Source organism: Embleya scabrispora DSM 41855, from assembly GCF_000372745.1.
Taxonomy (GTDB): Bacteria; Actinomycetota; Actinomycetes; order Streptomycetales; family Streptomycetaceae; genus Embleya; species Embleya scabrispora.
Map to the genome: position 1 here is coordinate 1 of NZ_KB889674.1, position 115,343 is coordinate 115,343.

The 115,343-nt window shown below is 69.8% G+C and carries 92 protein-coding genes and 7 pseudogenes (1 of these 99 running past the window's edge); 39 read left to right on the forward strand and 60 right to left on the reverse strand.

The window, feature by feature from the left end:
* Together A3IC_RS0124795 and A3IC_RS56430 are read right to left on the reverse strand one after the other, a co-directional pair.
* On the reverse strand, positions 1 to 401 hold a 401-nt coding region (locus tag A3IC_RS0124795), incomplete at its 3' end, for a VOC family protein (RefSeq protein WP_020552758.1).
* 54 nt (positions 402 to 455) lie between these two features.
* Positions 456 to 1,085, reverse strand: coding sequence for a transposase (locus A3IC_RS56430; RefSeq protein WP_245599430.1), 630 nt, complete (start codon positions 1,083 to 1,085; stop codon positions 456 to 458).
* A gap of 93 nt (positions 1,086 to 1,178) precedes the next feature.
* Here A3IC_RS56430 and A3IC_RS73635 point away from each other — a divergent pair.
* Positions 1,179 to 1,397: pseudogene (locus A3IC_RS73635) on the forward strand (IS701 family transposase); the annotation flags it as partial.
* A gap of 318 nt (positions 1,398 to 1,715) precedes the next feature.
* Here the strand turns inward: A3IC_RS73635 and A3IC_RS0124810 are convergent.
* From A3IC_RS0124810 to A3IC_RS0124830, 4 genes are all read right to left on the reverse strand, one after another.
* A complete protein-coding gene (locus tag A3IC_RS0124810; RefSeq protein ID WP_020552760.1) occupies positions 1,716 to 3,479 on the reverse strand; it encodes a S8 family serine peptidase in 1,764 nt (587 codons plus the stop codon).
* Positions 3,480 to 4,764: 1,285 nt separating this feature from the next.
* The gene (locus A3IC_RS0124820) at positions 4,765 to 5,100 is read right to left on the reverse strand and encodes a hypothetical protein (RefSeq protein ID WP_020552762.1); all 336 of its coding nucleotides are present in this window, start codon (positions 5,098 to 5,100) and stop codon (positions 4,765 to 4,767) included.
* Entirely contained in the window at positions 5,085 to 5,795 is a 711-nt protein-coding gene (locus A3IC_RS62655; RefSeq protein ID WP_020552763.1) for a HEAT repeat domain-containing protein, read from the reverse strand. Before A3IC_RS62655 ends, A3IC_RS0124820 begins: the two co-directional genes overlap by 16 nt.
* 783 nt (positions 5,796 to 6,578) lie before the next feature.
* The gene (locus A3IC_RS0124830) at positions 6,579 to 7,421 is read right to left on the reverse strand and encodes a CAP domain-containing protein (RefSeq protein ID WP_020552764.1); all 843 of its coding nucleotides are present in this window, start codon (positions 7,419 to 7,421) and stop codon (positions 6,579 to 6,581) included.
* Between the two features lie 489 nt (positions 7,422 to 7,910).
* Between A3IC_RS0124830 and A3IC_RS71305 the strand changes: the two genes are divergently transcribed.
* Together A3IC_RS71305 and A3IC_RS67605 are read left to right on the forward strand one after the other, a co-directional pair.
* Positions 7,911 to 8,387, forward strand: coding sequence for a GNAT family N-acetyltransferase (locus A3IC_RS71305; RefSeq protein ID WP_245599460.1), 477 nt, complete (start codon positions 7,911 to 7,913; stop codon positions 8,385 to 8,387).
* 834 nt (positions 8,388 to 9,221) lie between these two features.
* Positions 9,222 to 9,383, forward strand: coding sequence for a hypothetical protein (locus tag A3IC_RS67605; RefSeq protein WP_020552765.1), 162 nt, complete (start codon positions 9,222 to 9,224; stop codon positions 9,381 to 9,383).
* Positions 9,384 to 9,788: 405 nt separating this feature from the next.
* Here A3IC_RS67605 and A3IC_RS0124845 read toward each other — a convergent pair whose 3' ends face one another.
* On the reverse strand, positions 9,789 to 11,399 hold the full coding sequence (locus tag A3IC_RS0124845; protein WP_158696092.1) for a WxL domain-containing protein: 1,611 nt from the start codon (positions 11,397 to 11,399) through the stop codon (positions 9,789 to 9,791).
* A gap of 339 nt (positions 11,400 to 11,738) precedes the next feature.
* Here A3IC_RS0124845 and A3IC_RS0124850 point away from each other — a divergent pair, with 339 nt between their 5' ends.
* The gene (locus A3IC_RS0124850; protein WP_020552767.1) at positions 11,739 to 12,242 is read left to right on the forward strand and encodes a hypothetical protein; all 504 of its coding nucleotides are present in this window, start codon (positions 11,739 to 11,741) and stop codon (positions 12,240 to 12,242) included.
* A 400-nt stretch (positions 12,243 to 12,642) separates the two neighbouring features.
* Here the strand turns inward: A3IC_RS0124850 and A3IC_RS0124855 are convergent, their stop codons facing one another.
* Together A3IC_RS0124855 and A3IC_RS0124860 are read right to left on the reverse strand one after the other, a co-directional pair.
* Positions 12,643 to 13,008, reverse strand: a complete 366-nt coding sequence (locus A3IC_RS0124855) for a site-specific integrase (RefSeq protein ID WP_158696093.1) — start codon at positions 13,006 to 13,008, stop codon at positions 12,643 to 12,645.
* A 32-nt stretch (positions 13,009 to 13,040) separates the two neighbouring features.
* Positions 13,041 to 13,409: a hypothetical protein gene (locus A3IC_RS0124860; protein WP_158696094.1), complete on the reverse strand. Its 369-nt coding sequence runs from the start codon at positions 13,407 to 13,409 to the stop codon at positions 13,041 to 13,043.
* A gap of 303 nt (positions 13,410 to 13,712) precedes the next feature.
* On the opposite strand from A3IC_RS0124860, the gene A3IC_RS0124865 reads away from it, so the two are divergent.
* The gene (locus A3IC_RS0124865; RefSeq protein WP_106669004.1) at positions 13,713 to 14,147 is read left to right on the forward strand and encodes a pyridoxamine 5'-phosphate oxidase family protein; all 435 of its coding nucleotides are present in this window, start codon (positions 13,713 to 13,715) and stop codon (positions 14,145 to 14,147) included.
* A 314-nt stretch (positions 14,148 to 14,461) separates the two neighbouring features.
* Here the strand turns inward: A3IC_RS0124865 and A3IC_RS73075 are convergent, their stop codons facing one another.
* On the reverse strand, positions 14,462 to 14,743 hold the full coding sequence (locus A3IC_RS73075) for a helix-turn-helix transcriptional regulator (RefSeq protein ID WP_321184167.1): 282 nt from the start codon (positions 14,741 to 14,743) through the stop codon (positions 14,462 to 14,464).
* Positions 14,744 to 15,121: 378 nt separating this feature from the next.
* Between A3IC_RS73075 and A3IC_RS56445 the strand changes: the two genes are divergently transcribed.
* Together A3IC_RS56445 and A3IC_RS73640 are read left to right on the forward strand one after the other, a co-directional pair.
* A complete protein-coding gene (locus A3IC_RS56445; RefSeq protein ID WP_158696095.1) occupies positions 15,122 to 16,450 on the forward strand; it encodes a lipase family protein in 1,329 nt (442 codons plus the stop codon).
* Positions 16,451 to 16,794: 344 nt separating this feature from the next.
* The gene (locus A3IC_RS73640; protein WP_079026656.1) at positions 16,795 to 17,163 is read left to right on the forward strand and encodes a transposase; all 369 of its coding nucleotides are present in this window, start codon (positions 16,795 to 16,797) and stop codon (positions 17,161 to 17,163) included.
* A gap of 588 nt (positions 17,164 to 17,751) precedes the next feature.
* On the opposite strand, the gene A3IC_RS0124890 is transcribed toward A3IC_RS73640, so the two are convergent.
* Together A3IC_RS0124890 and A3IC_RS0124900 are read right to left on the reverse strand one after the other, a co-directional pair.
* Positions 17,752 to 18,429 carry a DUF4190 domain-containing protein gene (locus A3IC_RS0124890; RefSeq protein WP_040877157.1) on the reverse strand — a complete coding sequence of 226 codons (678 nt, stop codon included), beginning with the start codon at positions 18,427 to 18,429 and terminating at the stop codon, positions 17,752 to 17,754.
* A gap of 838 nt (positions 18,430 to 19,267) precedes the next feature.
* Complete coding sequence (locus tag A3IC_RS0124900) at positions 19,268 to 20,125, reverse strand: NAD(P)H-binding protein (RefSeq protein ID WP_020552775.1); 858 nt, start codon at positions 20,123 to 20,125, stop codon at positions 19,268 to 19,270.
* A 540-nt stretch (positions 20,126 to 20,665) separates the two neighbouring features.
* On the opposite strand from A3IC_RS0124900, the gene A3IC_RS70195 reads away from it, so the two are divergent.
* Complete coding sequence (locus tag A3IC_RS70195; protein WP_026218700.1) at positions 20,666 to 20,884, forward strand: hypothetical protein; 219 nt, start codon at positions 20,666 to 20,668, stop codon at positions 20,882 to 20,884.
* Between the two features lie 482 nt (positions 20,885 to 21,366).
* Here A3IC_RS70195 and A3IC_RS71320 read toward each other — a convergent pair whose 3' ends face one another.
* The 5 genes and pseudogenes from A3IC_RS71320 to A3IC_RS65265 all read right to left on the reverse strand — a co-directional run.
* On the reverse strand, positions 21,367 to 21,804 hold the full coding sequence (locus tag A3IC_RS71320) for a hypothetical protein (RefSeq protein WP_020552778.1): 438 nt from the start codon (positions 21,802 to 21,804) through the stop codon (positions 21,367 to 21,369).
* Positions 21,805 to 21,890: 86 nt separating this feature from the next.
* On the reverse strand, positions 21,891 to 22,409 hold the full coding sequence (locus A3IC_RS71325) for an LLM class flavin-dependent oxidoreductase (protein WP_245599434.1): 519 nt from the start codon (positions 22,407 to 22,409) through the stop codon (positions 21,891 to 21,893).
* A gap of 14 nt (positions 22,410 to 22,423) precedes the next feature.
* Entirely contained in the window at positions 22,424 to 22,594 is a 171-nt protein-coding gene (locus tag A3IC_RS68940; protein WP_020552779.1) for a hypothetical protein, read from the reverse strand.
* A 279-nt stretch (positions 22,595 to 22,873) separates the two neighbouring features.
* Positions 22,874 to 23,491: pseudogene (locus A3IC_RS56460) on the reverse strand (alpha/beta hydrolase family protein); the annotation flags it as partial.
* A gap of 235 nt (positions 23,492 to 23,726) precedes the next feature.
* A pseudogene (locus A3IC_RS65265) lies at positions 23,727 to 23,871 on the reverse strand (short-chain dehydrogenase); the annotation flags it as partial.
* 179 nt (positions 23,872 to 24,050) lie between these two features.
* On the opposite strand from A3IC_RS65265, the pseudogene A3IC_RS73645 reads away from it, so the two are divergent.
* Positions 24,051 to 24,223: pseudogene (locus A3IC_RS73645) on the forward strand (MmyB family transcriptional regulator); the annotation flags it as partial.
* Between the two features lie 116 nt (positions 24,224 to 24,339).
* Here A3IC_RS73645 and A3IC_RS0124935 read toward each other — a convergent pair.
* On the reverse strand, positions 24,340 to 25,389 hold the full coding sequence (locus A3IC_RS0124935; RefSeq protein ID WP_245599436.1) for a helix-turn-helix transcriptional regulator: 1,050 nt from the start codon (positions 25,387 to 25,389) through the stop codon (positions 24,340 to 24,342).
* Between A3IC_RS0124935 and A3IC_RS0124940 the strand changes: the two genes are divergently transcribed.
* Positions 25,388 to 26,866 carry an MFS transporter gene (locus tag A3IC_RS0124940; RefSeq protein ID WP_020552785.1) on the forward strand — a complete coding sequence of 493 codons (1,479 nt, stop codon included), beginning with the start codon at positions 25,388 to 25,390 and terminating at the stop codon, positions 26,864 to 26,866. The genes A3IC_RS0124935 and A3IC_RS0124940 overlap by 2 nt on opposite strands.
* 307 nt (positions 26,867 to 27,173) lie before the next feature.
* Here the strand turns inward: A3IC_RS0124940 and A3IC_RS0124945 are convergent, their stop codons facing one another.
* The 4 genes from A3IC_RS0124945 to A3IC_RS0124965 form a co-directional block, all read right to left on the reverse strand.
* Entirely contained in the window at positions 27,174 to 28,163 is a 990-nt protein-coding gene (locus A3IC_RS0124945) for a DUF6301 family protein (protein ID WP_020552786.1), read from the reverse strand.
* A 448-nt stretch (positions 28,164 to 28,611) separates the two neighbouring features.
* The gene (locus A3IC_RS65270) at positions 28,612 to 29,547 is read right to left on the reverse strand and encodes an alpha/beta fold hydrolase (protein WP_158696096.1); all 936 of its coding nucleotides are present in this window, start codon (positions 29,545 to 29,547) and stop codon (positions 28,612 to 28,614) included.
* Positions 29,548 to 30,178: 631 nt separating this feature from the next.
* Complete coding sequence (locus A3IC_RS0124960; protein ID WP_020552789.1) at positions 30,179 to 31,789, reverse strand: FAD-dependent oxidoreductase; 1,611 nt, start codon at positions 31,787 to 31,789, stop codon at positions 30,179 to 30,181.
* Between the two features lie 52 nt (positions 31,790 to 31,841).
* On the reverse strand, positions 31,842 to 32,534 hold the full coding sequence (locus A3IC_RS0124965) for a TetR/AcrR family transcriptional regulator (RefSeq protein ID WP_026218701.1): 693 nt from the start codon (positions 32,532 to 32,534) through the stop codon (positions 31,842 to 31,844).
* 457 nt (positions 32,535 to 32,991) lie between these two features.
* On the opposite strand from A3IC_RS0124965, the gene A3IC_RS0124970 reads away from it, so the two are divergent.
* A complete protein-coding gene (locus tag A3IC_RS0124970) occupies positions 32,992 to 33,384 on the forward strand; it encodes a hypothetical protein (protein ID WP_026218702.1) in 393 nt (130 codons plus the stop codon).
* A gap of 422 nt (positions 33,385 to 33,806) precedes the next feature.
* Here A3IC_RS0124970 and A3IC_RS0124975 read toward each other — a convergent pair whose 3' ends face one another.
* Positions 33,807 to 35,231, reverse strand: a complete 1,425-nt coding sequence (locus A3IC_RS0124975) for an aminotransferase-like domain-containing protein (protein WP_020552792.1) — start codon at positions 35,229 to 35,231, stop codon at positions 33,807 to 33,809.
* Here A3IC_RS0124975 and A3IC_RS0124980 point away from each other — a divergent pair.
* Both A3IC_RS0124980 and A3IC_RS0124985 read left to right on the forward strand, forming a co-directional pair.
* Positions 35,230 to 36,468, forward strand: coding sequence for an aminotransferase class V-fold PLP-dependent enzyme (locus A3IC_RS0124980; protein ID WP_026218703.1), 1,239 nt, complete (start codon positions 35,230 to 35,232; stop codon positions 36,466 to 36,468). The genes A3IC_RS0124975 and A3IC_RS0124980 overlap by 2 nt on opposite strands.
* Positions 36,465 to 37,793, forward strand: coding sequence for an MFS transporter (locus tag A3IC_RS0124985; RefSeq protein ID WP_020552794.1), 1,329 nt, complete (start codon positions 36,465 to 36,467; stop codon positions 37,791 to 37,793). Before A3IC_RS0124980 ends, A3IC_RS0124985 begins: the two co-directional genes overlap by 4 nt.
* A 426-nt stretch (positions 37,794 to 38,219) precedes the next feature.
* Here the strand turns inward: A3IC_RS0124985 and A3IC_RS56470 are convergent, their stop codons facing one another.
* The 4 genes from A3IC_RS56470 to A3IC_RS0125005 all read right to left on the reverse strand — a co-directional run bounded on the left by A3IC_RS56470 (position 38,220) and on the right by A3IC_RS0125005 (position 44,289).
* A complete protein-coding gene (locus tag A3IC_RS56470; protein WP_020552795.1) occupies positions 38,220 to 40,274 on the reverse strand; it encodes a PQQ-dependent sugar dehydrogenase in 2,055 nt (684 codons plus the stop codon).
* A gap of 1,393 nt (positions 40,275 to 41,667) precedes the next feature.
* Complete coding sequence (locus A3IC_RS0124995; RefSeq protein WP_063744872.1) at positions 41,668 to 42,036, reverse strand: hypothetical protein; 369 nt, start codon at positions 42,034 to 42,036, stop codon at positions 41,668 to 41,670.
* Between the two features lie 675 nt (positions 42,037 to 42,711).
* On the reverse strand, positions 42,712 to 43,308 hold the full coding sequence (locus tag A3IC_RS0125000) for a DUF7691 family protein (protein WP_026218704.1): 597 nt from the start codon (positions 43,306 to 43,308) through the stop codon (positions 42,712 to 42,714).
* 510 nt (positions 43,309 to 43,818) lie between these two features.
* The gene (locus A3IC_RS0125005) at positions 43,819 to 44,289 is read right to left on the reverse strand and encodes a DIP1984 family protein (RefSeq protein ID WP_026218705.1); all 471 of its coding nucleotides are present in this window, start codon (positions 44,287 to 44,289) and stop codon (positions 43,819 to 43,821) included.
* Positions 44,290 to 44,634: 345 nt separating this feature from the next.
* Between A3IC_RS0125005 and A3IC_RS0125010 the strand changes: the two genes are divergently transcribed.
* Positions 44,635 to 45,147 (forward strand): GNAT family N-acetyltransferase, encoded by a 513-nt coding sequence (locus tag A3IC_RS0125010; RefSeq protein ID WP_020552800.1) that lies wholly within the window; start codon positions 44,635 to 44,637, stop codon positions 45,145 to 45,147.
* A 255-nt stretch (positions 45,148 to 45,402) separates the two neighbouring features.
* Here the strand turns inward: A3IC_RS0125010 and A3IC_RS0125020 are convergent, their stop codons facing one another.
* Complete coding sequence (locus A3IC_RS0125020; RefSeq protein WP_020552802.1) at positions 45,403 to 47,490, reverse strand: RNA polymerase sigma factor; 2,088 nt, start codon at positions 47,488 to 47,490, stop codon at positions 45,403 to 45,405.
* The gene (locus tag A3IC_RS0125025) at positions 47,487 to 47,816 is read right to left on the reverse strand and encodes a YciI family protein (protein WP_020552803.1); all 330 of its coding nucleotides are present in this window, start codon (positions 47,814 to 47,816) and stop codon (positions 47,487 to 47,489) included. The genes A3IC_RS0125020 and A3IC_RS0125025 overlap by 4 nt, the downstream gene beginning before the upstream one ends.
* Positions 47,817 to 48,115: 299 nt before the next feature.
* On the opposite strand from A3IC_RS0125025, the gene A3IC_RS0125030 reads away from it, so the two are divergent.
* The 3 genes from A3IC_RS0125030 to A3IC_RS0125040 all read left to right on the forward strand — a co-directional run bounded on the left by A3IC_RS0125030 (position 48,116) and on the right by A3IC_RS0125040 (position 49,856).
* Complete coding sequence (locus A3IC_RS0125030) at positions 48,116 to 48,712, forward strand: dihydrofolate reductase family protein (protein WP_026218706.1); 597 nt, start codon at positions 48,116 to 48,118, stop codon at positions 48,710 to 48,712.
* Between the two features lie 203 nt (positions 48,713 to 48,915).
* Positions 48,916 to 49,293 (forward strand): hypothetical protein, encoded by a 378-nt coding sequence (locus tag A3IC_RS72645; protein WP_020552805.1) that lies wholly within the window; start codon positions 48,916 to 48,918, stop codon positions 49,291 to 49,293.
* Positions 49,290 to 49,856, forward strand: coding sequence for a hypothetical protein (locus tag A3IC_RS0125040; protein ID WP_020552806.1), 567 nt, complete (start codon positions 49,290 to 49,292; stop codon positions 49,854 to 49,856). Before A3IC_RS72645 ends, A3IC_RS0125040 begins: the two co-directional genes overlap by 4 nt.
* Positions 49,857 to 49,984: 128 nt before the next feature.
* Here the strand turns inward: A3IC_RS0125040 and A3IC_RS0125045 are convergent, their stop codons facing one another.
* On the reverse strand, positions 49,985 to 50,275 hold the full coding sequence (locus tag A3IC_RS0125045; RefSeq protein WP_020552807.1) for a hypothetical protein: 291 nt from the start codon (positions 50,273 to 50,275) through the stop codon (positions 49,985 to 49,987).
* Positions 50,276 to 50,337: 62 nt separating this feature from the next.
* Between A3IC_RS0125045 and A3IC_RS0125050 the strand changes: the two genes are divergently transcribed.
* Positions 50,338 to 50,970, forward strand: a complete 633-nt coding sequence (locus A3IC_RS0125050) for a TetR/AcrR family transcriptional regulator (RefSeq protein WP_020552808.1) — start codon at positions 50,338 to 50,340, stop codon at positions 50,968 to 50,970.
* A gap of 57 nt (positions 50,971 to 51,027) precedes the next feature.
* Positions 51,028 to 51,206, forward strand: a pseudogene (locus tag A3IC_RS71345) (transposase); the annotation flags it as partial.
* Positions 51,207 to 51,248: 42 nt separating this feature from the next.
* On the opposite strand, the gene A3IC_RS0125055 reads toward A3IC_RS71345, so the two are convergent.
* Positions 51,249 to 51,794, reverse strand: coding sequence for a dihydrofolate reductase family protein (locus A3IC_RS0125055; protein ID WP_026218707.1), 546 nt, complete (start codon positions 51,792 to 51,794; stop codon positions 51,249 to 51,251).
* A 154-nt stretch (positions 51,795 to 51,948) separates the two neighbouring features.
* Here A3IC_RS0125055 and A3IC_RS0125060 point away from each other — a divergent pair, with 154 nt between their 5' ends.
* Positions 51,949 to 52,854: a LysR family transcriptional regulator gene (locus A3IC_RS0125060; protein WP_020552810.1), complete on the forward strand. Its 906-nt coding sequence runs from the start codon at positions 51,949 to 51,951 to the stop codon at positions 52,852 to 52,854.
* Positions 52,855 to 53,336: 482 nt separating this feature from the next.
* Here A3IC_RS0125060 and A3IC_RS0125065 read toward each other — a convergent pair whose 3' ends face one another.
* The 5 genes from A3IC_RS0125065 to A3IC_RS56480 all read right to left on the reverse strand — a co-directional run bounded on the left by A3IC_RS0125065 (position 53,337) and on the right by A3IC_RS56480 (position 60,178).
* Positions 53,337 to 54,086 carry a M50 family metallopeptidase gene (locus A3IC_RS0125065; RefSeq protein WP_020552811.1) on the reverse strand — a complete coding sequence of 250 codons (750 nt, stop codon included), beginning with the start codon at positions 54,084 to 54,086 and terminating at the stop codon, positions 53,337 to 53,339.
* A gap of 441 nt (positions 54,087 to 54,527) precedes the next feature.
* On the reverse strand, positions 54,528 to 56,795 hold the full coding sequence (locus tag A3IC_RS0125070) for a M9 family metallopeptidase (protein ID WP_020552812.1): 2,268 nt from the start codon (positions 56,793 to 56,795) through the stop codon (positions 54,528 to 54,530).
* Between the two features lie 276 nt (positions 56,796 to 57,071).
* Positions 57,072 to 58,499 carry a cellulase family glycosylhydrolase gene (locus tag A3IC_RS0125075; RefSeq protein ID WP_020552813.1) on the reverse strand — a complete coding sequence of 476 codons (1,428 nt, stop codon included), beginning with the start codon at positions 58,497 to 58,499 and terminating at the stop codon, positions 57,072 to 57,074.
* A gap of 268 nt (positions 58,500 to 58,767) precedes the next feature.
* Positions 58,768 to 59,649, reverse strand: coding sequence for a hypothetical protein (locus A3IC_RS0125080; RefSeq protein ID WP_020552814.1), 882 nt, complete (start codon positions 59,647 to 59,649; stop codon positions 58,768 to 58,770).
* On the reverse strand, positions 59,636 to 60,178 hold the full coding sequence (locus tag A3IC_RS56480) for a SigE family RNA polymerase sigma factor (RefSeq protein ID WP_052173785.1): 543 nt from the start codon (positions 60,176 to 60,178) through the stop codon (positions 59,636 to 59,638). Before A3IC_RS56480 ends, A3IC_RS0125080 begins: the two co-directional genes overlap by 14 nt.
* Before the next feature lie 107 nt (positions 60,179 to 60,285).
* On the opposite strand from A3IC_RS56480, the gene A3IC_RS56485 reads away from it, so the two are divergent.
* The 4 genes from A3IC_RS56485 to A3IC_RS68950 all read left to right on the forward strand — a co-directional run bounded on the left by A3IC_RS56485 (position 60,286) and on the right by A3IC_RS68950 (position 61,763).
* The gene (locus A3IC_RS56485) at positions 60,286 to 60,645 is read left to right on the forward strand and encodes a hypothetical protein (RefSeq protein ID WP_020552816.1); all 360 of its coding nucleotides are present in this window, start codon (positions 60,286 to 60,288) and stop codon (positions 60,643 to 60,645) included.
* A complete protein-coding gene (locus A3IC_RS62670; protein WP_020552817.1) occupies positions 60,642 to 60,842 on the forward strand; it encodes a zinc-binding dehydrogenase in 201 nt (66 codons plus the stop codon). The genes A3IC_RS56485 and A3IC_RS62670 overlap by 4 nt, the downstream gene beginning before the upstream one ends.
* A complete protein-coding gene (locus A3IC_RS56490) occupies positions 60,839 to 61,393 on the forward strand; it encodes an NmrA family NAD(P)-binding protein (RefSeq protein ID WP_483782878.1) in 555 nt (184 codons plus the stop codon). The genes A3IC_RS62670 and A3IC_RS56490 overlap by 4 nt, the downstream gene beginning before the upstream one ends.
* Before the next feature lie 127 nt (positions 61,394 to 61,520).
* The gene (locus tag A3IC_RS68950) at positions 61,521 to 61,763 is read left to right on the forward strand and encodes a hypothetical protein (RefSeq protein WP_158696098.1); all 243 of its coding nucleotides are present in this window, start codon (positions 61,521 to 61,523) and stop codon (positions 61,761 to 61,763) included.
* Positions 61,764 to 61,804: 41 nt separating this feature from the next.
* On the opposite strand, the gene A3IC_RS0125100 is transcribed toward A3IC_RS68950, so the two are convergent.
* Positions 61,805 to 62,248 carry a MarR family transcriptional regulator gene (locus tag A3IC_RS0125100; protein WP_020552819.1) on the reverse strand — a complete coding sequence of 148 codons (444 nt, stop codon included), beginning with the start codon at positions 62,246 to 62,248 and terminating at the stop codon, positions 61,805 to 61,807.
* Between the two features lie 214 nt (positions 62,249 to 62,462).
* Here A3IC_RS0125100 and A3IC_RS56495 point away from each other — a divergent pair, with 214 nt between their 5' ends.
* On the forward strand, positions 62,463 to 63,707 hold the full coding sequence (locus tag A3IC_RS56495; RefSeq protein ID WP_020552820.1) for a PP2C family protein-serine/threonine phosphatase: 1,245 nt from the start codon (positions 62,463 to 62,465) through the stop codon (positions 63,705 to 63,707).
* Positions 63,708 to 63,749: 42 nt separating this feature from the next.
* Here the strand turns inward: A3IC_RS56495 and A3IC_RS0125110 are convergent, their stop codons facing one another.
* The 4 genes from A3IC_RS0125110 to A3IC_RS0125125 all read right to left on the reverse strand — a co-directional run bounded on the left by A3IC_RS0125110 (position 63,750) and on the right by A3IC_RS0125125 (position 69,792).
* A complete protein-coding gene (locus A3IC_RS0125110; RefSeq protein ID WP_020552821.1) occupies positions 63,750 to 64,280 on the reverse strand; it encodes an SHOCT domain-containing protein in 531 nt (176 codons plus the stop codon).
* A 336-nt stretch (positions 64,281 to 64,616) separates the two neighbouring features.
* Positions 64,617 to 67,151: an ABC transporter permease gene (locus A3IC_RS0125115; protein WP_020552822.1), complete on the reverse strand. Its 2,535-nt coding sequence runs from the start codon at positions 67,149 to 67,151 to the stop codon at positions 64,617 to 64,619.
* A gap of 11 nt (positions 67,152 to 67,162) precedes the next feature.
* Positions 67,163 to 67,990, reverse strand: a complete 828-nt coding sequence (locus tag A3IC_RS0125120) for an ABC transporter ATP-binding protein (protein ID WP_020552823.1) — start codon at positions 67,988 to 67,990, stop codon at positions 67,163 to 67,165.
* A gap of 200 nt (positions 67,991 to 68,190) precedes the next feature.
* Complete coding sequence (locus A3IC_RS0125125; RefSeq protein WP_026218708.1) at positions 68,191 to 69,792, reverse strand: flavin monoamine oxidase family protein; 1,602 nt, start codon at positions 69,790 to 69,792, stop codon at positions 68,191 to 68,193.
* Positions 69,793 to 69,911: 119 nt separating this feature from the next.
* On the opposite strand from A3IC_RS0125125, the gene A3IC_RS0125130 reads away from it, so the two are divergent.
* The 3 genes and pseudogenes from A3IC_RS0125130 to A3IC_RS0125140 all read left to right on the forward strand — a co-directional run bounded on the left by A3IC_RS0125130 (position 69,912) and on the right by A3IC_RS0125140 (position 71,400).
* The gene (locus A3IC_RS0125130) at positions 69,912 to 70,514 is read left to right on the forward strand and encodes a TetR/AcrR family transcriptional regulator (RefSeq protein ID WP_020552825.1); all 603 of its coding nucleotides are present in this window, start codon (positions 69,912 to 69,914) and stop codon (positions 70,512 to 70,514) included.
* A gap of 21 nt (positions 70,515 to 70,535) precedes the next feature.
* Positions 70,536 to 70,640 (forward strand): annotated as a pseudogene (locus tag A3IC_RS71350) (IS5/IS1182 family transposase); the annotation flags it as partial.
* 211 nt (positions 70,641 to 70,851) lie between these two features.
* On the forward strand, positions 70,852 to 71,400 hold the full coding sequence (locus tag A3IC_RS0125140) for a DUF1062 domain-containing protein (protein ID WP_020552827.1): 549 nt from the start codon (positions 70,852 to 70,854) through the stop codon (positions 71,398 to 71,400).
* A gap of 104 nt (positions 71,401 to 71,504) precedes the next feature.
* On the opposite strand, the gene A3IC_RS0125145 is transcribed toward A3IC_RS0125140, so the two are convergent.
* The 6 genes and pseudogenes from A3IC_RS0125145 to A3IC_RS0125180 form a co-directional block, all read right to left on the reverse strand.
* Positions 71,505 to 72,026, reverse strand: a complete 522-nt coding sequence (locus tag A3IC_RS0125145) for an AAA family ATPase (RefSeq protein ID WP_020552828.1) — start codon at positions 72,024 to 72,026, stop codon at positions 71,505 to 71,507.
* 237 nt (positions 72,027 to 72,263) lie between these two features.
* Positions 72,264 to 73,328, reverse strand: a complete 1,065-nt coding sequence (locus A3IC_RS0125150; RefSeq protein WP_020552829.1) for a type III polyketide synthase — start codon at positions 73,326 to 73,328, stop codon at positions 72,264 to 72,266.
* Between the two features lie 732 nt (positions 73,329 to 74,060).
* Positions 74,061 to 75,266: a cytochrome P450 gene (locus A3IC_RS0125160; protein WP_020552831.1), complete on the reverse strand. Its 1,206-nt coding sequence runs from the start codon at positions 75,264 to 75,266 to the stop codon at positions 74,061 to 74,063.
* 183 nt (positions 75,267 to 75,449) lie between these two features.
* A pseudogene (locus A3IC_RS56500) lies at positions 75,450 to 75,875 on the reverse strand (transposase); the annotation flags it as partial.
* Between the two features lie 65 nt (positions 75,876 to 75,940).
* Positions 75,941 to 78,202, reverse strand: coding sequence for a DHA2 family efflux MFS transporter permease subunit (locus A3IC_RS0125170; RefSeq protein WP_245599456.1), 2,262 nt, complete (start codon positions 78,200 to 78,202; stop codon positions 75,941 to 75,943).
* Between the two features lie 57 nt (positions 78,203 to 78,259).
* Positions 78,260 to 78,850, reverse strand: a complete 591-nt coding sequence (locus tag A3IC_RS0125180; RefSeq protein ID WP_026218711.1) for an isochorismatase family protein — start codon at positions 78,848 to 78,850, stop codon at positions 78,260 to 78,262.
* A gap of 484 nt (positions 78,851 to 79,334) precedes the next feature.
* On the opposite strand from A3IC_RS0125180, the gene A3IC_RS0125190 reads away from it, so the two are divergent.
* The 3 genes from A3IC_RS0125190 (at position 79,335) to A3IC_RS56505 (ending at position 83,268) form a co-directional block, all read left to right on the forward strand.
* Complete coding sequence (locus A3IC_RS0125190; protein ID WP_026218712.1) at positions 79,335 to 80,402, forward strand: hypothetical protein; 1,068 nt, start codon at positions 79,335 to 79,337, stop codon at positions 80,400 to 80,402.
* Positions 80,403 to 80,404: 2 nt separating this feature from the next.
* Positions 80,405 to 81,514, forward strand: a complete 1,110-nt coding sequence (locus A3IC_RS0125195; RefSeq protein ID WP_020552838.1) for a hypothetical protein — start codon at positions 80,405 to 80,407, stop codon at positions 81,512 to 81,514.
* Positions 81,515 to 81,918: 404 nt separating this feature from the next.
* Positions 81,919 to 83,268, forward strand: coding sequence for a serine/threonine-protein kinase (locus A3IC_RS56505; RefSeq protein WP_020552839.1), 1,350 nt, complete (start codon positions 81,919 to 81,921; stop codon positions 83,266 to 83,268).
* Positions 83,269 to 83,364: 96 nt separating this feature from the next.
* On the opposite strand, the gene A3IC_RS56510 is transcribed toward A3IC_RS56505, so the two are convergent.
* The 10 genes from A3IC_RS56510 to A3IC_RS0125250 all read right to left on the reverse strand — a co-directional run bounded on the left by A3IC_RS56510 (position 83,365) and on the right by A3IC_RS0125250 (position 96,090).
* A complete protein-coding gene (locus A3IC_RS56510; RefSeq protein ID WP_020552840.1) occupies positions 83,365 to 84,618 on the reverse strand; it encodes a PucR family transcriptional regulator in 1,254 nt (417 codons plus the stop codon).
* A gap of 217 nt (positions 84,619 to 84,835) precedes the next feature.
* Positions 84,836 to 86,062 carry an NAD(P)/FAD-dependent oxidoreductase gene (locus A3IC_RS0125210; RefSeq protein ID WP_020552841.1) on the reverse strand — a complete coding sequence of 409 codons (1,227 nt, stop codon included), beginning with the start codon at positions 86,060 to 86,062 and terminating at the stop codon, positions 84,836 to 84,838.
* 51 nt (positions 86,063 to 86,113) lie between these two features.
* Positions 86,114 to 87,277: an aromatic ring-hydroxylating oxygenase subunit alpha gene (locus A3IC_RS56515; protein WP_020552842.1), complete on the reverse strand. Its 1,164-nt coding sequence runs from the start codon at positions 87,275 to 87,277 to the stop codon at positions 86,114 to 86,116.
* Entirely contained in the window at positions 87,274 to 88,203 is a 930-nt protein-coding gene (locus A3IC_RS0125220; protein WP_020552843.1) for an alpha/beta fold hydrolase, read from the reverse strand. The genes A3IC_RS56515 and A3IC_RS0125220 overlap by 4 nt, the downstream gene beginning before the upstream one ends.
* Positions 88,200 to 89,480 carry a M24 family metallopeptidase gene (locus A3IC_RS0125225; protein ID WP_063744875.1) on the reverse strand — a complete coding sequence of 427 codons (1,281 nt, stop codon included), beginning with the start codon at positions 89,478 to 89,480 and terminating at the stop codon, positions 88,200 to 88,202. Before A3IC_RS0125225 ends, A3IC_RS0125220 begins: the two co-directional genes overlap by 4 nt.
* 5 nt (positions 89,481 to 89,485) lie before the next feature.
* Entirely contained in the window at positions 89,486 to 91,354 is a 1,869-nt protein-coding gene (locus tag A3IC_RS0125230; protein ID WP_063744874.1) for an ABC transporter ATP-binding protein, read from the reverse strand.
* Positions 91,351 to 92,190: an ABC transporter permease gene (locus tag A3IC_RS0125235; protein ID WP_020552846.1), complete on the reverse strand. Its 840-nt coding sequence runs from the start codon at positions 92,188 to 92,190 to the stop codon at positions 91,351 to 91,353. Before A3IC_RS0125235 ends, A3IC_RS0125230 begins: the two co-directional genes overlap by 4 nt.
* Positions 92,187 to 93,215 (reverse strand): ABC transporter permease, encoded by a 1,029-nt coding sequence (locus tag A3IC_RS0125240; protein ID WP_052173781.1) that lies wholly within the window; start codon positions 93,213 to 93,215, stop codon positions 92,187 to 92,189. The genes A3IC_RS0125235 and A3IC_RS0125240 overlap by 4 nt, the downstream gene beginning before the upstream one ends.
* Positions 93,212 to 94,807 (reverse strand): ABC transporter substrate-binding protein, encoded by a 1,596-nt coding sequence (locus tag A3IC_RS0125245; protein ID WP_020552848.1) that lies wholly within the window; start codon positions 94,805 to 94,807, stop codon positions 93,212 to 93,214. Before A3IC_RS0125245 ends, A3IC_RS0125240 begins: the two co-directional genes overlap by 4 nt.
* Before the next feature lie 491 nt (positions 94,808 to 95,298).
* Complete coding sequence (locus tag A3IC_RS0125250) at positions 95,299 to 96,090, reverse strand: DeoR/GlpR family DNA-binding transcription regulator (RefSeq protein ID WP_026218717.1); 792 nt, start codon at positions 96,088 to 96,090, stop codon at positions 95,299 to 95,301.
* 405 nt (positions 96,091 to 96,495) lie between these two features.
* On the opposite strand from A3IC_RS0125250, the gene A3IC_RS0125260 reads away from it, so the two are divergent.
* The 4 genes from A3IC_RS0125260 to A3IC_RS0125275 all read left to right on the forward strand — a co-directional run bounded on the left by A3IC_RS0125260 (position 96,496) and on the right by A3IC_RS0125275 (position 102,290).
* On the forward strand, positions 96,496 to 97,554 hold the full coding sequence (locus A3IC_RS0125260; RefSeq protein ID WP_245599458.1) for a substrate-binding domain-containing protein: 1,059 nt from the start codon (positions 96,496 to 96,498) through the stop codon (positions 97,552 to 97,554).
* Between the two features lie 133 nt (positions 97,555 to 97,687).
* On the forward strand, positions 97,688 to 99,235 hold the full coding sequence (locus tag A3IC_RS0125265) for a sugar ABC transporter ATP-binding protein (RefSeq protein WP_020552851.1): 1,548 nt from the start codon (positions 97,688 to 97,690) through the stop codon (positions 99,233 to 99,235).
* Positions 99,232 to 100,272 carry an ABC transporter permease gene (locus A3IC_RS0125270; RefSeq protein ID WP_020552852.1) on the forward strand — a complete coding sequence of 347 codons (1,041 nt, stop codon included), beginning with the start codon at positions 99,232 to 99,234 and terminating at the stop codon, positions 100,270 to 100,272. Before A3IC_RS0125265 ends, A3IC_RS0125270 begins: the two co-directional genes overlap by 4 nt.
* Before the next feature lie 329 nt (positions 100,273 to 100,601).
* Entirely contained in the window at positions 100,602 to 102,290 is a 1,689-nt protein-coding gene (locus A3IC_RS0125275) for an NPCBM/NEW2 domain-containing protein (RefSeq protein ID WP_020552853.1), read from the forward strand.
* 242 nt (positions 102,291 to 102,532) lie between these two features.
* Here the strand turns inward: A3IC_RS0125275 and A3IC_RS0125280 are convergent, their stop codons facing one another.
* Entirely contained in the window at positions 102,533 to 104,194 is a 1,662-nt protein-coding gene (locus tag A3IC_RS0125280; protein ID WP_079026661.1) for a preprotein translocase subunit SecA, read from the reverse strand.
* A gap of 741 nt (positions 104,195 to 104,935) precedes the next feature.
* Between A3IC_RS0125280 and A3IC_RS0125285 the strand changes: the two genes are divergently transcribed.
* The 4 genes from A3IC_RS0125285 to A3IC_RS0125300 all read left to right on the forward strand — a co-directional run bounded on the left by A3IC_RS0125285 (position 104,936) and on the right by A3IC_RS0125300 (position 112,631).
* Entirely contained in the window at positions 104,936 to 106,771 is a 1,836-nt protein-coding gene (locus A3IC_RS0125285) for a DUF8189 domain-containing protein (protein WP_020552855.1), read from the forward strand.
* A 762-nt stretch (positions 106,772 to 107,533) separates the two neighbouring features.
* Entirely contained in the window at positions 107,534 to 108,742 is a 1,209-nt protein-coding gene (locus A3IC_RS0125290) for a hypothetical protein (RefSeq protein WP_158696100.1), read from the forward strand.
* Positions 108,735 to 110,036: a hypothetical protein gene (locus A3IC_RS0125295; protein ID WP_026218720.1), complete on the forward strand. Its 1,302-nt coding sequence runs from the start codon at positions 108,735 to 108,737 to the stop codon at positions 110,034 to 110,036. The genes A3IC_RS0125290 and A3IC_RS0125295 overlap by 8 nt, the downstream gene beginning before the upstream one ends.
* Before the next feature lie 48 nt (positions 110,037 to 110,084).
* A complete protein-coding gene (locus tag A3IC_RS0125300; protein ID WP_020552856.1) occupies positions 110,085 to 112,631 on the forward strand; it encodes a S8 family serine peptidase in 2,547 nt (848 codons plus the stop codon).
* A gap of 258 nt (positions 112,632 to 112,889) precedes the next feature.
* Here the strand turns inward: A3IC_RS0125300 and A3IC_RS0125305 are convergent, their stop codons facing one another.
* Both A3IC_RS0125305 and A3IC_RS0125310 read right to left on the reverse strand, forming a co-directional pair.
* A complete protein-coding gene (locus A3IC_RS0125305) occupies positions 112,890 to 114,569 on the reverse strand; it encodes a flavin monoamine oxidase family protein (RefSeq protein WP_106669003.1) in 1,680 nt (559 codons plus the stop codon).
* A gap of 120 nt (positions 114,570 to 114,689) precedes the next feature.
* Positions 114,690 to 115,343, reverse strand: part of the annotated coding region (locus A3IC_RS0125310) for an APC family permease (protein ID WP_020552858.1) (this coding region is incomplete at its 5' end). The annotated region continues 235 nt past the right edge of the window; 654 of its 889 annotated nt are in view.

A 115,343-nucleotide genomic window follows, 5' to 3' on the forward strand; every position in this document is an offset into this window, starting at 1 on the left:
GCCTGGCCGACCTCAATGAGGTATCCGTCGGGATCGCGGAGATAGCAGCGCAACTCGGCTTTCCGGTCGATGGGCGGGGTGAGGAATTCCGCCCCCTTGGCGCTCCAGTCCCTGTAGCAGGCCTCGATGTCGGCCACACGGATGTTGAGGAAGCTCGATGTGGTGTTGGGGTCATCGGGCGGCTGCAGCATCACATCGGGTTTGTCGGGGGTCGGGCCGCCGCCGGGATTCATGATGATCCAGCCGTTGGCGAGCTTGACGATGCATGGGTTCTCTTCCAGCACCACACTGCCGCCCAGGACGTCCGTGTAGAAGGCGCGCGACCGGGGCACGTCCCGCACGGTCAGGAAGTGCGTGAGGAGCACCCCGGTGACCGGGGCGGGCAGGTCCTCTCGCTGCATTGGCGGGTCCCCTTCACTTGTCGGCTGCTTCAAAACGCGCATACCCCCCACGCGTCACTCCAGTCCATAGTGCACCCGGCGTCCTTCTCGCCGTCCTCCGCGGCTTCTGGGTGGCCGACCAAGGTGAGCCCAAAAGCCGCCATGAAGGCCCCGGTCGTTCTCTCGTGGTGCGCGGGGAAGGGGCACCACGGCCACCGACTCGTCGGCCGGGTCCAGGTGGGTGTTCATGTCGAGTTCGAATCTGTCGTACGGGTTCACGTACGTCCAGAAGAGGGGTGAAGGAGCCCGGCGGTCGGCCTCGCCCAGGGTGTCCGCCCACTTCGGCTTGGCCAGGGCCCGTTGGATCAGCAGGGTGTTCACGTGGACCAACGCGGCCTGAACGAGGTGCAGAGCGAGTATGGAGACCTCCTGGCTCTCCTTGTCGGAGCCGGTGAGGTCGCCGTCCTTGCCGTAGAACAGGTCCTGGTTCGCCGAGTTCCAGTTCTCCACGACCTGCAACCCCTCGTGGATCTCCTGCCGGAGCTCGACGTCGGCGAGGTAGTCGCACACGAACGAGGTGCGCACCGCGCGTCCCAATTCCTCGATCGCCCGGTAGGTGGAGTGCTCGGGGCCGCCCCGGGTGAAGCGCCGCAGCACCTGCTCGGCCTCGGCGGCGCCCAACCTGAGTGCGGTGGTGTACTTCACGATCTGGTCGTACTGCTGTCGAAGGGACCGCAGGTCCACGACCGGGCCGCAGCCGGACCGCCCGCCGTCGAGGGCATGGAACCCTCCCACCACCGCCGGGTGTTGGCACGTCCCGAGGAGATCGCGTACTGCCTCGCCTTCGCCCCGGCGGACACCGCCGTCTCCGAACCGGTGCGGGTGGCCGGCGCCCGATGGGCCATCGAGGAGTGCTTCCAGGCCGCGAAGAACGAATGTGGTCTCGACCGGTACGAAGTCCGCACGTCGGCTGGTACCGCCACATCACGCCGGCCATGCTCGCGCACGCCTTCCTCGCGGCGATGGCCGCCCACGCACTCGAAAGGGGGCCGAGGAAACGGTTCGAGCAGCCTCGTTCTCCTCACCGTGGCAGAAATCCGACGGCTCCTGGACCTTGCCCATCCCCCGCGATCCGACACCGGTCACCCTCACACCGGCTTCGCTGGTCATGCCGGCGCGGACACCACCAGGCCATCGCCCGCCACTTTCACTACCGGCACCGCACGCGACCCGATCGGATGAGTCACGAACAACCACCGCCCTGACGGGCCGTCAGCAGAATCCGCTCTGAAACAGCCCGCTGACCAGCGCCGATGGAGAAGTGCAGCTGGAGTACTAGACGAATTCGTGCGCGATCAGCTTCTTCAGGTCCGGCATCACCCCGATGGACGCGCCGGGAGCGCCCGCCGTGCTGTTGCTCGGGGTGGTCAACACCGTGCGCATGCGATTCGGGCCCAGTTTGCCCGGTGCGCCGACGCCCGGGTTCAGCCTGGTGAACAGGTCCTGCACCAGTAGGCACACCCCGGCGATGATCGCGGCGGCGCCCGAGGTGCCGCCGAAGAACGGGCCGGTCCAGTAGGCGTCGCGTTTCGTGGGCGTGTTCGGGTTGCCCGTCGTGACGATGTTCTCGCCCCACGCAAAGCAGTCGACGCGGCTGCCGAAGCTGCTCAGCGAGGCGCCGGTGGTCGCATTCTCCGCCTGGATTCGGCCGTGCGGCTGCACGGACGTGCCGGACCCCACCATGATGGCGCGCGACTCGCGGAACTCGCCCGGCTCGTTGCGGTTGAGAACGCGCCGATTGCTCGTGGGGTCGCGGAATTCGTCGAGGTTGGCGTTCTTGTTCCCCGCCGCCTCCACGACGATCACGCCGCGGGCGGTGGCCAGGGCAATCGCGGCGAAGCAACCCGGATCGGTCTCCACGGGCACGAAGCGGGGTACGCCGTTGAACTGCGCCTGGAACTGGACTTCCAGCAGCAGCACGTCGCCGGAGGAGAGCTCCGACTGCGCCCGCAGGATGGCGTTGGCGACACGTTGCCGGTCCGCCGGCGAGTTGAATGCCTCTTTTGAGTGGAAGTAGGAGATCATCCGCGCCGACGAGTTCGGCGCTATGCCGCAGATGCCCCGGGCGTTGTCGATGCCGACGATCGAGCCGACGACGGCAGTGCCGTGCGCGAAGCTCAGGGGGGTGTTGATGCCGTCGATCAGGCGCAGCCCCGGGGGAAGATCCTCATGGCCCACGAACCAGCCCTGTTCGACGTCGATGAACCGCGTGCCGCTGCCGTCCGCGCCGTTGGCCCACGCCGCTTGTACGCCGATGCCGTCCAGGGCCGGGTCCAGGTAGCCCTGCCGGAAGAAGAGCGGGTTGGTGGTGCCGACGACGGCCGGATCCGAGGCGAGTGGCATGCTGTAGGCGAATTCGACGTTGCCCCCGAACGCGGCCATGGCGCTCGCGAGCGTCTCGGTGTCGAATCCGACCGGGCAGTCGATCTCGAGGTAGTTGTCGAAGTTCGTTCGCTCGTAGTCGGGTTCCTCCTGGACGGCCTGATCGACCATCACCTGGATCCGGTCCCCGGATACTCCGTCGAAGACGCGGCTCAACGCGAGATCGGGCAGCAGCGCCCGCACCGCCTCGACGGCGAACTCGCTTCCCGGGCCCAGGACATCGGCGGCGAACCGGTTCAGGTCGAGGCTGCCGCCCTGGCCGAGCGGCACGAAGACCCCGTCGGCGATCTTGACGATCACCTGCGGGGCGACCTGGGGATCGGTCGTCCGCACGTTGATACCGGAGACCGGATCGAACGTGATGGTGCCGAGTTCGAAGGCGTTCATCCGCCCGCCGGCGACATCCGGACTGTCGGCCTCGTCGGTGATCGGATAGCCCAGTCCGCTGGTCTCCGCTCCCAGACCGAGGTAGCTCTCCATGATCAGTCCGTGCATCTCGAACGCCTCGCCCACCCGCGGATGGAAGTAGATGCGCCCGAAAATGTAGGCTCGGCAGGAGCCGCCGTCGTAGAGCTCTTCCTCGTCCCCGGTGGGATCGCCCAGATCCAGGATGCCGTTGGATATCAGGGAATCGTGCTTCTCGTCGATGGGCGACATGGATCCTCCGGAATGCGTGGGCGGAGCCCCGCGTACCACGCCGGGACAGGGTGCCGCTCTTCCAGGTTAGGACAGGGGACGGGCGTGGTCGCGTCGGACCGGGTGGCGCCGAGTGCGGTCCGCTGCCGCCGACGACCGCTCGACCGCTGCCGCCGGACCTGCCCCATCGACGCAGGCGGATCCGGTCGGGATACGCAGAAAGGCGGCGCAGTCCGCGTCGCCCCTCCGCATATCCCGACGCGCGCATCGATTGCGTGTCCGGCTCAAAAGGTGAGTGCGGGGGCCGTGTTTGCCACGCCGGAGACAGGTCGCGTCCGCCGTGGCCCAACTGTCGGCGAGGTGCGCCCCCGGTCGGTCGGAAGGCAGGCAGCCATGACTGCCGACCCGTTCGGAATCCTCCGCGTCGGACCGTGGACGTGTCGGGCGCGGATCTGTCCGTGATGGAGTTCGCGGATCTCGAGGTGTCGGAGAACGTCGTGTGGATCGACGGCACCCGATGGCACCCCGCCGCTCGCGACGCCGTCCGCGAGTGCTCCCCCGTCATCGGCGAAGGCGTGTACCGGATCCACACCGGGGGCCTTCGAGATCGCGACCGCGCATGCGTGTGACGACCGACCCGTCCCCGCCCGACACGGACGGCCCGCACCCTGATCGGCCGATGACACCGTGGCCCGGCCGCCGAACACACGGCGGCCGGGCCACGCTTCGGCGCAGCGGCGGGCGAAGTTCCGCTGGTCTCCCCAGGGTGCCGCACGCGTCGAGGACCCCAGCCACCAATGGTGAGGACGACCTTCTCGTCTGACGGCGTCCATCGGTCCGTCGAGAGCACGGGCGTTGCCGACCGGGACCGCGAGGACGCGACGCGGTCGTCCCGGGTGTGGAGGAGTTCAAATGGCGCTGCCGAGCAGGGCAGGCAAAGGAGTTCGGTCGCGTCACGTCAGGTGGCGGTGAGTGCGTCGTGAGCGGACCGCGTGTGCGGCCTGCCGGTCGTCAGTCCCTCCGCGAACTGCAACACCGACACCAGCGCCGGGCGCCCCCGGACCGGGCACAGCCCTGGTCCGGGCCGGCTACCTCCGCCGCAAGGCCGGAAGAGGCTTCCGCCGCCACACCACCCCCTGACGACCGCCGCTTCCCCACACCTTCGGCAACACCACCCGGCTGCTTCCTCGGCGGTGTAGCAACCGGCGAACCCATGCGGTCGGAGCACTGGCCGGCACAGAGGCAGCGCATGGTGGAGGGCTGCCTGCTCCCGGTCGATGTCCAGGCATTCGGTCGGCTTCGGACCTCAGGCGGAGTCGTCGCCGGGGTAGGCGACGCCGACCGAGCGCACCGGACCGGTGCGCCACGGTGGATCCCAGCGCGGTGGTTGTGCCGGCGTCGCAGGGGCGGGACGAACCGTGACCTCGACTTGACGGCGTTCGGCGCCGTATCGCAGGGACACGGTGTGCTCTCCGGAGCCAGGGCGGGCGACGAAGGCACGCGGTCCGTGACCGACCGTCTCGGCGTCGAGCAGCCAATGCAAGGCGGCGGGGTCGCCGTCACCGTCGAGCCGCCCTTCCAGCAGGAGCAGACCGTCCTCAAAGAGCGTGGTGCCCGGCTCCGGTGTCACGATCTCGGGCAATGCGGCGATGAAGTCGAGGCGCTGGAGGGCATGATCGACGCGCTCGAAGCGCAGGTCCCTCCACTGCGGAATTTCATCCTGCCGGGAGTGCGCGCAGCGACTCGGGCGGGGGTGGCGGGGTGTTCCCGTGCCGCGCCCACCAGGTCTTGGACGTCCTGGTGCTGCCTGACGGCGCCACTCTCACCGTCACCCAACGAGTGCGCGATCGTAGCGACCAGCCGGGCGAGCGCCTCGGGCGGGGCCGTCCTGTTCCGGCCGATCGCGGCGAGCACGGCCGGACTCGGGTCGCCGGCCGGTTCGGTGAGCCGCCGGACGGGGGTGAACGCGTTGGCCGCCGCGCCGGCCCGGACGCACGGTTCGGCGTCGGCCGCGAGCCGAGCCGGCACGGCCGGGATGCGGTTGCGGTGCTGCTGGGCGATCAGCTCCCGAATTCGGATGTCCGGGTCCTGCGCCAAGGCGTCGAGCCACGGGGCGAGTTCCGCGGCCGCACGCTTGCGAACGGCGGTTCGGCGCACGCCCGGGTCCGGATCGGCGAGGTCCGCGTCGCCGGCGTGGCCCAGTGCGGCCACCGCCCGGCGGACCCGCACGTCCGGGTCGGCGGCCAGGGCCCGCAACTGCTCCGGCCGGGCGTCGACCCGCAGGACCAGGGCCAGCCGGACTTCGCCGCAGGCGTCGACGACCAGCAACTCGGCCACACCGCACCGGAGTTCCTCGCGCGGCCAGTGCCCGGCGCACCGCCGCCGATCCGTCCCGGGCCGGCGCCTTGATCGCGGCCTTGGGGGTCGCGCGGTGCACCGCCGCGACCCGGCGCACCGACTCCTCGGGGTGGGCGGCGAGTTCGGCCAACCGCTCGGCCGAGGTGGCCGGGTGGGCGGCGAGCGCACGCAGCACCCCGAGCCACTCCGGGCCGCCGGCGACGGCCCGGACGGCCACCTCCTCGGCCGGCTCGGCCGACAGACCTATTCGCGACGCCACGATCCGGGCCGGCCCCGGACCCTGCGCCGCCAACTCCCGCAGCCGTGGCGGCGGTGTGCCCGGACGCCGGCCTCCGCGATGTCGGCGATGTTCATCCGTACCCCCCTCTTGGCGGGCCGCCCCGAGTGGGCGGCCCTGGCCGGGCACCGGGCCGCCCCGGGTGCGATCGAGAATCGCACCCGGGGACGGCATCGAATCAACCGGCCTGCGGACCTGGATCGTCATCGCCGCCCACACGCGGCTCTTCATCACGCGCCCGCCCGCCGACGACCTGCGGCGGCCCTGGGAAGGACCCGCCGCGCCGAATCGGCTCACCCCGGCCGGGCCGTGCCCTGGCAGACGTGGAACTTCTGCGGCTCCCGGCCCGAGGTCCGGGAGCGGCGTGCCGGGCGGGGGTGGGGCGCCGGGGGGCGAGCCGCGGTGCGCGCCGTAGGCGATCCGCATCCGCCGGCCGGTGCTGTGGGTGTTGGGAACCGGCCGGCGGTATCGGCGGGCCGGTGGTGTCAGCGGGCCGTGCCGAAGTCCTGCGTCCAGTAGGAGTTCGGGCCCGCGAGGCCGACGCCGATCTCCTTGAAGGAGCAGTTGAGGATGTTCTGCCTGTGTCCGGGGCTGTTCATCCAGCCGGTCATGACCAGCTGGGGCGTGCTGTAGCCGTAGGCGACGTTCTCCCCGTAGGTCGTCCAGATGTAGCCGGCGCGGGTGATGCGCTCGCCCGGGCCGGAGCCGTCGGAGCCGGTGTGCGACATGTTGGCGTGGGCGGCCATGTCCTGGCTGTGTTGCAGGGCGGCGGCCGTCAGTTTCGTGTTGACGGTGAGTGCCGGACATCCTGCCTTGGCGCGCTCCTGATTGACGAGGCTCACCACCTCGGCGGCGGGGCCCGAGGGCGGAGCGGCCGGGGTGGTCGGCTTCTGCGTGTCGACCGGCGTGGTCGGCTTCGTCGGGGCGGGGGGCTTGCTTGCCTCGGTGGTCGGCTTCGTCGGGGCGGGGGGCTTGCTTGCCTCGGTGGTCGGCTTGCCGACGGGGTGCGTCGGCCGGATCGGGGCAGGCTGTGTCGGTGTCGTCGCGGTGGGGGGCTTGGTCATCCCGGTGGGCTTGCGCTTGTGCGGAGTGTGAGTGGTCTTCGCGGTCGGCTGGGTTCCCCCGGTCGGATCGGCCGCACTGTCCGTCCAGCTGGGGACCGGTGTGCCGGGGAGGGGCCGACTGGAGGAGGGGTGCGTGCTCTGGTTGCCGACGTTCCTCGTCACGCCCGCGACGTTCTTCGTCGCGCCCGGGCCCTGGGGGGCTATGCAGGCCATGGCGGCGGTGGGTACGCCGATGATGCCCAGGGTGGCGGCGGCTATGGCCATCTTCTTTTTGTATTGCGTCCTACGGTGCTTCCGCATGCGTGACCTCACTTGGTTTCGGCGTAGCGTCCTGTTGGGGGGCTGTCGGACGCCGGCGGGCCGCCATTGTTGGAAGTCCGGGAACGGGCTCGCAAGTGGTCGGCGCCCGCGTGCGGGGCGGAGCCGGACGGCAGGCTTGACTCGGGCGGACAGTCATGCCTGTGGCGTGGTCACCGGGTGGTGCGAAATTGGTGATCGGCGATCGGAAACGGCTCTGGCCATCGAAAATGACGCAGGGGATTCCGTTCGCCGGGATGCTCAATTCGGCCGAGAAGCGGATTGATCGCTTCCAATCGGATAAAGTACGACATGTGGGCGAGGTTCGGAGGCGCAACGCTTTCGCGGTCACTCGCGCGCCCGTGACGCATATCACTGTTTCAACAGTGGTCGGAAGGTGCCGTGGGCATCGTGCGCCGTATTCCGTGGGACGGCGACACTCCGTGGCGGCGGAGCATGGCCGCCGCCGTCGACGACCTGATCGCCGGCCTCGAACGCGGCCCGCTTCCCTTCCCCCTGTCCGGCGGGACACCACGGCCTGGCCCTCGCCGACGCCGAGGCCACACTCGACGAGGACCCGCAGCGGTGGTTCGCCCCGTTCCCGGACGTCGAACCACGCCGCCCCCGATCCACCGACGAGGACATGACCGAGCTGCCGCTGCCCAGCAGGAAGATCGTCAACGTGCTCGCGTTCGTAGACGAGGCCGACATCACGGCATCGCCACCGAGGCCGCCTTCGAGGTGCTCCGCTTCGCCTTCGAGTACGCCCGCGTACCGCGCCTGATCTCCGTCTGCCACGAGGACAACACCGCGTCCGTCAAGGTGATGAGCAAACCGGGCATGAGGGCGAAGGGCGGCACCCAGGCGGCCATGTCGTCGACAACGGGTCTCTCTCGCTCCGGGCTACCTGCGGGGTGCCGCGGCAGCGCGTAGTCCCGTGCCGCGGCCGGGTAGTCGGACGCGGCGGCCGGGCGGGCGCGGGCGAACGCGAAGAACGCGGTGAGACGCGCGGCCGAGGGCGGCAGCGCGCGAGGCGTGCCGTCCCAGACGTGGCGTAGCCGGTTGAACCGGTCAAGCGGATCGTGGACCGGTTCTTTGTAGAGGGCGCGGATCTGTGCAGTGTGACGCAGGCGCACGAACGTGTGGAGTGTGCGCGGCATGTCCGGGTACGAGCGCCTGGTTCCCGCGGGCCGGCCCGCGAGCAGCAGGTCGTGGAGCATCGTGTCCGCGTGGACGTCGCTCGCGGCGATGGCGGGTTCGATCCGCTACACGGGCGGTCGAAGTGGCCCGGTACGCGCTCAGCAGGCGGATGTAGGACCAGGTCGTCGTTGCGGCGAAGCCCCGTATCACCCAGGTATCGGCGAAGGCCGGCGCGCGGCCGGTCTGGAAAGCCCACGCGTCCCGCCCGGCATCGACAGCCGGGGCAGCGGGCCCGACCTCGACCAGCCGCAAAAGGGCCTCTCCCTCATACCCCACCTACCGTCTCGTCACGACTGTTGATTAGGGCAACATCTGAACAGGGTGTGTGCTGCCGAAGTCGTCCACGAGACACCGGAAGAAAAGCAACTCCCGCCTCACAAGCAGCCCCCAACCCACACGAGCATCGGGATTCTTCCTGTACCCCCAGGGCGTGGGAGAGGGAACGGAAGTGCTTGTGCTCGACCACAACGAGTTCGCGACGATATCGCCGGTGGATTTCGAACACAGGATCTCCGCCGCTGGACGGGCAATAGGGCCACAACACTCGGACATCGTCGCTCCGCAGCGATGGATCGTGGCCGGCGGGGGACGGCCCGGGGCCGCCTGGTCGCCTGCGGCGCCCCCGCGGAGGTCTGCACGGCCCCGCTGCTGTCCGAGCTGTACGGCCGCCCCCTGGATGTCATGCAACGCCCGGGCACCGACGAACTGTTGATCCTGCCGACGCGCTGACCGCCGAAATCCGCGCCCCGGTTCCGCCCCGGTTCCGCACCCGGGGCGGCGGACGCCGGGAAAGCGGCGTGATGTCGTGCCGGTAAAAGCCCGCCCGCCGAATTTGTCGCCCCAGAGGATGTCGACGCGTTCCCCGCCATCCCCCGAGCGGTCGCGATACCGGGCGGTCGCGAAGAGGGCGCGACGGCCCCACGCCGTCGCTCCGGGCGGCCGATCACGATCCTGTGCCGCGTACGAAAACGCCCGGTGGCGGGGGCGCCGGCCGGTAGTGGCCGGGTCGTCCCACACCACCGGGCGAGTAAAGCGGCACCGTCTCGAAGCGTCGGCACCCGCACGTCCCGACGCGTCGACTCGGTGTCGACCATCTCGAGCTCGGTGACTCGAGCTCGGTTGACTTCCGCCCGGCTAACTCAGGCTCAGCGTGAGCGCCCCCGAGTAGGTCCCCGGGCGTACGAACGCCGGGGTCGTCAACGTCAGGGCGGCGTCCGCCGAAACGCTGCCGCCCGTGGCTCGACCCTCGACCGGCGTCTGCGTGCACAACTGGGCCTGCGTCGCCCCGAGCGGCCCCGGGGTGCCGGGGGTGACCGTTCCGGGCGCGCCATCGGCCGCCACGCACGCGGGGGTCCAGGCCACGCTCCCGGCCGGGAGCTTGTCGGTGCCGTTCTGGGCCGTCAGCTCCGACATCGTGCCGGTGAGCGACCACCCGAGGTCGGTCCCTCGGGCATCGACCACGGTGACCCGGTTGAGCGCGGCGTTCAGGCGCAGCGGTTTGCCGTCGATCGTCGCGCTGCCGAAGTCGATCCGGCCGCCGGCCTGGGACATCGTCAGGCCGCCGGGCTTGATCTGCCCACTGACCGACTGGGTCAGCCGAGCCGGGCCCTCGCCCACCGTGTACGGCGTCCGCATTCCGATCGCGGGGTTGCCGAACTCGTACGCCGCGACCGCGGCGGTGGCCGCGGCGGTCACCGTGAACGTCGCGGTGAACGAGCCGTTCGCGTCGGCGGTGGTGGTCACGGCGTCCTCCGTCGGCGCCCCGGGCTCGTCCTGGGGTTGGACGGTGATCTGGGCGTTCGGCGAGAACGCGGTACCGGTGACGGTCACCTGGGTACCGACCGGACCGGTGTTCGGGCTCAGCACGAGCCCCCGCCCGCCGACCGGTACGGACACGACGGTCAACGGCGCCTCCAGGGCCACCGATCCCGACGTGACCTTCAGGAGCGCCGCCGTACTGGGAACCGCGCCGGCGACGTGCACCCACCCCGACAGCACACCGTCGACGACCTTGACGTCGCTCGCGGCGATGGTCGAGTAGCCGTTGTCGCAGAATCCGCCGAACTCGGGGAAGCACATGGTCAACCCCACCGGACCGGCCGGCCAGTGCGCGCCGGACAGCGTGACCCGGGAGTTCGAGTCGACGGTGCTCGGAGTCGCGGTCAGCGTGGGCGCCTGACTGCCCTGCTCGACCGTGTACGACGCGACCACGCCGTTACCGGAGATCGGCACGCACGTCGCCGTCGCGAGCAGGTTTCCGCCGACGATGGTCTGCACCACGATCGACTTCAGGGTGAGGTCCACCGTGGACCCGGCCGCCGCACCGACGATCGTCGTAGGCACGGTGAACGGGGGCGGCACGATGGGCGTGTTCACCTCGATCGGCGTTTCGAACGACGGTGGCGCCACCGAGAGATCCCCGGTCGTGCCGCCGGACATGGCGAACGTGTAGACGGACTTGATCGTCGCGAGCGGAATCGGAATCGGGCTGGTCGCCGGACTCCCGCCCGCCACGACGTGCATCGAGGTGGCACCGTCACCGTGTGTCGGGTCCAGGGTCACCTCGAACTGTTGCTGCCCCTCGGGGGCGCCGACCGGGGTCGTACATCGCATGACCGGGGTCACGGTGCCCGCGCCCGCCGACGGCGCGAGGGCGACCAGACCGCCGCCGAGGGCCAGGGCGGCTGCCGCCACCGAGGCGGCCCAGCGATGGCGGGTCAATCTTCGGGATAGCCGTTTTGACACGTTGCTCCTTCGTGTGGACGGCCGGTGCGGACGACCTGTTCGGAGCCCGTCGGAAACGAAAGGCGTAGCGAACTATTCGCACATTTGGATCATCCGTAGTCAAGAGCAAGATGCGACCCGATTCATTCGACACGTGTCACCATGATCGAGAAATACCCGGGAAACCGAATATTCTTTGCCGATATGACTGGTCGTGAATTGCGATCATGAATTGTCGATCTTGAATTTCGCTGTCGGAGAATTGCGCTCCGATCCTGCTTGACGAAATCCGAAACTTCGGATTCACTCCAAATGCGCCGACAGGAACTTCCGCAGTATCTGTCGAAAGGGGCTCCTTCCATGTCACGATCCAAAGCCCTCGCGGCCGGCGCCGCCGTCTTCGCCGGTGCCATGGCCGCGACCGTCGCACTCAGCGGCACGGCCACGGCCGGTGGCCCGTCCACCGCGAAGTACGACTGTCTGACCTCGATCGGGATCAGCTACACCGGCAAGAGCGCGACGTTCACCACCAACGCGTCGCACCAGATCTCGGCCACCATCGCGCTCGCGCCGCTGATCACCATCAACAACGGCGACCTCACGATCACCGCCAACCTCGGGGGTCCGAGCGGCACGGTCACCTTCAGCGGCACCGCCGGCACGTCCGGCCCCTTCGGTCCGGTCAACCTGGGTCCGCTGAACAAGACGGCGGGCACGATCTCCGCCGGTCAGGCCATGACCGTGATCCAGTCGGCCAGTCCGCCCAGCGCCACGAACTGGTCGGTCAAGCTGCACCACAATCCCAATAACGTCGACATCTGGTGTGTCGGCAAGAGTGCGTTCAGCCCGGCATTGACCTACTGATCCACCAGCCCCGCCCTCGGCGCGGCGGGGGGATCGACAGCAAGGGGTTCGACGCCGCTTCGATCGTCACGTTTGGGCCGGCCAGGCCCGAGGCGCCGTCGAACCCCGATGCGCACGACCTCGCGACCTCGCGACGTCCCGACTCCCGAGACCGGTGCCCGCCCCGAGGTCGCGGGCGCGGTGGGCTCGGCGGGGCGCCGGGCGGGTGTCCTTTCCGGCGTCGACGGGCAGCTCGCGCAGGCACGCGCGGCCTTCGGCCACGCGCTCCTCCACCGCGCGCACGTCCACTCGCGCGGCCGTCCGCAAGGCCAGGCGTTCCGCGCGGCAACATCAGCACACCCCCACGCCCGGCACGGTCCGGGCGTGGTCCGCCCAATCGGTGCCGGCGTCCGTCCACTCCTCAAGGGCCCGCGCCACGGATCGCCTCCGTCTGCTCCCGGTGGTACAGATACCGGTAGGTCGTTGCCGGACTGCGATGCCCGAGCAACCGCTGCACCGTCAACAACGGATTCCGCACCAGATGACCGGCCAGGTACGTCGAGCCGCCCTCGCGGCGCCCGGTCTCCTCCCGCACCACCAGGCGGGTCGGGATCGCCGACATGAACACCGCGCACGTGTGCCGAAGATCGTGGACCCGAACCCGTGCGGGCATCACCACCCCCGCCGCCGTCGCCGCCTCACGCGCCCGCGAGGTCGCTTCGGCGAAGACCTGCTCCCACCGGGACTTGACCGGCATCAGTCCCCGCGCGCCGACGAACAATGCCATCGGCTCCAACCCCCGCCCCCGATCGATCACCGTCACCCGACGCAGCGGCGCGGGCATCGCCGCGATCGCGAACACGCGTCGCCTGCCGTGTAGACGGCCGGCCGGCCGCACCCGGGTCTCGTCGACGTCGTCGACCACGAACAACCGTCCGCCTCCCGGGCCGACAACCGGCCTGCGGCTTTCACGGCGCGTGCTCGTTCGGTCCGGCGGTAGAGGTCGATCGACCGCAGCACCTCGTGGCGAATCACCACGTCGCGCGGGATGCCGTACTTGGCGACGGCGTGCAACCGCACCCGCGCCCCCGAGCCGTCCGGGCGCGGTGGGTCGACCTCGATGTCGAGCAGGGTGGTGAACTCGCGCAGCCGCATCCCGGTCGTCACCGCCGACTCCCCCACAGCCATGTTCCGCAGCCGATCCCGCCCCCGAAAACTCGGATCGACCGCGCCACACTGCAACACCCCGCCCAGAGCGACCCGGTGCAGCAGTTGCCACCGGGCGTGGGACAAGTGCCGCACGTCGAGGTCGTTGACCGTTCCCAGGACAGGGCGTCGCGCCCGTTGGCACGGACCAAGTACGGCATCACCGGCAACGTCCCCGAGGAGACCGCCCAGCGGGATCTTCAACCCGTCCACGACATCACGACGAAACTTCAGTACCTCCCCTCGGCAGTCCGACAAGGCGCTAGCCTGACGGTTATGCGTCCGATGACCCTCGAGGAACGAGATGCCTTCCTCGCAGAGCCTCATGTCGGGGTGCTGAGCGTCACGGCCGAGGCGGGACGTGCTCCGCTGACCGTCCCGATCTGGTACGAGTACCAGCCGGGCAGACTCGTCAAGGTGATCACGGCCCCCGGCCTGCGCAAGGTCCGGCTCATCGAGGAGGCCGGCCGGTTCGCGTTGTGCGCGCAGGTGGCCGAAGTCGACGACTACCGGTACGTGTCGGTGGAGGGTCCGGTGACCGGGATCGAACCGACCTCGAAGCAGGAGCGCTTCGACCTGGCCGCCCGATACATGGGCCCGGACCGCGCCACCGACTACATCAACGCGACGGAAGAGACCGCGGCCGGCTACATCACGATCCACATGCGACCGGAATGGTGGCACACCTTCGACTTCAGAGTGACGCGCGACGGCCGGTAGACCGCGGTGAACCGGGTTCTGCTGTGCTCCGGCGTACGGCTGTGCTCCGGCGTACGGCCTCGTCGAGCAACGCTACGGCGAAGTTGCCGGTCGAGATGCGAGACGCGCCCGTCTCGTCGGTGATCGGTTCGTCGGCGCCGAGCCGGTAGAGGCCCGTGCGTGAACCCGATTCCGGCAGCATGGGCGGGCTCAGAGGTCGCTTTCTGCCGATGTTTCATCCTGGAATTGGCTGTTTGTCCCATAGCGTTGGATCGCGCCAGGAGATCCTGGCCTCGCCGGTGAGGCACCGGGCCATCAGGTCATGGCGAGTTGAATCATGGCCTCTCGGAGCGGGTGGGGAGGGTTTCGTAGTCGCGGGCCGGTCGGCGTCGGAAGACGGTCTCGGCGGCCGGGTCGGGATGGGGCGTGAGGTGGCGCTCGGCGGGACCGGCGAGAAGTCGGGCGTAGGCGGGGAGTTGGGGCGGTCGGGGTTCGGTACGGCCGGCTTCCCGGCCCACGACCGTCACGCGGGTGACGCCCAGGGCGTCGGCGACCTGCTGCCGGGTGAAGCCGCCGGCTTTGCGCAGCCGGGTGCGTTCGGCCAGGGGGCGGGAGATCGCTCGGGCCTATGCGAGCAGAGCGTCCACCGCGTCGTAGAGCCCGGGCGCCGACCCATCTGCGGCGGTTCACCGCGAACCACCACTTCGTCGGCGAGCCGACGCGGCCGCGCCCCATCGCGGCCCTCACGGGTGTCGGGGTCGACATGCCCGGGGGTCAATCGGGCGCCCTGGGACAACAGCCGCGACGTCGCGGTGTCGGAGCAGGTATTTCGCCGACCGAGTCCGGCGGCCGGATGCCAGGCCCGTCCACCACTTTGACCGAACCTGCAAGCAAAACGTCCCGGCGACTGCGAGACTACAACCGTCCAGTGGGTGACAGTCCGCAGTCGAATGGTCACCCATCAGCATGCACGGTATGACGCGAGAGGTGGCCACATGCCCGAGACGCCCAGGATCGACGTCGAGATCTCCGGTAGGCAGGCGACACCGACAGACACCCAGCGCGCGGCCCTCTCGGCCGCGTTGGCAAAAGCCCCGCCTCTCGGCATGCGCCTGGACGCGGCCGGCGAGGCGCGGCGCCCGAACGAGGTGTGGGAGCTCGTCTCCCCGCACGCCCACATGGGACGCAAGGCGACCGGCACCGCGGTCGTCCACTACGCCCCCGGGCATCGCACGCTGACGCGGCCGTTCATCTTCGCCGACGGCTTCAACTACGGCCGCAGCGACCTGAAGGGGCTCTGGCAGCACTTCAACCGCGTCTACCAGGAGGGCACGCCGGGCTTCCTGGACCAGCTCCACGCGCTGGGCATCGACGTGATCCTGCTCGGCTTCGACGTGCGGCACAATCACATCCAGGCGAACGCCGGGGTCGCGGTCTCGTGTATCAGGCGCGCGATCCGCGAACGCGTCGGACAGGCACCGCTGATCGTCGGCGGCGTCAGCATGGGCGGTATGGTCACGCGCTTCGCGTTGGCCCGGATGGAGAGGGACGAGGACGAGCACGAGACCGGCACCTACCTGTCGTACGACACGCCGCACCTCGGGGCCTGGACGCCGCTGTCGCTCCAGCAGATGGCGTTCCAGTTCGAGCCGATCCTGCCCGAGCCGCCCGAGGGCCAGGCCAAGCAGGCCGAGCTGCTGCGCAGTGCCGCAGCGCGGCAGTTGCTCTGGGGCTCGGTGCCGGAGGCCGCGTACTCCGGTCCGGTGAGCGAGGCGGACCTGCGCCTGGACCTGATCCGCGAGCTGGACGACCTCCGCGGGTTCCCCGTGCGGCCGATCAAGCTCGGGGTCGCCAACGGTGCGGGCGACGGCACCCCCGGGAAACTCCCGCCCGGCGAGCCGGCGTTCGCGTGGGAGATGGAGGGCATCGCCAAGGCGGTCGCGTACGTCCAGCCGGATGGCGGTACGCGGCGACGGGTCAGCGAGATGAGCCTCCTCGGCCCCGTGCTGACAGGAGCGACCTCGGACGTCCCGGCATTCGACGGCGCGCCCGGCGGCACGCTGCTGACCTACGGTGCGATCGCGGACCAGTTGGGGGCGCCGATCGAAGACGGCAGCCGTTTCAGCGGATTCGTGCCGACGGTGAGCGCAATCGCCCTGGACAAGGACCCGGTCATCTGGACCGAAGACCTCTACCGCCCGGCCATCGAAATCACCACCGACGACGTCTGGCTGGACGACTTCCGATGCGCCAGGACCAACACCGAACACGGTTCGGTGCAGCGGGAACTCGTCGAGTGGATCGTCGAGAAGCTCGCGAAGTAACAGCGCAGTAGCGGCCGGCACAACAAGGAGGACCCGCTGGTGGGCGGCCGACGGATCGTCGGTCGCCCACCAGCCGCCCACCGCGACCTCCGCCGCCTTCGGTGGCGGTCATGTCGGCGTCGACGAGGGCGCGCCGCGAGTACGCGCGCGTTCCCGACGCCGCCTCCGGGGGGATGAACGCGGAGGCGCCGGGCAGGCCGAGTGCGGCCATGTCCTCGGGGAGATCATCCGTGCGGCCTGTTTGATCTCGCCGGCGGCCGATTTCGCCGCCTCGGTGTGCCGTTCCTTGAGTCCTCGGGCCTCGCGGTGTATCCGGTCGACGGCGGCTTCGGCGGCGTCGATCCGTGTCTTGGCCTGTCGGAAGCGTTCCTGTCGGGCGTCGTCAGCTGGACGCGGTACGGCTCGGGCCGGGCGAGGACGTCGCCGCCGCGACCGCCGCCCGGGTCCGCGTGGTTGTCGAACGCCTGGTCGCCGCTGGGCAGTGCGGACCGAAGGTTCCGGACGTGTTGATCGTGCTGGACGCCGGCTACGACGTCCCTCGCATCGCTCTCGTCCTTGCGGGACTTTTGGTTGAGGTGCTCGGCCGCATGCGCTCCGACCGGGTACCGCGGCGGCCCACGCCACCCGGGATCTACGACCGGCAAGGCGGCCGACCGCCCGAGCACGGCGCCGAGTTCGTCTTCGGGCAGCCCACGACGTGGGGCGATCCGTAGGGCCGTGACGACAACCGAGACCACCCGCATCGGCACCGCAGTCGCCACCGCGTGGGACCGACTCCACCCCCCCGGCTGACCCGACGCAGCGCGTGGGAAGGATTCGACGGCGAGTTGCCGATGATCTCCGGGACGGCCGTCCGACTCCAGGTCGCTCACCTGCCCAGTGGCGGCGAGGCCGAGCCGGTCCGGCCATGGTGGTCCAAGACCGACGCGACCGACGCCGACGTCGACCGCTGTCGGCAGTCGTTCCTGCGAGCAGACCGAGTGTGCAGCACGCAACTCGGCCCGGCAGGTCCGCGAAAAGGGCATCCGGGTCGATGCCGAAGCCGAACTCGATCCCCGACTCGGCCGGGAACAGGGTCGTATCAACGACGGAGCCATCGCGGATGACCTTGGCCCACCAGCCGCCGTCTGCGTCCAGGGCGAGCACCAGGCCGTAGCCCTTGGCTGTGGGCTCGACTCCCACGCTCGCGCATGCCGCCCCGTAGCTCTCCGCCATGTGGGCGGAACGCAACGGCGGGTAGGCAACGGTCTTGTCAGCGGGCACAGTTCGACCCGGGCAGGAATCGGACTCTGTAGCCGTGTCTATGGGCGTTCGTCGGGGCGCGACAGCCGCACTCCGGTATCGGCGACGTAGCAGGCCACTTCCCGCCTGCCGGTGTCCCACCGTGCCCGGTCCGGGAGCAGGTAGCGAACGCCCGCCTCGTTGACCGGCGTTCCGGACGAGGGCAAAAAGCCCGCGAGCAGCCTCTCGCAGCGAGGGCCGGCCACGGGGTCCAGGCCCGGGGCGCCGGGATAGGGGGCCTGGGAGTCGATGGTGAAGACGGCGTAGATCTCGCCGATGTGAACGCGGGTGCAGGGCACGACGCCGACGGCGTCGAAGCCGGCCGGGCGAACCGCTCCATCGGTCACGAAGCAGTCGCCTTTGCGGAGCGCGGCGCCGAACTCGGCGGGCTGCCGGGGCGGGTCGTCGTCCCGGGCGAGACCGAAGACGAGAAGGACGAAGAACGCGATCAGCCACGCCCCGTTGATCACGATCGCGACCGCGGCGGTCCACCTGCCGCGTTCGCCGCTGCGTCGGATGCGTTGCAGCCCGACGATCCCCAGGACCATGCCCACGGGGACGACCGGGCAGAAGAAGGCTGCCACCGGGGCGAGGGCGGCCAGAAGGTCGTAGGGCGGTTTCACCGCGGCGGGCCCGGCATCGGGTAAGGAGGAGGGCGGTATCGGCGGGGTGGCCTCGTGCTGCGGGTGCCGGGTCACGTCGGTTCCTCCGAGGGTCGGGCACATGAAAACGCGTACTGTATCGGCCCGCGCACGCCCGCCTGCGGCGTCGATATCGCGCGATGTCGAATGCGGTTGCGTCGGTGGTGTCCCGGCGTCGAGGACCGCGGCGGGCGCGACACGGCATCGGTGGTCCGGCCGTGACGCGCCGTCAGGTTCTCGATGCCGCCGCGTCCGCACGCCGGACACCCCACTGTCGAGCGCCCGTTGCGGACATCGATCCACACCACGTCGCCCACGACGCGGAAGCCGTCCACGACGAGGTCCTCGACGTCCGGCCACACCAACTCCCGGAATCCGCAGGCGTTCACCACACCGACGACGCTCGACTACCCGCTGGGCTCGGCCGACGACTTGTTCCAAAGTGACCATCACGAAATATGCGTCACAACTTGGAAGATCCCCAGGGCTGCTGATGCCACTTGATTGACGGAGCAACAAGGGCGCGGATTCGCCCGCCAGTTGAGGGGATCGGCAGCTCCTCCCCGTCGGGGGCGCTGCGCGTCGCCGCGCGATGGGCTGCGCCCACCCTTGACTGTTCGTCACAGCCCAAGTGCGGCTTGCCGTCGCGCGAATCCGGGGTCGCGGCGTTCCGGGTGGCTGTGTCACCGTCTGTGAGAGTCGTTTCGCGGTGAGTGCGGGAGTCACCGGTCTTGCTGAAGCTAGATCAATGTCAGTGTGAATTGATGTCACTCGTCCGCTCGTTGGCTTGGAAGACGGTCTCGGGGACCCGATGCCGGCCGGATCAGGCGCCGACGACGAGGGCGGTGCTGCGGGCCTCGGCCCGCAGCACCGCCCCGCCTCATGCCGTAGACCGTCAGGCGGCCGGGGCCAGCTCGGCGGCGTGGTCGACCGCCCACTGCGCGAGCGTGCGGCCCTTCTTCCCGGTCACCTGCTCGAACGTGGGTGAGACCGACGGGGGTTCCTCGGCGTATTCGGCCTGGTAGCCCAGGATGAACTCGGCGATCTCCGCCGGGAATCCGGCCTCGAGGTAGGCGCGGCGGGCCTGACCGTACGTCAGTCCCTCGAACGCGATCGCGCGGCCGAGCCCGGCGCCGATCGCCTGCGCCTGCTCCCGGTGGGTGAGGGCCTCCGGCCCGGTCAGGTCGTACGCCCGGCCCGCGTGGCCGTCCCGCGTCAGGGCGATCGCTGCGACGTCGGCGATGTCGGCCTCGTGGATCGGCACGCCGATGCCGTCGGGGTAGGCGTTGCGGACCATGCTCTCGTTGCGGATGGACGCGCCCCAGACGTCGAGCTTGTTGACGGCGAACTCGCCCGGCCGCACGTGGGTCCAGGCCACCTGGCACTTCTCGACGACCTGTTCCACCGCGTGGAGCGTGTCGTAGTGGCCGCCTCGTCCGGTCGTGACGGCAGAGCTGGTCAGGGTCACGATCCGGGCGACCCCGGCCGCCACGGCACGGCCGACCAAGGCTTGCGCCAGGTCGGCCGCGTGCGCCGGGTCGAAGATGCCCGCGATGAGGAACACGCTCCGCACCCCGTCGAACGCCAGGGCGCCCGAACGGTTCAGGTCGCCTTTGACGACGTCGACGCCCTTGGGCAGCCCGGCGGTCTCCGGAGTGCGGGTGAGCGCCCGGACGGGCCGTCCGGCCGCGACGAGCCGAGCGACCACGTGCCTGCCCACGGTGCCGGTCGCTCCGGTCACGAGGATGGTCATGAAGAACCCCTGTTTGTGGGAAACGAACGATGGATGCGGGCCCGCTGCCGAGGACGGTAGGACAAGTCCGGAAGCCCTCGCACATGGGAACGTTCCCGCAGCGGCCTGGGCAGCCGATCCGCGCGCCGACGTCATGACCGACGATCCGGCGGCCGGGCATCTGCCTCCGTCGCGACGGAGGCCGCTCCCCTGGTCCGCCGTTCCCGGGTGGGGAACTTCAGCGAGCAGGTCTGGCCGGGCCATGCCGTGCAGGCCGGACAACGGCGCGCGCATGGCCCGGCACTCCGGTCCCGACGCCGTCGAACAGACCCACGCCGACTTCGCCCACCAAGCCGACGGCGACGACATCCCCCGGCCCGTCCGGGCGCGCATCGCGCGCCCGGACGAGGTGCCAACACCCGAGGAACTCGACCTTCGTCAACGCCTGATCGCACAACGAGCGGAGCCGTCGACGACCGGGGACCGACCGCACCCTTGACGGTGGTCCCGGGCTCCCCGGGCAAGAAGGATCCGCCTCACACCCGGGGCGGACCCCTTCGCGTGCAGGCCGACGCGAGGAAGCGAGCCTTCGCCAAAGCCGAACTGCACGCGTTCTTCGCCCATTGCGACGACGAGGTCGCCCGCATCAGGGCATTCGGCCGCAAGGGTTGGCTGCCCGCCTTTCGCGACGCGACCCTCTTCCGCACCCGCGCCCTGCGCAGGCACCTGGACGGCACCGTCGCAGCCGCCCTGGAGAGCCGGAAGGGGAGCCGGGCATGAAACGCAAGGTCGACTACGCATGGAACCTGCGCGAGGTACTGGCCGCGCACGGCAAGGTCACCACCACCGAACCGGTGCCGTTGTTGCGTAACCGCGGGATCGAACTGTCCGAACACCGCGACGAACCAGGACTCGACGTGGCTGTTCCCCTGCCGCCGAGCCGGACAGCCGATGCACCCCGACGTGCTCGCGGGACTCATCAACGACATCGGCGTTCCCACCACCGTCGGAACCACAGCCGCAATCCGACAACACGTTCTGGAAATGCCCGCACCCGTCGTTGCCGAGGCCCTCGGCTACCACCGAGTCATCACGGCCAAGCTCGCCTCCGAAGCCGGAAGCACCTGGAGCCGATACGCCCCAGGAGAGCACCGGCGGTCACCACCCGGCTGGAACCCGCAGAGAACTGGCGACAGTTGAATACGCGAGCCCACCAGTACCGAGGCCGGGCTAGCACGGCGTGGTCGTCGCCCCGAGGGCAGTCACCGCCTGCCGCGGCGGGGCCGGCGCCCACCCGAGAGCGGCGCGATGTGGTCGGCGATGGTGCGCAGGATGCGCGCGCTGTAATCGACGCCGAGTTGGCTCGGCAGCGTGAGCATCAGGGTGTCGGCCTCTTGGACGGCCTCGTCGCGGGTGAGGTCTGCCGCGATGGCGTCGGGGGCTCCGACGTGGGTGCGGCCGGCCAGCGACCGCAAATGGCCGAGTGAGCCGGCTTGTTCACCGCGACCGCGCTCACCGAAGTACACGCGGTCGATGTCCTCGGTGACGGGCAGCACGGTCCGGGCCACCGAAACGCGTGGTGGGTGCGCCTGCCCCGATTGAGCATAGGCGGCACGGTAGGCGCGGATCTGTTCGGCCTGCAACTGCTCGAACGGAACCCCGGTGTTCTCGATCAGCACCGTCGACGACTGCAGATTCATACCGAGTCTCCCCGCCCAGGAAGCGGTGGCACTGCTGCCGGATCCCCACCAGATGCGCTCACGCAGGCCGGAGGACTGGGGCTGGATTACGGCCGCTGCCCCGTATCTCGACCCGTCGCCCCCGGCGGCGACCGGTCTGCCGTCGATCGCTGAGAGGAACTGCTCAGTCTTGCGGCGGGCCATGTCCGCCTCGCTCTCTCTCCCTCGGCGGGCACGTAGCCGAAGGCACGCGGCCCATCGGAGACGCTGTCCGGGGCTCCCCGGCTGATGCCGAGTTGGAGGCGTCCGCCGCTGATGAGATCGGTGGCTGCCGCCTCTTCGGCCATGTAGAGCGAGTTCTCGTAGCGAATGTTGATGACGCCGGTGCCGATCTCGATCCGCCGGGTGCGAGCGGCTATGGCGGCCGGCAGCGGGAACGGGGAAGCAAGTTGGCGCTGCCAGTGATGGATCCGGACGTACGCGCCGTCGATGCCGATGTCCTCTGCGGCCTGGGCCAGGTCGATCGTCTGCAGGAGGGCATCGGCCGCGGTGCGGGTGTGGGAGCCGGGCTCGTCTCGCCAGTGGCCGAAGGTGAGAAATGCGATCTTCTTACGTGGTGCGGTCATGCCGGTCGGTCCCGTCAGGGTGCGTGCTTGCGCAGGGGTTTGACCCAGCGGTAGCTGCCGGGCTTGCGTCGTTCGGTGCGCAGGGCGCTGAGGGTGTAGCGGTTGATCCGGTTCTTGACGCGGGCTGCCAGGCGGCCGGTGAGGACCGGGCCGTGGGGTGTGTCGTTGGCGCGGGTGGGCTGCATGACCGCGTCGTTGCGGCCGAGGCTGGGGGCTGAGGGCCTGGCCGACGAACCGGAAGCGGAACGGTTCGGGTTCTCGGCCCCGGTGGAGCGCCTCGATGCACTCGGCGGCGTGCGCCCGAGAGCATCGCGGTGGCAACGGCCATCCGCAGCGTCCCTGCCCCGGCCGTGGTGAGGGCTGCCGCATCCCCGACGACGAACACGTCGAGGTGCGAGAGAGCGCAGCGTCGAGTCGACGAGTGCGCGGCCGCGGCGTCCCTGTGAGGGGAGTTGCTTCGGTGGTCACTTGGATTCCAGCCGTCCCAGCGGGTGGGCCTCGGCGAGTACGGCCTGGGCCGTCTTCCAGTCGGTGTCCTCAATGCCGGTGACGTGGCGCAGGTAGGCGAGGGTGACCTGCTGGACGAGCGCGACGCGGCCGGGGTCCTCGTCGGTGGTCTCGGCTACCTCGTAGCCGGAGATGCCGCCGAGCATGTGCCGGCCGCCGTGGACGGTGAGCAGGCTCTTGCGGCTGAGGCTGAGGGTGTAGGGGTCGGCTGTCCAGGCCGGTCCCCGGGTGGAGAGCATGGGGAGGTGGTCGTCATCTCCGGCGACGACCAGTCCGGGGGCGGTGATGTGGGAGAAGTCCTGGTCGCGCAGCCACGGTACGTTCTCGTAGGCGAACGGGGTCAGTTCGTCCCCGCCCTTGCCGGCGGTCGCCAACTGGATGGTGGCCATGATTCGGGGATCGGACAGGTCCTCGACGACGCCGGTCTGCGGGTCCTTTACGCGCAGACCTACGAGGATGCCCGCGGTCTGGCCGCCGAAGGAGTGCCCGGCCGCGACGATGCGGCTGCGGTCGACCCGGTCGGCCAGGCCGGGCACGGACGCCTCCAGGGTGTCGAGCTCATCCAGGATGCGCTTCGCTCCTCGCCCGCCTCGCCGTGGAGCGTGCTCACATCGATCAGCACATCGCTGACCTCACGCACACCCGGGACCGGCTCGACTCGGTCATTGCCGACGCTTCCGCCAATATGGAATCCGGCGTGCCCTGCCGGGCGAACACCCCTGTGTAGCGGCAGGTGTGTCGCCTGGCCACCCCGGCAATGCCGATCTGCTGACGTTGGGCGAAGACCGCCTGCTGGGTGCGGGTGAGAGCGGGGCCGTCATCCGGCGGCAGGGCCAGGCGGAGGGCGCATTGTGCGACCTCGGCCGGGTCACCGCCGGGCAGCGGCGGCCCGGGAGTTGAGATCGGTGGCCCGCAGGCCGGGGGCGAGCGCGTTGACCTTGACGCCGTCCTCGGCCGGCGTTGTTGACCAGCACATCCAGGCGGTCCACCCGATCCCCTCGTTGGCACCGGTGACCAAAGCTGTGCGTTCGTTCATCGCAACCACGCTTCCCTGGTCGTGGCCGCCCTGCCAGGGACAGCCTGGACCAGGCGGTGGGAGGAGGCGGCATGGCGCGGCAGGAGCCGGCCCACTACCGGGCCGCGGACCGCTACCCGCACGATCCGCGGCCGGCCGCCCTGCCAGCCGAACTGCACGCCGGCAGTGAGGAGTTCCGGCAGATCCGGCAGGCGCGTCCGGTCCACCGCTGCCGGGCACCGACACCAAGACCCTGGACCATCCGGAGGCCGGTGCGCTGCGGTTGAACTGTTCCGAGTTCGAGGAGACGGCGGTCAAGTCGGACCCGCTGCTGATACTCACCGGGGCCGAGTTCCCCGGCCGTTGCGAGGCGTCGGAGCGGAGCCGGAGCGGCGGTGCGGCCCGGGCTCAGTGGCGATCGGACTCAGTGAGCGGACCGTCGGCCGCGGCCGGTGCCGGTGCGGCCCCGCTGCGGGCGCCCTGCTTCAGCAGCTCGGCGGGGCCCAATTCCCGGTAGCGGCCGACAAGTTGACCGAGCAGCCGCTCCGTCTCCGGGTCGTCGGGCGTATAGATCCACATCTTGGTGTCGGGGTCGGAGGCCATCGCGAAACCGGTCGCGATCACGCTCAGCTCGTCGCCGTCGACGGTCCAAAACGACTTGCGCCGGGTGACGGACGAGGCGACCTCGTGTCTGGCCCAGATCTCGGCGAAGCGCCCACTCGCCTCGGAGAGCCGCCGGATGAACCCCGTCCAGTGCGGATCGCCCAGGCGGCGGCCGGACTCGGTCCGCAACTGGGCGACCATGAACGAGATCTCGCGATCCCACTCGACGAGCGGCTGCAGATGCTCCTCGGCAGTGAACAGGTGCCACAGCACATTGCGGTCCGCCGGCGGCAACAGTGCGAGACCCGGATCGAGCGCCGCGTACGCGTCGTTGAAGGCGAGCACGTCGTAGCGGGCGGTCACGATGCTCGCCGGAAGCGGGGTCAGGGCATCGAGGATGGTCTGGTGCTCCGGTGGCCGGTCCCGGCCCTCCGACGTGGCGAGGGGCACGCCGGGGATGTTCGCGAGCCGGTGGAGATGGTCGCGCTCGGTCCGGTCCAGCCGCAGCGTCCGGGCGATCGCGTCGAGCACCTGGACGCTGGGGTTGATCTCCCGGCCCTGTTCCAGCCAGGTGTACCAGGCGACTCCGATGCCGGAGAGCTGGGCGACCTCCTCGCGGCGCAGTCCGGGCGTACGCCGCCGGGCGCCGCGCGAGATGCCCGCGTCCTCCGGGGTGATGCGCTCGCGGCGGAGTCGGAGGAATGCGCCCAGTTCGGAGCGCCGCTGGGCCTTGGGGTCGTCGGGCATCACCATCCCAGTGTGCGGGACGACCGCAGGGCGCAGCCGGATACCCCCGGTACCGGGACAACCGGGTACCTGGTACCCGGATGCGACGACCACGATCATCGCCGTCATGAGTGAGACGACACAGAACCCGGCCGTTGCGGCCCCGCCCGGAGAGACCGCGCCACAGACCTCGACGCAGGCGCAGGACCCCGCCGCGCACCAACGCCGGAACAACCGCGTGCTGGTCGTCATGCTGGGCGCGGTCTTCATGGCCCTGCTCGACTCGACCATCGTCAACGTCGCGACGCCGACCATCCGCACCGACCTCGGCACCACAGGCTCGGCGCTGCAGCTCATCGTCTCCGGCTACACGATCGCGTACGCCACGCTGTTGGTGACCGGCGCCCGCCTCGGCGCGCGCAACGGCTTCCGGACCATGTTCCTGTTCGGGCTCATCACCTTCACCGCGGCCTCGCTCGCCTGTGGTCTGGCACCCGACTCGGCGACCCTCATCTGCGCACGCGTCGTGCAGGGCATCGGCGCGGCGATGCTGATGCCACAGATCTACAGCCTGATCCAGCTGAGGTTCGAAGGGGCCGCGCGGGCCCGGGCACTGAGCCTGTACGCGGCCGTCATCGGGCTCGGCGTCGTGGTCGGCCAGGTCGCCGGCGGCCTCCTGGTCAGCGCGGACCTCTTCGGCACCGGCTGGCGTCCGGTGTTCCTGGTCAATGTCCCGGTCGGTGTGGTGCTGGCGATCGCCGGGCTGCGGCTGCTGCCGCGGGGCAAGCCCCCGAAGCCCAAGGGCCTGGACATCCCCGGTCTGATCACGCTGACCGCCGCACTGCTGCTGCTGGTTGTGCCGCTCGTGATGGGCCACGAGCGGAACTGGCCGCTGTGGATGAGGATCTCCCTGGTCGCCTCGGTCCCCATGCTCGTGGTGTTCACCCTCGTCGAGCGTGCGGTCGCGCGCCGCGGCGGAGCACCGCTGGTGCCGGGCCGGGTGCTGAAGACGCCCGGCCTGGTGTCCGGAGCGTCCGCGAACTTCTTCGCGATGGCCGGGTACGCGGGATTCCTCTTCGCCTTCTCGCAGCACATGCAGTCGGGGCTCGGCGAGTCGGCGACCCGGACCGGACTGACATTCGCGCCGCTCGCCTTCGGCGTCGCGACCGGCAGCCTCACCTGGCAGAAGGTGCCCGAGCGGCTGCACCGGCCAATGATCGTCACCGCGTGCGTGGTCGCCGCGGTCGGGTATGTGGGCATCGGCTTCGACATGCGCTCCGGCGGACACGGCGGCCTTGCGCTCCCGGCCCTGCAACTGGTCGTCGGCATCGGGATGGGGTACATCACCAGCCCACTGCTCACCGTGGCGCTGGCCCGGGTCGAGCCGGCCGACGCGGCGGACGCGAGTGGCGTGATGACGACCGCGGCCCAGATCGCGCAGGTCCTCGGCGTCGCGGCTTACGGCAGCGTGTACCTCGGCGCGGCCGACAGCCACGCGGCCGACTCCTCGGCGAACGCCATCTTCGTGACCGCGCTGCTCGTTACGGCCGGGGCCCTGCTCAGCTCGCTGGCGGCACTGAAGCTGCCGCGCAAGCAGCAGACCTGACCACCACCTACTGGAGAACGAGGTCCCCATGGCAGTCGCCGGTCTTGTGACCGCACGCATCCAGGTCGGCGGTTCACCCGGCACCGATCCGTAGACGTACTAGTCGGGCACCAACTTCTGGGCTGGATAGGCGAGTTGACCGAACCCAAGGTCGACCGGGAGGGCTCGCCGGGCGACGGCGGGCCGCAGACCTGACCACGGCGCTGCTCCTCCGCTTCGGGGTGCGCTTCCCACACCGGGCGAGCCATATCGACCCGACCTGCGTCCCGCGGCGCCCGCCCGGTGCCGTGGCCGACGTCAGGGTCGCTCAGCGTCTCGGAAGGCCCAGCCCGTACAGGTTCAGCATGCAGTCGCTCCTGTTCAGCCACGCCATGTAGCGCAGATCGTCCAGGTGCACGTCTTGCGCACGCAAGGTGTCCACCAGCATCCGGGCCGCAGGCACCGTGTCCCGGGGTTGGGGGTGCGGGAAATCGAGTACGTGAAATTCGACCTCGGGGCCGGGCCGCCAACCCAGTCCCGCGAGCGTAGGCGGGCTCAGTACCGCGGTGCTCGCCTCAAGGCGCAGCAGCCGAGCGTTGCAGATCAACTGCACCACGTGTGGCTTGTCCTCGTCCGTGTTTGGCCGCATCACCAGGACGAGTTCGTCGTCCAGTCGGCCCATGTCCTTCACCACCGCCGCGAGCGTCTCTTCCAGCCACAGGCCGAACTCATCCCAGGTCTGGGCCTGGCGGCCGCCCGGCATGAACGCGTCCTCCATTCCCGCATGGCCGTACCCGTAGGCCTGCCACACCCCGAGCTCGGAGACCGCGTCGTCGCGTTCGCTCCACCTGGAGACCTGGTACTCGTGGTTCTCGACCACCGCCGCGGACAACAGCGCCAACCGCACCGCTCCCCTGTCCCACTCGAGCTCCAGGAGGGTCTCCTCGCGGCGCCAGCGCACCACCGGCCCGGGCCCGCGTCGGATCGGCGCCGGCCCGATGCATGCCTCGACCGCCTCCCTGCTCGCCTCGAACGCCGCTTCCAGAACGGCCTCGTCCTCGGTACGTGCCAACTCGCACTCCAGCAGGGTGAAGCAGCCTTCGCGCGGCGAACCGTGGACATGACCTCGGTAGGCGAAGGTCCGCCCGCCCGGCAACGGCCCGTCGAACGTCAGCTCCGTGTCGTCCTCGGAGCGAAGCCTCCACCCCAGGCCGGCGGTCGCGCGCTCCACCGCGCTCCGGTCCCACTCCCCCATGCCCAAGGCCTGGAACCGGGGGACCAGGTCATCGATCTCGGCATCGGTCAGTCTGATGGTCATGGCCGAAGATGCTATCGACGGCCACCGACGCCTCGGGAGCCTCTCCGATCCGCCGCAACCTCGCCGACAACGACCCCGACACCCACCAAGAGACCGTCACGGTTCGGAACACACGAGCAGGCCGCGGTTCGTGCGGCCACGGCAACTCGCCCGTCGACGGTCCGCGCGCGAACGTCACGCGCTTCCGGTGGTTTGTCGACGGCGGCTCTGATCAGCAGTATGTCGTGAAGTAGCGGTATTCGAGGGCCCGTTCGGGGGGCGTCATGACCGCTCGTGTACCGTGTCCGCCCGCGCCGGGGCCGTTGGAGGGGTACGCGGCCCGGCTCGGTGACACGGCGGAGGCAGGCCGGGACGCCCGGCGCGCGAAATCCGGCGGTTGGGTCCGCAAAAGGGGTGCACCCGCACCGCTCCGAGGCCATGATCGACCTCAAGAGCAGACGCGGGCGATTCAGGACATCACGTCCTTGATCCACTGGAGGATCGCCGCGTTGGTCGTGGGCGCGTCCTTGTGCAGCTGCACGTCGTGGCCGCTGTCAGGCACAACGATGGCCTCGAGGTCGACCTTGTCGGAGTAGTACGGCCGCTCGTTGGCCAGCATCGACTCGGGGGTGCAGGTGCCGGGGGTGCAGTATCGGTCCTTGTCACCGACGACCAGGAGGGTCGGCACCTTGATCGAGCGGGAGGGGGACTGTGCCGGAGGAAGGCTCGTGCCGTCCGAGTCCGCCGCGGTGCTCACGTCCTTGAGGCGTTCGTCCGCCTTGATGACGGCCGGGTCGGTGTTGGGGGCGTAGTAGAAGAACCGCCGCATGCCGGCGTTCGTCGTCAGGTAGCCGGGGTCGTTGATCCTGCCGTGGAACTTCGGGTCGTCCATGGCCTTGATCTCAAACGGGACGTCCCCTCCAGGCCCCTCGTCCGACGGCTCCTCGTCGCGGACGACGTGGCTCATGCTGGTGAGCACGAAGGCGTCGATGTCGTCGATGTACGTCTTGGCCTGGTCCCAGGCCATGGACGAGCCCAGCGAGTGGCCGACCCACACCACCTTGTCGAACGCGCGGTCCTTGATCTGCCCCGCACGCAGCTTGGTGATCACTTGGTGGATGGCCTCGGTCCCGGAGTCGAGGGTGTAACGCGAACTGGGCGGCAGGGTGCTCTTGCCCGTGGCGAGCCGGTCGATGTTGAACGTGGAGAAGCCGTCGTCGAGGGCCTTGGAGACGTACGAGTAGCGGGAAGACTTTACCGGCATGTCGTAGTAGCTGTGGTTGTAGGTGGAGCCCGGCACGAGCAGCTGAACGGTCTTGCTCGTCTTGCCGCCGTTTCGCGGCTGACACAGCTCTCCGTATATGTGGGCACTGCCTATCTTCCTGACCGTTACCGGGACCTGCACCTCGTAACAGCGGGCGTCAGGGTGCCTGCTCTGTACTGCGCTTGTGGCGGACGCGGTGTCGGCTTGCGCGGGGGGTTCCGCCTGTGCGGAAGCGATAGCCGGCACGGCGAGCCCGGCCGTGGCGATCGCAGCCACGGAAGCGACCATCACCTTGGCTTTCGTTGACATGGTGCGACGCTGACGTGTGGTCATGTTCATCTCCAAAGGGCCGAAGAGGGGGCGCCGGCGCGGGGACGGGGGCCGTAGCCGGCCGCCGCTGGGGCGCGCGATGAGGAGGGGCCGGCCGTGCGGGAACGGTCCGGGGCCGCTCAGGGCTTGGTGCCCGCGGCGAAGGTGGTGGCCTTGCCGACTCTCCCCCGCGCTGCGGGCAACACGTGGTGCGCGAATGGGAGCCTGCCGTTGGGGAGTTGCCCAGCGTGCGTCGGCCTCAGAACGCCGTCCAGGTTTACGTGCGGGAGTGGATGACCCCGGATCACAGCGACGGCATCGGATACCCGAGACGGCCATGGCCCAAAGCTGGGCGGAAGCAGCCGTCTCGGGCAGAGGCGACTGTCATCAGGCGGTGCGCTCAGAACATGACTTTCTCCTTGCCCTCTCCGACCGTCATGGAACGGCGGTCTGTGGTGTGTTGCTACGGCCGGGTCCCCGGGTACGAGCTCGGCGACGGCCCGCCGCAGCGGCGGCTCCCGCCGCGGTTTCGCGCAGCGGTCTGTCCAGCCGGAGCGGGCCCGAACCAACGAGTCGCGGCCTGCTGGAACGCCTCACGGTCGGGGGCGTGATCGTCTGCCCAGGCCACGACGCCGTCCGGGCGGATGAGCAGGGCGCTGAATCCGAGGTCGTTGCGTGCCGTGCCGGCCGCGTACTGGATCCGGCCCTCCCAGCTCTTGGTCGCATGCCGCAGCGCGTGGTCGCCGCTGAAGTCGAGGACCACGCCCCGGCCCTGGCGCAACAAGTCACCGAGGCGAGTGCCGTCCTCGAAACAGAAGTCAGGGGCGGTACAGCCGACGAGCGGCTGCGCGCTGCCCAGGTCGTAGCGGTTGAACAGCCCGGTCGTCTTCCGGTAGGCGAGGGTCGTTCCGTCCGTGGTGCTCACAAGCTCGTGCACCAGCTGCCGCAGCGCGGGGGCGTTGGGGCCGGGCGCCATGGTGGCCACCTGGGCGCGTGACCAGTCCAGGGTCGCGGCGCCGACGGGGTGGCGCTCACGGGTGTAGGTGTCGAGCAGGCCCTCGGGCGCGTTGCCGTGCGCGGTCGCGGTCGCGGCGAGCTTCCAGCCAAGGTTGGCGGCATCACCGATGCCGAGGTTGAGCCCCTGGCCGCCGAGGGGGGAATGGATGTGCGCGGCGTCGCCGGCAAGCAGCACGCGGCCCTTGCGGTAGGTCGTCACCTGCATCGCACGGTCCGTGAAGCTCGATGCCAGATGAACATCGGTCAGCGTCACGTCGGTATCGGTGATGCGGCGCAGGACCTCCTGGAGGTGCTCGCGGGTCAAAGGCTTGGAGCGGTCGAACGTGCCGCCGTCGAAGTCCATCATGCCCAGGTGCCCCTCGAAGGGCGTACGCAGATACATGCCGTTCGGCGTCAGGTTGAAGCCGAGTGGCAGCTGCTGCGGGTCGGCGAAGGTGACACGCGCGACGTAGCCGGTGAAGAGCGGGTCCGTGCCGACGAAGTCGAAGCCGGCGAGGCCGCGCACCGTGCTGCGTCCGCCGTCGCAGCCCACCAGGTAGCGGGCCTGGTACTCCTGTCCACCCGCCGTGACGGTGATGGACTGGTCGTCCTGCGTCACGGCCGTGACCGGAGCGCCGCGGACGATGTCCACGCCGAGCGCGGTGGCGCGCTCGGCCATGACCGTGCCGACCGCTTCGAGGCTGGTCATGAACCCTTCCATCGCCGGGCTGGGCAGCCGGAACGGGAGGGCGGATACGTCGATGTCGGCCGCGTCCAGGCCCATGCCCGCGAAATGGCTCACGTCACGGGGGGCCGGCGCCTCGATCGCGTCGGCAGCCGCGCCGACCTTGTCCGCGTCGGCGCCCGAAGCGTTGATCACTGCTTCGAGCAGGCCGCGGCGGTAGAACGCCTCGGCCGATCCGGCGCTCAGGCCGCGCAATCCGAGCGGGAGCGTCTTGTACGGCGAGGTGACCTCCTCGTCCCGCTCCAGCACCAGGACGGAACAGCCGCCCAGGGCGAGCTCGGTGGCCAGGAACAAGCCGACCGGGCCGCCGCCTGCTATCACCACGTCGCGCATGAGGGATACCTTTCTGAAAACGCACGCTGGGGACCCGGCCGGACGGGGCGGGTCAACCGAGCCGGGTCAGGCCATCGAGGACGATGGCGATGCCGGCGAGGAACTGCGCGCGATCGTCGTGCTCCCTGATCTGGTCGACGACGGCGTGCATGAACGGGTAGTCCTCGGGAGCGAGGCCCTGCCAGGCCGTCGCTGTCGCTTCGAGAAACTCGGCACGGTCGGGCTGGACGGTCGAGGTGTCACCGTCGATGCGGGCGTTCTGGCTGACGGCTCCGAGGATGTAGTGCACAAGCGTCGAGGCGGCGTCGAACCAGGAAGCCTGTGGCACACCCAGCGCGCCCACCTGCCGGCCGATCCGTTCGAAGATCCCCACCGTCACCGGACCGAGTGGCTTCCGGACGATCTGCAGAGTCAGCCGTGTCGCGAGCCACTGGTGCTCGGCGATCGCGTCGAACAGTGCCAGCGCGACGGTGCGGATCTCGTCCTCGGGCGTGGCCGCGACCCCGGCGGGCTTGGCTGCCAGTGCGGCAGTGACGACCGTTTCCGTTGCCGTGTCCAGCAGTTCGTCACGGCTGCCCACCCGGTAGTAGATCGCCCCGGACCCGGTGGACAGGCGCTCGGTCAGCGCTCGAGTGGTCAGCGCGCTCTCGCCGCCCGCATCGAGCAGCTCGATCGCAGCCTCGATGATCTGCTCCCGGGAGAGCACCTGGTTACGCCGCTGAGGCCGGCGGGTTCTCGTTGCCATGCCGCCACAGTGACACATTTGGAGCGGTGAACCAAATTGGTGCACCGCTCCAACTGGGCGACGGTCTACTTTGGCGTACTTCCGAACGTGCCCAGGCGCTTCTTCGACCGAGGTCAGGTGGCGGACGGAATGGGACGACGTTGTCGGCGGCCGACGCGGGGACAAAACCTGCCGACGTCTCTTCCCGCCGGGTGAGAACCGCGCCGGCCAGGATCGGCGCCCGCACCGGGCAGGCCACCCGAACCGAGCACAACCCCGCCGGCCCGCTCCTTGCACGAAGGGCGGAAGCAGGACCTCGAAACACGCAGAACCCCCACCGCCGAAACCAGACGACAAACCACCACACCACCACACCCGGACACGGTCCGAGCCGACCGACCCACCGGCGAAGCCGCCCCACCCGGCGCGGAACCCGAGCTCCAAATCCGGGGAGGAAACGCCCGGTTAAGATCTCACGGTGAAGATCTGGAGGGAGCGCCCTGCCAGGACCGACGTCGAGGCAGTCGTCCGTCGCTACTTCGGTCTACTCCGAGCCGGGAGGATCTCCGAGGCCGAACAGCTCGTCGATCACACCTCGGTCCGGCATGTGCTCAAGTCGCTGTGGACCGGCTCGGTCCGGGCGAGCGCCGATGAGGACGAGGCGAGCTACAGCCCTGCCGCCGACGACTGGGAACAGGACTCGTCCTGGCTCCGCGAACTCGATCTCGCGGACTTCCACTGGGGCCACGAGGACTCCGGTTGCTACGTCGAGATCACCTACCGCGCGCGGATCATCGAGGTGTCATTGAGCTTTTGGGTCAAGCCCACCGACGCCGGCTGGGTCGTCTCGGGACCGGCCACCCTCTGGTAGTCGGACAAGCGAAAGAGCAGCACGATCCGGGTGCCGGTGCGGCCCCCGCCGACGGGCCGTCACCTGCCGACGATCGGGGCCCGAGCACCCCGCTCCGGTCCCGCGCCGGCCCTGCGACCTGCCGGGGGATTCCGAGGTCCCCGGACGCGACGCGCGGACGGCGCCCTCGACATCGCCATCGCCGCGGAGGACGGCGGGCCGCCCGTCCCGTACACAACCGATCCGAGACGCCCGCCCGTAACCCGCCCGACAGAGAACCGTCCGGTCGTCGCTCAAGCACTCCTCAAGCACAACGAGGCCGCCACACCGCTCGTCGCCAGGCCGCCGGGACTCGGTGCCGACATACCTCAACAGCCTTCGCGCCTCACGATGAAGTCATTGCACCGTCCTTGTCCACGAAGCGGCCCGCGGAGTCCGATGTTTCATGCGCCTCGCTCCCGCGCCGGCGCGAGATCCGCGAGCGCGGCTCCCAATCGACGTGTGCCCTCGGTCAGTTCGGCGAGGTCGGCTGCGGCGGCGAACCCGATACGCAGGTGGCCCGCGGTTGGCTCGGTGGCGAAATAGCGGCTGCCCGCGCTGACGGCGACGCCGCGTTGCCGGGCCGCGCTCGTCAATACGGTGTCGTCCACGCCGGGCGGCAGGCGCACCCACAGGTGTAGTCCGCCCGCGGGCAGCCCGGTCAAGGTGGCGCCGGGGATCTCGCGGGCGACCGCGGCGGCCAGCAGCGCGCACCGCTCCCGAAGCGCCGCGCCGAGGGAGCGGATGTGCCGGTCCCAGGACGGGGAACCGAGTACTTCCAGCGCGGCCTCCTGGAGTGGGCGGCTGACGAAGAAGTCGTCGACCAGGCGCACCGCCCGCATACGCTCCATCACCGGCCCCCGGGCCACCAGCGCCCCGATCCGCAGGCTCGGTGCCCCGGGCTTGGTGAGTGAGGTCACGTAGACGACCGTGCCGTCGTTGTCGTCCGCCGCCAAAGGCCGGCGCACGGCGCCGCCGTGCCCCAGGTGTCGAGCGAAGTCGTCCTCGATCACGAACGCCCCCGACGCGTGCGCCACATCGAGGATTTGGCGGCGTCGTTCGGGTGCCAGCACGGTACCGGTCGGGTTCTGGAACGTGGGCTGGCAGTAGAACAACCGGGCGCCGGTCATCGCGAACGCCTCGGCCAGCATGTCGGGCCGCACCCCGTCGGCGTCGAGGGGCACCGGCACCGGCCGCAGCCCCGCGGCGCGAGCTGCGGCCAGCGCCTGGGGATAGGTGGGCGATTCCACCAGGACCGGGCTGCCGGGGCCTGCGATGGCTCGGAACGCAATCGACAGGGCACTCTGTCCGCCTGCGGTGACCAGCACATCCTCCGGCGCCACGCCGCCGCCGACGATGCCGGCGAACACGGTGCGCAGTTCCATCAGACCGCCGGACGGGGCACGATCCCAGGCGTCCGGACGGCGTGCCGCCCTCGCCAGCGCCGCGCTCAGGACCCGAGTGGGCTGGAGCGAACGATGCACGTAGCCGCCGTCCATGGAGATGGTCCCAGCCGACGGCGGTCCGAGCGGATCGGCGATCAGGTGGGTGTCGACGGCGCGGTCGGTGAGAGCGACGGTCTGCCAGTCGGTGTCGGTGACTCCGTCGCGCAGCCTGGGGCGCTGCGCCACGTACGTTCCACTGCCCGGACGAGTCACCACCACGCCCTCCGCGGCCAGCGACGCGATGGCCCGTGCCACGGTCGCGGGGCCGACCCGGTACTCCTTGATCAGGTCCCGGCTGCTCGGCAGCAGGTCGCCGGGCGACAGACCGGAAACCAGCGTGCGAAGACGGTCGGCAAGCTGCCTGGAAGTGCTACTGTCATTCATGAAGGACAACAGTAGCGCTATTGAATTCCGCCCGGAAGTGCTTCAACTGGACGTCGCCACCCTGCGTGCCGACACTCCGGGATGCCGGAACGTCATCCACTTCAACAACGCGGGATGCGGGCTCCTCGCCACCCCGGTCCTCGACGCGATGGTCGGCCATCTCAACCTCGAGGCGGAGATCGGCGGCTACGAGGCCTCGGCCGCCCGGGCCGCCGAAGTCCGGGCTTTCCACACGGAGATAGCCGCGCTCGTCCACGCCACGCCCGACAACATCGCCTTCGCGGGCAGCGCCACCCACGCCTACGCGAACGCCTTGTCGTCGATCCCGTTCGAGGCCGACGACGTCATCCTCACCACCCGCGACGACTTCGTCTCCAACCAGATCGCGTTCCTCTCCCTGCGCAAGCGATTCGGCGTACGGATAGTCCACGCGCCCAACACACCCGACGGCGGGGTCGAGGTGGAGGCGATGGCAGCGCTGATGCGGACCCATCGCCCCCGTCTGGTGTCCGTCACCCACGTCCCCACCAACTCGGGACTGGTCTCGCCGGTCGCCGAGATCGGCCGCCACTGCCGCGAACTGGACCTGCTCTACCTGGTCGACGCCTGCCAGTCGGTGGGCCAGTACGTCATCGACGTGGAAGAGATCGGTTGCGATTTCCTCACCGCCACCTGCCGCAAATTCCTCCGCGGCCCACGCGGTTCCGGATTTCTGTACGTATCCGATCGCGTCCTGAACGCCGGCTACGAACCGCTGTTCATCGACATGCACGGGGCCCGCTGGACGCAACCGGGCGGCTACGAGCCCGTCGCGACGGCGGCCCGGTTCGAGGAGTGGGAGTTTCCGTACGCCACCGTGCTCGGCAGCGCCGCCGCGACGCGCTACGCCCGCAAGGTCGGCCTCGAGGCCATCGAGCAGCGCACACCGGCGCTCGCGGCCCGGCTACGCGAACGTCTCGAACCCATCGCCGGCGTACGCGTCCTCGACCGCGGCCCGCGTCTCGCCGCGCTCGTCACCTTCGGCGTGGAAGGTTGGCAGCCGCACCCGTTCAAGGCGGCCATGGACGCCCGCGGCATCAACTCGGCGCTCAGCTTCCGAGAGTTCGCACAGTTCGACTTCGCGGACAAGGACGTCGAATGGTGCCTGCGCTTGTCACCGCACTACTACAACACCGAGGAAGAGGTGGATCGGGTCGGCGACGCGGTCGCGGACCTCGTCCGTCGGGGACGGCGATGAAGGCCTCCGGAAGGCACGCCGAGGAATCTTCTCCGGAGAACCCGGAGAGCCCGGAGAGCCCGGTCAGTCTCTGGCGTAACGGCGATTTCCTCAGATTCTGGCTCGGCGAGACGCTGTCGCTCCTCGGCACCCAGGTCACCAACCTCGCACTGCCACTGACGGCGATCACCGCCTTCGACGCCGGTGACGAGCAGGTCGGTGTCCTGCGATTCCTACAACTGGTCCCCTACCTCGGGCTCGCACTGGTCTTCGGGGTTTGGGTGGACCGAGCCCGACGGCGGCGGATCATGCTCGCCGCCAACCTCGTCCGGATGATCCTGCTGGCCCTCGTGCCCGTCATGTACTGGACGGGCACACTCAGCCTCGTCCGGCTGCTGGTGATCGCCTGCGCCGTCGGTGTCGCCTCGGTCCTCTTCGACGTGAGTTGGATGTCCTACGTACCGACTCTGGTCCGCGACCCGAGGCACTACGTCGAGGCCGGCGCCAAGATGGGGATGAGTTCGTCGGCGGCCGACGTGGCGGGACCCGGGCTCGCCGGTGTCCTGATCGGCGCCCTGACGGCGCCGGTGGCGCTGATCGTGGACGCGTTCTCGTATCTGGTGTCCCTCGTCTCGCTGTTGCTCATCCGCACCCCCGAGCCCCGCCCTCAACCCCCGTCCGTACAACGGCACTGGCCCACCGAACTCCGGGACGGCCTGCGCTGGGTTCTGAAGAACCCGATCCTGCGTTGGCTGGCGCTCATCGGCTTCTGCTGCAACTTCTCCATGGTCACCGTGTGGACCATGTTCCTGCTGTACGGCGCCCGTGACCTGCATCTGGGCTCGACGGCCCTCGGTGGCATCTTCGCAACCGCCTCCGTGGGCGGCCTGATCGGCGCGGCGGTCTCCCGGGAGGTCATTCGGCGCTTCCGGCTCGGTCGCGTCTATCTCGTCGCCCAGTCGGCGCTTCTCCTGGGTCCGATACCGATCGTCCTGGCCACCGGCCCCCGGCCGGTGATGGTGGCGATGTTCGTCCTCTCCTTCTTCGTCACCTACCTCGGTCTCGGCGTCGCCGGCGTCGTCATCGTCAGCCTGCGTCAGGCCGGCACCCCGCAGTCGATGATGGGCCGGATGACGGCGGTCTTCCGCACCCTGTTGTTCGGGGGCGGCGCACTCGGCGGCCTCTCCGCAGGTCTGCTGTCGGGCCGAATCGGAGCCCAAGGCGCTTTGACCGTGGCGGCGTTCGGATCCGCCGCCGTACTGATCCCCCTCTTCCTGTCCCCGGTGAGCGGGCTCCACGGCCTCCCATCCGCACCTGAGGAACCTATCGCGGTGGCAGCGGACTGAAGCGGAGCGAGCATGATCGCCACCGGCGTCGGCGTGGGCGAGCGCGGCGGTGGGGCCGTCATGGATGGCCTCCATGGCGGGGCTCGACCTCCGCTCAAGGCGTCCCGGACGCGTCCGGCCCGGGCTCCAGCCGGGCCTGACGAGTCCGGACTCGTACGCGGCGACGACCAGTTGGGGCCGGTCCCTCGCCCGCTGCCTCAGCTTCCACGCCGGCACCCGCATGAGGCGGGCCCGGATCACCGAGGCGGTCCGGCGCACACCCAATCCGGGCCGGCGCCCGCATGGTCCCCATCGACGAGACCCCGCCGCCTCGACTCCCGCACCACCACCGGCGCCGAAACCACCGGCCCGAGGGGCACAACTCGTCGAACGGGCTTGCCTGGTCGACTGCGGGCGTTCCCGGCCCGGCTCGGGCAACGCGAACCGTCAGCTCTTGGCGCCGGTGCCGCCCGCACCCCACGCCGGCGGCGGTGAGGTGTCCTGGGCCGCCGAACCGTCCCAGGTGTACTTGTCGGGGATGGTGGCGTTGTCGGCGAAGGCGGTGCCGGTCGGCTCGAACTCGCCGGGCCCCGAGCCGGGTCCGCCCGAGTAGACGATGTCGATCAGCAGGATCCGGTCGTTGCCCGCCGTGCCGTCCTTGTCCGTGGACGTGGTGAGCCAGATGTCCCCGTCGTGGTCGACCTCCACGGTACGCAGCCGGTCGTACGTCCCCTCGAAGTACGACTTCTGCTCGACCAGATTGGAGCTGGAGTCGATGCGCAGCCGGTAGACTCGCTCGCCCCGAGTCGTGGCCACGAACACGTGGTCGTTGATGATGGTCAGGCCGCTCGGCGAGGCGGACGACACCGGCCAGGTCTTCTTCGGCGCGATGTATCCGGAGCAACTACCTTCGGTGCCCTGACAGTTGGGCCAACCGTAGTTGCCGCCTTTCTGGATCAGGTTGACCTCGTCCATGATGTTGTCGCCGAACTCCGCCTGCCAGAGGCGTCCCTTGGAATCGAAGTCCAGGCCCTGCGGGTTGCGGTGCCCGATGGACCAGACGGCGTTGCCGAACGGGTTGTCCGACGGGATCGAGCCGTCCGGGTTGATGCGCAGGATCTTGCCGTTGAGGGAGTTCTTGTCCTGCGCCCGGGAGTCGTTCTGGGCATCGCCCATGCCGGCGTACAGCTTGCCGTCAGGCCCGAAGCGAAGCCGTCCGCCGTTGTGGTAGCGGCTCTTGGCCATGCCATCGAGCAGCACCTTGTAGCCGCTGAGCGCGTTGTTCTCCAGCTTCATCCGGGCGATGCGGTTGCCGTCGGACGAGGTGTGCAGGAAGTACACGTAGTGGTCGGTGGCGAAGTTCGGGGAAACCTCCACCCCCATGAGACCGCCCTCGCCGCCGGTGGTCTGGGAGTTGGGCACCTTGCCGAGCTGTGTCCTCTGGCCGGACTTGGTCAGCCGGTAGACGTTGAAGGTGTTCCGCTCGGTGTAGATCCCGGAGCCGTCCGGCAGGAACGCCACGCCCCAGGCGACGTCCACACCGTCGGCCAAGGTCTTCACGGCGCCCGGATCAGGGGTGCCGCCCGGCTGGGAACCGGCGGTGGTGACGCTGATCTCCGGGCCGAACGCCGACCGGTTGCCCTTGGCGTCGAAGGCCCGCACCTTGAATCTGTACGCCGTGTCGGCCTTCAGGCCGGCGACGGTCGTGGACGCGGTTTCCGAGGTACCCGCGGCGGCGCCGTCACGGTAGATGTCATACCCCGTGACCTGCACGTTGTCGGTGGACGGCGTCCATGCCAGGTCGACGCTGGTCGCGGTCTTGCCGGTGGCGTGCAGCCCCTGCGGGGTACTCGGCGCCTCGCCGTCGGGTGGCGCGGGCAGCGTGGCGATGGTGACCGCGTTGCTGGCGTCGGAGACGTTCGGCGCTGCATCGCGCGCGAATACGGTCCAGTCGTAGCTGGTCTCGGGCGTCAGGCCGGTCACCGTGGTGGCCAGTGTGGAGCCGTCGACCTGCTTCATGAGCTGGCCGTGCTGGTAGACGTCGTACCCGGTGACCTTCACGTTGTCACTGGCCGCGTCCCAGGTGAGGGACACCGAGGTGGTAGTCGGCTCCTTGTCCTTGCGCAGGTTCTTCGGGGCCGTCGGCTTCTCGGTGTCGGCCGGGCCCTGCGGGGTGACGGCCAGGCTGTCGAGGTTGGGGCCGTCCACCCCCGAGGTGGTGGCGCGAATCCTGTTGGTGCCCGCAACCAGTGCCGTCGTGACGGAGACCGTCTTCCAGGTCGTCCAGGCGCCGGTGCCGGGGAAGGAGAGGTCACCGGCGGCCTGGGTGCCGTTGACCGTGATGTCCAACGGCCGGTCGGCGGAAGTGCCGTTGGCGTAACGGAAGTCGAGCTTCGTGGCTCCCGGCTGCTCAGCCTGGACGGTGAACTCGACGTACGCGTCGGAGACCGCGTCGAAGTTCACGAAGCCGGTGCCGGTGTGGCCGGCGTGGTTGGACTCCACCTTGCCCTTGACGACATGGGCGGCCTCGGCCTCGTACGTGGCGGCGCGAGAGAGGGTAGCGGAGTGGGCAGCGGGCAGGGCCACGCAGAGCGAGGCGGTGGTGGCCGCAGCTATCAGGGCGCCGAACGCCCTGGACGGCCGGGATTTGATGCATCTCACGGTGTCCTCCAGCGAAGAGGGGCTGAGCGCGGGGCGACTCAGCAGCTCGTGGTGCTGCCCGGGCGGGTCCGCTGCGAGAGTCTTCGCGGCAAGCGATATCCGGCAACGGTCGGTCACGCGGGGGAAGTTGGCGCTGGACCTCGATAGTTAGGAAACTTTCCTATCCGGTGATGGAGCACGCTAGGGCTCGGTTGTGTACCTGTCAACGGGTCACGCGCCACTCGATATGTGCGGGCCCACTCCCGACCGCGCCTCGGTCATGCCGTTGAATCGCCGCATGAGGCGTTGAAACGAGTACCGGGCCGCTCTGCGCTCACACGATCTCGGTCGTGACGGTCCTTCATATGACTGAACACATCGCCGTCACCCGCCGCCCGCCCCGGGCCGCCCCCGGCGAAAGACGAACCGCCCGGCGACGAGCTTTTTCCCGCGCGCACGCGCAGAGATCCGGGTCCTGCCTGGTTCGCACTGCAGGGACGTGAACCACGACCCCCGAGGCGACCTGGACGCCTGGTAGACCACGAACCTGCGGCGGTGCGCCCTCGGCGTGGGACCGACCGAGGGTGAGGAATGCCCGGTGAGGCCGCCGGCGGCCCGGCACCCGACCGGGCCCGACTACGGCGGCCGGATGAGGAACTGCGCCGCTCGCGCCCGGTTTTGGAGGTCCCCGGGGTCGGCCGGGCGCCGAGCCGCGCACCCGCGGACACCGCGTCGGCCTCGACGACCTGGTCCCGGGCCTGCTGCGCCCGGACGTCGACCCGCGACTCCTGGCGACCGGAGAGGATCCGGTAAAGGTTCAGGCTTCTGCGTCCGGTTTTGGGTGGGTGGTTTGCCGGAATCGGACCTTGGGTCCGACCAGTCGGCGGGCGAGTGTATTGGTCATCGCCCAGGGGATCATCGCGCGGGACCGTTCGGGATGGGTCTCGTAGCCGCGATGCGGGCGACGGTAGCGGGCGAGGATGCCGAATGTCTGCTCGACGACCCACCGTTTGGGCAGAACCGCGAAGCCCTTGGTGGCAGGGTCGGTTCACGAGTTCCAGGTCGACGCCGAGGGTGTGCGTGTGGCCGACGGTGCCGTTCTTGCAGCCGCCGTCCGCCCGCGCCTTGGTGATGTCGGGGAAGGAGCAGTGATGGTGAGAGCGGCGTCGCACAACAGGCCGCCTCTGGCCGGACACGGCCGTTCGGCCGGTGATCCCCATTGCGGATCACCGGCCGAACGAACGATCGCTGCGGATCAGATCAGACGCAGGTACAGGGCGACGCTGCTACCCGGCGCGTTCCAGGCGAACGTCTTCTTGGTGTTCTTGGGGCAGGCGTTGGCGCTGTTGACCGCCACCGAGCCGACGCTGCCGTAGACCTCGGCGCACTTTCCGTCGGCCTTGGTGTCCTTCACGTAGCCGTCGACGTAGACCCGGCCACCCGAACACCAAACGGTCCAGTGGGCCTCACCGCCGTTGACGGAGACGTTCCTCGTCTCCGGGCAACTGCCCAGCACGCTCACCTGCCCGGACGGTGCGGCGGGCGCCGCCGAGGCGACGGCCGTCCCGGAGCACGCCGCGAACGCTGCCACCGCGACGAGCCCCGTGGCTATGCGTCGTTTCATGGTCTTTCCTCCCGTATGTCGTCGGTTGTGCAATGACAGGACGACGCTATCCACGGGGTCGGCCGAGCACGTCAAACGTGGGGTGTATCCGTCCCCACCACGGTCGTTCTACACGCGCGCTTCGACGTACCACCGTCGTGCCGGTGAGCATGGGGCCGAGGTACCACTTCCGGCCGGTGCGCGAGTGGTGTCTCATGGGGCCTGGCGTCGAGGACGTGACGCCGACGGACACGTTGGGGGATGGGCCCGCCACGGACCCCTGGGCGCAGCGGCGGGTTTCGGCCAGTGGTGTTGTGACGTTGCGGCTTCCGGCGGTGGTGTTGGTGTTCGGTGGTGGATTTGGTGTGGGAGGTGGTGAAGGCGAATCTGGATCGTGGGGTTCGTGGGGAGTGGCCGTGGCGGTTCACGGTGTTGGACACGTCTGCGTGTGCGGCATTCGTGGCGTTGCCGGGTGGGATCGTGCGACATCAGGCTCGTCGTCACCGACGTCCTGGGCGACACCCATCAGCGCGATCTCCGTTGCTGCGCGCCGCAGGCCCGGGATTGGACGCAGGTACTCAACAGCCGGTCGTCGTGGGTCGGTTCACAACTGCGGATCACAAACCCCATGATCCCGCGTCACCAATCGAAGAGACGGCTTGGACGCGCTACCCGGATGGTCGGCGGCCCGGGGTGTCACGCCAGGAAGCCCACGACGCCGCGCCCCGGGTGCGCGCGGGCTTCGCGGAGCCATCCGCCGATCTCCTCGACCGCCTCGCGCACCTCGCGGTCCAGTGCGGCGAGTTGCTCCTCGGTCACGGCCTCGTACTGCGCGAGTGCGACGGCACAGGCATCCGGTGACCAGACGCCGTTGCCGGGCAGATCGGTGTACGGCAGCGGCGAAGGCAACCCGTAGCCGAACTCGGACACCGTGACGGCTTCGATCCCGAGGGACTTCAGGGCCTCGTCCACGTACCCCAGCCACGCGTACTTGAAGGGCGAGAAGCTGTTACCCCACAGACGGCGCCCGTGGAAGGCGCAGACCATCCGGTACGCGTACCCGTACTGGAAGGCGTGCTTCTCGTCGAACGGCCCGCCGTCCACGACAGCCGTCAGCGCCTCGTACCGCGTCGGCGCGCCGTTCTCGATCTCGTGGGCGAAGTAGTCGTCGTCGTGCGACATCTCCTGCTTGAACCGCCCGCCGATGGCGCGACGGACCCGGACGTCGCCGGATCCCACCACAGCGCGCGTGACTTCGGGGTCGACGAGGAACAGCGACAGCGACATGCTCATGCGGCAAACCCTATCCGCGCCGGCCGACACCCTCGCGGCCGGAGCCGACGGGCCTTCAGAGCTCGATCGTTCGTGACCGTGACGGCCCCGCCCGCGCGGCCGAGACCTCCACGGACAGCGGTCTGCCGACCTGTGCGAGTGCCGGGTCGTTTGAGAACGCCGGTGGCCGGCGTTCTCAAACGACCCGGCTTTCGCGGAGTCTCGTTCGCGGCAGGGGCAGGAGCGCCTCCGATGTCGCCGACGGTGTCCGCAGGAGAACATCATTCTCCATGGTGCTGCGATGTGGAAAACCCCGAACCCACCCTCGCCGCCCCGGATCTGCACGTGGTGATGTGCTGTGCGATGTGCACCGTTACCTGTACGCCGTGCTGAGCTGCGTTGTCAATTGGGGAGTCGAACCCCCGCGTTGCTCTTCACGCACCAGGAGTGGGCTGGAAACCGCCGGCCCTCGGTGTGTGCACGCCTCCGAAGCAGCTACCTGCTCCACATCCTCCCGGCTTGCCGGGCTCCTCAGTCCAGCAGGTCGGCTTCCCAGTTCGTTCGCTGGATCCGCACATCGACCTCACGGATCTCGCGGGCCAGTGCATCCGCCTGACCGCGCAGTTCCGCGACCGGAAGCGCGGAGAGCGTCATCAGCTCGGACCGAAGCTGCCGGCCGTATCCCCGCTCCCCCGTGCCCGCTGCCGCGTCCGCCGCCGCGGTGACCACGGAGTGACGCAGCCGCAGGACATCCCGGCGCGCGAGGGCGTCGGTGAGCGTGCCATCAGGGACCATCTCCACCGTGGCATTGGTCCGGTTGATCCGACGAATCAACGTTTCGAGGGCGTCCAGCATTTCACCGGCCTCGGCCAGCAGCCGAGCTGCATCCTCGGCGGGCGTCTCCCCTTCCTGGTACCGCGCACTGCTGACTACGCGCGCTCGCAGCTGCTCTACACGACGCTGCGTCTCCGCACGTTCTGCCAGTGCCTCAGCAAGTTTCACTGCCCCACCTCCCGTCCTCTGTGAGCTCGCCCGAGTATACGAGTGGAGGCCGGCTCATCCGCGCCTGAGATTGGGGCACCAAATCTCAGGCCCTACAACATTCCTCAGCCGGCGAATCCGACCCCGGACGCGAGCTCGAAGCCCCCCGGTCGGCCCGAGATCGGCCAGGACCTCGTCGGTCCACAGGTCGTCCAGCGTTCCGTTCGTCGCCGAGTGCCCATGCGCGCGCACTCGCGCCCCGGCGGCGGACGTTCACGTCCGTGGAGGTCGGCGTCGACGGCCACCGTCAAGACATGACCGGAAGGAGGCTGGAAGGCGGCCGGATGCTCGTCATACGTTCGACCGATGACTCTTGACAAGCAATTCTTGATGCTGCGGCCCGCAAGTCCGGGCGACGTGGGGACGATCGCGGAGATCTGGCAACAAGGGTGGCGTGATGGTCATCTGGGACACGTTCCCGAGGCTCTCGTCGCCGTCCGCAGTGCGCCGTTGTTCAGGACACGGGCCCTCGAACGTGTCGACGACACGGTGGTCGTGGACACCGGTGACGCTGTGGCGGGGTTCGTGACGGTGATCGACGACGAGGTGGAACAGGTCTACGTGTCGAACGAGCGCCGAGGTACCGGAGTGGGAGACTTACTGCTCGCGGAAGCCGAGCGCCTCGTCGGTGCCGGCGGCCATCGTCGGGCGTGGCTGGCCGTCGTGGGCGGCAACGCCCGAGCCCGTAGGTTCTACGCACGCAACGGCTGGACCGACGAGGGCCTGTTCGACTATCCGGCGGACGGCGTCACCGGCTCCGTCCTCGTCCCCTGCCACCGCTACACCAAGCCCGTCGCGAGAGATCGGACGAGCCGCTGACCTGTATTCCTCCGGCGGGTCGGGGGGTTCGGTGAGCGGCGAGTACCGGGTGAGTGGTGTTCGTCGGCCATCACCCGCGTCCACCGCTCCCGAACGTCCTCTCGATGCCGAGGCACCATGGCGAGACCACGTTGTCGCCGGGCACCGGATCCGTCACCGCGGCTCGGGGGCGCACGCCGTGGTCGAAGAGGTGCTCGACTCCGGCCGGTAGCGCGGCGATCGGTTCCTCCGGATGCGGGATCGGATCGCCTCGAATCACCTCGGCGACGTCGGCCCGGCCGCAGGGTTCGTTCCCTCCCCGCCCCGGTCCCGCAGTCGGCGCAGCGAGTGTCCGGTCGCCGACTTGCACAGGAACTCGGCGCGCTCGTAGGACAGTCGCCCTCGGCCGGTCTGCGGGCAGATGTCCTCCGCGCCCAAGGTCCCCGCCCGGGCCGGACCCGGGCGTCGGTCGGCGAGGAACACCGGGCCCCTGGTCCGGCCGTTCAGGAGTTCGGGCAGGAGCGCGGCCGTCCCGGATCGCCAGGTGATCCACGTGCCACGCCGATCCGACCGCCGATCCGACCGCCGGTCCGCGCGGCGGGCTCGTCGCTCCGGCAGGTCGAGGTCTTGGACGTTGAGGGCCAGCACGGCCGCGACGGTGGCGCCCGACTCGCGCAGCAGCGTCCACAACGTGCGCTCGCGCAGCGCGGCTTCCACGTCTCCGGGCCACGCCGTTCCGGGCGGGACCGTGGCGGGCGGGATCGGAGCGGGCGCCGGCGCGGAGCGGCGTTCGGGCATCCGCTGGGGGATGCCCGCGTCGAGGCCCGGGGTGTGCGTCCACGCCCCGAACGCCCGTACGGCGGCCCGGTGTCGGTTCCAGGTGGCCGCCGCCACGCCGCCCCACGACCCGCGGAAGGCGCCGGCGATCTGATCGGCCGTCAGCGACGCGAGCGGCATCCCCACGCCCAGAGAGAGCCGCAGTCGCCACAACGTCTGTCCGTAGGAGCGGGCCGTCGCCGGTGCGAGCCGGTCCTGGGCCAGAAACGCGTCGATGGCCTCACCGAACGTCCGCGTGGACGCGTCCCCGACCGGGATCGCCTCGGCACGACGCGTCAGGTAGGCGCGTTCGGCGGCGTTCCCGGTCAGCAGCGCCGCGCGCTCGAACTCGCGGCGGGCCTCCTCGCCGCGTCCCAGGCGCAGCAGCAGGTCGCCGCGTACCCCGGGGAGCAGGTGGTAGTCACGCAGCGTCGGGTCCCAGGTGAGCGTGTCGACGAGGGCGAGGCCGGCCGCGGGGCCGTCCGCCATCCCCACCGCGACCGCCTGGTTGAGCCGCACCACGGCGGTGGGCAGAAGGCGGGCAAGTGCCGCGTAGAGTCCGGCGATCCGCACCCAGTCGGTCTCCTCGGCGGTGCGTGCCTGGGCGTGACACACGGCGATCGCCGCCTGCAACACGTAAGGACCGGGCCGGCCGGGCGTGCCGACCGCGCGGGCCCGCAACATCGCCGCGAAGCCGCGGCGGATGAGCAACCGGTCCCAGCGCCCCCGGTTTTGCGTGTGCAACGGAACCGGTTCGCCGGCAGGGCCGGTACGCGCCGCCGTACGGGACGCCTGAATCTCCATCAGCGCCACCAGGCCGTGCACTTCTGCCTCGTCCGGCGCGGACTCGGCGAGCAGACGCCCCAGCCGCAGCGCCTCCAGGCACAGGCCGGGCCGCATCAGATCGTCGCCCGATGTCGCCGAGTAGCCCTCATTGAAGATCAGGTAGACGACCTCCAGGACGGAGGACAGGCGTTCGGCCGGGTCGGCGCCGTCCGGGAGTTCGAACGGCACCCGCTCCTCGGCGAGCGTGCGCTTCGCGGTCGCGATGCGGCGGGCGATCAGCGGCTCGACCGTGAGGAACGCGCGGGCGATCTCGGATGCGGTGAGTCCGCCGAGCAGCCGCAGGGTCAGGGCGACGCGTGCCTCGGTCGGCAGGACCGAGTGGCAGGAGACGAACATCAGCCGCAGCACGTCCTCTTGTTCGGACGCCGGCTCGGCGGCCCCGAGGTCGTACTCGGGGCCGCCGACGCCGTCCTCGAGCCGCCGCCGCTCGGCCAGGTCGTGCGCGAGCAGTTCGTCGTGTTCCGCCGACCGCCGGTCGCGGCGGATGTGGTCGACGGCACGGCGTTTGGCGACGGTGGTGAGCCAGGCACCCGGATTGTCCGGGACACCCGACTCCGGCCACTGCTCCAGCGCCGCGACCAGCGCGTCCTGCGCCAGTTCCTCGGCCACCCCGACGTCGCGCACCATGCGGGTGAGCGCGGCGACGATCCGGGCCGACTCCATCTTCCAGATCGCGTCGACCGTGCGGTGGACGTCGGTCACGGGCCGAAGACCTGCTGAAGCATGCTCTCGCCGTCACCGACGATCCTCCGGAACCGGCGGCCCAGCTCGACCGCCTCCTCCTTGGAGCGGACCTCGACCAGGGCGAAGCCGACGACCGCCTCCTTGGACTCGGCGAACGGACCGTCCGTGACGGTGACGTCGTCGCCCTCGGAGACCAGCCGGACGCCGCCCGGCTCGAGCCCGCCGGTGGCCAGCAGTACGCCTGCGGCGCTGAGTTCCTCGATGAAGGCGCCCATCTCGGCGAACAGCTTCTCGTCGGGGGCCTTCGCGTTCTCCGAGGCCCTGGAGGTCATCAGGTAGCGCATGCTGTTTCTCCGGTTTCGTCTCGCCCGGCCGGATCGCCGGGGTGCATGGACGCGTCGTGGCGGCCATGTGACAGGGAATTGCATTATTCCCTGTCACATCGGCGAGTCGACGACGGTGCGAGCCCCACGGAAGAAACCCGAGGCCCGCCCGGCTTGGTGACGCGCACGTCGTCGCACGACGAGGTGGTCGAAGGTCAGCCGCTGGGGCGCCCGCAAAAAATGATCGTCGGAACCGACGGAGTAGTGGACGGCCCGACGCCCTCCATGACCGGCAACCAACGAGGAAGCGAGACAGTTCGATGCGCATTGTGATTGGTGAATTCGTCAGCCTGGACGGCGTCATGCAGGCTCCCGGCGGCCCCGACGAGGACACCGACGGCGGGTTCGCCCACGGCGGCTGGACGCACCCGTTCTTCGACCCGCAGGTGATGGGCGGCGCCCTCGCCGAGTGGGCCGCCGACACCGACGCGCTGCTTTTCGGGCGCCGCACGTGGCAGGTCATGGCCGCCGCGTGGCCCGAGCGGGCCGGCGACCCCTTCGCCGACCACATGAACTCGGTCGCCAAGTACGTCGTCTCCGGCACGCCGGGCGAAGACGACCCGACGTGGAACAACACCACCCGCATACCCGGCGACCAGGCACTCGACCGGATCCGGAAGCTGCGTGACACCGAGGGCCGGGACCTGGTGGTGATGGGCAGCCTGACGCTCGCCCGCACCCTCCTCGCCAACGGGCTGGTCGACGAACTGCGGCTCATGATCATGCCGGTGCTCCTCGGCGGCGGAAAGACGATCTACCCGGCCGACGGCACACTGCGCACGCTCGAACTGGTCTCGACGGTGGTCAGCGGCACAGGCGTGCACGTGTGCACCTACCGACCGGTGGCCGCGGCGTAGTTCGCGCCCGGGATCGGGTTCTCACGGCGCGGCCGGGAACGCTCCCGGCCGCGCCGGCACAGTGCTGAAATCGCGAGCCGAATAGCCGCGAATACGCACGGAGTTCCATACTCCGGACTACCCTTGGTGGTGGTATTCGGACGCGAGGGGGAAATCGCGTGGATCCGTTGACACTTGCTGCGGCATCCGCAGTGGTGGGGGCAATGGCGACGCAGACCTGGGAGCAGGCACGCCAGGCGGTGGTGGCGTTCTGGCGGCAGCGCCACGCCGAAGAGGTCCCGGCCATCGAGGCGGAACTGGCGCACTGCCGCACCGAGGTGACCGAGGCACGGGCGGTCGGAGACGGTTCCGTCGAAGAGGCCCTGATCGGCGACTGGCAGCGCAAACTCAGGCGGCTGCTGTCCGAGGACCCCTCGCTGCGGGCCGAGTTGCAGCGCGTCCTTGATGAAGAGCTGACTCCGCTGCTGCCGGACGCCGCACGCGCCGGCATCACCGACATCCGGATGAGCGCCAACGTCTCCGGCCACGGAGAGGCCTATCTGGCCGGTCGCGACATGACGGTCAAGAAGACCTCGTCATGACACAGCCACCGCCGCTGCCCCCGGGCGAGGACCCCGGCCGGTCGACCACGCACGCTTCGGTGAACGATCACGCCTCGGCGTACCTGTCCGGCCGTGACATGACCGTGGACAACAGTTCACGCACCCACAACAACAAGAACATCGTCAAACAGTTGGGCCCACTGACGCTGGTCATGCTGGTCGCGGTCGCCGTGGCCGCGATCGTCGCCGTGGCGTGGCTCGTCGGACGCGTGAACGACGACAACGGCGAGCCGCCGGCCGCGACCCCGGCCAACACCGAGATCACCATCGAGCCGAACTCGGGTCCTCCGGGGACTCCCATCCGGATCTCGGGCACCGGCTTCCAGCCGGGCAAAATCGTGCAGGTGATCTGCCAGGATCCGATGAATCCACAGCTCGGCGAGTTCCGCGCGGCAGCGGATGGTTCGTTCTCGGGAGAGGCTGTCATCCCGGACGACGATTGGATCAGGAAAGTCGGTGTCCAGCTTGCGGTCGTGGCGGCGAGCGGCCAGGCACAGGACTCGGACCAGCAGGGCCTGGCGTTCTTCACCGTACGGCGCTAGCGGGACAGGCGCCGCCGGCGGCGTCCTCGATGAGGTGGGTGACGGAGTCGGGGTGGGAGATCCCCACCGCGCCTCCCCCACAGCCGCGCGCCGTCTCCGAGGGCGGCCACGGCCGCCCTCGGCGGGCGTCAGTCGCCGATCCAGGCGTCGATCATCTCCAGTTGTTCGACCGCCGGCTCGGGCGGGCGAAAGCCCAGCGCCGCGGTGACCACTCGATCCACGACCGGGTGCAGGCGCTCCCCGGCGAACCTCTTCCAGTGGGCCTCCGACTCCCAGACATCGGTGTACCGCAGCCCGCCCGGTGTGCGGTGGACGAGGTGGGCCACCAGCCCCGGGGGCTTCTCCGACCCCAACGCTTCCCTGATCCGTGCGTAGATGGCCGGGTCGATCGGCACCTCGAAGGTGAACGCGTACGTCACGGGACCACATCCCTCATATTCAACCGAAGCCGTTTCGGATGAATGCGATTAGCATCGACCGCGTGGACAGACAGGTCAAGAGGCAATACGACACCAGCCGCCGCCGCGCCGCCGCGCAGGAGACCCGCCGGGCGATCCTGGACACCGCCACGCGGCTGTTCGTCGAACGCGGCTACGCGGCGACCACCATGGCGCAACTCGCCGAGTCCGCGGGCGTCGCGGTCGACACCGTCTACACGGTCGCCGGCCGCAAACCCGCGCTGTTCCTGCATCTGGTGGAGGCCGCCATCTCCGGCACCGACGAGGCCGTCCCGGCGGCCGAGCGCGACTACGTGCGCGAGATGCGCGCCGAGCCGGACGCGGCCCGCAAACTTCGCCGCTACGCGCGGGCCATCCGGGAGATGCACGCCCGGCTGGCGCCGCTGCTGCGCGTCGCCCGCACCGGGCCCCCCGAAGTCGCCCGGATCTGGCAGGACATCACCCGACGCCGCGCGGACAACATGCGACTGCTCGCCCGTGACCTGGCCGCGACCGGGCAACTGCGCCACGAACTGGACCCGGACGAGGTGGCCGACGTCATCTGGGCCACCAACTCGCCCGAGTTCTATTGCCTGCTGGTCGAAGACCGCGGCTGGCCGCCCGAACGGTTCGAACAATGGCTCGCCGACACCTGGTGCCGACTACTGCTCGCCTGACCCGGCCCGGACGGCCGGCAGCGCTACCCCTGCGACACAACCGACGCCGAATGGGCCCTGCCGGAACCGCTGTTGCCGACCCCGGCATGGCGCCGGCCCCCGGCGGCCGCCCCGAGAAGCACCATCGCCGCGACATCGCCGCCGCGATCCGCCATGTCACGGACAACGGGATCAACCGGCGGGCCCTGCCGGCCGACTACCCGCCGTTCCGGACCGTGTTCGGGTTATTCGGCCGCAGTCGCGGACGTGTGGTCGCCGTGCCCGCCGCGGGCGGTGGGTCAGGCCGCCGGGGCGGGGCGGTAGTCGAGGACGATCGCGCCCGAGCTGAAGGACTGGGTGCCCGCGAGGGTCCAGGTCTTCGGGGTGAGACCATCCTTGAACAGGCGCTTGCCGGTGCCGACGGTCACCGGGTGGAGGAACAGCTTGAGTTCGTCGACCAGGTCGTGCTCGATCAGCGTGTCGACGAGCGTGACGCTGCCGTAGATCAGGAGGTCGTCGCCCGGCTCGGCCTTGAGCTTGGCCACCTGTTCGACGACGTCGCCGTCGAGGATCGCCGTGTTCCAGGTCGTCGTCTGCAGCGTGGTGGTGGCGACGTACTTGGGGATGTGGTTCATCCGCGCGGTGAACTCGTCCGACTCGTCGCGCGGGGCCCACGCCTTCGCGAAGCTCTCGTAGGTGGCGCGCCCCAGCAGCAGGGCGCGGCTCGCGCGCAGTTGGCCGTTCTGGTACTTGGCGTGCTCGTCGTTCCAGAACGGGCCGGTCCACGCGGGGTCCTCGACGACGCCGTCCATCGTGATGTACATGACCGCAACGACCTTGCTCATGCGGAAGTCTCCGTTTCGCAGCATGGGGGATCCGCTCCGAGGTCCCGGTGACCGTCGGACGCGACCCCTCCAGCGTCCAAGATCCGCACGCGGTACAACAAGATCCGACCGCAGCACGCTAGGTTGAGCGCGATTAAACGATCAGGGGGCGGGCATGCTTGAACGGTTGGAGCTCGAAGCGTTTCTCACGCTCGCCGAGGAGCTGCACTTCGGGCGCACCGCCGAGCGCCTGCACGTCACGACCGGCCGGATCAGCCAGACCATCCGCAAGCTGGAGCGCCGCGTCGGCGGACCGCTGTTCGAACGCAACAGCCGTAAGGTGACGCTGACTCCGCTCGGCGAGCAGCTGCGCGACGACCTGCGACCCGCGTACGACCAGATCGCCGCCGGGCTGGCGCAGGCGATCACAACAACCCGAGGCGTGCGCATCAAGGGTGTGGTGCGCGTCGGCTTCTCCGGGGCGTGGTGCGGCAACCTGCTCGTCAAGGCCGCCGACCTGTTCCGTGTGCGCCATCCGGACAGCGTGGTGGAGATCCAGGAGATCCAGCTCGTCGACCCGCTCGGCCTCATGCGGGCCGGCAAGGTGGACCTGCAGCTCACCGAGTTCCCCATCGACGAGCCGGACATCGTCCGGGGGCCGCTGATGTTCGCCGAGCCGCGCGGGCTGATGGTGCCCGCCGACCACCCCTTCGCCGCCATGGAGTCCGTCTCGCTGGAAGACCTCGCCGATACGACGCTGGTCACGATCGACTCGGAGAACGTCCCCGAGTACTGGATGGACTACTACTTCCCGCGAAGAACCCCGTCCGGCCGTCCGATCACGCAAGGGCCGGCCACCCGGTTCTGGCCCGAGGTACTGGTCCACGTCAGCATGGGCGTCGGTGTCAGCACGGTGTCGCTGCGCGCCCAGGACTTCCACTCCCGCCCGGGCCTGGCGTTCGTCCCGCTGCGCGACGCCCTGCCGATCGATTACGGCTTCCTGTGGCCGCGCACCGGCTTGAACGCCGTCGCCGCGGCCTACCTCGACATCGTCCACGAACTCGCCACCCCCATCCGCTGACCGCTCCCTCGGCCGGGCTCCGTGCCGACGGCAACCCCGAATTCCGCCTCGACGCCCATCACGTCCGACAACATCGCCGAACCGCCCCGCACGCCCCCGTGCGGCCGGAGAACGCGAACGGCGCCGCCCCGATGCGGGAACGGCGCCGTCGACGTCGAAGGTCGGTGAGGGTGGCCGCCTCACGGCGGAAGGCACACCGTGGCTCCAGCCGAGCGGTATTCCACGGAGGCAATGGTTGGGCCCGGGGGCACACCCTCACCGACGGAAAGCACAACGGCCGTCTCCCGCCCGAAATTCCCCGCGCGTCCGGACGGGTGCGCCGACCCGGGATCGCCGCTCCCGTCCGGGCTCACCGCACCCCGTGCTCCCGAGTGGTCGCCGGCGGAGCCGAGAACCGCGCCTGCGGCGGTCGCCTGCCTCCGCCGTGTGCCCTGGTGATGTTGCCGCCCCAACCGGGAATCGAGGTCGCGCGTTGTGGCTGCCTAGCCGGGCAACCGCAGCGGATTCCAGGCCGTGAACACGTCTCCGTCATCGAGCAGCCAGGTGGCGCCGAGCCAGGCCATGGCGATCGAAATCAGGCCGAAGGCCGCCACCCACACGGGCCACGGTATCCCGGTGGAGGTCGCCAAATTCGCCGCGTCGGAGGAGGAGTTGCCCTTCAGATGGCGTCGTAGCAGCTCGACGACGTGCCGTACCGCGGCGATCAGCAGGAACCAGACGACCACGTACGCGGCGAAAGCCTGTACGTCCGTCCGGCCCTGCCACGACACCGCGGCCAGGACACCGGACGCGAGGAGGATGATCACCACGCCGAACACGTTGCGAATCGTCGTCAACAGCAGGAGCATCAAAGCGGTTACGCCCCACAGCGACGCCGTGACGTGCCCCGCGCGCAGAAGAGCCGCACCACCGATTCCCGCCAACGAGGGTGCCGGATAGCCGGCCGCCGAGATCAGGAGTCGGCGAACGCGGCCCTTGCCTCGATGAGACGTGGTTCCCGAGTTGTCGACCTCCAAGCGGACGGCGACGACGCGATGTCCGCACAGGAGCGCGGCGAGGACGTGGCCCGCCTCGTGTGCCATCACCGAGTAGCACCGCAAGGTGGACCATGCCAACCGATGCACCACACAGGTCAAGGCCACACCCCCGGCGACGAGGACAAGCCCCGGAGGCGGATGCGGCTGCCTCGCGAGGGCGTGCTCCCACAGGAGCCGCGAGAACGACAAGGTCATGCAACTCCGATGCTCTGACCCGCCCTTCGGACGCGAAGCAGCCGACCCGCCGGCCGACAAGGCCACGCGGGTGCGTCGGGGCAAGGGGCGTGGAACGGTTCACGAATGACACACGGTCGGTGACCGTCCCGGGCACGTCAAGCCATCCGGCGCGTCCGGGCCGGACCCCGCGTTTTCCGGATCACACGCCCCCGACACACGAGAAGCCGGCCACGGCTGCGAGCGTGGCTCCGAGTTCCCGTGCGCGGTACTGTGCGGCCGAGCAGAACCCCGGACACGAGCGGCGGTCCTTGCCGGCCACAACCGGGTGGCGAGGACCGCCGTCACGCCTGGGCCCCGTTTCCCGGCCGTGCCACGCCGGCGGGGCCCGATTTGCCGGGCGGATCCCTGCTCAGGGGATCCTGGTCCACCGGGGCTCGGTGCGAGGCCCGGTGGACCGGCTCACTTGTACTGCGTGGTGGCGCTCACGCCGCCGAAGGTCTGCGAGGCGGCGAGGGAGAAGTAGACCCAGCCGGATGGCGGGTCGGCGATCGTCAAGGTCTCACCGTTGCCGGCGTTGGTGGACTTCGCCTGGTAGTTGCCGGTGGTGGCCCAGCTGGTTCCGCCGTAGTACAGGTCGGCGTTGCCGGTGCCGCCGCTGCTGGTGATGGTCAGCTCCTTGACGCCGGCCGGCAGGTGGAGGAAGTGGTAGCTGTAATTGCCGGTGGTGGCCGCGAGGTTGTCCCGGCGGCAGTTCTTGTCGAACTGGCGGGGGTCGGCGATGGTGCAGAGCGGTACGGACGACGCCTCCGGCAGGGGGCCGCAGTCGTCGGTGGCGCAGGTGGTCGTCAGCCAGGTGGCGAAGCCGGCGTCGTAGCCGGTGCCGATGGTCTGCTTCAGGAAGGTGCGGGCGCCGTTCCAGTCACCGGTGCGGTACTTGGCGAGCACCGTCTCGACGTCCGCGGGGTGCGCCTGCAGCATGTAGCGGACGGCCAGGAAGCCCCACCGGTAGACCCGGGCCGAGTTGACGTCGGGGTCTTCGTCCTGACCGTAGACGGTGTCGAACAGTTCGCTGAGCGTGTAGGTCTTCAGGCCGGCCGCGGCGATGGCATCGGCGTTGCGCTCGTTGCGGTAGCCGAACGAGATGTTCTCGGCGATGCCCTCGACCCACCAGATGGTCGGCGTGGTCAGACTGGCATCGAAGTCGCCGTACATGTTGTAGCGGCCGTCGAGGTAGTGGGTGTACTCGTGGTTGAGGTTCCAGATCTCGAAGGACGGACGCAGCCAGTCGGCCTCGTGGGCGATGAAGCGGGCCTGGTTGCCGGCCTGGGTCGGGTTGCCCTCCTCGTACATGCCGCCGTTGTCGACGTCGATGTTGTAGATGGCCCAGGCGTACAGCGCGTACTGGGCGTAGTCGTCGAAGGCGACGACCTCGAGGTTGGTGTTCACGTCACCGGGGATCGCGCCCTTGTCGCCGATCACCCGGTGGAAATACGCGTCTTGGTTGATCAGGCTGGTGCAGGTGGTGGCCAGCTGCCCGGGAGACATGTCCTGGGCGCGGAACTTCAGGTTCGGGTTACAGGTGTGCCGAATCGGCAGGACCACGGGGAGCACACGGTCGCCGAGGTCGCAGATGGCGTAGGCCGCACAGTTGTTCTTGTCGAACCGGCGCGTGTACCAGGCCAGGTTCATGGTGATCGGTGCGGTGGGGCCGACGTTCGGGTAGCGGTTGATCAGGTCCTTCAGCAGCGGCCGGACCCGGTCCTTGAGCTCGGGGACGTCGAGGGCGTAGCCGAGGTAGCGGCCGACGTTGCTGACGACGTCCAAGCGGTTCAGCTGGGCGTTGTTGCGGATGATGAAGTCGGCCCAGGTGTCGAGGATGGTGGGGTCGGCCTTGAGGGCGGCCCGCCAGCCGCGGCCGTCGTTCTTGGCCTTGAAGCCGTTCTCGACGACCCACTCGACGTGCTCCACGGCGAGGGTCATCCGGCTGGGCCAGGTGGCCCCGTAGCCGGCGAGCAGCCACTTGACGACGCCGGCGTACCGACCGGCCGTGTGGGTGCTGTCGATCAACGTGACGACCTCGTTGAGGTTCTCGCCGTTGGCGTCGGTGATGTCCTTGCTGTGCGGGGAGGCAAAGAAGGCGTCCAGCGCGCTGCGGGCCGCGGTGTCCAACGCCGGACCGTAGTCGCCGACGGCGTCCGCGTGGTTGTCCTGCACGTAGTAGCCGGCGCGCAGGAACATCACCAGCTGTCCGATGGAGGTGGTGTTGGTGCCCGGGTACGTCGCGGCGGTGTCGCGCAGCGCCTCGGCGACGGTCACCATCTTGGCTTCGCGGAAGGCCGTCCCCGCGGTCGCCCCGGTGAGGTTGAACAGCGGGTAGGTGCACGTGACCTTGGGAAGGGCCTTGAGTTGTTGGATCAGCGCGCTGCCCGTGGCGTTGACGACTCCGGACAGGTCCCCGCATTCGTCCCCGGCGGCCGAGAACTGCCCGCCGCCCTTGGCCGGTTCGGCCGCCGGGGAGGCCTGCGGGGCGGACTCCTCGGTGCCTTCCGGCGAGGAGATCTTGAAGCCGGCGCTGTCGGTCCTGGCGTCGGGTGACTTGGGGACCGGGATCGACCGCGGCGCCGGGGCCGCGGTTTTGCCGGCGCTCACACCGGCCGGAGCCGTGGCGCCGACCGGGGCGGCCTGGCTCGGTGGCGCGAACAGGCCGAGCGCCATGAACAGGGCCACGCCGAGCGCAGGGAGTCTGCGCGTATTGGCCTTTGATATCCGGGAGGGACTCATCTGCGGGGGCCTCCGGGGCCGTTGTCGGCCGCGTACCAGAACGCGGCCTGCCGATATGCGACATGTAACATTGCACATGTGGCATCACGCCGGAAGAGCCTTGGCCGGACTGCCGCCCACAACCGAGACGTCGTCATAGGCGACCTCGGGCAATGCTGCGGTGAAGGCTGTTCGAACCCCGGTGGGACGCTTGCCGGTCTCGGGCACCGGCGGCTGGGCGCGTTACGGAGTGATGGTGATCGTGTACGCGGTGCCCGGGCGGGCGTGTGTGGTGACCTTGACCGTTCGGCCTCGGTCGTTGCGACTTGCCCTTGGGCCGTCGATCTTGACGTGGTAGCCGTGCGGGTAGACGCTCTCGGGAACGACGATCTCGGTGGGTCCGTCGGTGTTGCGGCGCGTGGTGTAAGTGAGGCGGTAGGTGCGGGTCGTCGGGTCGTAGCCGGCTGCCAGGGGGTTGCCGGCTGTGGCGGACGCGTACGGCTGACTGAGCAGTTCGGCGTTCGGACGCCAGTTCCCGTTCGGGTCGAGGTTGCAGTAGCCGCCGTTGCCCAGGCACCACTGCCACCATGTCCAGCCGCTGGAGAAGCGGGACATGGCAGCGGTCATGTCGTTGATGAACTGCGCACCGTGCGGGATGGCGGGGCTCGTGCCCCACTCCCCGACGATGACCGGCATGCGGTTGCGGGTCGGATAGTCGCTGATGGCCGCCTCGTAGGCGGCGATGAAGGTGCCGTTCGGGTCGTAGTCGGCGCCGGATTCCATCGCGGTCTCGTAGAAGTGCGGCATGTAGGCGGCGTGCGGGTCGTCGATGTGACCGAGGGTGGTCGGGACGCCCAGGCCGACGATGACCGTGGGTTCGACGAAGACCCAGGATTTGCGGTCGACGAGGCGTATGGCGTCGGCGAGGCGGTTCCACAGGTCGGTCAGTTGGGTGGCCTCGAAGCGGCTCGCGGCGGTCGGCAGGTCCTCGCCTTCGAGGAACTTGGCGAACGGCTCGTTCATCAGGTCGTAGCCGAGCAGCGCCGGGTGCCGTCCGAGTGTCGCGGCGACGGTCGTCCACATGCGGGCGTGGGCGGTGCGCAGGTCGCGGTCGTTGTACAGGTGGTCGAACGCCGTTTGTACGGACGGCTCGAAGTATTCGGAGAACCAGTCGCCGGGTATCGGCTCGAACGGCAGACCGTCGTCGCGGGTGGCCCAGTCGGGGATGCCGCGCGCGCCGAAGTGCGGGCCGTAGATGTCCTGGTGGGCGTCGAGGACGACCTTGATGCCGTAGCGGTCGGCCCAGTCGAGGATGCGGCGCATCTTGGCGAGATAGGTGCGGTCGTACCGGCCCTGGGCGGGTTCGAGGTCGTCCCAGAAGAAGGCGAGGCGCGCGAGGTTGAAGCCGCGCGCGGCCATCTCGCGCAGGTCCCGCTCGTGGATGTCGGCGAACGCCTCGGCGCCGCGATGACCCTTGTCGGAGAGGTCGAAGCCGCGCCACTGGGTCGCCCGGCCGCGATCGTCGGCGATGTACGTGCGCTCCCCCACGGTCACCCGGTCCGGCGCCGGGCCGCCTCCCCCGCCGTCGCCGGGACGGGCCTGGGCGGGGACCACGCCGAAGGTGCACAGGAGGGCGACGACGAGAGCCGACAACACGAGGCGAAGGCGCATGCGCGGACCTTTCGGAGACGCGGAGGTGCGGAAACGGCCCGTGGGACAGGCGGGCATCGGGCCGCGGCGGCGGTGCGCGAGCGAGTCGGATATTACTGCCGAGTTCGGCAACTTCCCAGATGGCGTGGTGGTTTACGGCCATCCGCCCCGCCCCCTTCGTGGCGCCGGGTCCGTGTACTCCGGCCCGGGCAGCCGATCACACTGCCCGGGCGTCACCCGGTGCTCGAGTCCACGGCCCGGGATCGGGCCGTCCCGCACCGGGCGGGGGTCACCACTTGATGCGAGGGTCCTCCACCAGGGACTTCAGTTGTGCCTGGGTGACCGGGATCGTGGTCAGGGGAGTGCCTTGGGTCGGTGGGGTGGTCTGGCCGTAGCCGTGCACGGTCATGGAGACGCTGACCTTGCTGCCGTCGGGATGGGTGACGGTGGCGGTGACCGCGTCGGGGTCGGTGGAGGTGCCGCGGCCGACGCTGATGACGCGGCCGTCGGGCAGCGTCTGCGGGGTGCACTCGTTCCACCGGTTCGTGTCGAGCGCTTCCGGGTCGGGGGGCGTGCCGCACAGGTCCGCGGGGTTGTCCAGTGGGATCTTGGGGCCTTGCCCGGCCCGCGGTTCGTTGCCGACCGCCAATTTGGGCGAGTAGAAGGTGACGGCCAGGTTGCCCGTACGGTCGCCGTCCTGCCACGCACCGTCGTAGCGGGCATGGGTGAAGCCGTCGTTGTCGCCGCCGTATTCCGGCGCGATGAATCGCAGGTGGGCCTTCGCGGGGTCGAGGGTCTCGATGATCACGGCGATGGCGCCCTCGGTGCGCCGGGCAACCTCCGCGCCATGCGGCGGCACAGGCGCCTGTGTTCCCCCCGGGAGCGTGCGCGCGGTGTAGGTGGGCTTCACCGAGGCGCCGGCGGTACCGGCGGCGGCCGGGCCCTGGCGGGTCGCCGCGCCCTTGGGGCTGTGTTCGACCAGGGCGAGCGTGCAGACCGCCGCGATCGCCACGGCGGCGGAAGTCAGGGTGACCGTCACTCCCGTGCGGCGCCGGCGGATTCGGCGGCGCCGGCGGTCGATGCTCTCGATCGGAGCCGGCGGTTCGGTGAAGTCCGCCATCCGCTCGTCGAGTCCGGCCCGGATCCAGGCCGTTTCGTCACGTACGTTCATGGGATGTCCCTTCCAACGGGGCCTGCGCGTTCCGAGCTGCCGCCGCCAGTGCGGGGTCGCGGCGCAGCTTCGCGAGGCCCTTGGATGTCTGGCTCTTGACGGTTCCGACCGAGCAGCCGAGAACCCCCGCCACGTCCGCCTCCGACATGTCGTCCCAAAAACGCAGGACGACCACGGCGCGCTGGCGCGGGGGCAGATCGGCCAGGGCGCGCATCAACGCATCGCGCTCGTCGATCTGGTGGGTCGGATCAGGGCCCGGCACATCGGGCGTGCGCATGCCGAACAAGGCCACCGGGCGCAGCCGGCGATACCGGTTGATATTGCAGTTGACGAGGACCCGGCGCACGTACGAATCCGGCTGCTCGACCGCCCGCACCCGCGTCCACGAGGCGCCCACCCGGGCAAGTGCCGTTTGGGTGAGATCCTCGGCCTCGCCGTGGTCTCCGGTCATCAAGTACGCGATCCGCACCAGCCTTCCCCATCGGGACTGGACGAACTCGCGGAAAGCCGCAGCGTCGTCTGGCTTCATGCACACCCCCTTCACCCATACAAACAAGGGCTTGGGGGCGCGGGGTTGCCCGAGCGCGGAAAGATCGCGAAGAGGCGTCTGTCGCCGTGAGGTTGTCGGATTCCCAAATGGACGCCACCCTCGACGATCCGCAACGTGCGCGGATGGTCGTGTGGCAGGCGCTCGGCGACGGACCCGACGACGCGCAGGCGCTGACGGACGAATGGCGCACGACGATGGCCGGCGCGGTGGAGCGGATGCGCGCCCGACAGGAATCGGGTGAGGTCACCGACGAGTTCGACGCCGAGTTCGCGGTGCTGCTCGGCTTCGTGTTGTCCTTCGCCCCGATCGCGCTTCCGCAGGTGGTCGAGGGCATCTACGGCATCGATCCGCTTTCCGCCGAATACCGCCGGCGAGTGCGCGCGCAACTGATGAAGATGCTTGTGCCCGCGGACGCGGGTGCGGGCGAGGAGGAGGGTTCGGCATGAGTCGCGCGATCGTGTTTGTACAGGCGGTGCGAGCCACTCGCAACGCCGAGCAACTCGGCGCGCTCGCCGCGCTGTTCGAGAAATACCTGCTGCGGATCGAGACCGCGCGCGAGGTGGCGCCGGCCGACGCCGCCGAGGCGCACCGCGAGATCGAGACCGGACACGTGCGCGGCAAGGTCGTCCTGACGGTCGACTGAGTCGCTTCCGTCGCTTCCGAAACGCTCCCCCGGTTCCGCCCTCGTCGAACCGCCCCCGTCGAACCGCCTCCCGCGCAGGCGGTCAGCCCGTTCGACCCCGCTATTTCATGGAGAACGCGCTCAACGTCGGCTTCAACCGTTTGCCGCAGGGCGTCTACGCGTTCCCGCTCTCGGCCGACCGCCGACTCGACCAGGTCACGGTGCTCGACATCGCGGGATTGGCCGTACACGCGATCGAGAACCCGGGCACCCTCACCGGGCACCGGATCGACGTCGTCTCGGACAGTCTCAGCACGGTCGAGGTCGCGCGGATCCTCTCCGGCGTGCTCGGCAAGGACCTCCCCTACGCGCACATCCCGATCCCGCAGGTACGACAGTGGGCCGGCGACGAGATCGCCGACATGTTCCAGAGCTTCGAGGACAACCCGCCGCACACCGACATCGCGGCTCTGCACGCCGAGTTCCCCGAGGTCGCGTGGCACGACTTCCGCCGATGGGCCGAGGGCATCGATTGGGAACACGTCTTCGCACAGACGCCCACCTGGGGGTAAGGAGCCGCGGGACGAGGCCGCACCGCCACCTCGTCGGCGGCCCGGCCCACGCACACGCGCGTTGTCGGGGCCGCGTTCACGAGGTGGTCCCCGAGGGAACGCGCCCGGGGTCACGCAGACCGAAACCGTGACGCATGTCGACCCGCAATATTTGTCATCAGTCAATCATTCGATACGCTTCGCTTCGGACGGCGGGGCAACCGACGTCGAAGGCAACGACGTTGGTCCGCCGCTCGATCCGCTCGCCTGCGGTCGTGTGGCGCCGCGCGTCCGACGGAAGGAGTCGCCATGGGACATCGGCATCGGCATCGGCCGGCGTCCGGTCGCGACACGTCGGCCCGGCGTGCTCGGCGCTCCCGGCACACGCTGAAGCGGGCGCACCGCGCGGCCCGCGTATGGCGGCCGGTCGCCTCAAGCGGTCCGCGCGTGGGGGGCGAGCGATGCGTCCGCCCCCTCGTCCATGACAGGGACGGCGGCGCTCCGCAGGGATTCGAGCCCCTTCAGCAGCATCGCCCGGGATTCGCCCGACATGCGCGCGGTGACTACTGCCAGTTCCCGCTCACGGCGGGCCCGCAGATCCGCCAGGAAGGCGCAGCCCCGCCTGCTGAGTCGCAACTCCAGTTCACGACGACTGCTGGCGCTGGGCAGGCGCTCGACGAAACCCACCGCCTGCAAGCGGTCACACAGGCGACTCGTCGAGGAGGGTGTCGACCGCAGGCCGTCGGCCAACGTGCGCAGGTTGATCCCCTCGTGCTGTTCCAGCAGGAACAGCACGCGCAGCTGTGACGCGGAAACGGGTGCGGTGGACGCCCGCCCCAGCAGCATCTCGAGCAATTCGGCCGCCGCGGTCGCCACACGCGCCGTCTCGTCCGAATGGTCGTGTCGAGAGGAGGTAACCCCGCTCACCGCCTTACTCTGACGCCCGAAGCGGCCGTCGGCCCCACGGCCGCGCCGTCACCACAATAGACGCTGTAAAAGCGGTTGATCCGACAGGCGGTCCGGGCCGTTCCGCGGACACGCACGAGGGTGCTCCCCGCCGCACCCCGCAGAGAACGGCTGAAGACATACTGTGAACGCATACGAGGAAGCCGAGCGCGCGCTGCGCGCCGCGCCCGCGCACGGGCTGCCGGACGCCATCCGCAGCGTGCTGGCAAGGCACTACCGGGCGAAATCCGTCGATCTGCTGATGGCCGACTACAGCCTGACCGTCCTGCAATCGGTGTCCGCGCTCCCGCACGCCATCGAACCCCTCTCCGTCGACAACAGTCCCCAGGGCCGAGTCTTCGGCGCGCAGGAGCCCGCGCGCGAGGAACAACGAGAGGCCACGGTCGTCCACCTCCCGGTGACCGTACGCGGCGACCGCCTCGGTGTACTCACCGTCACCCTTCCCACCGACGCCTGTCCCCCGGAGATCCTGGCCGAACTCGCCGACATCGCCGAGATGCTCGCCCACGCGGTGACCGTCGCCGAACGCGACACCGACCTCTACCTCCGGGCCCGGCGCAAGGACCGCCTGACCCTGGCGGCCGAGATGCAGTGGCAGCTCCTGCCCGGACGAGCCTGCAGCCGCGAAGAGTACGCGATCGGCGCCCAGCTCGAGCCCGCCTACGCCGTCCACGGCGACAACTTCGACTGGTCCGCCACCGCCGACCACCTCGTCCTGACGGTGACCAACGGCATGGGCGAGGGCATCGACGCCGCCCTGCTCAGCAACCTCACGATCAACGCCCTGCGCAACGCCCGACGCGCCGGCATCCCCATCGCCGACCAGGCGGCCCTCGCCGATCAGGCCGTCTTCGGCCGGCACCGCGGCGACGCCTACCTGTCCGTCCTGCTGCTGGACTTCGAACTGGCCACCGGGCGAGTCCAGGTGGTCGACGCCGGCTCCCCACGCCTGCTGCTCCTGCGTGAGGGCGCGGTCACCGCGATCGACTTCGACGCGCAACTGCCCCTGGGCATGTTCGAGGAGACCGACTACAGGGCGCAGGAATTCCACGTCCGACCCGGCGATCGGCTCGTGTTCGTCAGCGACGGCGTCCACGCGGTCGCCTCGCCGGCCGGCGAAGCCTACGGGGAACGCGCGTTGGCCCGGGCGATCAACGCCACCCGGCTGCTGCCGCCCGCCGAGATGCCCCGGGCGGTCCTGCGCGAGCTCACCGGTCATCGCGGACGTCCCGTCCCCGACGACGACGCCCTGGTCGTCTGCCTGGATTGGTACGGCAGGCCCGCCGCCGACCGGCCGGCAGCCGATGACTCCGGACGGCACCGCACCCACTCCTCCCCCTTCCCCGCACCACCTCACGATCCGCGGTGACGACGCGACGCGGCGCTCGGGCACGGGGGTGGGCGGGTGCGGTCAGTCGCCGATGAGCCGTCTCTTGGCCCGGGTGAACTCCTCGTCCGTCAGAGCGCCGTCGCGGTGCAGGACGGCGAGGCGCTCGAGCTCGTCGAGCATCGAGGGCCCATCGCCCTGCTGCCCGGGGGCGGTCGTTTCCTCGAGGGCGTGCCGCGGATTCGCGGCGTCGGCGACGGCTTCCCGCAGTTTTCCGACGAACGTCTCGATGTCGGTGACGTTCTCCCAACTGTGCGCGCCGCTCAGGGAGGTGACCTTCAGCACGGTCCCGGAGAGCCGGGACCTGGTGACCCCGATGTCGGTGATCCCCGCCAGGGGCATCGCAGCGGGGGGCCTGCCCTCCTTGACGTGGACCAGACGGTGGGTGGTGAGCACCAGGGTTCCGTTGGTCCACTCCTGACGGGCGCGGGCGGACGTCGCCCACACGGGGGCCTCACCGGGTACGGCGGTGTCGCCGACGGCCCGCGTCACGGTGTTCGCACCGTCGAGCCGGTCCAGCGCAAGGTCTGCGAGATCGCCCCAATCCATGATCATCGCCCTACCTTCGCGACTCGAACCCGCACGCGTGGACGGAGGGTGCGCGGTTGTCGTCCCTGCTCGCCCTGGGCGCGGCAACGACGACCGATCGCCGTCCACGCGGCGCCGGCGGCACATGCCACCGCAGCCTCGTGCCGGTGTCGACGGCCGTGTGGGGCGATCCCGTCGAGCCGTTGGTCACGTGGGTGGCCGTGATCGCAGCGATGGCGTTCGGGGCCGGTGAAGCCGGGGGTTCGGGTGGTGTGGGCTCGCATGGGACGCGCGCCTTTCGGTCCGTGAGGTCAGGGGTGGCCCCGGCCGCGTGGGTGGCGCGGCCGGGGAGCAGGTCGTTGTCTAGTCGGTGCGCAGCGCGGTGAGGACGTCGAGTTTCGCGGCGCGTCGGGCGGGCCACGCCGCCGCGAGGACGCCGACGATCGCGGCGAGGATGAGGAAGATCAGCACTCTGTCCCAGGGGATCACCACGGTGAGGTCCCTGGTGGAGCGGGCCATGCCCTTGGTGCCGCCGACGCCGGCGATCAGGCCCAGTGCGACGCCCAGCAGGCCGCCGAAGAGCGAGATGATCAAGGATTCCAGGCGGATCACCCGTCGGGTGCGCCGGCGGTCGAGTCCGATGGCCCGCATCATGCCGATCTCACGGGTGCGTTCGAACACGGACATGGCCAGCGTGTTGACCACGCCGAGCACCGCGATGACGATCGCCATCGACAGCAGGCCGTAGACGATGTTGAGCATGATGTCGAAGAGCTTGTTGAAGTCCTTGCGTACCTCCTTCGACGTTTGCACGTTGATGGCGGGGCTGTTGCCGACCGCCTTGCGCAGCGCGTCGCGCATCCCGTCCTTGTACTGGGGCGCGACCTTGGCCAGCAGGAAGTCGTCGCCGACGACGTCGATGTGCGGCGTCAGCGTCCGGAGCGAGACGGTGAGGGCGCCGAGCATCGGTGCTTGGTCGTAGATTCCGCCGATGGGCAGCTGGACTCGTTGTCCGTCCGGGAAGGTGACCGCGACGGACGTCCCGACCCGCCATTTGCGGTCGTCGGCGGTCTGCTTGGACACCAGCAGCCCGGTCGGGAGCGATTGCGGGCCGCCCTGGGTGAAGGTGGTCGCGAGCACTGAGAACGCGCTTGCCGGGTCGACCGCGGTGACGTTGTGTTCCTTGCCGTCGACACTCACCCGCGCCTCGCGGACGGGGCTGACGGCGGTGACGCCGGGCACCTTCGCGACGGTGGCGGCGATCTCCGGCGCCAGTGCCTGCCCTTCCGCCGAAGAACTGAGCACGAATTCGGCGGTGATGCCCTTGGACAGGGTGCGGTCGACCAGTTGCTTGAGCGATGTGCTGAAGACGGTCAGTGAGGTGACCAGCACCATGCCGATCATCAGGGCGGCCGCGGTGGCGGCGGTGCGGCGCGGGTTGCGGGCCGCGTTCTGGTACGCGAGCCGGCCCTCGACGGGGTACACGCGCTGGAGCAGCGCGCCGAAAGCGCGTACCGCGGGGGTGGCGATGAGGGGGGTGAGCACGATGACGCCGACCAGGATGATGCCCGCGCCGCCCATCACGGTGAACACCTTGGCGTTGCCGGTCGCCGAGCCCTTGATGCCGGCGAGGAGTACGGCGCCGCCGAGCAGCATCGTCACCGCGCCGGCGATGTTGCGGCGGCGCAGGCTCGACGTGCTGGGCGGCAGGTTGGTGCGCAGCGCCGCGACGGGCGGGATCTTGGCGGCTCGGCGTACCGGCAGCCAGGCGGCGAGGAGGGTGACGCCGATGCCGACGGTCAGGCTCCACAGGGCCGTCGCGGTGGTCACGATGGTCGGCCCCGGGGTGAGGTCGGCGCCGACGTTGTTGAGGATGCCGCGCAGGCCGACCGCGAGGCCGATGCCGATGACGAACCCGGCGAGTCCGGCGACGACGCCGACCGCGAGTGCCTCGAACATCACCGATCGGGTCACCTGTTTGCGGGTGGCGCCGATGGCGCGCAACAGGGCGAGTTCGCGGGTGCGTTGGGCGACGAGCATGGCGAAGGTGTTGGCGATGATGAAGCTGCCGACGAACAGCGCGATGCCGGCGAACACCAGGAGCAGAGTGCGCAGGGAGGCGATCTCCTTGTTCACCTTGTTCCGGTCGTCCTGGCGCAGCGTGTCGCCGGTGAGGGCTTCTGCTCCCTTGGGGACCAACGGGGCCACGGCGGCCCGGAGTTGCTCCTGGGTGGTGCCGGGTCGTGCGTTCAGGCGCAGTTCGCCGTAGACGCCGGGTTCCAGGTACAGCTCCTGGGCGGTGGCGGTGTCGAGGAGGGTGAGTGAGCCGCCGGCCTCGACGGCGGCGCTGTCGGTGGTGAAGACGCCGACGACGGTCTGGTCCAGTACGGGCCCGCGGGCGACGATCCGGATCCGGTCGCCGACCTTGTATCCCGCGGCCTTCGCGGTCTTGGTGTCGAGCGCGACCTCGCCGGCCTTCGCGGGCAGGCGTCCTGCGGTCAGTGTGTAGCGGGGGTCCTTTCCGTCGCGGCCGGGGACCGCGTTGGCGCCGGTCGCGCTCGACTTCTTCCCGACGAGCTTGCCGTTGCGGTCGACGACGGCGGTGAAGCCGGTGACATGGCCGGTGACCGACGCGACGCCGGGCAGCGCGCGCAGTTTCCCGACGAGGGGTTCGTCCAGGGGCGGGGTCTGGAGGTGCTCGACGGCGTACTTGGTGGCCCGAACATCGGCCGCGATGCCGCGGTGCTCACGCAGCGCGGCGTCCGTCATGGCCGCCTTCAGGGTGTCGCCGAAGACCAGGACGGCCGCCACGAACGCGACGCCGAAGACGACGGCGAGCGCGGTGAGGGCGAGGCGCACCTTGTAGGCGACAAGGTTGCGCAGGGATGTGCGAAGCAAGGTCGCGTCCTTCAGAGAGGGAGGGCGGAGACGGCGGCGGTGGTTTCGTCGGGTTTCCGGTTGAACGCGCGCATGCGCTCCAGCACCCGGTCGGGGGTGGGCGCGGCCATGTCGTCGACGATGCGACCGTCGGCGAGGAACAGGACCCGGTCGGCGTAGGAGGCGGCGACCGCGTCGTGGGTGACCATCACGATGGTCTGGCCGTTCTCGGTGACCGAGGCGCGCAGGAAGTTGAGGACTTCGGTGCCCGAGTGCGAGTCGAGGTTGCCGGTGGGTTCGTCGGCGAAGATGATCTCGGGGCGTCCGGCGAGGGCGCGGGCGCACGCGACGCGCTGTTGCTGTCCACCGGACAGCTGGGCGGGCCGGTGGTCGAGGCGGTTGCCCAGGCCGACGGTCTCGATGACCATGTCGAGCCACGCCGGATCCGCCCGACGTCCGGCGATGTCGAGCGGGAGGGTGATGTTCTCCAGTGCGGTCAGCGTCGGCAGCAGGTTGAACGCCTGGAAGATGAAGCCGAGTCGGTCGCGGCGCAGGTGGGTCAGCCCGGTGTCGTCGAGCGACGCGAGTTCGATGTCGCCCAGGCGCACCGAGCCCGAGGAGATCTTGTCCAGGCCCGCCATGCAGTGCATCAGGGTCGACTTGCCGGAGCCCGAGGGCCCCATGATCGCGGTGAACTCCCCGCTGCGGAAGCCGACGGACACGTCGTCGAGGGCGCGGACTTCGGTCTCCCCTTCGCCGTAGACCTTCATGAGGTTCGCGGCGATGGCGGCGTACGGCGCGTCCTGGCCGGACGGCGGACGTGAGTCGGCGACGCTTCGAGAGTGGCGGGGTGTGCTCATCGGGTTCTCCAGAGGTGGGGCCCGCGCCTCTATCGAGGCGCGGGCCGGTGCGCCCGGAAGGGCGAACCGAATAGTAGATCGACTAGTCGGTCTAATTTATGGGCGGGATGCGACGCCGACGTCCGCCACGCGGGGTAGGAACGGGTCAGCCTCAAGGTTGACGGAAGACCGTCGCGTCGTACGACGCGAGGCGGGCCCGGTCAGCCGGCCAAGGCGCGCGCGTGCACCTTCTCGACCGCCTGCCGCGCCGACACCATCGAGCCGTGCTGCCAGCCCAGCATGTTGCCGAGCCAATCGCCGGCGAAGAAGACCCTCCCGCTCGGGTCGGTGAGCGGCCGGAACGCCGGGGTGTTGACGGCGCCGTTGTTCTCTTGATCGGCTGCCTGCCAGCCGCCCTCGATGAACGGTTCGAGGCCCCACATCACCGAGATCGAACTCGCGAGTTCCGTACGGGCCTTCGCACCGTGCACCCGCTCGTTGCGATCGACCGCCTCGGCCGCCCGCCTGGCCGGTGACCACGACTGGATCGTCGTCTCCGCCTGTTCGAAGTAGGCGACCATCACGCCGCGTTCGCCGTGGTAGCCGGACGACGGGTACCACAGCGACCCGTCCCGCCCGTACGACGTGAGGCCGCCGTAGATCGCGTGGTCGTCCTCCCACCACCGACTGCGGTACTCCAGCCCGACCTTGCCGGGAAACTCCGCCATGAAGCCGCCCAGCAGGCGGACCACGTCGGTCGACAGCCCGGCGATGCGCGCCGCCACGCGCGGAGGCGTGGTCACGATGCAGTAGTCGACGTCGAGGGCACCACTCCTGGAGCCGCGATATTCGACCCGCGTGCCCTGCGGGCCGTCGGTGATGGACGTGACCTCGACACCGCATCGAATGCGCGGCCGACCGATGCAATCCGCCAGGGCCTCGACGATGCGGTCCATGCCGCCGACCGGTTGAAGCAGCGTCGACGCCATGTCGAAGCCGGCGTCCAGGTACCAGTGCCGCGAGAGCTGTTCCGAGAACACGCGATCCAGCGAGCCCCGCGGGGGCAGCGGTTCACCGGGGAATCCTGCCGCGCCGGGGTGCACCGCGAACCCCCGCCGCCGCGGGTCGGCCGCGTAGGCGCCGTCGGCGCCGAGATCGCCCATGGTCCGCAGGAACCCCAGCAGACGTTCCTTGTCGGCCGCGGTCAACTGCCGGTCGAGGGAACCCTGGTTCGTCACCTTGGCCAACAGTTCGGCGACCACGCCGTACGCGTCCGCCCGAGCGGTCTGATAGCGCATCCGGTCCGGCCGGTTCGGGTCGAACACGAATGTGTTCGCGTTCGACACCGAGAACACCTCCAACGGCACGTGCAACTCGCGGCAGTAGTCCGTGCTGACCGACCACTGCGGCAACATCGCCGGTCCGGCGTTGAAGTACTGGCCCGGCGCGAAACCCGCCCGCTGCGTCACGCCGTTCTTGTCGGTCAGGGTGTCTCCGGCACGCACCGTGAGACTGCGACCGCCGATCCGAGGGCGCGCGTCCAGCACCGTCACATCGTGGCCGGCCTTGCGCAACTCGTACGCGGCGGTCAACCCCGCCACTCCGGCGCCCACCACCGCGACGCTCGCCGCGCTGCGGCCGGTGAGCGTGAAGTCGGACTCGCGCGGCGCACGGAAGGGCGGAGTGGCAGCGCTCGCCGACGTCGGCGCGAGCCCGAGCGCGCCCATCGCGGTCAACGCCGCCCCGGCTCCGCCCACCGCGCCCACGGCCTGTAGGAATCCGCGACGGCTGGTAGGCCGGCCGGGTCGTCGGGGGTCAGTCATGGATGTGCCTCCTCTGGAACGAAGATGTCGATTGATAGTTCGACGGGTCGGTCTATTATTAACCCAGTCACGCCCGGCACATCAAACAGCTCGGGTCGCCCAGGTAAGGTAGGCAGGCCATGCGCACAGTCGACCCGGCCAAGCACGCCGCCAAACGTCGCCAGATCCTCGAAGCCGCCGCAGCCTGCTTCGCCGACAAGGGCTTCCACGGAACCCGGACCGCGGACATCTGCGCACGCGCCGGCATGAGTCCCGGGAACGTCTTCCACTACTTCCCCAGCAAGCACGCGATCATCGTCGCGCTGGTCGAACAGGAGGGAACCGATACCGCGACCTACCTCGCCGACCTGGCCCGCGCCGAAGACCCGCTGGCCGCCCTGTTCGACCTGATCGACGCGGTGGTGCGCCTGGCGGCCGACCCCGCCTACGCGGGCCTGACCCTCGACACCGCCGCCGAGGCCCGGCGCGACGAGGGCATCGGCGCCCTGGTGGCCCACAACGACCGCCAACTGCGCGCCGGCATCGCCGACTTGCTGCGCCGCGCCGCCGCGGCCGGCCGAATCGACGACACCCTGGACCCGGACGGGGCCGCGACGTGGGTGGCCGCCCAGATCGACGGCCTCTTCGCCCGAGTCGCCACCGACCCGGACTTCGCACCGCTGGACCAGTCCCCGATGCTGCGGCTCCTGCTCACCCGGTTCCTGGGGGCGGAACCCGCCTGAATCGGCCGCGCGGCTCCGCGTCGTGACTTTCGGGCCGTGGCCACCAGGTACGACAAGCGGGCCTACGTCATCCAGGGCACCGTCACCGTCGCCGCGATCCGGCTCCGGCTCCGGCTTCGTCCATGATCCGCCGGACGGCACGTGGCGGTGAGGCGCTCGAAAACCAGTGGAGCAGCGCCGCTGCGCGCCATTACCGTGCTGCCGAACCCAGTCGTCTAGTCAAGGACGCGCCGTTGTACACCCTGTGAGACCTCCCGAGCGCTGAATCGTCGCGCGTCGCGCATGTGCGCCGCGCTCTTTCTTGCTGCGGACTTCTCACCGGAACCGGTGTACTTCTGTGCTCAAAACCTGGGTGGTCGTACCCACCTGCCTGCCGCTCGTCCGCCGCCGCTGCCACACGTGCGCGCGCGAGCACTTCCGGCCAAGCGGTAAATTTCGCGTCAACGCGAACCACAAGCTCATCGACGCCTGGCTCCTCGCGCTCTGTACCGCGTGCGGGGAAACGGCAAGGCTCACGGTCCTGGAGCGGGTGCATGTGCGCTCCATACGACCCGAGTTGCTGGACCGGCTGCATGACAACGACCCCGGCCTGACAGCCGAGCTGCTCCAGGATCCGGTCGTGCGGCGCCGTAATCGCATCGCCCTCGACTGGGACAACGCCTGGCGCCTCGACACCGACGGATCAAATCACCCGGACCACGAGGTGATCGACGTCTCGGTCCGCTTCGCGGCGCGGATCCCTGTCCGACCGGTGCGACTGATCGCCGAAGGTTGCGGTCTTTCCCGGGCCGAGGTCGACAGACTGATCGAGGAGGGGAAACTCGTTTCGGCGGTACGGCTGAGCGGCAAGCTCTCCGGCGACTTCACCTTCACGCTCAAGCGCTGAGCCCTCCCGGGAACCAGGGGCCTGTCCGGCACGATCCGCCGGACAGGCCCCGACCTTGCGGTGCCGGGCCGAACCGGGACCCCGGTTCCCATGGCGGGCGAACTTCAATTGTTGACGGCCGCTGCGATCCGCAGGGCGACCTGGGCCGGTGTGAGGTGCGTGGTGTCGACGACCTCGGCCTCGCCGTGTAGCCACGTGCGGGCCGCCTCGGCGTAGGGATCGAGGTATTTGAGGCGGAATGGGGAGGGACCGAGAAGAGTGTCCCCCTCGATGCGCCCGCGGAGGGTCTCCTGGTCGGCGTGCAGCACGAAGTGCCGCACCGGGATGGCATGTCGGGCGAGGCCCGTGCTGATCTCGCGCCAGTACTGCTCGACCAGGACAGTCATGGGCATCACCAGAGTGCCGCCGGTGTAGTCGAGCACGCGGCGAGCGGTCTCGACGACGAGTTGGCGCCACGGCGGCCAGTGCTGGAAGTTGTCCGTCCCGGGCAGCCCCGGCGTGATGTCCATCAGTGTCTCGCCGACCTTTTCGGCATCGAACACCCGTGAATCCGGGATCAGTTGCTGCACCAGTGCACTGGTCGTCGTCTTGCCCGCGCCATGGGTGCCGTTGAGCCATACGATCATGGGATCCGACCCTAGTGGTGCTTGGTCAGCTCGAGTGTGCGGTTTGTCGTGACCGTATGCAGCGGTATTGCCGGATCGGCCGAGAGGGAGCCTGACGTCCCCTCCATCATCGGACGGGCATGAGGGCGGCCCCCGGGCCTCAAGCTGCGGACGGCGCCTGATGCCCGGGGGCCGGGATTGGTGTGGCCCAGGGCTTCCCGTTCAGGTTGCCGGGCACACACCGTGCGGATGCGTGGCTCACGCCCTTGTCTCGGGCGCCGAGGTCCACGTTCCCAAGGAGATCTCGGCGGTGATGCCCGGTCCGAAGCCGGCCATGATGCCGCGCTGGCCATGGAGGGTCGACGCCTCGTCGAACATGCGGGCCAGGGCGTCGAGTAGCACCGCGCTGGCGATGTTGCCGTACTCGGTGAGCGTGGCCCGGCTGAAGCGGAACGCTTCGGGCGGCACGTCGAGGAAGCGGCTCAGGTCGTCCAGGATGCGCGGACCGCCGGCGTGGATGATGTAGAAGTCCAGCTTGCCGACGTTCCACCGGTGCTGTTCCGCGAGGGCGCTCAGGGCCGGGGCAAGTGGCTCCATGGTTCCGGGCACGCGCTTGTCGAGCTGGAAGTGGAAGCCCGTGGACCGGACCGCGTAGGAGATCCATTCCTGGGTGTTTGGGATGATGTACGACCCGTTGCGTTCCAGACGGATTCCGGTGCCGCCCTGGCCCCGGACCACGACGGCGGCGATCCCGTCGCCGAACAAGCCGTTGGACAGCAGGGACCCCACACCCAGGTCGGTGGGCTGGTAGCACAGCGAGCAGAACTCGCAAGCGATCACGAGCACGTTGCGGTTGGGGTACGCCGTGCAGAAGTCGTGCGCCCGGTTGACGGCTGCGCCACCTGCCGCACAGCCCAGTTGCGCGATCGGCATCTGCCGTGTCTCCGGCCGAAAGCCCATCGTGTTGATGAGCCACGCGGTCGGCGGAGGCATCATGAAGCCGGTGCAGGAGACGTAGATGATCAAGTCGATCTGCGACGGCTCGAGTTCCGCATGGTCCAGTGCCCGGCGGACAACAGCCGGGACGCGGGCCTTGGTCTGCGCCTCGTAGATTTCGCTGCGCGCATCGAACCCCGGGTGTTGCAGCACCTTTTCGATCGGCTGGATCAGATGGCGTTTCCGAACCCCGGTGTGTTCGATCAGACGGAGGATCAGATCGAGCTGCGGATGGTCGCCGTGCAGCCGTTGTGCCAGTTCGAGGGTTTCGTCGTTGGTGATGACGTATTCGGGAACTGCGATTGCGGGCTTGCAGAGTACCGCCATGGATCTCCTCCTAGCGGACGATGAACCACACGACCGAGCCCTGACCGGATGCGGGGGCACGTGTCGGTAACCACTGCGGCACCGTGCGTGGGGCGACACGGAACAGACTTTTTGGTTGCGGCGCCGAAGTTTCGATGCCCTGGATGGGCATGGACGGACCGATCGACGAATGCGCTGAATTCTCACCGTATGCGCGGATGAATTTCGGCCGTACCTTCGATCGGCCCGGAGATCACGCTACGACAGGCGGGTGAGGGTCGCACGTCGGACGGAGAGCGGAGTCCGGGAGCCCCGGAATCTTCCGGGTTTCCGCCTTTCGAGGATCGATGCGGCACTCGTTCGTCCTCGGCCACGGCGGGCGGACCGCCCGTGCCCGGCGCTGCCCAGCGCGTGCACGACCGGCCCGCCGAGGAGCCGCCCCACGGCGGGAGACGCACCGCTGCGGGGCGGCTGTCACCCATCCCGCGGACCGGTGATCACCACTCGGGGCGAGCCGCCCCCGCTCCGTCGCGCGGTGCGAGCCACGGAGCCGGACACGGGGGCCGCCCTGCCGCCAGGCATCGACTCACCTGCCAGGCGGCGCCTGGGCCGCGCGCGGCAGTCGGGCGCTCCTGCGCCAGGGCCGGACCCGGGCCACAGCACGGTGGGTCTCCACGGGCGTCGCCTCATGGGTGGCCCTGATCGCGTGCTGCGGTTGCACGAAGAGCCTGATGCCTTGCCGGCGCGTCGACGTCACCAGGCGACGGGCAGTGCGAGCGGATAACGCCAGATCGATGTCTTGTTCCAGGCCACTTCTTCGGCCGGCTTTGCCAGCCGGAGGTCAGGGAAGCGTTTCAGGAGGGTTCCGAGTGCGACTTGGAGCTCTGTGACGGCGAGCGGGGCACCGAGACAATGGTGGCCACCCCAGCCGAAGGTCATATGGGGCGGAGCGACGCGTTCCAGGTCCAGCTCGTCGGGCCGGTCGAACTTCCCGCCGTCCCGGTTGGCCGTCAGGTAGGAGACGTGCACGATGTCTCCCGCTCGGATCTTCACCCCGCTCAGTTCCACGTCCTCGGTGGCGACGCGGGGAATGCCGACGCCCTTGCGGAAGGGGATGAAGCGCAGCAGTTCCTCGATGGCCTGCGGGAGCATCTCGGGGCGGGCACGCAACATGGCCAGCTCCTTGGGACGCGTGAGCAGGGTGTATGCGATGTTCCCGATCTCGTATGTGGTGGTGTCCTGGCCGGTGATGAGCAGGACCATGGCCATGACGGTCAGTTCTTGATCGTTGAGGAGCTCGTCCCCGTCGCGGGCGGCGGCCAGCGCGCTGATCAGGTCGTCACCCGGGTTCTCGCGCCGGTGCGCCGTCAGCTTCGCGAAGTAGGCGCGGAGATCGGCCTTGGCGCGTACCGCGTTGTCCCGGTTGTCGATGCCGACGTCCATCATGGTGCGCGCGTGGGCGCGCAGTCGAACGTGGTCACCCTCGGGAATGTCGAGGACCTCGCAGATGGTGGTCAGGGGCAGGGGGGCCGCGAGGTGCTCGAAGAGGTCGGCGGGGGAACCGTGCTCCTCCATCCGGTCCAGCAGCTCATCCACGACATGCTGGGTACGGACCCGCATGCGTTCCATGTGGCGCGGCGCGAAACCCTTGGAGATCAGGCTGCGCAGGCGGCTGCTGGCCGGTGGGTCCATCACATTGATCGCCTCGTCCTGAACGATGGGTTCAGGGGTCATCCGGGGGAAGTTCCGGCCGATGATGGCGCTGCGGCTGAAACGCCGGTCGGTGGTCACCGTGCGTACGTCGTCATAGCCGGTGACAAGCCATGCTTCCCCGTCGCCGTGGGGCAGCCGGATGCGGGCAACGGGTTCGTCGTTCTGCAGTTGCTTGAGCAGCGGATCGAATTCGAGGGCCTCGGCATAGTCGAACGGACAATTCCGCGGCGTGGAGGCTGGTTCCATACGGGGCTCCGGATATCGGATCTGACGGATGGTTCGGTACCTATCGGGATGAACAGGTCACAGGTACCCGATCGTCTTCCGAGGCACGCACCGCTCCGGGGCAATTGTCCATGGGGATTTGACCATCCCGGTGATGCGGAAGGTTCTGGCCCGTGGAACTGCACCGGCTCGCCGTTCCCGGCGGGCCATATGGGCCGTCCGGGTGGTGGAGATCCCCACCACCCAGTCCAGGCCGCGTGCCTCCAGGCCCGGGCGGAACGCGGCGGCGTCGCCCTACCCGGCGTCGGCGACGGCCAGGGGTACGTCGATGCCCCGGGAGAGGGCCTCGTCGAGCATGTCCGGGGCCAACTGCCACTTCTCGACGTGGCCGACGTCGTCGGGGATGCCGCACGCGGCGCGACGGGCGACCTCGGCCGGGTCGGCGTCCGGCGAGGCCGGGTCCCAGCCCCTGGGCAGGAACAGCCGCCGGTCCATCGCCGTCGAGGCGTGTCGGGAGGCCATGTGCAGCGATACCCCGACCCGGCAGTTGGTGACCTTGCCCGCGGTGCCGGTGTACTGCCGCGAAACGCACGGCGAGGCGGCGCCGTCCTCAAGGAACCCGGTGTTGTGCCCGTACAGCGACGACGCGCGAGGGGCGGGTGCGCGGGAGCCGCGCGCCCGCCCCTCGTACCCCGCTACGCCCGGACCGGGTCCGGTGCCGCGTCCGGGCTGCTCGGTGCCGGAGTCGGCGCGGTCGACGTGCCGCTCTTGACCAACGCCATCACCGCGATCCCGGCGACCACCCCGACGACGCCGGCCAGTGTCACCACCGCGTCCAGCCCCGAGACGTAGGCATGTTGCGACGCCTCTTGCCCCGCCCCCGTGCGCAGCGTCGGGATCGTTCCCCCGCGCCCACCCGCGAGGGCCTCGGCCGCGTCATGCGCATCGCCGATTCCGGCGTCATTCAAAACCGACTCGGCCTTGCTCCGAAACACCACACCTGTGAGCGCGATCCCCAGAGCGAAGCCGAGTTGACGCAACGTGTTGAGCGCCCCACCGGCCATGCCGGCCTGCTGCGGCGGGACCACGCCCAAAACCGCCCCGGACAGCGCGGGCGTACCGAGCCCCACTCCCACCCCCGAGACGGCCAGGCCCGGCACGAGGGCCGTCCAGTCGTCGCCCGCGCTCGTGAGGCCGAGCAGCAGCGCGCCGATGCCGATCAACACCAGCCCGCCGCCGATCATCCAGCGCGGTGCGACCCCCCGCAGCTGCAGCCGCCCGGCGAGTGCCGCGACGACGAAGGCCGTGCCCGCCATCGGGGACAACATCAGTCCGGCCTTCACGGGGCCGTGGCCGAGCTGCGACTGGAGCCACACCGACACCTGGGGGAAGTACGCGAACGCCGAGAACTGCAGGGCGAGTCCGGCCAGCAGGATCCCGCTGAAGGAAGGGTTCCGCAGCAGCCGGAGGTCCAACATCGGCGCCGCGACCCGGCTCTCGATCACCACGAAAGCGATCAAGGCCGCCGCCGCGCCACCCAGCGCGAGCCACACCCCCATGTCGCTCCAACCGCTCTCCCCCGCCCGGATCAGGCCGTACGTCAGCACCCCGGCCGCTCCTGTGAACGCCGCCATCCCCGGCAGGTCCACCCGCGTACCCGACACCCCGCGCGACTCCCGCAACATCCGCGACGCGAGCACCAGCGTGACCACGCCGACCGGGATGTTGACCAGGAAGATCGACCGCCACCCCACCTGCTCGGTCAGGATTCCGCCGACCACCGGCCCCAGCGCGGCCGACGCGCCCGAGACGGCACCCCACACGCCGAACGCGATGCCCCGGTCACGGCCCTGGTACGCCGAACCGATCAGCGCGATCGAGGTCGCGAAGATCGCCGCGGCGCCGATGCCCTGGAGCACCCGCGCCGCCACCAGCGTGCCGATGCCGGGCGCGAGCCCGCACAGCAGCGAGGCCAGAGTGAAGACCAGCACGCCGAACAGGTACACCTTCCTGCACCCGATGATGTCGGCGAGCGCACCGGCTCCGAGCAGGAGTGCGGCCAGTGCGAGTGCGTAGGCGTCCATCACCCATTGCAGATCGGCGTACGACGACCCCGTGCTGTTGGCTATGTCCGGCAGTGCGACGAGCACCACCGTTGTATCGATGAGGAGCATGAACGCTCCCAGGCTCACCGCGATGAGCGGCCCCCACTTACGCATGGTGCGCTTTCCTTCCGGAAGTTCCGTTGCGCGCACCACCATGCAATGAGTGCCCGGAGGCCACCTATCGACCGGAAATTCAAATGGTTCCATTCGAGGACATAACGCACGTGTCGACCACCGAAGCAGCCGCGAACGACGCGTGGTTGGTGCTGTCCGCGGCAAAAGGACCGGCGTTGTGTGGGTTCGGGCTGCGGTCTCGGGACGTCGGGCTTCGCCGGTGTCGTCGAGCGGCACGCGCGCTTCCGGATTCGGCGGCTGCTCGCGTTCGGCGAGCCGCCTGAGCTTGGCGCGCGCCCTGGACAAGTCGGGACCGGACCGTGCCGACCGGTACGCCGAGTGCTTCGGCGGCGGCCGAGTCCAGGCCGGCCCACACGCACAAGGCGATGACGTCGCGTTCATGACGGCGCAGCGCGCCGAGCAGCGACTGGACCGGGCGATGGTGCGGGTGTCGTCGATCCGTTCGACCAACACGTCGGCGAAGTCGGGCACCACCTGCTCGCGCGGCAGCCTGGCGAGCACCGCCTGATGTCGTCTGTTCGTCCGGCGGTTGTCGTGGGTGACGTTGCCGGCCACGCCGAGCAGCCACGGCCGCAGCGACCCGCCGTCCTCGGCGACCCTGCCGCGCAATCGCCACGCCTCCGGAAAGGTCGGGGCCACCACGTCCTCGGCGAGCGCCCAATCGCCGATCAGACGGAAGGCGTGGTTGTAGACGGATCCGGAGTGCTCGACGAACAACTCCTCGAAGGCGCGCGGATCTCCGGCTCTCACCCCCAACCCATGGGGGAAATACGCCTAACGTGTCGGCGTCTCGCCGGAAACGGCGACGCCGGCCCGGTGGAAGTCCTGCACGGCCGCGGCGGTCGTGTCCGAGGCGACGCCGACCGAGTAGTCCAGGAGTACGCGCGCGCGAAACCCCGCCGCGACGGCGTCCAGCGCGGTCGCCCGTACGCAGTGGTCGGTGGCGATACCCACCACGTCGAGGTCCTCCACCCCACGAGCACGCAGCCAGTCGGCCAAGGGGGCGCCCTGGGCATCGAAGCCTTCGAAGCCGCTCTTGGAGGCGCTGTGGGCGCCCTTGAAGAAGACGGCGTCGACCTTGCCACCGGTGACGACCGGGGCGAAGCCGGGATGGAACTCGCCGCCCGCCTCCCCTACCACGCAGTGGACCGGGAAACTGTCCCGGAAGTCGGGGTCGTCGGAGAAGTGGGTTCCCGGGTCGATGTGGTGATCCCGGGTGGCCACGACGTATGCGTAGTCGCCGCCCGCGCTTCGCTCGACCAGATCGGCGATCGCCGTGGCCAGGCGCGCCCCACCGGCGACGGGAACGCTGCCTCCTTCACAGAAGTCGTTCTGCACGTCCACCACGATCAAGCCCCGGCTCATCACGGTCACCCTTTCGCCCGACGAAACAACAGGAAGACGACGTCGCGCCGGAACAGCACGGACGGTTCCTCGTCACCCCCGCGTTCTACCAACCGTCTCGCCACCGCCGCGGGCTCGACAGGCCCGCCTCACCCACACAGCCGACGAATTTCACCCCGGACCCGACGGTTCCGCGGCGAACACCGCGGTGCCGTGGCCGCGGGGGAGAATGTCGGCGGGGTGGTGCCGCGGCCGGTCGGGTCGTGGGCCGTCGCCGACTTGCACCCGCCGATCGCGCCGGCGATCGTGGCTCGCCGGGTCGGTGTCCGAGTCGCCGGACCGACTGCGGCCGAAGCTCCGGCCGAATGGCGAACCGCGCTCGCGGCTCCGGGAGTCGCACGGCACGGTGGGCTTCCGGAAACAACTGTAATCGGCCGAATGGCGTCTGTTCGCGGGTGGGTGAACGTCAATAGGCTGAGCGACCTTCGCGTTCTGGGGAGGTCTCGTGAACGGTCTCCGTGCGTTCATCGTCTGCCTTGTCGTCGCGTGTGCCGCAGTGGTGTCCCCGGTTGTGGTGGTCTCCCCCGCCGCGGCCGTGCCGCGGAGCTGGTCGGCGCTGCCGGTGCCGGCGGCGGCCCCACCGGTGATCGTGTCCGATCTCGCCGCCCGCGGGCCGGGCGAGGCGTGGGCGACGGGGTACGAGTACGCCGCCGATGAATGGCGGCCGATCTTGTACCGGTGGGACGGCACGACGTGGAGCCGGGACACGACCATCCCCGGCGCCGGTGAGCCGGGCTGGCTCGGCAAGATGCAGTTCGTCGGCGAGGAAATGTGGATCCTCCACAGCCGCGCGGGGGTCGTGGAGATCCTGCGCCGATCGGCGGGCGGGTGGAGTGCCGTCCCGCTGCCGCAGGAACTGTGGACCTATCAGGACTTCGCCGCGGTACCGGGTGCCGCGTGGGTGATCGGCGAGGACGACACCGGACTGAAGGTGTTGCGCTACGACGGTTCCGGCTGGACCACCCAGTCCACCCCGGACGGTGTGCTGTACCTGATGGGGATCACCGCGCGTACCGCCACCGACGCCTGGGCTTGGGCGGACACCGACACCGGGACCACCGTCCTGCGCTGGGACGGCACGGCGTGGCGGGACGCGAAGGTATCGCTGCCGCCGAACAGCAACGTGCACACGATCATGCTCGAACCGTCCGGCCGGGTCACGATCGGCGGCAGCCGGTATACCGACGGCGTGGCCCGCACGTACCTGATGACCGGGAACGGGCACGCCTGGCACACCACTTACCCACCGTTGGGCGACACCGACACCGAGGCCATGGTGCGCGGTCCGGACGGCGCGCTGTGGCTGCCGGTGCGCAGCGACCGCGCGTTCCAGTCCCGGTACGCACGGGTGGACGGCCTGCGCACCACCTTCTCCTACGGCCCGGAGCGCACCAACGCGATCGACGTCAAACCGCGTGCGCTCGCGAGAGCGGGGTCCTCACTGCTGTCCTTCGGGACCGTCGAGATCTACGGCTCGAAACCGAACCTGATGAGCGAGCGGCTGGGAGGCTGACCATGGCACGCAGACTTCTCGTCGCGGCCCTCGCCGTCGCCGTGACCATCGCGACGACCATGGGCTCGGCCGGGGCGGAACCCCCGTCCTGGCAACCCGTTCCGGTCCCGGCACAGGTACGTCCACAGGCCGGGCTGAACGAGGCCGTGGCGTTGGGGCCGGACCGGGCGTGGGCGGTGGGTGCCGACGCCGTCGGTCGCGAGGCGCCGGGCTTCCCGCTGATACTGCGCTGGGACGGAAGCGCGTGGCAGCGGCAGAGCCTGCCCGGGATCGGTTGGCAGGGAGAGTTGCTGTCCATCGCCGCGACCTCACCGACCGCGGTCTGGGCGGTCGGCCGCGACTCGGCGGGCGGCGCCCACCTGCTCCGCTTCGACGGCATCGCCTGGTACGAGAGCCGGCCGCCGCGCGGTGTCGCGCTGACCAAGGTCGTCGCCGGCGGCGGTGAGACCTGGCTGATCGGTTCGCGAAACGGCGCGCAGGTATTGCTGCGCCGGCACGGGAACGGCTGGCGGGACGTGCCGGTGCCGCCGGGATTCGTGTACGGCCTGCACATCCTGGCGGCCGACGACGTCTGGGCCGCGGGCGCCACCGACTCGGGTGCGACCGTGTCGCACTGGAACGGGCAGACGTGGCGGCAGACGATCGTGGACGGGTTCCCTCGGTCGGCCGTGGGCAGTGTGCTGGCGGTCTCGCCGACGGAGGTGTGGGCCGGTGGCACGGCCGGGTTCGTCGGCGGGCCGCCGGGCCGGCCGATTCCGCCACTGCTGGTCCGCTGGGACGGGCAGGCGTGGAGCAGGGTGGCCGTGCCCACCGACTTCGGCTCGATCAGCTCACTGGCACCCACCACTTCCGGCGCGCCGATCTGGGTCTCGGTGGCCCGCTCGCAGAAGTGGGGCCCGCCGGGCAGCTATCCGCCGCTTGTCCCCGGGCCGGATTTCCTTGCCTGGAACGGACAGTCGTTCACCGAGTACAGCGAACCGGCGGTGGCCGGGGAGGGCGATTCCCGGGTGTTCCTGCTGGCACCGGTACCGGGCACGGCGACGGTCTGGTCGGTCGGCCGCGCCGACGGCCCCGAGGGCACCTTCGCCGCACGCGTCCTGCGCTTCGGCTGAGATGACGAACGGGGCTCCGCCCGAAGTGGACGGCCGAGTTCGTGAGATCGGCCGCCGCCGAGTCGCGTGCGGTTGGTCATCCCACCCGCCGAGGCGTTCGGCGCCACGCGGCCGAACGAGACCCTCGTGTATGTCGTCGACCTGCCGGCCGCGAGCCGATCAGGGCGGCTGCCGCGTCTTCGGCCGGTCACCGAGGTCTTGTTGGGGTCGGGCCCCGGCGAAAAGTGGCCACGCACGCGATGCACTACCTCCATGTGGGCGATCGTTGTCCCTCGCGCGCGGGGAACACGCCATTTGTCCCGCGGTGCACGCGGAGTTCCCGGCGTTCGGGTCGTGCTTCGGCATGTGCCGGCGAGGGATGGGTAGGGACCCGGGCATTGTCGGGACCGAGCCGAGGAGATTGCATGACGGCATTGCCGCGCCGAATACGGCGTCCCCTTCCGCGTAGCGGCGGCATCCTCGACGGTCGCTACCGCCTGGGGCAACTGCTGGGCGCGGGCGGTACCGCCGATGTCTTCCGGGCCGTCGATCTGCGACTGCGGCGGGAGGTCGCGGTCAAGATCTTCCAACCCGGTACGTGCGCGGTGACGGCGGAACGGTTCTGCCAGGAGGCGGTGCTGCTGGGTCGGTTGACGCATCCTGCCCTCGTCACGGTGCACGATGTCGGTTGGCACGAGAGTTGCACATATGTGGTGATGCGCCTGATCAGGGGCGTCACCCTGCGGGAGCACATACTGGACGGCCCGCTGACGAGCGACCGGGTGGCAAGGCTCGGCGTGCGACTGGCCTCGGCGTTGGAACACGTACACGCGGCCGGCATCGTGCATCGGGACGTGAAGCCGTCCAACGTCCTGATCGGTCCCGGCGACGCCGCGTACCTGGCGGACTTCGGGGTCTCGCGTCTCGTCGACGAACCCACCCGCTCCACACCCGGCACGATCGTCGGCACCATCCCCTACCTCGCGCCCGAACAGATCCTCGGCCAGGGCTCCGGGCCCGCGTGCGACGTGCACGCCCTCGGCCTGGTTCTGCTTGAGGCACTGAAGGGCGAACGCGAATATCCGGGAGCCTCCCTCGATGCCGCCCTGACGCGCTCACTGCGCTCGCCGCACATCCCGTCCTACGTGCCCGGCGAACTCGCCTCCGTGATCGAGGCGATGACCCGAACCGACCCCGCCGCCAGGCCCGGCGCCGCCGACTGCGTCCGCCTGCTCGAAGCCGCCGCGTCGTCCACGCCCACGTCCGGCGCGCCGCGCGTACCCGAAGCCACGACCCGCCACGCGTCCGTCGGCGAGGTCTCCGCGTCCGCCTCGGCCTCGACCTTGGCCGCATCCGGTACGAAGGTGGTGCGGCGGAGACGACATCGCCTGCTGACCACAGGGGTGGTCGCCGGCATCATCCTGGGCGCGACCGGGGCGACCATGGCGGTTCTCGACAACCACGCCGCCCCGGACGCGGACAACAGCCGTCCGGCACCGACCACCGAGCCCCTCCCACCTTCCACACAGTCCCTGCCCCCGCCCGCGGCGACCCCGACGACGGCTTCCACCCCCACGCCCTCGGCGCTACCCACGCGCGCGATCGCTCCCCCTCCGCCCCGGGGCACGACCCCCTTCGTCGACAACCAGGTCTCCTCCCCCACCGGCGACGAGTCCCCGACCCGAGGCTCGAACAGCAAGGAGCCGAAGATCGACCCCAAGACCAAGGAGAAGAAGAACAAATCCGGTGAACCTCCCGACAAGGCGGAGAAGTAGACCCGGACCGGACCCGACCCGCCCCGGACACTGGACCCGACCCGCCTCGAACGACGGCCGGAATGCCGTCGGCTGGACGGCTTTTGCCGCCTCGGGTCAGCCGCCCCGAGCCGGCGGCGGCTCCGTGGCGCCCTTGCCCATCGACGACTTCGTATGTGCATAGCGGCCGTAGAGGTGGCCGATCTTCAGGCCCAGGTGCAGGGCGAGACGGTCGCTGCCGCGGGCGAGGTTCACCTCGCCGATCTCCTCGATCCTGGCCAGCCGGTGGTAGAGCGTGGTGCGGTGTACGAGCAGTTGCTCGGACGACGCCTTGACGTCCCCGGCAAGGTCCAAAAACGTCTCCAGTGTGTCCAGGAGTTGGCCGCCGGCGTCGTGCTTCGCGAGCTTGTCCAGGGCCGGATGCAGCAGGTCCAGGGCCGCCTGTTCGACGTTGAGCTCCGCCAGCAGGCGGTAGATGCCCAGTCGGGACCACTCCACGATCGGATCGAGGCCGAGCACCCGGCTCACGCGTACCGCCTGTAGCGCCTGCCGGTACGAGGACTGGGCGTCGACCAGGGCCGCCACCGGATCGCCGATGCCCACCCGCGCGCTGCGGACGGTGTCGCGGCCGAGGCCGTCGAGATAGTCCGCCTGCACCTGGGCGGCCAGGTCCGTCGCCCGCAGGTCCCGGTCGACGGCGACGACCAGGAGTGCGTGGTGGGGCCTGGTCAGGTGCAGGCTGCGCCGGGTGGGGAGCAGCCGCCGGGCATGGGTCAGCGCCAGGTCCGCGGTCGCGGTCCGGTCCGCCTCGCCGGCCGGTTCCGAGGTGTCCAGAACGAGTACTTGGACCGGGCGGTCGATCTCCAGCAGCGCGTCCTCGGCGAGGCCGCTGACTGCCTGGGTGCGGATGGCGGCGTCGTCGTTGAGCAGGTCGCGCAGAAGTTCGCGCCCACGGGCACTCTGCAGGTCGGACACGAGACCGGCGCGGTAGATGACGTCGGCGGCCTCCGAGGCCGACTGTTCGGCGAAGTCCAGCTGCTCGTGTGTCAGCGATCCGTCGGGGTCGATGATCCACAGGTAGCCCAGGTGGAGGGTGCGGAAGCGGATGGGCACGCACACCCGGCTGAGCATCTGCAGGTCCGAGTTGGCCGGCAGCCGCACCCAGCCGGTGGCGTGTTGGATGCCGTGCCGGTGCCCCCACCCGATGGCCTCGTCGTTCGCCCGGCGGCGCAGGATGGACGCCAGCCGTTGTTCGTCGACGGCGCCGTAGTGAGGGCTGTGCGACTGCAGCCGCATCCTCGTGTCGTCGATGGCCACCGACCGTCCCAGCCGCTCGCCGACCCGATCGGTGAGCCGTTGCAGCTCACTCATGCGATCAGTGTGTATCGGACGTCAACCCCTGTCGGTCGTGAGGTGGCCGGGATCGCGGCACCCTGCGCGGGTGCCGCTGCCGGCACGTGGTCATCCGGCCGGCGATACCACCGGCTCGGCCGCGCCGCCGACATCGCGGACATCGCCGAGTGCGGAAGCGCGGGAGCGTTCGAAGAACGCCCGTACACGCGCGGCCGGTCGAGCATCGGGGCGCCCCTCAGCGCCGGGCCGGCATCGCGGCCAGGACGGACCGCTCGGTGGGGAACGTGCCGGGCGCGAAGCGGTCGAGCCGGTAGTCCGCCGGGTCGATCCAGGTGCTGCCGCCGTCGAGGATCAAATCCGCCATCATCCGGCCCAGGCCCGGCCCGTGGGTCACCCCGGCCTCGTTGTCCCCCGTGACGACGTGTACTCCGCGCACGCCGGGGACGGGTCCGGCGAGGAAGCGTCGGTCCGGCGTCATGCACGGCACCCCCTGGAGCCACCAGCCGACCGAGGTGTCGTGTGCGGGCACCAGCTTGCGGAGCCTGGGAGACAGCAGTTCCGCCAGCCGTTCGACCAGCTGCCCGGCGTGCGGCCGGCCGCCTTCGCCGAGGGCGCCGTCCAGTTCGAAGAGCGGCGCGTAGCCGTCGCCGTTGCCGTAGGTGAGGCCGCCGCGGTGCTCGCGCAGCCACAGGCCGTACAGGTCCGGAACCATCACCGTCGGCATGTCGGCGCCGACGCCGGACGGGGGCGAGATCACCCTGGTGGCCACCACGCGCATCAGCGGTGCCCGATAGCCCAGCGCGGGGACCAGCGCATTGGTCCAGGCGCCGCATGCGAGGACCACCGACTTCGCCGTGATGTCCCCCGCCGCGGTACGCACGCCCGTCACGGCCCGGTCCGAGGTCAGCAGCCCGGTCACGCGCGTGTGGGTGCGCAGCACGCCGCCTCCGGCCACCAGTCGGTCGGCGAGTGCCCGGGTGGCGCGGCCCGCGCTGATCTGGATGCCGCCGGGATGCAGGGCCGCGCCGACCACGGACTCCGCGGACAGCACGCCCCCGGTGGCCTCTGCCGTCTCGCGCGGGGACAGACCTCGGGTGCCCGGGGGCGCCGAGGCGTGCCCCACGACGGGCTCGACCCAGCGCCGCCAACCGTCCTCGGTGGTCGCGGCGTAGAGGTTGCCGTTCACCCGGTGGTCGATCGACGCGCCGTGTTCGGCGAGGTCGCGGTAGTAGTCGATGCCGTACTGCTCCAGGGTGAGCTCGCCGTCGGTGAAGAAGTCCGCGTAGCCGGCCGCCCACAGGCCCACGAAGCCCGCGCCCGCGCCGGAGGTGCCCGCGGCCGGTGTGTCCGCGTCGACCACGACTACCCGGCCGGCGTTGCGGTCGAGCAGATGGCAGGCCACCGAGAGTCCGAGGACCCCCGCCCCGACCACGACGATGTCCGTTTGTGCCCTGTCCGCCATGGCGATTCCTTTCCGGAGGAGGGAAGTTCACGAATCAAGGCCGGGCACCGATCACAGCCCGGCCCCGGCGAGCATTTCGGCGTACGCCCGATGGAACGCGGCCACGGACGACTCGTCATCGGACAGCGGTCCCGGCTCGAACGACCGTGATCGCACGCCGAGTTGGGTGCGTTCGCACAGCGCCCAGTCCTGGCGGTTCGTCCGGTCCCAGACTTTGATCAGATTGTCGAGGTCGTAGTCCACGTCCGCTTCGGCGTCGCCGCGCACCAGCCACTGCATGGTGACCTCGGTCCGGTCCACCGAGATCGGGCGGTCGCGCAGCACCACGGCGTAGTCGGGCGAGCACACGACGGCGAACGTGGGCTTGAGGTGCAGGGCCACCGTGTACGGCTCGCGTCCGTGGGCGAACTCGCCCATCGGCTTGGCCGAGGCGGGTCGGCCGTCCACGGTCAGCGAAGCGGCCCCGGCCTTGAGGGTGAACCTGGCGTACTGCACGCGGTTGTCCGCGCTGCGGTGGAGGTCGCCCGGATCGGCCTGCGCGGACCCCGCGCCCGTCACGTCGAACGCCTTGAGCAGTTCGGGGTGGTTGGCGGTGCAGTGGTAGCACTCCTGGGCGTTCTCCCAGACCAGTTTCCAGTTCGCCGCGACGTCGTAGGTCACGCTGTGCGCGACGGTGGCACCGGCCAGGTCGAAGGGGGCGATGAGCGGCTCGCCGACTCCCAGCAGGTCTTGCGGTGACGGGCCGGGGTCGGCGGCCAGGCTGACGAAGACCAGTCCCTGCCAGGTCGCCACATGGACCCGGGGCAGCGGGTGCCGCGCGGAATCGAAGTCCGCCGGCATCTTGGGCGCGCCCTGGAGGGAGCCGTCCATCCGGTACGTCCACTGGTGGTACGGGCACACCAGGCGGCGCGCGGAGCCGCAACCGGGGTCCACCAGGCGGGCCCCGCGGTGGCGGCACACGTTGTGGAACGCGGCGAGATCGCCCTCCGCGGTCCTGGCCACCACGATGCTCTCCCGGCCACTCTCGACGGTGAGATACCGGCCCGGCGCGGACAACTGTGACACGTGTCCGGCCGGCAGCCAGGTCCTGTCGAAGATCGCGTCGACCTCGCGCTCGAACAACTCCTCGCAGAGGTAGAGATCGCGCGGGATGCCGAGACCGCGTTCGATCTGCGTCCGCATGATCGCACTCGCACCGTGTTGATCGACGGTCATATCGCCCGATCCTCCTTGTCGATGTCGGCGGACGTGGTCCGGCCGTCCAGAAACGAGCCCACGACCGCGAGGCAGGTCCCCGCGTTGGATTCGTCGAACATGATGTGGCCGTTGCGGTTGAAGGTGATCCATTCGCTGTCGCGGATCCCGTCGACGAGCGTCCGGTTCGCGGCGGGGCCCGACATGTCGCGGCCGCCGTTGAGGATCAGGGTGGGTGCGGTGATCTCCCCGAGCCGCGGCCCGGCGTCCCAACCGCGCAGCGCGCCCGTGGCGAACCACAGGCGGTCTCCCCACAGCCCCACGCCCGCCGGCCCCGGCGCGAGGGCCTCCGTCATGCCCTCCAGGGCCGCCGCCGCGTCGTCGTTGGTGGAGTACGCGGCGAGCCATCGCCCCACGGCCGAGCGGAACAGGGGATCGCCGTGGTCGGCCAGGACGTCGGCGGTCAGCGCGGCGACCGCCTCGTGCGTCGGCAGCAGGTCGAGGATTTGCCGCAGGAAGTCGGCGGTGATCGCGGCGGCGCTGGAGGCGGTGTTGGACAACACCAGACGACGCACGCGGGCAGGGTGGTCCAGGGCGTATTGCAGGGCGAGCATGCCGCCCCAGGAATGCCCCAACACGTCCACGCGCTCCGCGCCGAAATGCGAACGAACGGCGTCGACGTCGGCCGCCGCCTGTTCGACGCCCCAGGTGTAGGAGTCGGGTGGCACCTCGGAGCCTCCGGTGCCGAGTTGGTCGAAGGTGACCACCGTGCGGGTGGGGCCGGCCAGCCGGTGCAGTGGCTCCAGGTAGCCCGCGCCGTCGCCCCCGGGGCCGCCGTGCAGGACGAGCAGCAGGCTCCGGCCCGCGCCGCCGACCGTGCAGTGGAGCTTGAAGCCCTGTGCGGTCGTGATCTTTTCGGTCCTCATCGCCTGCCCCCCGGTACTCATCGGGTGCCTCCCCTTCCGTCGTCGCCGACGATCAGCAGTTCGCGCGGCAGCGACGACAGCAGTCGCGCCCCGTCGTCGTCGAACACCACGGTGTCGACCATGGCCACGAAGGCGCAGCTCTCGAAGTTGGTGACCAGCCCGTTCTCGATCACCTCGTCGGTTTCCCGGTCCGTGCTGGACCAGCAGAACTCGCCGACCCAGTCGGGCGGGAAGGACACGCCGAGCTCGTAGCCGCCGGCCCAGCCGTCGGCGGTGACGCCGGCGTCCGCGTAGTACTCGCGCAGCGCGCGGTTCAGGGTTCGAAACGGCAGGCCCGGCCGGGCGGTGGCGGTCAGCACGTCGTGGGCGCCGGCCACGATCCGGGCCAGCGCGGCCAGTTCCCTCGGTGGTTCGCCGAAGTGGAACGGGCGTGTCGCGCGGGCGTGGTAGCGGTGTACGGCCGCGGCGACGTCGGTGTGGAAGTGGTCGCCGTGTCGAAACGGCCGGCGGCTGCTGCTCCCGTGCAGCATCGGCATCGGGGCACCCGCGGCGATGGTCTCGTGCATGGCCGACGGTTCGCCGCCCGCGGCGATCACCGCGCTCATGTAGACGCTCCACGCCTCCAGTTCGGTCATGCCGACGCGCACCCGGCGCCGCAGTTCGCGGATACCTGTGTCGCAGGCGGCCTGCGCGCGTTCGATGACGGCGATCTCGGCCGCGGACTTCAGGCGCCGTGCGGCCCGGACCGCCGCGGTGCCGTCGACCATCCGGTAGCCGTGTGAGGTCAGTGTGGCCTCCACCGCGGTCTGGACCGCGGGATTGGGTACCGAGCTCCACCGTTCGACCCCGACGGTCGCGTTCGGCCGGCCGTGTGCGGCGAGTTCCTCGGCCAGGAAGGACACGAAGTCCTCAAGGGTGATCTCGCCGCCGATGCCGGTGCCCGGGACACCGCGGAACGTCGTCGCGTGGGAGGTGAGATGAGCCAGTTGTTCGTGCTCGGGTGTCTCGATGAGGTATGCCCGGTCGTGGTCGAGGTGCACGATGGTGCACTGCGTGGGCGGGAACCGCGTCGAGGAGTGCGAGCGATACCACCGAGCGTCATATCCGTGCAGCCAGCACATGCCGTCGGGCGAGGACAGGATCAGGATGTCGATGCCCTGCCGGGCCATCCGCGATCGCAGTTCCGTCATCCGCCGGGCGTATTCGGCCGGTTCGAAGGGCAGTTGCGGCGTGCGTTCGGCGAGGCGCTTCTCCTGTCCCCGGATGTAGGCGTCGAGTTCCGATTGCGACGACGTCATGGCGTTCACGTCTGCGACTTCCCGGTGTCGGGGACCGCGAGGGGTCCGTCGGTGCGGCCGATGGTCGGTGCAGCCGCCACCAGCCGCGCGGTGTAGGGATGCTCGGGCGCGTGCAACACGTCCTCGACGGCGCCGGATTCGCGGATGGTGCCCTGCTCCAGCACCGCCACCCGGTCGGCGGCGACCGCCACCACGCCGAGGTCGTGGGTGATCAGCAGCATGGCCAGGCCGAGTTCGCCGCGCAGGTCGGCGAGCAGTTCCAAAATCGCGGCCTGTACCGAGACGTCCAGTGCCGAGGTGATCTCGTCGCACACCAGCACGTCCGGGCCGGCCGCCAGGGCTCGTGCGATCGCCACCCGTTGGCGCTCCCCGCCGGAGAGCCTGCGGGGGTAGCGATCCGCGATGCCGGCCGGGAGCCTGACCTGTTCCAGGAGAGGCCCGACCTCGGCTCGGGCGGCGGCCGCGGACAGCCCGCGGAGTTTGCGGGCGGGCCTGGCCAGTTGTTCGCCGACGGTCTGCCGGGGGTTGAGCGACTCGTAGGGGTTCTGGAAGACGTACTGGATGCGACGGCGCTGGTCGGTGGTCCGGCGGCGGACCCTGTCCGCGAGGGGTTCGCCGCCCAGTGCCACGGTGCCCCCGTCACGGCGGTGCAGGCCCACCAGGCAGCGTGCGATGGTCGTCTTGCCGCTGCCGGACTGGCCGACCAGCGCGAGGCATTCCCCGCTGCCCAGGTCGAAGGAGACGCCCGCTGCGGCGATCACCGCGTCCCTGCCGGTGCGGTGGCTCGCGTGCAGGTCGCTCACCGTGAGCAGCAGGCCCCGCTCGACGGTCGCGCGAGCGGTGCGCGGCGGCCCCGGCACGATCGGCGGGGTGCGGTCGGCGTGCACGCAGCGCACCCGGTGTCCGGTGCCGCTGAGTTCCGGCATTCGCTCGGTGCAGGCGTCGCTTCGTTGCGGGCAGCGGGGGGCGAACGCGCAGCCCTGTGGTCGGTCTTCGACTCCCAGCGCGGTGCCGGGCATGGCGGTGAGCCTGCTCGGCCGGGTGTGGTCGGGGATCGACTGGACCAGGCCCTTGGTGTAGGGGTGTTCGGGCCGGGCCAACAGGGTCGCGGTGGGCCCCTCTTCCACGATCCGGCCCGCGTACATCACCGCGATGCGGTCGGCGAGTCGCGAGACGACGGCGAGGTCGTGCGAGACGTACACCAGTGACGTACCGAGCTCGTCGCGCAGCCTGCGGACCTCGTCGAGCACGCCGGCCTGGGTGATCACGTCGAGCCCGGTGGTCGGTTCGTCCATCACCACGACCGGCGGCTCGCACGCGAGCGCCATGGCGATGGTCACGCGCTGCTGTTGCCCGCCGGAGAGCCGGTGGGGCAGCCGGGCGGCGAACTCCGCCGTGCCCGGCAGGTCGACGGCGGTGAGCAGGGCGCCGACCCCGTTCCCGGATGCCTCGTGGGGCCGGCGCATAACGTCCGTGATGGAGCCGCCGATGCGCAGCGCCGGATTGAGTGCCTGCCCCGCGTCCTGCGGAACGTAGGACACCTTTTTGCCGCGCAGTCGCCGACGGTCGCTCTCGTCCAGGCGCAGGATGTCCTCGCCCGCGACGAATACCTCGCCGCCGGCGATCCGCGTACCCGGCCGGGCGAAGCCCAGCAGGGCCAGCGCGGTGGTGGTCTTGCCGCAGCCCGACTCGCCCACCAGGCCGAGGATTTCGCCGCGGTCGAGCCGCAGACTCACTCCCTCGACCACGGGTGTTCCGGAGTCGAGTTCCACCCGCAGCCCGACCACGTCCAGCACTGTCGCCCGCGGCGTACCCGTGTCTTCCAGCCCCGCCCGCGCGCTCGATTCTTCGCTCCCCGCCTGCGGCGTGCTCATTTCTTGTCTCCCGACATCGCGTCGCCGAGCAGGTTGATGGCCACCGTCAACAGGCCGAGCATCAGTGCGGGGGCCAGGACCGCCCAGGGGTTGAGGGCGACGCTCATTCCGGCGCGGTTCTCCGAGACCATCAGGCCCCAGTCGGCGTTCGGGGGTTGCAGGCCGAGGCCGAGGAAGTTCACGCTCGCGATCAGCAGAACGGACCATGTGAAGCGCAGGCCGACGTCGGCGGACAGGGTCCGGGTGATGTTCGGCAGGATTTCCCGGCGCAGTACCGAGGAGGAGCTCTCGCCGCGCAGTACCGCGGCCTCCACGTATCCGCGCGCGGACTGGGTGAGGGTGGCCGTCCTGATGATGCGTGCGATGGCGGGGAGTTGGATGACGGCGGTGGCCATGACCACCGCGCCGATGCCGCGGCCGAAGGCGGTGGCGAAGAGCAGGATGAACACCAGCGAGGGGAAGGAGAGCAGTACGTCGACGGAACGCATCAGAAGCGGGTCCGGCCACGAGCGCAGATAGCCGGCCGCGAGACCGACGGTGATGCCGACCGCGTAGGCGACCAGCGTCGCCAGCCCCGCGTACAGCAGGACGCTCTCTCCGCCCGTCAGCAGCCGGGCCAGTACGTCGCGGCCGAGGAAGTCGGTGCCCAGCGGCGCGTCGCCGTCGGGCGGGCTGAAGGGCGGCGCCACGCTCCGGTCCGGGGAGCCGGCGAAGAACGGGCCGACCAGCGCCGCCCCGGCGGTGGCGACGAGCAACACGAGTCCCACGCGGCCGGCGCGGGTCGCCGGCCACCAGGATCGCCGCGGGACGAGTCGTGCGATCAAGTCCGTGGTCATGCCGATCCCCCTACCTCTGCGAGCTTCGGGACGACGAGGAGCACGATCACGTCGGCCAGGATCATCAGCGCGACGTAGATGGCGGCCAGCAGCATCGTGACCGATCTGACCTCGGTGTTGTCGTGAATGGTGACGGCCTGCACCAGCTCGTTGCCGATGCCGGGATAGGCGAACATGTACTCCACGATGAGCAGTCCGCCCACGAGGTACTGCGCGATCAGCGCGAACACCTGGATGCTGGGCGCCAGCGCGTTGCGCAGCGCGTATCGGCGCACCACGCGCGGCTCCGCGATGCCGTTGAGTCGGGCCACCGTGACGTAGTCGGCCGCCAGCGCGTCCAGCATCCCGGCCCGGATCATCCGGATCGCGGCGCCGACGGTGACCCCGACCAGGGTGAGCAGCGGAAGGACCAGCAGGTCGGGTGCTTCCAGGGGACTGGTTCCCGGGGCGATGAGGGAGACCGGCGGCAGCACGTCGAGCCAGGTGAAGAACACGGCGAGCAGTACCGTGCCGAGCACGAACTCGGGCAACGCCGACGGTACGAGGGTGACCGTCGAGATCACGTGGTCCTGCCAACGGCCGGCGCGCAGGGCGACGAGGACGCCGCCCGCGAGGGAGACCGGGACGATCACGGCGAAGGCGAGTGCGGCGAGGGTCAGGGAGTTGGAGAGCTTGCCGCCGACCTGGCTCCACACGCTGACGTCGCTGCCGGTCAGGTAGCTGGAGACCGAGCGGCCGAGGTCACCCTGGAGCAGGCCGGTGAGCCAGTCCCGGTACTGCACCCAAATGGGCTGGTCCAGGCCCATTTCCTGGCGCAGTTCGCGCAGTGCGGGACCGGTCGCGTTGCGGCCCAGCACCGCACTGGCGGCGTCGCCGGGCAGGACCGAGGTCGCGAGGAAGACCAGGACGGACAGCACCAGCAGCGTCCCGGCACCCGCGAGGACGCGACGCACGGCGTACCGCAGCACCGGGTGCACGCCGACCGACACACGGTGCCCCGGCCGGGGGGCGACGTGGCCGCTCACGACGCGAAGTAGACGGTCGTGAGGCCGGCGGGCAACCCCAGGTTGAGGTATCTGCTGGGGGTGATGCCCGCGACCTGGTTCGACATGGCGTCGACGTTGTCGACGTTCGCCCACCACAGGTATCCGCCGTCGTCCCACTGCTCTTGCTGGACCGCGTTCCAGTTGTTCGCCGCCTCCTGCGCGTCGGCGGCGGAGACGGCCCTGTCGGTCAGCTCGGTGGTCTTGCCGTTGTTCCAGTGCGTCTCGTTGCCGGGGCCGTCCGGCAGGATCGCGTACTGGTAGAAGCTCGACAGGCTCGCGAATCCGGCCCAGAGGGTCTGGCCGAACGGTCGTTTCAGGTATTGCACGGTCGGGTCGAAGTACGAACTCGCGTCCACTTGCGAGACATGGACCGTGACTCCGGCGTCGGCGGCCTGCTGCGCGAACAGCGTCGCGGCCTCGACCATTCCGGGCGCGGCGGGCGCGGTCTCCAGGGTGACGGTGAGGCCCCGCCCGTGGCCGGCCTGTGCCAGCAGGGCCTTCGCCCGGGCGATGTCGCGCTTGCGTTGCGGGATCGCGTCGGCGTAGTACGTCAGTCCTCGGCCGAAGAGGTCGTTGCCCACGGTGCCGTAGCCGTAGAGCGCCACGTCGACGAGTTGTTGCCGGTCCACGAGCAGCCGCATCGCCTGCCGGACCCGCGCGTCGTCGAAGGGCTTGTGGTCGACGGCCATGTAGAACCCCTGGGCCGTGATGCCGGGGCTGTCCAGGAGCCGGAGCCCGGCCCCGTCATAGGCCTTGGCCTGGGCGTACGGTATCTGCGCCACCATGTCGATCTGGCCGCCCAGCAGGGCGTTGACCCGGGCGTTGTCGTCGCTGATGGACTGGATGACGAGGCTGTCGACGTACGGCTTGCCGGTGTCCCAGTAGTCGGGGTTGCGGCGGCAGACACTGACCTGACCGGGCATCAGCGAGTCGAAGACGAACGGTCCGGTGCCCACGGGTCGGGAGAAGTCCGTGGCGCCGCTTTGCACGATCCATGTCGCGGCGATGGCCTGCGGAAACAGCAGGTCCGGCCGGTGCAGCCGGACGATCACCGTCTCCGGGTCGGGTGCGGCCAGTCGTGGCAGGTCGACGTTGGTGACGGCGGCCGACAGCTGGTTGCTCGGATCGGACATCCAGTTGAGCGAGTAGATGACGTCCTCGGCCGTGAACGGCTTCCCGTCGTGCCAGCGAACTCCGGGCCGCAGACGGAACGTCCAGGTGGCCGCCGTGTCGTCGGGGGTCCAGGAGAGCGCCAGCATGGGTCTCGGGTTCAGGTCGGGCCCGATGGCCACGAGCGAGTCGAACACCGCGGTGACCCGGGCCACGTTGATCAGCGCGCTCGCCGCCCCGGAGGGATTGAACGACTCCGACTTGCCGGCGCCGACCATGCCGATCCGCAACCGCCCGCCGCGCCGGGGCGGGCCCGCGGGCACGGTGGCCGCCGAGCCTCGCCGTTCACAGGCGCTGAGCGCGCCGCCGAGGCCGAGCAGGAGCCCGGCCGCCCCGGCCCCTCGCAGCACGGTCCGTCGCGAAGGTCCGGAGGCCCGGGCGTTCTGCGCGTGCGAATGCATTGCTGCCTCCCGATGAGTCGTCACTGGGTAGAGGTCAGGGCGCGTTCACTGGTCGAGTGGGTCCCGGGCTCCGGGGGTAGTGTGGTCCGGGGCCGGAGGGATGGGAGTGGGGCCGGCGGCGTTTGCCGGGGCCGTTCCACCCGGAGGCGACCATCGGAATGGTTTGCTCCGGTTCGAGTTCGGCTTCCGCCATTGCTGAAGCGTGCCGGCGGCACGGCCGACTCTCATCGGACAATTGTCGAATTCTGCGCGCTTCGGCGCGACAGATCGTAGCGTCGGCGGCGAGCGAACCGCCGCGGGCATGCCTCGTGGATGACGGCGCCTGCCCGTCCCCCGACGCCACCTCCCTGCTCGCCGACCTCGGCGCCGACGTCGTCAAGGTGGAGGCCCCGGGCATCGGCGCCCCCTCCGGGTGGCCCCCGACCTCTTCGAAGCGCTCAACCGCGAAAAACGCCGGCCACCTCGAATGCCGCCCGTGCGGTGATACTTCGTCAGGAGGCGGCAGGGTCCACGGGATCGACCACGACGAGTTCCTCGATGTGTTCGGTCAGTTGCTCGCGCGCTTCCTGGGGCAGACCGGTGTCCATGATCAGCGTGTCCGCGTCGCCGAGTTGTGCGATCGTGCTGATCCCGATCAGGCCCCACTTGGTGTGATCGGCGACCACGACCAAGCGGCGGGCGGCTCGCACGAGGGCATGATTGGTCTCCGCCTCCAGCAGGTTGGGAGTGGTGAATCCGACGCGCGGGCTGATGCCGTGGACGCCCAGCATGAGCATGTCGACGTTGAGGCTCCGCAACGCCGCGACCGCGACGGGACCCACCAGCGCGTCGGACGGCGTGCGCACGCCGCCGACGATCACCACGGTCTGGTCGGAGCGGCCGGATTGGTGGAACACGTCCGCGACCGGAATCGAGTTGGTGACCACCGTGAGCCCCGGGACGTCGACGAGTTGCCGGGCCAGTGTCCATGTCGTCGTGCCCGCCGACAACGCGATGGCGCTGTTCGGCGCGACCATCGCCGCCGCACGTCGGGCGATCGCCTCCTTCTCCGCGGCCTGGAGCCCGGACTTGGTCACGAACCCCGGTTCCTCGGTCGAGCTGCCGTCCCTCGAAGTGGCCCCGCCGTGCACCTTGGCGATCAGACCCTGCGCGGCCAGCACTTCGAGGTCGCGTCGAATGGTCATGTCCGAGACCCCGAATTTCCGCACCAGCGTCGCGACACGGACGGACCCCTGATCGGCGATCATTTCCAAGATCGTGTTTTGTCGCTGACGTGCCAGCATTCGCGATCCTCTCGCCCGTAGGTAACCAACATATTCCAACATAGCAGTGTTCGTTTCCCGCCCCGCGTTCTACCTCAGGGAAAGATCTTTTATGCGCGCGGCCTTTCCCGCCCGGGGAGAAGCCGTCGCGACAGGGGTGTTACCAAACCGAGTCTTGTTGGTTAATGTTGGAACTGCTAGATATGTGAGTCGCATTACGAGCGAATACCGCGCATCCATGTTCGATTTCAAGATCGACCTTTTTCCCGTGCGCCAGGGGGTTCCGATTCGCACATCCGCCCTTCCGCAGGTCGGAGCGCTTCCGTCGGGTCGATGGGAGCGAAACGTGACGGCCGGGCATGTCGACGCATCGACCATCGAACACACGCGGTCCTCCCGGATCGCCGACATTCACAGGGGCTGACCATGACGCACCGCAGACGCACCCGGCGGAGGGCCGCGATGGTGGCGGCGTTCGCATTCGCCGTGGCGCTCACGGCCTGTTCGTCCGGCAAGGACGAGAACAAGTCCGGATCGCCCTCGGGCCCACCGGCTTCCTTATCCGGCACCATCAAGATCGCCTATCTGCAGAAGCAGGGAGACCAGCAGTACTTCGTGGACGAGGCGGACGGCGCCCGCGCGAAGGCCAAGGAACTCGGGGTCGACCTCAAGGTCGTCAACCTCGGCAACGACACCAACAAGGCCGTCAGCGAAGTCCAGGCGGCCATGGCGCAGAAGTACAACGGTGTCGTGATCGTCGTGCCCGATCCGGCCGTGGGACCGCAGGTCGTCGACATCGCCACGGGCGGCGGCGCACCACTTCTCGCGTCCGACGACCAGATCTGCGTCGGCGGGGCCGACCCGACCAAATGCGCCAAGGACAAGCTGGTCCCGCGCGTGGGCTTCAGCGGCCCCCAGATGGGCACGCAGGTGGGCCAACGCGCGGCCGAGGAATTCAAGAAGGCGGGCTGGACTCCCGCCGACACCGCGATCATCGCCGCCTGGAAGCAGGACGTGACGGTCTGCACCGATCGGGTCGAGGCCGCCCACCAGGCGTTCAAACAGGCAACCGGCGCGGACGTCAAGGTACTCAAGGTCGGCACCGACAACACGCCGCCCGACGCCCAGAACAAGACGGCGGCCACGATGAGCGGCAACCGGTCGGTGAAGCACTGGATCGTGTGGGGCTGCAACGACGAGAACGTGAGTGGCGCGGTCACCGCGCTGCACAACGGCGGCTACGGATCCAACGACGTGATCGGCGTCGGACTGGGCGCCTATCTGGCGTGCAAGGACTGGGGTTCCGGCAAGCCGAGCGGAATGAAGGCCGCGTTGTTCATCAACGGCCACGAGGTCGGCGGCCTGGCCGTGCAGACCATGGTCGATCGGCTCAGGAACGGCAAGCCCTTCCCCGCCGAGGCGTTCGCGACCACGAAGATGGTCGACCCGTCGAACTGGCAACAATCCGGCCTCAAGTGCACGTGACCCGGCCCGGCCCGCGGCCGCGTCGACCCGCCCGCCGTCACCCCTGACGGCACCGCCCGGCACGAGTCGCGGCGACCCGGGCGCCCGCATGGGTTGCCGCGACCTCCCGAAACGCCCTCGACGAGGTCCAGCCATGACGAAAAGCCCACCTCTCGACCTCCCGGGCCCCGCGCTCGCCGTCGAGAACATCCACAAGGACTTCGCCGGAGTCCACGCACTGCGCGGCATCACGCTGGACTTCCCCCGCGGCACCGTCACCGCGCTCATGGGGGAGAACGGCGCCGGCAAGTCGACCCTCATCAGAATCATCAATGGCGACCATCGCCCCGGCGACGGCCGTGTCCTGGTCGCCGGCACACCACGCGAACTGCACAGCCCCGCCGACGCACGCAGGCACGGAATCCGGGTGATCGCGCAGGAGCCCGAGATCGTCCCGCACGTCAGCGTGGCCGAGAACGTCTACATCGGCGCCCTGCCGCGCAAGGCGGGCCGCGTGCTCGACCGCAGCGCGCTGTACCGACGCATGCGCTCCGACCTCGAACGCCTGGGGTTCGCACACGCCATCGCCCCCGAGGCGCTCGGTTCCCAACTCTCGCCCGCGCAGCGCCAACTCGTGGAGATCCTGCGCGCCCTCACCACCGAGGCCGCCGTCCTGGCCTTCGACGAACCGACCTCGTCGCTGTCCGAACACGAGGTGGAAGCGCTCTTCGACCTCATCCGGCGACTCCGCGACCAAGGTCTGGCCATCATCTACGTCTCGCACCGCATGCAGGAGATCTTCCGCCTCGCCGACCGCATCGCGGTGCTGCGCGACGGAGAGCTCGCCGGCGTACGCGACGCCTCGCAGGCCGACGAGGGCGAGGTCGTGCGACTGATGGTCGGCCGCGACCTGTCGACGCTGTTCGCGCGCGGGCGCAGCGCCGGCGACCGCGTCGTCCTCGACGTACGCGACCTCACCACCGAACACGTGTCGAACGTGTGTCTCGAGGTACACGAGGGCGAGGTCGTCGCCCTGGCCGGCCTGGTCGGCGCCGGGCGATCCGAACTGGCCGCCGCCCTCGTGGGAGACCTGCCGATCCGCTCCGGCGAGGTACGCGTGGAGGGCCGGCCGCTTCGGCTGCGCATCCCCCGGGACGCCGTTCGGGCGGGCATCGGCTACGCGCCCGAGGAACGCAAGGCCCAGGCGTTGTTCATGACCGGCTCGGTCCGTCACAACATCAGCGTCGCCGTCCTCGACCGCCTGCGTCGCTTTCGATTCGTCAGCTCGCGTCGCGAACGACGCCTCGCGCACGAGTTCGTCGACCGACTCGAAGTACGCACCCCGTCCATCGACCACGAGGTGCGCAAGCTGTCCGGCGGCAACCAGCAAAAGGTCGTCCTGGCTCGCTGGCTCGCCCGTCGACCCAAGATCCTGATCCTGGACGAACCCACCCGCGGCATCGACATCGGCGCCAAGGCGGAAATCTACCGTCTCGTAGACGAGTTGGCGGGGGCCGGTGTCGCCATCCTCGTCATCTCCTCCGAACTGCCCGAGGTGCTCGGTCTCGCGGATCGGATCGTCGTGATGCAAAACGGCAGGATCACCGGCGAACTCGACCGCGCGGACGCCGACGAGGAGGGCATCCTCGCCCTCGCCATGGCATACGACCTCGCCGAACCGACCCAGGGGAACCCGTCATGACCACCACGACCAACGCGCCGCCACCGATGCCCGCCACCACCTCCGGAGCCCACGCCCGGGCGTTGCCCCGCCGCGTCGCCACGGCCGTCGGCGCGCAGAACACCAGCCTGATCGGCGCGCTCATCGTCGTGGTCGGCACCTTCGCCTGGCTCGACGACGGCTATCTCACCACCGCCAACATGACCGTGATCGGCGACACGGTCGCGGTGACCGGCCTCCTCGCGGTCGTACAGACCGTCGTCATCATCTGCGGCGCGCTCGACATCTCCGTCGGCTCGCAAGCGGGCATCGCGTCCGTCGTCAGCGCCATGGCGTTCACCTCGACCGACGGCAACGCGGCCCTGGGCATCCTCGCCGCAATCGGCGTCGGCATCGCGGCGGGCGTGGTCAACGGCGTCGTCATCGTGTACGGGCGGGTCAACCCCGTCATCGCCACGCTGGCCACCCTCGCCGCGTACAAGGGTGTCGCCCAACTGCTGGCGGGCGGGCGCGCACAGGGCTACGTGCTCGGCGACGACTTCTTCATCTTCGTGGCACGTGGCAAGATCCTCGGACTGTCCGTCCAGATCTGGACGTTGTTCGTGGTCGCCGTCGCCGTACACATCCTGCTCAAGTACACCGACATCGGCCGCAACATATACGCCATCGGTGGCAACGACACCGCGGCCCGCCTCGCCGGTATCAACATCAACAAGTACCTCGTAGCCGTGTACGCCCTCGCCGGCGTCGTGGCGGCGATCGCCGGAGTCATCCTGACCGCGCGCACCGGCTCCGGTCAGCCGACCTCCGGCAGCGAAGGTCTGGAACTCAAGGCCATCACCGCGGCCGCACTCGGCGGCTGCGCCCTCAAGGGCGGCAAGGGCGGCATCGGCGGCACGCTCCTCGCCGTCTTCCTGCTCGGCGCCCTCGAAAACGGCCTCAACGTCGTCGGCGTCAACTCCTTCTGGCAAAACGTCGCCCAGGGGGCGCTCCTCGTCGTCGCCGTCGTCATCCAACAACGGCGCAACGGGGAACGCGCCGTCGGACTGCCCACATAGGCAGCGGCGTTCACGATCGAGGAGCACCGGACACGACCGACTCGGCGCCCGCCTCGCGCCTCGGCGACCTGAGCAGCCCCGAGCAGCCCTGAGCAGCCCTGAGCAGCCTCAGCAACCCGACATATATCAACATCCCAACATCACCGAGCACTTGCAGCAAGTGACATGAATTGCTGCGATTTGCTCCCTTGACACACCCACTGTCGCAACGGTGGGATGTTACTTCCCGTTGAAATACGTTCGAACATGATGATTTCACGGGTCCGGAAGTACCCATCGCACCACTCTGCACCTGCGCTCTCTCGAACCCACGAGCTCTGGAGCCGTCCGTGCATAAGGTACGAACCACCCTCGCCCGCCGCCTTGCGGCCACTCTCACCGCGCTGCCCCTCCTGATCCCGACGGTGGGCACCGCCGCACTGGCCGGCGCGTCCGTCGCCGCCGCCCCGTCGGCCGCCGCGGCGCCCGACGGCCAGGCCGCGCTCCCCCCGATGGGCTTCAACAACTGGAACTCGACCCACTGCCGGGCCGATTTCAACGAGGCGATGATCAAGGGGATCGCCGACCTCTTCGTGTCGAAGGGGCTCAAGGACGCCGGCTACCAGTACGTCAATCTCGACGACTGCTGGGCCTTACCGAACCGGGATGCCTCGGGCAATCTGGTCGCCGACCCGGTCCGCTTCCCACACGGCATCAAGGCCGTCGCGGACTATGTGCACGGCAAGGGTCTCAAGTTCGGCATCTACACCAGCGCCGGCACCAAGACCTGTAACACCGCCGGATTCCCCGGCGGCCTCGGCCACGAGCGGCAGGACGCGAACCTGTTCGCCTCCTTCGGCGTCGACTACCTCAAATACGACAACTGCAACAACCAGGGCGTGGACGCCAGGAAACGCTACACCGACATGGCGAACGCCCTGCGCGACACCGGCCGCCCCATCGTCTTCTCCCTCTGCGATTGGGGCGAGAGCAAGGCCTGGGAGTGGGCGGCCCCGATCGGTCACCTGTGGCGCACCACGGGCGACATCGGGGACAACTGGTTCTCGATGATCGGCATCGCACACCGGAACCAATCGCTCGCCGCGTACGCCGGTCCCGGCCACTGGAACGACCCGGACATGCTGGAGGTCGGCAACGGCGGTATGACCGCCACCGAGTACCGCACCCACTTCACTCTCTGGTCGATGATGTCCGCGCCACTGTTGATCGGGACCGATCTGCGCACGGCGAGCGCCGACACCTTCGGGATCCTCTCCAATGCCGATGTGATCGCCGTCGACCAGGACCCCCTGGGCAAGCAGGGCACGGTGGTCGTGAACAGCGGAGGTCTGGTGGTCATGGTCAAGGAGTTGGCGAACGGAGACCGGGCCGTCTCGCTGACCAACGAGACCGGGACCACCGCCACCGTCTCCACCACCACGGACGCCCTGGGCATCGCCAACCGCGGCCCCTACCGGCTGAAAGACCTGTGGACCAAGGCCGTCTCCACGAACACGACCGGCACGATCAGTACCTCCGTACCCTCCCACGCGACCGTCGCCTACCGGATCACGCCCGGTCCGCTCCCACTGCCCCCCGCCGGCACGTCCCACCTGTCCGACGTCCCCTGGACGGGCATGGTCAACGGCTGGGGACCGGTGGAGAAGGACCGGAGCAACGGTGAGCGAGCGGCCTCCGACGGCAGGGCCCTGACGATCAACGGCGCCGTGTACGCCAAGGGCCTCGGCGCGCACGCCGCCGGCAGGATCACCTACCACCTCGATGCCCGGTGCACCGGCCTGACGGTGGACGTGGGCGTCGACGACGAGAGCGCCGCCATCGGGGCGGTCACCTTCCAGATCTACCGGGACACCACGAAGGTGGCGGACAGCGGCGTGATGACCACGTCGGACGCCTCCAGGAGACTCACCGCCGACCTGACCGGAGGCCGGACGCTGACCCTCGTGGTGACCGACGGCGGCAACGGCATCGACCACGATCACGCCGATTGGGCGAGCCCCAGGCTCACCTGCAACTGACCGCCCCGGGTGGGTACGCACCGCGATGGATGCGCACCCACCCCCTCGGCGTCGTCACCGTACGCGACTCCATGCCGACGCAAAACACCAACCGACGGGAGGCCCTCACACCATCGCCGAATCCACGATGCCGCGGCCCCGGACGGCCACGGCCGCGTTGAGTTGGTCGTGTTCCACACATCGAAGGCGATCAGCACCGAGCCGAAGGACGCGCGGGCCAACACACGATGCCGATTCCGTGCTCACAGGCGGGTGGCGAAGATGCGCCCGAAGGCACGGATCACGGCGTCGGCCAGGTGGATTTCGAAGGATGCGGTCGTGTGGGCGGTGAACTCGTCGAGGTGCAGATCAGGAAACGACTCGCTCAACCGCATCGCGAAGTCGACGTGGTCGGACCAGGCCGTGTCCAACTCGAAACGAAACGCCTCGGCGCATGCGACGCGCCACCGCGTCCGCTCACTCGCGTACCGGTCCGCGTAGCGGTGGGCGAGCGAGTCCACCGTGGCCGAGTGCGCGAGGACACGGTCGGTACGGCCCAGGCCCCGCACTGTCAGGTCGAGCAATCCGGCGAGATCGGACGGCGACCCGCCCTCGGACGAGACAGTCGCCCGCACAGCCCAATACCGCTCCGCCAGTTCGGCCAGTACGTCCCACCGGCGCAACTGCACCGCCCCGTGGGCCGCGACCAGTTCCATGAGCTCGCCGTACCGAGCGTCGACGTCCCGGAATTCCATCGGGCGCAGGTCCACGACGTGCAGTCCGAAGATCGCTTCGAGAACGGCGCCGTAGGACACCGTCGATCGGCAACCCCCGCGAATGGACGCGTACTTGCGGAGATGCGCGCGAACGTTCGCTGCTTCGAGAACCTTGCGACGCTCCCACACCGGCAGACCCTCGCGAGCGGCCAGCGCTTGGTGCAGTCCGGCCTCGTAGTACGAGCCCACCGGAAGCCGCCCCTCGGCGATCGGTGCGATCCGCCCTTCGGCGACCTCGTAGTCGATGCCGATCTCGAAGCACTCGTGCGCGCGCACCGACAGCTCCGCGTCGATCGCCAAGTCCATCCGCTCCACCGGCGAACTGCGCTGGGTGATCCCGAAGTGGTCCCACAATCCGGCCAGTGCCTCGGACGTCAGCCGGGCCCGGACAAGCTCCTCGTCGATCGTGTAGTCGATGTCCTCGTCGAGCGTTCGCACCCACCGGGCAAGCGCCGCGTACCGGCCCGGATTCGACGTCGCGGGTCCGGTGATCCGAATATCCGAGTCGCCGCTCTTGACCAGGACCGTGTCGATCTCTTCCACGAATGCGACATGTCGATCATCGAGGAAGCGACCGTCGGTGAGCGGTTCCATCGTCAGCGCGTCCATGACCAAGGTGTCGTACGCGCCGTAGACGACCTCCGCCGCGTATCGACGCCGCCGCCCTTCCGGTACGGACTCCATCAGGTCGACCCGGTCCCATGGTTCGACGTAAGCGCACCCGATCCCCACGAAGTCGAAGTATTCCCGCGCGACCTCGTAACAGAGCGCGGCCCGCTCGGCGTCCCTGGCGAGAACATGCACGCGATACCCTGCGGCGACATGAACGTGGATCGGCACGATCGACGCGAACTCGAAGTCCAGACCGGGATGCGCTTCGGTCCGATCCAGCAACGGCCCGTCGAGCATGGCCGCCACGCCGGCCACGAAGTCCGCGTCGAAGGCCCGGCTCGTGCTACGAGACAAAGCCTCGATTGCCGTCGCAACGAAGGCCGCCGGCTCGTCATGACGGCTTCCGGCGCCGGCCGCCCACGGATTCGACGCCAACCGCTCGCGTAATTCGGCGTCGGTTACCCCGACCAGCGCCGACCTCGCCCGCTCGACGATCGAGGGATCCATGTCCCTCACGCGGATTCGATCTACTGCCATGGTCTCTCCGCCTCACCAAGGACCCCGTCGTCCTCGACCGCGTGGGCCGCAGGCCCGGCGTCTCCGGCATGGTAACCGGCCGACCCGAGCATCCGCTCGAATCGGCCGGTGACCGAAGTCGTTTCGGTGCGGAGGTCGCCTGGTCCGGATCGCCATGATCCCGGTTGCGTCGAAAACGAAGCCGAATCGCTCCCCGAGCGCGGCCGACGCACCACTCGCACTCCGATGGACGGCTTTGACTTCGGGGTCGGAATATCGGCGTGCGAATGCGGGCCCGCCACGTGGCAAAGGATCGTTGCGGTGCGTTCGTAACGCATTCGACCCCGGACGGTTACGCCCCGAACAATTCGCTCGACAATCGGTTCACACGCGTGCGTCGCGACCTCGTTCGGGTCGCGAAATCCCAGGCCGACGGCAGGTCTCACCACGTGTGGTCGGCCGGTTCGCCGCGGTCACCGCCCCGGCGATATCCGTCGTGCTCGTACTCCACCCCGGACCGCCACGCAGCCCACCATGTGATTTTTTTCGTACCCGAAGCCCCTTCTATTTCTCCTGCATACCGATGTCCGCAGCGTAGTATTCGCGGGAAATTCCGTTCCCGTGGGGGGGTCGGTCATTCTCGCGACCCGTTTTCCGGACGGACACTCAAGACATGGGGGCAATATGGAGCATTTCTCAGTATCATCCGCCGATGATTCCGAAACCGAAATAACCGACGCTCCTGTCGATGTCGCGTCAGTCGTGTCCTTCTCCGCCGAAGAGGACATATACGCACCCGACGGATTCATGCAGATCGCGGCCCACCCCGACGACGACCTGTACTTCATGGATCCCGAGATGATCGAGGGGATCCGGGCCGGCGTGGCGTCGACGTCGGTCTTCCTCACGGCCGGCGAGATCCAGGACCCGCTGCACACGCGCCAACTCGGGCTGATGGCCGCGCACGCGGAAGCGGCGCAGGTGACCACGCCGACCTGGACCGGGACGGCATTGGGGGTGCCGACGTCCCTGGTCGAGGTGTTCACCCTGGACCAGCGCCCCAACGTCCGGCTGGTCTTCATGAACCTCCCCGACGGTACGTCTTTGCCCGGCCTCGCCGCGGGCACCTCCAGCGCCCAGACCGTCAACCCGCAATCCGCGACCACCGGCGTCAACACGACCTATACGTACACGCGGGCCCAACTCCTCACCGCGCTCGTGACGTTGTTCGACCACTTCCGTCCCGGCGCGCTGCGGATCCTCGACGCGCTTCCGGACCCGCGCTACGCGAGCGACCATCTCGATCACACCTCGGCCGCGAAGCTCGCGAACGACGCCGTCGCCCAGTACCAGACCTCGACGGGTCGTCGCATCCTGGTCACTTCGTACCGCGGATACAACACCGGGAACTCCCCCGACGACATATCCGCCTCGGAGCAGGCGGCCAAGACGGCCGTGTTGCTCAGCTACACGAATATCGCCACCCACGGCGCGACCACGTCGGGGTGGGGGAAACCGCAGTACGTGCGCTGGGCCCGAGGCAGTCGTTGGGTGGGACGGAACGCGGACAACACGCTTCAGGCGTTCGCCGTGGTCGGGACGCAGGTGCTGTTCTGGCGTCAGGCGACCGACGGCACCTGGGGCAGCGCGCAGAGCCTGCCCTCGCCCGGTGGACCGCTGGCTCCGGGGCTGTCCGTCGCGAACAATCCGGACGGGCGGCTCCAAGTGGTCGGCCGGCGGCTGGACAACCATCAGATCACCACAATCCACCAAACCTCCGTCAACGGCGCCTTCGCGACGTCGTGGTCCAACTTCGGCAATCCCAATGACATCGCGGCGCCGGCCAACAAGCCTCGCATCGGCACTCCGATCCTGGTCCGCAACCAGGACGGTCTGCTCCAGATCTTCGTCAAGAACGGTGGCGGTGGGGTCAGCACCGTGGTGCAGACGAACCCGGTCTCCGGCGCCTGGAACCTGACCTGGGCGGACCTGGGCGGCAGCGGCCTGCAGGACGAACTCGCCGCCGTGGTGGGCTACGCGGGCCGGATCGAGTTGTTCGGATACGCGCTGGACAACTATCGCAACGGTCTGCTGTGCGCGTGGTACCAATCGGCGGTCAAGACCGTGGCCAACTACACGTCGCCATTGGTGGCGAGCAACGTCGCGAGCGGTCCGACCCCGGTGCGCAACGCCGACGGTCGGATCCAGGTCTTCTACCGCGAGGACGCCACCGCCAACGTCGCGGTACTCACCCAGTCGTCCGCGGGCGGACCTTGGTCGACCGGCCCCACCAACCTGGGCGGCGACGGCGGTACTCGGGAGATCGGCGCGATCACGGCACTGTCGGACGGCCGAATCCTGCTCTACGCCCGGAACGCCTCCGGCGGCGTCAGTGTCTGTTGGCAAACCGCTCCCAACGCGGGCTTCGGCAGCTGGACCGCGCTGGCAGGCACCACCGTCGACACGCCGGCGGCCGGCTACGGTCCCGACGGCCGCATCGTGCTCTTCCGGTTCGGTACGGACGCCAACCTCTACGCCGCCGCGCAGACCACGAGCACGCCGGGTGCCCCCTTCGCCGGTTGGCAGTCGCTCGGCTGATCCTCGACCCGATCAGCCGGGCCGGGCCCGGCGGGAGCCGTTGCGTCGCAGCCTCGCGATGCAGCGGCTCCCGCCGAGCCGGCCCCTGCGACTTGGCGCTCGCGCGCTCCACGAGGCGTCGGTACTCCGGGTTGTCGGTGCCGCCGTAGTCGAGGCCCTCCGGTGGCCTGGGGCCGGAGAAGAAGGTGGCGTTCCGGTCGGGCAGGGCAACCGAGACGGGCGACCACGCGATGTCCCACTCGCCGGCGCCGAGGCATCGTGATCGAAAGCTGCTTGCCGTTCCGGCTCCAGTGCCCGTGGCGGCCCAGATCGTGCGCCGGAGCGTTTGCGAGCGCGTCCACTCCCCGTTCCCGCAGCGCGGCGAACCGCCGCGAGACGCGCACAGATCGTGATCAATCGGCGACGTAGCGCCACCCGCTCCGCCCGTCACGGCTTCGCCGGCGTTCGCGAGAGGCGCAAAACGGTCGATTCATGCTGCACTGGATTCATGGACGTGCGTGTCGTCGTCAACGACACCGGTCCGTCGCCGAACGCGGAACCGTCCTCGGCCGCGTACTCACGCCGCCCACCGGCGCCTCGAACCCCACCCACCTCCACCCCGCACCCCGCCCGCCGACACCGATCGCGTACGTGCGAGCAACCGGCGAACCCCGGCCGAGGCACATACCCGAGGCGCACACCGACAACAAGGAACCGAACAACGGCAAAGCAGCACACCGGCACCCGTCCGCGCCGACCGGGAACGATGCGAAAGGTCGCACCATGGACACCCTCGACGAGCGAGTCGACATCGCCCGCGCCCTGCTGTCCGCCGGGATCACCCCGGCCGACCTCGAACTGTCGCCCGACCTGGCCGCGGCGCCGGAAGGCCCCGTCCTCGCCGCCGACCTCGGGATCGTCTTCCCCGACGGCCTCGCACCCGTCCCACAGCCCTTCGACGTCGAACCGTCCCCCGACGCCGCGCTGCCTCGTGCCGATGTCGTCGTGATCACTTGGACCGTCGCCGAACAGAACGCCCTCGCCGACGTGTTCACCCAAGGCTTCGGGCGGCTGCGCTGGTATCGGTACACCCGCCGCTTCGAGGAGCACTACCGGCCGCTGATCAGAAACGGAGCGCCCTCGCTCGCCGCCCGCCCGCCCCGCCTGGGCTCGTACTTCCCCGTCAGGCTCGGCGACCTGAACGTGCTGTGCGTGAAGTCCGAACTCCACCTCAACCAGGACGGTCGCAAGACCGGCGAAGGCACCGCCACCCTGCCCGTCCGGGACTTCTTCGAGCAGATCATCGAGGAGGTGCGGCCGCGAATGATCGCCACCATCGGCACCTCGGGCAGCGTCTTCGGCGACTTCCCCCTGGGCGACGTGGTGGTCACGCGCGCGGCGAAGTTCCGCTGCCAAAAGGAGTTTCGCAACGAGGACTTCAACGGCAAAACGTTCAAGTGCGACCGGACCCTCCCGCTCGGCCGGATCGACGACGCACAAAAGCTCATGCGCGGCTTCGCCGACCGGCTCACCGAACCACCGCTCGGCCCGCCGTCCACCCGTTTCCCCTTCGTCGGGCCGCTGCTCCGGCCGCCCGCCAACGAGCCGACCGTCCGCATCGAGCAGGGCGCGCGGGACATGCCCGAGTTCCACCCGATCCTGACCACCGACTACTTCGAGTACGGCACGTCCACGAACGGCCTGGAACACGAGGGAGCGGCCGTCGAGATGGGCGACGCGGCGCTCGGTCTGGCCTGCGCGGGCCTGACCGACGCGGGCTCGGATCACGTGCCCGACTGGGTGGTGGTCCGCAACATGTCCGACCCCCAGATCAACGGCGAACTCCCCACTCGCGAATTCCGCCTCAACCAGCAGACCATGTGGGCGGTGTCCTACTACGAGTCGTACGGCTACTGGACCAGCGTCTGCGGTGCACTCGCCACATGGGGCCTGCTCGCGGGACTCTCCGAGGCGGGCATCGACGATGCCTGACCCGCCGGCCGCCACCCGACTTCCCATCGAGGTCGAGCTGCTGTTCGAGCTCATGCCGTGCAACGCGTTGCGCACCTCGCAGTACGCCGGGCCCGGAGCCCATCCGTGCGCGTACTTCCGTTCGTGGGGTACTTACCATGCCTACGACTACGACGCCGACGAGCCGCCGGCGAACGCCTCGATCGTGCGGCCCTCGCACTACACCGGCCGCATGACCCCGCTGCCGGAACCGTTGTCCGGCTGCCGCAAGGCCCCGATCCTCGCCGTCGGCATCAACCCGAACCTCCCGGGTTGGTGGCCCGACAGCCACGGCTCGCTCACCCCCGACTTCGATTCCGTGCGCCAATACGCGCACTACTTCCGCCACCGAGGGGTATTCAAGCCCGAGTTGCCCGACGACGCGTATCGCGCCTTCGGCGGCGGCCCCGACGACGATCCCCTGGCCGGGCTTCCGCTCACCGTTCCCCGGGACGGGCGGGGCCACCGCGAGATCGCGGTCCGCGAGCAGCCGCAGCGCATGTACCTCGCCTACCAGCAACTCCTGGACGCCCTCGGCGCGGAACTGGGCCTCGACCGGGGCGCGCTCACCGTCGGCGAGGACCTCTCGTACGGCAACATGGTCGCCTGCGCCTCGGCCAAGTGGACCACCCGACCCGACCCGCACGACCCTGCCCTGCCGCCGATGACCGAGGACCAGCGCGTCGGGATCGTCGGCGAGTGCTTCCGTACCCGCCGCCACCTGCTGCGGCAGATGTTCCAGTCGCTGCCGGCCGTGATCCTCGTGCTCGGACAGAGCACGGCCAACGCGTTCACCGGCGAACTCGGCGACCGCCTGGCACCCGTACCCGCCCCGGATACGCCCATGGCGCAGCTGATGGCGACCGAGGTCCGGCTCACCTACGGCACCCTCGACGACGGCGGGGAGCTCGACGCCCGGGTGCTGTTCGCCCCGCATCCCACCGGGCACCCCGACGACTACGCGCAGGCCCGGCCGCTGCTGGTCGAACAACTCCTGCACGAGGCCCGCTCCGGCCGGCTGGGTCACGACGAACGCGTCGGGCACCTGGCGCGCCCGCGCGGTTCGTGCTCCTTCTGCCCCGTGCTCGACATCGGCCCGTGCCCGTACGCCGACGTGCTCACGCCGCTCCCGGGGGGCGGCCCCGCCCTGCTCGCCGACGGATCGGCGCCGGTCGGGGCGGACAAGCGCACCCAACTGCGGCTGCTCGACGGCATCACCGAACGGGCCGCACCCGTCGCCGAGGTCTGGGCACACACCGACGACCGGGAGGACTGACGCCGAACCGCCCCATCTGCGCCATCATCCTGCGAAAGCGAGAGCACGATGTCCGGCAGAGCCGATCCCGAGGGAGCGCTCGACACGCGGTACCGCATCGCCGTCTACTTCGACACCGACCGAGAGGCCGAGCGCATCGAGGCGATCCTCGGAGACGGAACGCACCGCTACCTGGGGGTCGTCCTCGCCGAGACCTCCGCGGAGCGAATCACCCGACTTCGCGCGGCCGGTTGCGTCGTCGACGTCCGCGCCGACCTCACGGCCGAACGCGCCGCCCGCAGCGAGACCGCAACGGACGAGGTTCCCGGTAGTGCCGGTCCGCAAAGCATGCTGCCTCCACCCGGCGCCGGCGCGGCGGGCACGGGCACCACCGACCGAGTCGCCCCCGCCCCGGAGTTCGTGGCCGACCTCACCGAACGCGCCGTGGGCGCAGGCGAACAGGGCGCGGCCGACCAGGAGACCGCGGTACCGCTTCCGGTCCCGTCGGACGAGCCGCGGTACAACACCTACCTGGTCCGTCTGCGCGGACCGCTGGACCAGGCCCGCCGCGCCGCCTTCGCCCAAATCGGAGCCCGCGTCGTCGAGTTCCAACCGCCCGGTACGTACCACCTCCGCCTCACCCGCGAGCAACGCGACCTGGTCGCCGACCTGCCGTGGGTGATCGCGGTACGTCCCTGGGGGCTCGCCGACTCGGTCACGCACGCGCTCGGCGACGCGCTCGACCAGGACGCCCAACGTGCCGCCGGTCCGCAACTCGCCGCCGACGAGGGCGCCGTCGCGCCGGACCCGTACCTGGACACCTTCGACGTCCTCGTGCACGACCCCCTCGACCTCGCCACGCTCCGCCCCGCCCTCGACGCCACGCCCGGCGTCGAGGTGCTCGCCGCCGTGGACGTCATGCTGCGCTTTCGCACCGACCTGACCGGGGACCGGCGGCGCGACCTGCTCGCCGTCATCGCCGCCCGGGAGGAAACCCGTCGGGTCGGCCCCTATCGGCCGCCTCTGCTCTATGCCGACCATGCCCGCCGGCTCGTCGGCGTGGACCGCATCGGACCGCGAGCCGAAGCCGGTGCGCCGGCGGCCCAGGTGCCCTGGACCGGGGCAGGCGAGATCGTCGGCGTGTTCGACAGCGGCGTCGACGGCACCCATCCCGACCTCGTCGACCGCATCCTCGTGACCGAATCCCTGGTCGGCGGCGACGCGTTCGACGTCTGCGGCCACGGCACCCACGTAGCCGGCATCGTCGCCGGAACCGGCGCGGCAAGCGGTGGCCTGATCACCGGTGTCGCGCCCGGCGCCCGGTTGGCCGTCTTCCGCGTCTTCGACGAGGACAACCGCCTGCACGTGGGCCCCAGCCTGGGCCCGATGCTCACCCGTGCCGTAGACGCGGGAGCGCACATCATCAACCTCAGCTGGGGCAACCCGTTGTCGGGCACCTACGACCAATACTCGCTCGCGGTGGACAAGTTCGTCGCCGAGCATCCCGACGTGCTCGTGATCATCGCGGCCGGCAACAGCGGCGTCGCCCCCAAGGGGACCCACGAGTTCAACACCTGCGGCACCCCCGCCACCGCCAAGAACGCGCTCACCGTCGGCGCCTGCGACACCGACCGCGACAACGACGGCCTCGCCGATCTGACCTGGGACCGCTTCCGTCAGCCCCAGTTCCCGCTGCCGCCGGCCGGCGTCGAGCACGTATGCGGCAACCCGGACCTGCCTGCCGCGATCAGCAGCCGAGGCCCCAGCGACTACGGCAGTGTCGTACCGCATCTGCTCGCCCCGGGCACCTTCGTGCTCTCGGCCCGCAGTAGCAGCGCACAGATGGACCCGCGGCTGCCCTGGCGCGAATGCCCCGACCACGACGGGCACTACATGTACATCGGCGGCACCAGCATGGCCGCTCCCGTCGTCGCCGGCACCGCCGCCGTGCTCCGGCAATACCTGCGCGAGGTGCACGGACTCGCGGCACCCTCAGCCGCGCTCATGAAGGCCGTCCTCATCGCCGCGACACGCCGCCTGCCCTCGCTGCGCGCGCCGCACACCGTCCAGGATCTCGGCTACCCCGACTTCGACCAGGGTTTCGGGCGGCTGGACCTGAGCACCGTCCTGCCCACCCCCGATGCGCCGGCGGATCGCCGGCTCGTGTGGGTCGACCTGTCGGACGCCGATCCCGACGCGCTCGAAGCGTTCGCCGACCCGGAGGGTACCCGGCACGGCAGTCGCGCCTACCGCCTCACGGTGCCGGATGGCCTCCACACCGACGACCTGCGTGTCGTCCTGGCCTGGACCGACCGCCCCGGCAGCGCCGTGCAGAACAACCTCGACCTCGCGGTGACCACACCCGACGGCACCATCCGCGTGGGCAACCAGGAGCACACCTACAACAAGGTCCCCGGCTTCGACCGCAGCGCCGTGGCGCAACTCACCGGTCTCCCGCTCGACCGCGCCAACACGGTCGAAGCCGTCCGAATCGGCAACCCGGTGCCCGGCACCTACACGATCAAGGTATTCGCGCAGAACACGCCTTTCCCGGCACAGGGTTACGCGATGTGCGCCACCGGGCCGATAGACGAACAGGGATTGACGACGCCGTGAGGATCGCCGCGGTCGGCGAACGAGGACGTCCTCGATCACTTCGAGGGTCCGCCCGGCGTCGCCCCGGCCGAACGGGGAACGGCCGGGGCGATCGGGCCGCCGTCGGTCTCCTTCAGCGCTGCGACGAATCCAACGCGATCGGCTCAGGGGTGACGCGTGGGCCGTCCTCGTGAAAGCAGCCATTCCCGACGTGGCCCGCGCGGCGCCACACGCGCGGGCCCGCCCCTCCCGGACCGCACCCGATGTCGGCCGTCCGGGTCAGGCCACGCCCAGGACCTCCCGCGCGGCGCGCTCGCCCTCGGTCGCGCCGCCTTCCATGAAGCCCTGGAAGTCGTAGGACGTGTGCTCGCCGGAGATGTGCACGTTGCCCTGCCGGGTTCCCTCGTAGCCGGCGTAGCGGTGCAGGTAGCCGACCGGCCAGTACGAGTAGGCGCCCCACGAGTACGGGTTGTTGGTCCACGACGACAGCTGGGCCTTGCCGGTCCACTGGGCCTTCGTGCCGGGGAAGAGGTTGTCGATCTGCCCCAGGTAGGTGTTCGCCAGGTTCGCGACGTAGGCGTCCTGTTCGGCGGTGTTGAACGGGCCGGCCGGGTGGAGACCGGAGGCCAGGGCACCGCCGCCGTACTGGATCAGCACGCCCTTGGTGCCCGGTTGGCCCTTGGTGGTGTCCCAGGTCTGTTGGAACGGCAGGTCGGCGAACGAGTCCCCGGCCGCCACGCCCGGCCAGGGCCCGAGACCGTTGCCACTCACCCCCAACCAGGTGCGCTTGGTGAACTGCATGTTGAGTTTGGAGACGTGGCCCATGCGCGAGTCGCGGAGCAGGTTCGTCATCATCGGGTCGAAGCCGGCCCGGGTCGAGTCGAGGCCCTTCAGGATCGGCAGCGGCACGGCCAGGATCGTATGGTCGGCCGTCACCGTCGTCGTCGTACCGTTGGCGTCGAAGGTGAGGGTCTGGGTGCCGTCACTGTTCGCCCGCACGGCGACCAGCTTGTGTCCCATCCGCACCGTGCCGGACGGCAGTGCCGCCGCGATCGCCAGTGGTACCTGGTCGTTGCCGCCGACCACGTGATAGCGCTCGTTGGAACCGCCCCAGATGTTGAAGTGTCCCGGGTTGGACTGCCAGCCGAGCATGCTGACGGCGGCGTAGGCGGACTGGTCGACCGTCTCCGCGCCGTACTCGACGGTGTAGGCCACGTCGAGGAACTGCCCGAGCTTGGACGAGGAGCCGCCCGGGGTCCGGGAGTTGATCCAGTCCCGCAGGTTCGTGTTCGAGATCGCGGTGCCGGTGGCGGTGGTCCGGTTCCACTTGACGTCGCCGCATTCCTGGTAGTCCCGGCGGACCGCCTGGTACATCGCCCTGAAGTCGTCGTCGGCCTGCGAACGCGGGTAGTAGGCGTTGTCGAACCACAGGGTCTCGGTGGCGCCGTTCGGCCCGGAGCCGGCGAAGTCCACGGTGGCCAGCCCGAACCGGCGGCACAGTTCGAGCATCTTCTTGTGCCCGGTGTCGATCAGTTCGCCACCGACCTCCGAGGTCTGGCCGCCGCCCCAGTAGGTCTTCTGCGAGTACATCCGGCCGCCGACACGAGTGGGGTTCGCCTCGTACACGGTGGACTTCACCCCGGCGTCGGCCAGGGTCAGCGCCGCCGTCAGTCCGGCGATGCCGGCGCCGACGATGACCACCCGGCCCGGGTCCACCGGAGGTCTCGCGCCCGTCTCGGCGGCGATCGCCGGTCGGGACAACCCGGCGCCGGCCAGGCCCAGGCCGATGCCCACGACTCCGGCGCGCTTGATCAACGTACGCCGGCTCGGGCCGGTGGGGTCGGCGGTGGCCTCGTCGCGGATGTCCCGATACTCCCCGACCGGCATGCACAGGGCCGCGGCGGTGCGGTGGTCGGCGGCCGTGCGCCGCAGCGCGGCCATGGCAGGGGTGCGACTCATGGTGATGCTCCTTGGAAAGCGGCCGATTCCCGGCCGGGAGGGAATGTGCGCACGACAAAGCCCCGGGTGGTACGCAGAACCAGGAAGGAAGTACGTAGTGCCCGGGGCCCGAGGCAAAGATCAGCGCTCGGCCGCGTCCTCCAGGACCATGCGGCCCATCTGCTCGTAGCGTGCGGGGCGCTTGTTCTTCATGTAGAGCGCCAGGGCGATGCCCGCGACGAAGAAGCCGCCGACGATGTACGGGATGAGCTTGAACAGCAGGGTGTCCGCCGCCGCGCCCGCTGCCGTGTCCATGTTGTAGACGAGCAGTCCGACCACGGCGCTCATCGCGACGCCGCCGATGACCGGCGCGGTGAGGGTGGTGAACCAGTTGCGGGTCTCGGGGTGCTTGCCTTGGACGTGGAAGTAGCCGACGACCGAGAAGGAGCACAGCGTCTGCACGATCAGGATCGCCATCGTGCCGAGCAGCGCCAGCAGGCCGTAGAGGTGCACCGACGGGTCCATGTCCGCCATGAGGAAGAAGCTCACCAGGACGATGGCGATGACCGACTGGGTGAAGGACGCGACGTAGGGGGAACCGTGCTTCGGGTGCGTCCTGCCGAGCGCGGGGTGGATGAACCCCTCCCGGCCGATGGCGTAGAGGTAGCGCGACGCGCACTGGTGGAAGGCCATCGCACAGGCGAAGGAACCGGTGACGACCAGCCACTGGAAGATCTTGACCGAGGTGTCGCCGAAGTGGTCGCCCAGTGGCCCGAAGAACAGGGTGCCCTCGGA

Coding starts and splice junctions, on each gene's coding strand:
- A3IC_RS0124810 (WP_020552760.1), bottom strand. CDS start 3,479: ATGTCGCCCATCGACGAGAAGCACGATTCCCTGATATCCAACGGCATC.
- A3IC_RS0124830 (WP_020552764.1), bottom strand. CDS start 7,421: ATGGCCATAGCCGCCGCCACCCTGGGCATCATCGGCGTACCCACCGCC.
- A3IC_RS71305 (WP_245599460.1), top strand. CDS start 7,911: ATGGCCGCCGCCGTCGACGACCTGATCGCCGGCCTCGAACGCGGCCCG.
- A3IC_RS67605 (WP_020552765.1), top strand. CDS start 9,222: ATGGATCGTGGCCGGCGGGGGACGGCCCGGGGCCGCCTGGTCGCCTGC.
- A3IC_RS0124850 (WP_020552767.1), top strand. CDS start 11,739: ATGTCACGATCCAAAGCCCTCGCGGCCGGCGCCGCCGTCTTCGCCGGT.
- A3IC_RS0124855 (WP_158696093.1), bottom strand. CDS start 13,008: ATGGCATTGTTCGTCGGCGCGCGGGGACTGATGCCGGTCAAGTCCCGG.
- A3IC_RS0124860 (WP_158696094.1), bottom strand. CDS start 13,409: ATGGCTGTGGGGGAGTCGGCGGTGACGACCGGGATGCGGCTGCGCGAG.
- A3IC_RS0124865 (WP_106669004.1), top strand. CDS start 13,713: ATGACCCTCGAGGAACGAGATGCCTTCCTCGCAGAGCCTCATGTCGGG.
- A3IC_RS56445 (WP_158696095.1), top strand. CDS start 15,122: ATGCCCGAGACGCCCAGGATCGACGTCGAGATCTCCGGTAGGCAGGCG.
- A3IC_RS0124900 (WP_020552775.1), bottom strand. CDS start 20,125: ATGACCATCCTCGTGACCGGAGCGACCGGCACCGTGGGCAGGCACGTG.
- A3IC_RS71320 (WP_020552778.1), bottom strand. CDS start 21,804: ATGAATCTGCAGTCGTCGACGGTGCTGATCGAGAACACCGGGGTTCCG.
- A3IC_RS71325 (WP_245599434.1), bottom strand. CDS start 22,409: ATGACCGCACCACGTAAGAAGATCGCATTTCTCACCTTCGGCCACTGG.
- A3IC_RS68940 (WP_020552779.1), bottom strand. CDS start 22,594: ATGCAGCCCACCCGCGCCAACGACACACCCCACGGCCCGGTCCTCACC.
- A3IC_RS0124940 (WP_020552785.1), top strand. CDS start 25,388: ATGAGTGAGACGACACAGAACCCGGCCGTTGCGGCCCCGCCCGGAGAG.
- A3IC_RS0124935 (WP_245599436.1), bottom strand. CDS start 25,389: ATGACGGCGATGATCGTGGTCGTCGCATCCGGGTACCAGGTACCCGGT.
- A3IC_RS0124945 (WP_020552786.1), bottom strand. CDS start 28,163: ATGACCATCAGACTGACCGATGCCGAGATCGATGACCTGGTCCCCCGG.
- A3IC_RS0124960 (WP_020552789.1), bottom strand. CDS start 31,789: ATGCGCGACGTGGTGATAGCAGGCGGCGGCCCGGTCGGCTTGTTCCTG.
- A3IC_RS0124965 (WP_026218701.1), bottom strand. CDS start 32,534: ATGGCAACGAGAACCCGCCGGCCTCAGCGGCGTAACCAGGTGCTCTCC.
- A3IC_RS0124980 (WP_026218703.1), top strand. CDS start 35,230: ATGAAGGACAACAGTAGCGCTATTGAATTCCGCCCGGAAGTGCTTCAA.
- A3IC_RS0124975 (WP_020552792.1), bottom strand. CDS start 35,231: ATGAATGACAGTAGCACTTCCAGGCAGCTTGCCGACCGTCTTCGCACG.
- A3IC_RS0124985 (WP_020552794.1), top strand. CDS start 36,465: ATGAAGGCCTCCGGAAGGCACGCCGAGGAATCTTCTCCGGAGAACCCG.
- A3IC_RS0124995 (WP_063744872.1), bottom strand. CDS start 42,036: ATGAAACGACGCATAGCCACGGGGCTCGTCGCGGTGGCAGCGTTCGCG.
- A3IC_RS0125000 (WP_026218704.1), bottom strand. CDS start 43,308: ATGAGCATGTCGCTGTCGCTGTTCCTCGTCGACCCCGAAGTCACGCGC.
- A3IC_RS0125010 (WP_020552800.1), top strand. CDS start 44,635: ATGACTCTTGACAAGCAATTCTTGATGCTGCGGCCCGCAAGTCCGGGC.
- A3IC_RS0125025 (WP_020552803.1), bottom strand. CDS start 47,816: ATGCGCTACCTGATGACCTCCAGGGCCTCGGAGAACGCGAAGGCCCCC.
- A3IC_RS0125030 (WP_026218706.1), top strand. CDS start 48,116: ATGCGCATTGTGATTGGTGAATTCGTCAGCCTGGACGGCGTCATGCAG.
- A3IC_RS72645 (WP_020552805.1), top strand. CDS start 48,916: ATGGCGACGCAGACCTGGGAGCAGGCACGCCAGGCGGTGGTGGCGTTC.
- A3IC_RS0125040 (WP_020552806.1), top strand. CDS start 49,290: ATGACACAGCCACCGCCGCTGCCCCCGGGCGAGGACCCCGGCCGGTCG.
- A3IC_RS0125055 (WP_026218707.1), bottom strand. CDS start 51,794: ATGAGCAAGGTCGTTGCGGTCATGTACATCACGATGGACGGCGTCGTC.
- A3IC_RS0125060 (WP_020552810.1), top strand. CDS start 51,949: ATGCTTGAACGGTTGGAGCTCGAAGCGTTTCTCACGCTCGCCGAGGAG.
- A3IC_RS0125065 (WP_020552811.1), bottom strand. CDS start 54,086: ATGACCTTGTCGTTCTCGCGGCTCCTGTGGGAGCACGCCCTCGCGAGG.
- A3IC_RS0125075 (WP_020552813.1), bottom strand. CDS start 58,499: ATGCGCCTTCGCCTCGTGTTGTCGGCTCTCGTCGTCGCCCTCCTGTGC.
- A3IC_RS0125080 (WP_020552814.1), bottom strand. CDS start 59,649: ATGAACGTACGTGACGAAACGGCCTGGATCCGGGCCGGACTCGACGAG.
- A3IC_RS56480 (WP_052173785.1), bottom strand. CDS start 60,178: ATGAAGCCAGACGACGCTGCGGCTTTCCGCGAGTTCGTCCAGTCCCGA.
- A3IC_RS56485 (WP_020552816.1), top strand. CDS start 60,286: ATGGACGCCACCCTCGACGATCCGCAACGTGCGCGGATGGTCGTGTGG.
- A3IC_RS62670 (WP_020552817.1), top strand. CDS start 60,642: ATGAGTCGCGCGATCGTGTTTGTACAGGCGGTGCGAGCCACTCGCAAC.
- A3IC_RS0125110 (WP_020552821.1), bottom strand. CDS start 64,280: ATGATCATGGATTGGGGCGATCTCGCAGACCTTGCGCTGGACCGGCTC.
- A3IC_RS0125120 (WP_020552823.1), bottom strand. CDS start 67,990: ATGAGCACACCCCGCCACTCTCGAAGCGTCGCCGACTCACGTCCGCCG.
- A3IC_RS0125125 (WP_026218708.1), bottom strand. CDS start 69,792: ATGACTGACCCCCGACGACCCGGCCGGCCTACCAGCCGTCGCGGATTC.
- A3IC_RS0125130 (WP_020552825.1), top strand. CDS start 69,912: ATGCGCACAGTCGACCCGGCCAAGCACGCCGCCAAACGTCGCCAGATC.
- A3IC_RS0125145 (WP_020552828.1), bottom strand. CDS start 72,026: ATGATCGTATGGCTCAACGGCACCCATGGCGCGGGCAAGACGACGACC.
- A3IC_RS0125150 (WP_020552829.1), bottom strand. CDS start 73,328: ATGGCGGTACTCTGCAAGCCCGCAATCGCAGTTCCCGAATACGTCATC.
- A3IC_RS0125160 (WP_020552831.1), bottom strand. CDS start 75,266: ATGGAACCAGCCTCCACGCCGCGGAATTGTCCGTTCGACTATGCCGAG.
- A3IC_RS0125180 (WP_026218711.1), bottom strand. CDS start 78,850: ATGAGCCGGGGCTTGATCGTGGTGGACGTGCAGAACGACTTCTGTGAA.
- A3IC_RS0125195 (WP_020552838.1), top strand. CDS start 80,405: ATGGCACGCAGACTTCTCGTCGCGGCCCTCGCCGTCGCCGTGACCATC.
- A3IC_RS56505 (WP_020552839.1), top strand. CDS start 81,919: ATGACGGCATTGCCGCGCCGAATACGGCGTCCCCTTCCGCGTAGCGGC.
- A3IC_RS56510 (WP_020552840.1), bottom strand. CDS start 84,618: ATGAGTGAGCTGCAACGGCTCACCGATCGGGTCGGCGAGCGGCTGGGA.
- A3IC_RS0125210 (WP_020552841.1), bottom strand. CDS start 86,062: ATGGCGGACAGGGCACAAACGGACATCGTCGTGGTCGGGGCGGGGGTC.
- A3IC_RS56515 (WP_020552842.1), bottom strand. CDS start 87,277: ATGACCGTCGATCAACACGGTGCGAGTGCGATCATGCGGACGCAGATC.
- A3IC_RS0125220 (WP_020552843.1), bottom strand. CDS start 88,203: ATGAGTACCGGGGGGCAGGCGATGAGGACCGAAAAGATCACGACCGCA.
- A3IC_RS0125225 (WP_063744875.1), bottom strand. CDS start 89,480: ATGACGTCGTCGCAATCGGAACTCGACGCCTACATCCGGGGACAGGAG.
- A3IC_RS0125230 (WP_063744874.1), bottom strand. CDS start 91,354: ATGAGCACGCCGCAGGCGGGGAGCGAAGAATCGAGCGCGCGGGCGGGG.
- A3IC_RS0125235 (WP_020552846.1), bottom strand. CDS start 92,190: ATGACCACGGACTTGATCGCACGACTCGTCCCGCGGCGATCCTGGTGG.
- A3IC_RS0125245 (WP_020552848.1), bottom strand. CDS start 94,807: ATGCATTCGCACGCGCAGAACGCCCGGGCCTCCGGACCTTCGCGACGG.
- A3IC_RS0125250 (WP_026218717.1), bottom strand. CDS start 96,090: ATGCTGGCACGTCAGCGACAAAACACGATCTTGGAAATGATCGCCGAT.
- A3IC_RS0125260 (WP_245599458.1), top strand. CDS start 96,496: ATGACGCACCGCAGACGCACCCGGCGGAGGGCCGCGATGGTGGCGGCG.
- A3IC_RS0125265 (WP_020552851.1), top strand. CDS start 97,688: ATGACGAAAAGCCCACCTCTCGACCTCCCGGGCCCCGCGCTCGCCGTC.
- A3IC_RS0125270 (WP_020552852.1), top strand. CDS start 99,232: ATGACCACCACGACCAACGCGCCGCCACCGATGCCCGCCACCACCTCC.
- A3IC_RS0125280 (WP_079026661.1), bottom strand. CDS start 104,194: ATGGCAGTAGATCGAATCCGCGTGAGGGACATGGATCCCTCGATCGTC.
- A3IC_RS0125290 (WP_158696100.1), top strand. CDS start 107,534: ATGGACACCCTCGACGAGCGAGTCGACATCGCCCGCGCCCTGCTGTCC.
- A3IC_RS0125295 (WP_026218720.1), top strand. CDS start 108,735: ATGCCTGACCCGCCGGCCGCCACCCGACTTCCCATCGAGGTCGAGCTG.
- A3IC_RS0125300 (WP_020552856.1), top strand. CDS start 110,085: ATGTCCGGCAGAGCCGATCCCGAGGGAGCGCTCGACACGCGGTACCGC.
- A3IC_RS0125305 (WP_106669003.1), bottom strand. CDS start 114,569: ATGAGTCGCACCCCTGCCATGGCCGCGCTGCGGCGCACGGCCGCCGAC.